Source organism: Mesorhizobium sp. CA10 (assembly GCF_020165285.1).
Classification (GTDB): Bacteria; Pseudomonadota; Alphaproteobacteria; order Rhizobiales; family Rhizobiaceae; genus Mesorhizobium.
Genome location: NZ_JAIUHV010000006.1, coordinates 167,704 through 283,046, shown reverse-complemented (window position 1 = coordinate 283,046; position 115,343 = coordinate 167,704). Strand labels below are relative to the sequence as shown.

The 115,343-nt window shown below is 64.3% G+C and carries 101 protein-coding genes and 1 pseudogene (2 of these 102 only partly in view); 52 read left to right on the top strand and 50 right to left on the bottom strand.

The window, feature by feature from the left end; genetic code table 11:
* Positions 1-1,832 carry the 5' portion of a sensor histidine kinase gene (locus LB535_RS15715; RefSeq protein WP_224632854.1) on the bottom strand. 34 nt of this gene lie to the left of the window's left edge, so only the first 1,832 of its 1,866 coding nucleotides appear in the window; the start codon lies at positions 1,830-1,832; the stop codon falls past the left edge of the window.
* Positions 1,833-2,069: 237 nt separating this feature from the next.
* Here LB535_RS15715 and LB535_RS15710 point away from each other — a divergent pair, with 237 nt between their 5' ends.
* Both LB535_RS15710 and LB535_RS15705 read left to right on the top strand, forming a co-directional pair.
* Positions 2,070-3,404, top strand: a complete 1,335-nt coding sequence (locus LB535_RS15710) for a dicarboxylate/amino acid:cation symporter (protein ID WP_224632853.1) — start codon at positions 2,070-2,072, stop codon at positions 3,402-3,404.
* Positions 3,405-3,534: 130 nt separating this feature from the next.
* Positions 3,535-4,116, top strand: coding sequence for a histidine phosphatase family protein (locus LB535_RS15705; RefSeq protein ID WP_224632852.1), 582 nt, complete (start codon positions 3,535-3,537; stop codon positions 4,114-4,116).
* 261 nt (positions 4,117-4,377) lie between these two features.
* On the opposite strand, the gene LB535_RS15700 is transcribed toward LB535_RS15705, so the two are convergent.
* From LB535_RS15700 to LB535_RS15690, 3 genes are all read right to left on the bottom strand, one after another.
* Positions 4,378-5,124, bottom strand: coding sequence for a pseudouridine synthase (locus LB535_RS15700; protein ID WP_411969575.1), 747 nt, complete (start codon positions 5,122-5,124; stop codon positions 4,378-4,380).
* Positions 5,125-5,219: 95 nt separating this feature from the next.
* A complete protein-coding gene (locus LB535_RS15695) occupies positions 5,220-5,789 on the bottom strand; it encodes a hypothetical protein (protein ID WP_224632850.1) in 570 nt (189 codons plus the stop codon).
* A gap of 43 nt (positions 5,790-5,832) precedes the next feature.
* Positions 5,833-6,273: a hypothetical protein gene (locus tag LB535_RS15690; protein ID WP_140844035.1), complete on the bottom strand. Its 441-nt coding sequence runs from the start codon at positions 6,271-6,273 to the stop codon at positions 5,833-5,835.
* 351 nt (positions 6,274-6,624) lie between these two features.
* On the opposite strand from LB535_RS15690, the gene LB535_RS15685 reads away from it, so the two are divergent.
* A complete protein-coding gene (locus LB535_RS15685; protein ID WP_224632849.1) occupies positions 6,625-7,644 on the top strand; it encodes an NAD-dependent epimerase in 1,020 nt (339 codons plus the stop codon).
* A 126-nt stretch (positions 7,645-7,770) separates the two neighbouring features.
* Here LB535_RS15685 and LB535_RS15680 read toward each other — a convergent pair whose 3' ends face one another.
* Positions 7,771-9,081 (bottom strand): MFS transporter, encoded by a 1,311-nt coding sequence (locus LB535_RS15680; RefSeq protein ID WP_224545000.1) that lies wholly within the window; start codon positions 9,079-9,081, stop codon positions 7,771-7,773.
* A 223-nt stretch (positions 9,082-9,304) separates the two neighbouring features.
* On the opposite strand from LB535_RS15680, the gene cyoA reads away from it, so the two are divergent.
* Genes cyoA through LB535_RS15645 form a run of 7 tightly spaced genes read left to right on the top strand, consistent with a single transcriptional unit; the run spans position 9,305 to position 16,173 of the window.
* Entirely contained in the window at positions 9,305-10,486 is a 1,182-nt protein-coding gene (cyoA, locus tag LB535_RS15675) for a ubiquinol oxidase subunit II (protein WP_224632848.1), read from the top strand.
* Positions 10,487-10,496: 10 nt separating this feature from the next.
* Complete coding sequence (gene cyoB / locus LB535_RS15670) at positions 10,497-12,494, top strand: cytochrome o ubiquinol oxidase subunit I (protein ID WP_224632847.1); 1,998 nt, start codon at positions 10,497-10,499, stop codon at positions 12,492-12,494.
* A 9-nt stretch (positions 12,495-12,503) separates the two neighbouring features.
* Entirely contained in the window at positions 12,504-13,130 is a 627-nt protein-coding gene (gene cyoC, locus LB535_RS15665) for a cytochrome o ubiquinol oxidase subunit III (RefSeq protein WP_224523506.1), read from the top strand.
* Complete coding sequence (gene cyoD, locus LB535_RS15660) at positions 13,127-13,501, top strand: cytochrome o ubiquinol oxidase subunit IV (protein WP_224632846.1); 375 nt, start codon at positions 13,127-13,129, stop codon at positions 13,499-13,501. Before cyoC ends, cyoD begins: the two co-directional genes overlap by 4 nt.
* Entirely contained in the window at positions 13,498-14,304 is an 807-nt protein-coding gene (locus tag LB535_RS15655; protein ID WP_411969572.1) for an SURF1 family protein, read from the top strand. Before cyoD ends, LB535_RS15655 begins: the two co-directional genes overlap by 4 nt.
* Positions 14,304-15,650, top strand: coding sequence for an ATP-binding protein (locus LB535_RS15650; RefSeq protein WP_224632845.1), 1,347 nt, complete (start codon positions 14,304-14,306; stop codon positions 15,648-15,650). The genes LB535_RS15655 and LB535_RS15650 overlap by 1 nt, the downstream gene beginning before the upstream one ends.
* Positions 15,640-16,173 carry a response regulator transcription factor gene (locus tag LB535_RS15645; RefSeq protein WP_210239569.1) on the top strand — a complete coding sequence of 178 codons (534 nt, stop codon included), beginning with the start codon at positions 15,640-15,642 and terminating at the stop codon, positions 16,171-16,173. The genes LB535_RS15650 and LB535_RS15645 overlap by 11 nt, the downstream gene beginning before the upstream one ends.
* Before the next feature lie 15 nt (positions 16,174-16,188).
* On the opposite strand, the gene doeB is transcribed toward LB535_RS15645, so the two are convergent.
* The 10 genes from doeB to LB535_RS15595 form a co-directional block, all read right to left on the bottom strand.
* Positions 16,189-17,193 carry a N(2)-acetyl-L-2,4-diaminobutanoate deacetylase DoeB gene (gene doeB, locus LB535_RS15640; protein ID WP_224632844.1) on the bottom strand — a complete coding sequence of 335 codons (1,005 nt, stop codon included), beginning with the start codon at positions 17,191-17,193 and terminating at the stop codon, positions 16,189-16,191.
* A gap of 4 nt (positions 17,194-17,197) precedes the next feature.
* Positions 17,198-18,376, bottom strand: a complete 1,179-nt coding sequence (doeA, locus tag LB535_RS15635; protein ID WP_224523512.1) for an ectoine hydrolase DoeA — start codon at positions 18,374-18,376, stop codon at positions 17,198-17,200.
* 36 nt (positions 18,377-18,412) lie between these two features.
* A complete protein-coding gene (locus LB535_RS15630) occupies positions 18,413-19,405 on the bottom strand; it encodes a cyclodeaminase (protein WP_224632843.1) in 993 nt (330 codons plus the stop codon).
* Entirely contained in the window at positions 19,402-20,400 is a 999-nt protein-coding gene (gene eutB, locus LB535_RS15625; RefSeq protein WP_224632842.1) for a hydroxyectoine utilization dehydratase EutB, read from the bottom strand. Before eutB ends, LB535_RS15630 begins: the two co-directional genes overlap by 4 nt.
* 5 nt (positions 20,401-20,405) lie before the next feature.
* Positions 20,406-21,182 carry an ectoine utilization protein EutA gene (gene eutA, locus LB535_RS15620; RefSeq protein WP_224632894.1) on the bottom strand — a complete coding sequence of 259 codons (777 nt, stop codon included), beginning with the start codon at positions 21,180-21,182 and terminating at the stop codon, positions 20,406-20,408.
* Between the two features lie 5 nt (positions 21,183-21,187).
* The gene (gene ehuD / locus LB535_RS15615; protein WP_095765847.1) at positions 21,188-21,847 is read right to left on the bottom strand and encodes an ectoine/hydroxyectoine ABC transporter permease subunit EhuD; all 660 of its coding nucleotides are present in this window, start codon (positions 21,845-21,847) and stop codon (positions 21,188-21,190) included.
* Positions 21,847-22,506 carry an ectoine/hydroxyectoine ABC transporter permease subunit EhuC gene (gene ehuC, locus LB535_RS15610; RefSeq protein WP_095765846.1) on the bottom strand — a complete coding sequence of 220 codons (660 nt, stop codon included), beginning with the start codon at positions 22,504-22,506 and terminating at the stop codon, positions 21,847-21,849. The genes ehuD and ehuC overlap by 1 nt, the downstream gene beginning before the upstream one ends.
* 207 nt (positions 22,507-22,713) lie before the next feature.
* Positions 22,714-23,514 carry an ectoine/hydroxyectoine ABC transporter substrate-binding protein EhuB gene (ehuB, locus tag LB535_RS15605; RefSeq protein ID WP_245340420.1) on the bottom strand — a complete coding sequence of 267 codons (801 nt, stop codon included), beginning with the start codon at positions 23,512-23,514 and terminating at the stop codon, positions 22,714-22,716.
* Between the two features lie 144 nt (positions 23,515-23,658).
* Positions 23,659-24,444, bottom strand: coding sequence for an ectoine/hydroxyectoine ABC transporter ATP-binding protein EhuA (ehuA, locus tag LB535_RS15600; RefSeq protein ID WP_095765843.1), 786 nt, complete (start codon positions 24,442-24,444; stop codon positions 23,659-23,661).
* Between the two features lie 131 nt (positions 24,445-24,575).
* Entirely contained in the window at positions 24,576-25,961 is a 1,386-nt protein-coding gene (locus tag LB535_RS15595; RefSeq protein ID WP_140782133.1) for a PLP-dependent aminotransferase family protein, read from the bottom strand.
* Between the two features lie 82 nt (positions 25,962-26,043).
* Here LB535_RS15595 and LB535_RS15590 point away from each other — a divergent pair, with 82 nt between their 5' ends.
* From LB535_RS15590 to LB535_RS15555, 8 genes are all read left to right on the top strand, one after another.
* A complete protein-coding gene (locus LB535_RS15590) occupies positions 26,044-26,529 on the top strand; it encodes an Lrp/AsnC family transcriptional regulator (protein WP_140844068.1) in 486 nt (161 codons plus the stop codon).
* Positions 26,530-26,945: 416 nt separating this feature from the next.
* Complete coding sequence (locus tag LB535_RS15585; RefSeq protein WP_224632841.1) at positions 26,946-28,439, top strand: NAD-dependent succinate-semialdehyde dehydrogenase; 1,494 nt, start codon at positions 26,946-26,948, stop codon at positions 28,437-28,439.
* A 34-nt stretch (positions 28,440-28,473) separates the two neighbouring features.
* Positions 28,474-29,853, top strand: coding sequence for an aspartate aminotransferase family protein (locus LB535_RS15580; protein ID WP_224632840.1), 1,380 nt, complete (start codon positions 28,474-28,476; stop codon positions 29,851-29,853).
* A gap of 22 nt (positions 29,854-29,875) precedes the next feature.
* Positions 29,876-30,976 carry an alcohol dehydrogenase family protein gene (locus LB535_RS15575; RefSeq protein ID WP_224632839.1) on the top strand — a complete coding sequence of 367 codons (1,101 nt, stop codon included), beginning with the start codon at positions 29,876-29,878 and terminating at the stop codon, positions 30,974-30,976.
* A gap of 366 nt (positions 30,977-31,342) precedes the next feature.
* The gene (locus LB535_RS15570) at positions 31,343-33,892 is read left to right on the top strand and encodes a caspase family protein (RefSeq protein ID WP_224632838.1); all 2,550 of its coding nucleotides are present in this window, start codon (positions 31,343-31,345) and stop codon (positions 33,890-33,892) included.
* A complete protein-coding gene (locus tag LB535_RS15565) occupies positions 33,889-34,176 on the top strand; it encodes a hypothetical protein (protein ID WP_224632837.1) in 288 nt (95 codons plus the stop codon). The genes LB535_RS15570 and LB535_RS15565 overlap by 4 nt, the downstream gene beginning before the upstream one ends.
* Before the next feature lie 150 nt (positions 34,177-34,326).
* Positions 34,327-35,418, top strand: coding sequence for an OmpA family protein (locus LB535_RS15560; RefSeq protein WP_224632836.1), 1,092 nt, complete (start codon positions 34,327-34,329; stop codon positions 35,416-35,418).
* Between the two features lie 85 nt (positions 35,419-35,503).
* Complete coding sequence (locus LB535_RS15555) at positions 35,504-36,664, top strand: caspase domain-containing protein (RefSeq protein ID WP_224632835.1); 1,161 nt, start codon at positions 35,504-35,506, stop codon at positions 36,662-36,664.
* A gap of 16 nt (positions 36,665-36,680) precedes the next feature.
* On the opposite strand, the gene LB535_RS15550 is transcribed toward LB535_RS15555, so the two are convergent.
* The gene (locus LB535_RS15550) at positions 36,681-37,172 is read right to left on the bottom strand and encodes a DUF6931 family protein (RefSeq protein ID WP_224632834.1); all 492 of its coding nucleotides are present in this window, start codon (positions 37,170-37,172) and stop codon (positions 36,681-36,683) included.
* Positions 37,173-37,513: 341 nt separating this feature from the next.
* Here LB535_RS15550 and LB535_RS15545 point away from each other — a divergent pair, with 341 nt between their 5' ends.
* A complete protein-coding gene (locus tag LB535_RS15545) occupies positions 37,514-38,047 on the top strand; it encodes an OmpA family protein (protein ID WP_224523530.1) in 534 nt (177 codons plus the stop codon).
* A gap of 228 nt (positions 38,048-38,275) precedes the next feature.
* Here the strand turns inward: LB535_RS15545 and LB535_RS15540 are convergent, their stop codons facing one another.
* The 8 genes from LB535_RS15540 to tagH (LB535_RS15505) all read right to left on the bottom strand — a co-directional run bounded on the left by LB535_RS15540 (position 38,276) and on the right by tagH (LB535_RS15505) (position 51,369).
* Positions 38,276-38,491 carry a hypothetical protein gene (locus tag LB535_RS15540; protein ID WP_140844086.1) on the bottom strand — a complete coding sequence of 72 codons (216 nt, stop codon included), beginning with the start codon at positions 38,489-38,491 and terminating at the stop codon, positions 38,276-38,278.
* 67 nt (positions 38,492-38,558) lie between these two features.
* Complete coding sequence (locus tag LB535_RS15535; RefSeq protein ID WP_224632833.1) at positions 38,559-40,997, bottom strand: M23 family metallopeptidase; 2,439 nt, start codon at positions 40,995-40,997, stop codon at positions 38,559-38,561.
* Complete coding sequence (locus tag LB535_RS15530; protein WP_224632832.1) at positions 40,994-41,482, bottom strand: DUF1036 domain-containing protein; 489 nt, start codon at positions 41,480-41,482, stop codon at positions 40,994-40,996. Before LB535_RS15530 ends, LB535_RS15535 begins: the two co-directional genes overlap by 4 nt.
* Positions 41,483-41,493: 11 nt before the next feature.
* Positions 41,494-44,037 carry a serine/threonine-protein kinase gene (locus tag LB535_RS15525; RefSeq protein ID WP_224632831.1) on the bottom strand — a complete coding sequence of 848 codons (2,544 nt, stop codon included), beginning with the start codon at positions 44,035-44,037 and terminating at the stop codon, positions 41,494-41,496.
* Positions 44,034-44,813: a PP2C family protein-serine/threonine phosphatase gene (locus LB535_RS15520; RefSeq protein WP_224632830.1), complete on the bottom strand. Its 780-nt coding sequence runs from the start codon at positions 44,811-44,813 to the stop codon at positions 44,034-44,036. Before LB535_RS15520 ends, LB535_RS15525 begins: the two co-directional genes overlap by 4 nt.
* Before the next feature lie 117 nt (positions 44,814-44,930).
* Positions 44,931-48,458, bottom strand: a complete 3,528-nt coding sequence (gene tssM, locus LB535_RS15515; protein WP_224632829.1) for a type VI secretion system membrane subunit TssM — start codon at positions 48,456-48,458, stop codon at positions 44,931-44,933.
* Positions 48,458-49,993 (bottom strand): type VI secretion system protein TssL, long form, encoded by a 1,536-nt coding sequence (gene tssL, locus LB535_RS15510; RefSeq protein WP_224632828.1) that lies wholly within the window; start codon positions 49,991-49,993, stop codon positions 48,458-48,460. Before tssL ends, tssM (LB535_RS15515) begins: the two co-directional genes overlap by 1 nt.
* Before the next feature lie 296 nt (positions 49,994-50,289).
* Entirely contained in the window at positions 50,290-51,369 is a 1,080-nt protein-coding gene (gene tagH / locus LB535_RS15505) for a type VI secretion system-associated FHA domain protein TagH (RefSeq protein WP_224632827.1), read from the bottom strand.
* 307 nt (positions 51,370-51,676) lie between these two features.
* Here tagH (LB535_RS15505) and tssI point away from each other — a divergent pair, with 307 nt between their 5' ends.
* The 3 genes from tssI to LB535_RS15490 are packed head-to-tail and all read left to right on the top strand — an operon-like array spanning position 51,677 to position 55,517.
* Positions 51,677-54,001, top strand: coding sequence for a type VI secretion system tip protein TssI/VgrG (gene tssI, locus LB535_RS15500; protein WP_224632826.1), 2,325 nt, complete (start codon positions 51,677-51,679; stop codon positions 53,999-54,001).
* Positions 54,002-54,009: 8 nt separating this feature from the next.
* On the top strand, positions 54,010-54,435 hold the full coding sequence (locus LB535_RS15495) for a DUF6484 domain-containing protein (protein WP_224632825.1): 426 nt from the start codon (positions 54,010-54,012) through the stop codon (positions 54,433-54,435).
* Between the two features lie 11 nt (positions 54,436-54,446).
* Entirely contained in the window at positions 54,447-55,517 is a 1,071-nt protein-coding gene (locus LB535_RS15490) for a HEAT repeat domain-containing protein (protein WP_224632824.1), read from the top strand.
* A gap of 99 nt (positions 55,518-55,616) precedes the next feature.
* Here LB535_RS15490 and LB535_RS15485 read toward each other — a convergent pair whose 3' ends face one another.
* Genes LB535_RS15485 through tssA form a run of 17 tightly spaced genes read right to left on the bottom strand, consistent with a single transcriptional unit; the run spans position 55,617 to position 75,662 of the window.
* Positions 55,617-56,447: a hypothetical protein gene (locus LB535_RS15485; RefSeq protein ID WP_224632823.1), complete on the bottom strand. Its 831-nt coding sequence runs from the start codon at positions 56,445-56,447 to the stop codon at positions 55,617-55,619.
* 29 nt (positions 56,448-56,476) lie between these two features.
* A complete protein-coding gene (locus LB535_RS15480; protein WP_224632822.1) occupies positions 56,477-57,505 on the bottom strand; it encodes a PAAR-like domain-containing protein in 1,029 nt (342 codons plus the stop codon).
* A gap of 11 nt (positions 57,506-57,516) precedes the next feature.
* Positions 57,517-58,527, bottom strand: coding sequence for a hypothetical protein (locus LB535_RS15475; RefSeq protein WP_224632821.1), 1,011 nt, complete (start codon positions 58,525-58,527; stop codon positions 57,517-57,519).
* Positions 58,524-59,609: a DUF2169 domain-containing protein gene (locus tag LB535_RS15470; protein WP_224632820.1), complete on the bottom strand. Its 1,086-nt coding sequence runs from the start codon at positions 59,607-59,609 to the stop codon at positions 58,524-58,526. Before LB535_RS15470 ends, LB535_RS15475 begins: the two co-directional genes overlap by 4 nt.
* Positions 59,609-60,151 carry a type VI secretion system-associated protein TagF gene (tagF, locus tag LB535_RS15465; protein ID WP_224632819.1) on the bottom strand — a complete coding sequence of 181 codons (543 nt, stop codon included), beginning with the start codon at positions 60,149-60,151 and terminating at the stop codon, positions 59,609-59,611. Before tagF ends, LB535_RS15470 begins: the two co-directional genes overlap by 1 nt.
* Positions 60,133-63,672, bottom strand: coding sequence for a type VI secretion system membrane subunit TssM (gene tssM / locus LB535_RS15460; RefSeq protein WP_224632818.1), 3,540 nt, complete (start codon positions 63,670-63,672; stop codon positions 60,133-60,135). Before tssM (LB535_RS15460) ends, tagF begins: the two co-directional genes overlap by 19 nt.
* A 1-nt stretch (position 63,673) precedes the next feature.
* Entirely contained in the window at positions 63,674-64,999 is a 1,326-nt protein-coding gene (gene icmH, locus LB535_RS15455) for a type IVB secretion system protein IcmH/DotU (protein ID WP_224632817.1), read from the bottom strand.
* A 4-nt stretch (positions 65,000-65,003) separates the two neighbouring features.
* Positions 65,004-66,338, bottom strand: a complete 1,335-nt coding sequence (gene tssK, locus LB535_RS15450) for a type VI secretion system baseplate subunit TssK (protein WP_224512796.1) — start codon at positions 66,336-66,338, stop codon at positions 65,004-65,006.
* A gap of 35 nt (positions 66,339-66,373) precedes the next feature.
* Positions 66,374-66,826, bottom strand: coding sequence for a type VI secretion system lipoprotein TssJ (gene tssJ, locus LB535_RS15445; protein ID WP_224632816.1), 453 nt, complete (start codon positions 66,824-66,826; stop codon positions 66,374-66,376).
* Positions 66,827-66,830: 4 nt separating this feature from the next.
* Entirely contained in the window at positions 66,831-68,273 is a 1,443-nt protein-coding gene (gene tagH, locus LB535_RS15440; protein WP_224632815.1) for a type VI secretion system-associated FHA domain protein TagH, read from the bottom strand.
* A complete protein-coding gene (tssG, locus tag LB535_RS15435; RefSeq protein WP_224632814.1) occupies positions 68,273-69,337 on the bottom strand; it encodes a type VI secretion system baseplate subunit TssG in 1,065 nt (354 codons plus the stop codon). The genes tagH (LB535_RS15440) and tssG overlap by 1 nt, the downstream gene beginning before the upstream one ends.
* On the bottom strand, positions 69,301-71,175 hold the full coding sequence (gene tssF / locus LB535_RS15430; RefSeq protein WP_224632813.1) for a type VI secretion system baseplate subunit TssF: 1,875 nt from the start codon (positions 71,173-71,175) through the stop codon (positions 69,301-69,303). The genes tssG and tssF overlap by 37 nt, the downstream gene beginning before the upstream one ends.
* Position 71,176: 1 nt before the next feature.
* The gene (tssE, locus tag LB535_RS15425) at positions 71,177-71,929 is read right to left on the bottom strand and encodes a type VI secretion system baseplate subunit TssE (RefSeq protein WP_095765811.1); all 753 of its coding nucleotides are present in this window, start codon (positions 71,927-71,929) and stop codon (positions 71,177-71,179) included.
* Positions 71,916-72,392, bottom strand: coding sequence for an Hcp family type VI secretion system effector (locus LB535_RS15420; RefSeq protein WP_095765810.1), 477 nt, complete (start codon positions 72,390-72,392; stop codon positions 71,916-71,918). The genes tssE and LB535_RS15420 overlap by 14 nt, the downstream gene beginning before the upstream one ends.
* 45 nt (positions 72,393-72,437) lie before the next feature.
* The gene (gene tssC / locus LB535_RS15415) at positions 72,438-73,943 is read right to left on the bottom strand and encodes a type VI secretion system contractile sheath large subunit (RefSeq protein ID WP_224632812.1); all 1,506 of its coding nucleotides are present in this window, start codon (positions 73,941-73,943) and stop codon (positions 72,438-72,440) included.
* 3 nt (positions 73,944-73,946) lie between these two features.
* Complete coding sequence (tssB, locus tag LB535_RS15410) at positions 73,947-74,483, bottom strand: type VI secretion system contractile sheath small subunit (protein ID WP_224632811.1); 537 nt, start codon at positions 74,481-74,483, stop codon at positions 73,947-73,949.
* Positions 74,484-74,489: 6 nt separating this feature from the next.
* A complete protein-coding gene (gene tssA, locus LB535_RS15405) occupies positions 74,490-75,662 on the bottom strand; it encodes a type VI secretion system protein TssA (RefSeq protein ID WP_224603289.1) in 1,173 nt (390 codons plus the stop codon).
* Between the two features lie 333 nt (positions 75,663-75,995).
* Between tssA and tssH the strand changes: the two genes are divergently transcribed.
* Positions 75,996-78,833 carry a type VI secretion system ATPase TssH gene (gene tssH / locus LB535_RS15400; protein ID WP_224632810.1) on the top strand — a complete coding sequence of 946 codons (2,838 nt, stop codon included), beginning with the start codon at positions 75,996-75,998 and terminating at the stop codon, positions 78,831-78,833.
* Positions 78,834-78,916: 83 nt separating this feature from the next.
* Here tssH and LB535_RS15395 read toward each other — a convergent pair whose 3' ends face one another.
* The 6 genes from LB535_RS15395 to LB535_RS15370 all read right to left on the bottom strand — a co-directional run bounded on the left by LB535_RS15395 (position 78,917) and on the right by LB535_RS15370 (position 85,387).
* On the bottom strand, positions 78,917-79,654 hold the full coding sequence (locus LB535_RS15395; protein ID WP_224523595.1) for a ribonuclease activity regulator RraA: 738 nt from the start codon (positions 79,652-79,654) through the stop codon (positions 78,917-78,919).
* A 24-nt stretch (positions 79,655-79,678) separates the two neighbouring features.
* Positions 79,679-80,842, bottom strand: coding sequence for a mandelate racemase/muconate lactonizing enzyme family protein (locus tag LB535_RS15390; RefSeq protein ID WP_224545036.1), 1,164 nt, complete (start codon positions 80,840-80,842; stop codon positions 79,679-79,681).
* A gap of 29 nt (positions 80,843-80,871) precedes the next feature.
* A complete protein-coding gene (locus LB535_RS15385; protein WP_224632809.1) occupies positions 80,872-81,969 on the bottom strand; it encodes an ABC transporter ATP-binding protein in 1,098 nt (365 codons plus the stop codon).
* 12 nt (positions 81,970-81,981) lie between these two features.
* Positions 81,982-82,872 carry a carbohydrate ABC transporter permease gene (locus LB535_RS15380; protein WP_224545038.1) on the bottom strand — a complete coding sequence of 297 codons (891 nt, stop codon included), beginning with the start codon at positions 82,870-82,872 and terminating at the stop codon, positions 81,982-81,984.
* Entirely contained in the window at positions 82,869-83,828 is a 960-nt protein-coding gene (locus tag LB535_RS15375) for a carbohydrate ABC transporter permease (RefSeq protein ID WP_224545039.1), read from the bottom strand. The genes LB535_RS15380 and LB535_RS15375 overlap by 4 nt, the downstream gene beginning before the upstream one ends.
* Before the next feature lie 77 nt (positions 83,829-83,905).
* On the bottom strand, positions 83,906-85,387 hold the full coding sequence (locus tag LB535_RS15370; protein ID WP_140844144.1) for an ABC transporter substrate-binding protein: 1,482 nt from the start codon (positions 85,385-85,387) through the stop codon (positions 83,906-83,908).
* 219 nt (positions 85,388-85,606) lie between these two features.
* Between LB535_RS15370 and LB535_RS15365 the strand changes: the two genes are divergently transcribed.
* From LB535_RS15365 to LB535_RS15305, 14 genes and pseudogenes are all read left to right on the top strand, one after another.
* On the top strand, positions 85,607-86,317 hold the full coding sequence (locus LB535_RS15365) for a GntR family transcriptional regulator (RefSeq protein ID WP_140844146.1): 711 nt from the start codon (positions 85,607-85,609) through the stop codon (positions 86,315-86,317).
* A gap of 49 nt (positions 86,318-86,366) precedes the next feature.
* Complete coding sequence (locus LB535_RS15360; RefSeq protein WP_224632808.1) at positions 86,367-87,533, top strand: mandelate racemase/muconate lactonizing enzyme family protein; 1,167 nt, start codon at positions 86,367-86,369, stop codon at positions 87,531-87,533.
* Positions 87,534-87,591: 58 nt separating this feature from the next.
* A complete protein-coding gene (locus tag LB535_RS15355) occupies positions 87,592-88,950 on the top strand; it encodes a mandelate racemase/muconate lactonizing enzyme family protein (protein ID WP_224632807.1) in 1,359 nt (452 codons plus the stop codon).
* Between the two features lie 102 nt (positions 88,951-89,052).
* Positions 89,053-89,379, top strand: a complete 327-nt coding sequence (locus LB535_RS15350; protein WP_224632806.1) for an NIPSNAP family protein — start codon at positions 89,053-89,055, stop codon at positions 89,377-89,379.
* A 9-nt stretch (positions 89,380-89,388) separates the two neighbouring features.
* The gene (locus LB535_RS15345) at positions 89,389-90,588 is read left to right on the top strand and encodes a mandelate racemase/muconate lactonizing enzyme family protein (protein WP_224632805.1); all 1,200 of its coding nucleotides are present in this window, start codon (positions 89,389-89,391) and stop codon (positions 90,586-90,588) included.
* A 42-nt stretch (positions 90,589-90,630) separates the two neighbouring features.
* Complete coding sequence (locus tag LB535_RS28845) at positions 90,631-90,765, top strand: hypothetical protein (protein WP_263490723.1); 135 nt, start codon at positions 90,631-90,633, stop codon at positions 90,763-90,765.
* Between the two features lie 2 nt (positions 90,766-90,767).
* A complete protein-coding gene (locus tag LB535_RS15340) occupies positions 90,768-91,130 on the top strand; it encodes a hypothetical protein (protein ID WP_224632804.1) in 363 nt (120 codons plus the stop codon).
* 191 nt (positions 91,131-91,321) lie between these two features.
* Positions 91,322-91,567 carry a hypothetical protein gene (locus LB535_RS15335; protein WP_095768612.1) on the top strand — a complete coding sequence of 82 codons (246 nt, stop codon included), beginning with the start codon at positions 91,322-91,324 and terminating at the stop codon, positions 91,565-91,567.
* Between the two features lie 259 nt (positions 91,568-91,826).
* Entirely contained in the window at positions 91,827-92,279 is a 453-nt protein-coding gene (locus tag LB535_RS15330) for a c-type cytochrome (RefSeq protein WP_224632803.1), read from the top strand.
* Positions 92,280-92,362: 83 nt separating this feature from the next.
* On the top strand, positions 92,363-93,448 hold the full coding sequence (locus LB535_RS15325; protein ID WP_224632802.1) for a c-type cytochrome: 1,086 nt from the start codon (positions 92,363-92,365) through the stop codon (positions 93,446-93,448).
* A 503-nt stretch (positions 93,449-93,951) separates the two neighbouring features.
* Positions 93,952-94,686, top strand: coding sequence for a cytochrome c oxidase subunit II (gene coxB / locus LB535_RS15320; protein ID WP_224632801.1), 735 nt, complete (start codon positions 93,952-93,954; stop codon positions 94,684-94,686).
* Positions 94,683-96,596: a cytochrome c oxidase subunit I gene (gene ctaD / locus LB535_RS15315; protein ID WP_224632800.1), complete on the top strand. Its 1,914-nt coding sequence runs from the start codon at positions 94,683-94,685 to the stop codon at positions 96,594-96,596. The genes coxB and ctaD overlap by 4 nt, the downstream gene beginning before the upstream one ends.
* Entirely contained in the window at positions 96,597-97,193 is a 597-nt protein-coding gene (locus tag LB535_RS15310; RefSeq protein ID WP_095768617.1) for a heme-copper oxidase subunit III, read from the top strand.
* A gap of 17 nt (positions 97,194-97,210) precedes the next feature.
* Positions 97,211-97,305: pseudogene (locus LB535_RS15305) on the top strand (cysteine hydrolase); the annotation flags it as partial.
* Between the two features lie 13 nt (positions 97,306-97,318).
* On the opposite strand, the gene LB535_RS15300 reads toward LB535_RS15305, so the two are convergent.
* The 3 genes from LB535_RS15300 to LB535_RS15290 form a co-directional block, all read right to left on the bottom strand.
* Positions 97,319-99,619 carry an FdhF/YdeP family oxidoreductase gene (locus LB535_RS15300; RefSeq protein WP_224632799.1) on the bottom strand — a complete coding sequence of 767 codons (2,301 nt, stop codon included), beginning with the start codon at positions 99,617-99,619 and terminating at the stop codon, positions 97,319-97,321.
* Between the two features lie 205 nt (positions 99,620-99,824).
* On the bottom strand, positions 99,825-100,112 hold the full coding sequence (locus LB535_RS15295; RefSeq protein ID WP_224632798.1) for a hypothetical protein: 288 nt from the start codon (positions 100,110-100,112) through the stop codon (positions 99,825-99,827).
* Between the two features lie 174 nt (positions 100,113-100,286).
* Positions 100,287-101,462 (bottom strand): acetyl-CoA C-acetyltransferase, encoded by a 1,176-nt coding sequence (locus LB535_RS15290; protein WP_224632797.1) that lies wholly within the window; start codon positions 101,460-101,462, stop codon positions 100,287-100,289.
* 134 nt (positions 101,463-101,596) lie between these two features.
* Here LB535_RS15290 and LB535_RS28990 point away from each other — a divergent pair, with 134 nt between their 5' ends.
* The 15 genes from LB535_RS28990 to LB535_RS15220 all read left to right on the top strand — a co-directional run.
* Positions 101,597-102,451, top strand: a complete 855-nt coding sequence (locus LB535_RS28990; RefSeq protein WP_318012303.1) for an AMP-binding protein — start codon at positions 101,597-101,599, stop codon at positions 102,449-102,451.
* Positions 102,373-103,542 (top strand): AMP-binding protein, encoded by a 1,170-nt coding sequence (locus tag LB535_RS15285; protein ID WP_318012302.1) that lies wholly within the window; start codon positions 102,373-102,375, stop codon positions 103,540-103,542. The genes LB535_RS28990 and LB535_RS15285 overlap by 79 nt, the downstream gene beginning before the upstream one ends.
* Positions 103,539-104,690: a thiolase family protein gene (locus tag LB535_RS15280; RefSeq protein ID WP_224632796.1), complete on the top strand. Its 1,152-nt coding sequence runs from the start codon at positions 103,539-103,541 to the stop codon at positions 104,688-104,690. The genes LB535_RS15285 and LB535_RS15280 overlap by 4 nt, the downstream gene beginning before the upstream one ends.
* Positions 104,690-105,130 carry a Zn-ribbon domain-containing OB-fold protein gene (locus tag LB535_RS15275; RefSeq protein WP_224632795.1) on the top strand — a complete coding sequence of 147 codons (441 nt, stop codon included), beginning with the start codon at positions 104,690-104,692 and terminating at the stop codon, positions 105,128-105,130. Before LB535_RS15280 ends, LB535_RS15275 begins: the two co-directional genes overlap by 1 nt.
* Positions 105,127-105,579, top strand: a complete 453-nt coding sequence (locus tag LB535_RS15270; RefSeq protein WP_224632794.1) for a MaoC family dehydratase — start codon at positions 105,127-105,129, stop codon at positions 105,577-105,579. Before LB535_RS15275 ends, LB535_RS15270 begins: the two co-directional genes overlap by 4 nt.
* Positions 105,576-106,814: an MFS transporter gene (locus LB535_RS15265; RefSeq protein ID WP_224632793.1), complete on the top strand. Its 1,239-nt coding sequence runs from the start codon at positions 105,576-105,578 to the stop codon at positions 106,812-106,814. Before LB535_RS15270 ends, LB535_RS15265 begins: the two co-directional genes overlap by 4 nt.
* A gap of 52 nt (positions 106,815-106,866) precedes the next feature.
* Positions 106,867-107,721 (top strand): GntR family transcriptional regulator, encoded by an 855-nt coding sequence (locus LB535_RS15260; RefSeq protein WP_095765791.1) that lies wholly within the window; start codon positions 106,867-106,869, stop codon positions 107,719-107,721.
* 201 nt (positions 107,722-107,922) lie between these two features.
* Positions 107,923-108,699: an SDR family NAD(P)-dependent oxidoreductase gene (locus tag LB535_RS15255; protein WP_224632792.1), complete on the top strand. Its 777-nt coding sequence runs from the start codon at positions 107,923-107,925 to the stop codon at positions 108,697-108,699.
* A gap of 27 nt (positions 108,700-108,726) precedes the next feature.
* Positions 108,727-109,386 carry an L-fuculose-phosphate aldolase gene (locus LB535_RS15250; protein WP_095765789.1) on the top strand — a complete coding sequence of 220 codons (660 nt, stop codon included), beginning with the start codon at positions 108,727-108,729 and terminating at the stop codon, positions 109,384-109,386.
* 70 nt (positions 109,387-109,456) lie between these two features.
* Positions 109,457-110,458, top strand: a complete 1,002-nt coding sequence (locus LB535_RS15245) for a sugar ABC transporter substrate-binding protein (protein ID WP_224607049.1) — start codon at positions 109,457-109,459, stop codon at positions 110,456-110,458.
* 101 nt (positions 110,459-110,559) lie between these two features.
* Positions 110,560-112,053, top strand: coding sequence for a sugar ABC transporter ATP-binding protein (locus LB535_RS15240; protein ID WP_224632791.1), 1,494 nt, complete (start codon positions 110,560-110,562; stop codon positions 112,051-112,053).
* Complete coding sequence (locus tag LB535_RS15235) at positions 112,050-113,081, top strand: ABC transporter permease (RefSeq protein WP_095765786.1); 1,032 nt, start codon at positions 112,050-112,052, stop codon at positions 113,079-113,081. Before LB535_RS15240 ends, LB535_RS15235 begins: the two co-directional genes overlap by 4 nt.
* Positions 113,078-114,064: an ABC transporter permease gene (locus LB535_RS15230; RefSeq protein WP_224523636.1), complete on the top strand. Its 987-nt coding sequence runs from the start codon at positions 113,078-113,080 to the stop codon at positions 114,062-114,064. The genes LB535_RS15235 and LB535_RS15230 overlap by 4 nt, the downstream gene beginning before the upstream one ends.
* Positions 114,065-114,085: 21 nt before the next feature.
* A complete protein-coding gene (locus LB535_RS15225; protein WP_224523639.1) occupies positions 114,086-115,051 on the top strand; it encodes a carbohydrate kinase family protein in 966 nt (321 codons plus the stop codon).
* On the top strand, positions 115,048-115,343 hold the 5' end (the start) of the coding sequence (locus tag LB535_RS15220) for an SDR family NAD(P)-dependent oxidoreductase (RefSeq protein ID WP_140844173.1). It continues 472 nt past the right edge of the window; 296 of the gene's 768 nt are visible here — the first part of the coding sequence; its start codon is at positions 115,048-115,050; its stop codon lies beyond the right edge, outside the window. The genes LB535_RS15225 and LB535_RS15220 overlap by 4 nt, the downstream gene beginning before the upstream one ends.

Genomic DNA, 115,343 nt, shown 5'->3' with positions numbered 1-115,343 from the left:
AAGCGTGTGCCTTGGCCGCTGCTCGAAACCTCGATGCGTCCGCCATAGTCGGCGACGATGTCCTTGGAGATGACGAGGCCGAGCCCGAGGCCTTTTTCCTTGGAGGTGTTGAAGGGCGTGAACAGCGATTTCAGGATCGCGGGCGGGATGCCCGGCCCGTTGTCCGAGACCATGAGCGTGACGTCATCGCCGGTCTCGCTCGCCGAAACCTCGATCTTCGCATCATCGCGGCCATCGAGCGCCTCAAGCGCGTTCTGGAAAAGGTTGATCAGCACCTGCTCCAGCCGCAGCCGGTTGCCCATCACCTTGAGCGCCGGCGGCGGCAGCGTGATCTCCAGCGCGTCCAGCCGGCCGGCGAAGCGGCTCCTGAGCAACACCACGGCGCCTTCGATCACGCTGCGCAGCTCGACCGGCTCGGCGGCGGTGCGGCCCTTGCGGGCAAAGGCTTTCAGCTCTTCGGTGATGGCCCCGATGCGCTCGGTCAGCGCCGCGATGGCGCCGAGATTTTCCTCCGCCGGCGCGCTCTGCTTGCGCTCCAGGAAGACGCGCGCATTGTCGGCATAGGCGCGGATCGTCGCCACCGGCTGGTTGATCTCATGCGCGACGCCGGCCGCGACCTGGCCAAGCGTGGCAAGCCGGTTGGCCTGGACCAGCTCCTGCTGCATCACCTGCAGCTTCGCCTCCGTGCTGCGATGGTCGGCGATCTCGGCCTGCAGCCGGTCGCGCGCCAGGCTGAGGTCCTGCGTGCGCTCGACGACGCGGCGCTCGAGCTCGGTCCGCGCGGCCTGCTCGGCGGCGATCCGCATCTGCGCGGACTGCCTGCGCCACAACAGATAGGCGGCTAATGCAAGGAGCGGGACAAGGACGCCCAGTGTCAGCAGCCGCATCTCGCGCTGCGCCGCCGCGATCGGCGCTTCGGCCGGAACGAGATAGTCGAGCCGCCACGACGTCGACGGCACCGCGGTCGACAGCCGCAGATACTCGGCGTCGCTGCCCCCGGGCGTGATGGCATGGACCAGGGCGATGTCGGAGCTGAGCGGTTGTGGCTTCGTGACCGGCAACGGCACCAGCGGCGCATCGCCGAATTGCTGGCTGGCGCGGATACCGGCGAGCATCGGCCGGCTGAGCGGCTCTGTCGTCAGGAAGCGCCAGGAGGGCACACTGGTGATCAGCACCACACCATGCTCGTCGCTGACATAGGCCGGGCGGTTGGCCTCGTGCCAGTCGGCCTCGAGTTGGTCGAACTCCATCTTGACCACGACGACGCCGAGCGGCCCCGAAGCGCCGTCGACACGGCGCGAGATGTAGAGACCCGGACGCTTGCTGACATTGCCGAGCGCGAAATATTCGGCCGTGCCGGTTTCCATTGCGCCCGAGAAATAGGCGCGAAAACCGTAGTCGTTGCCGACGAAGCTCACCGGCTCGCGCCAATTGCTGGAAGCGATCGCCAAGCCGTCCGTGCCGGTGACATAGAGCACCGAGGCCTTGGTGCCGGACACCAGCCCTTCGAGCTTGCGGTTGAGCATATCGATCGCGGCAGGGCTGCGTTGCGCCAGCGCGTCATGCACCTGCTGGTCCTCCGACAGAAGCAGCGGCAGCGCGCGCGGATTTTCCAATACAGCGCGCAACAGCGCGACCTTGAGGTTGGCGTCGGTGCGCCCTTGCGTGGCTAAAGCCCCGATCTCGGTCGAACGGCCGTAGAGGCCGGCGCCATAAAGCGCCGCGAGCACGATCAGCAGCGCCACCGCCGCGAACAGCAGCCAGGCGCGACGCGCCCGCCCGGCAAGCAGTTCGGGCGTGGCAGCAAGAACAGCGGCAGGGCGTTGCAGCATGCCGCATCTGTGCATGATTTCGCACAAAGCGCAAATCGATCTATGCGGATAACCGCACTAGCCTTCTCCAAAGGCGCTGTCACAGAATCGAAAAATCAAACAAAATCAACAAAGAGAGACACCCGGCACCATCTGGCACGCGCGTTGCACATGCTTCCGCAGCAGTCGCGAGGCTGTGGAGGTCAACAGCCCCCTGGGAGGTCGAACGTTTCGATCGGGGGCCGAACGGAGGATATCATGCAGACAGCAATCGCTGCCGCCCAACCGCGCGGCAAGGTTCCCTTTTATCGGCATCTCTATGTCCAGGTCCTGGTGGCGATCGCCGCCGGCATCCTGCTTGGCCATTTCTATCCCGACCTGGGCGCTTCGCTGAAGCCGCTCGGCGACGCCTTCATCAAGCTGGTCAAGATGGTCATTGCGCCGGTGATCTTCCTCACCGTGGCGACCGGCATCGCCGGCGTTTCTGACCTGCACAAGGTCGGCCGCGTCGCCGGCAAGGCGATGATCTATTTCCTCGTCTTCTCGACGCTGGCGCTCATCGTCGGCCTCGTCGTGTCGAACGTCATCCAGCCCGGCGCCGGCATGCACATCAACCCCGCGACCCTCGACCCATCGAAGGTGGCGACCTTCACCGAGAAGGCGCATGACACGACCATTGTCGGCTTCCTGATGAACATCATCCCCGACACCATCACCGGCGCCTTTGCGCAGGGCGACATCCTGCAGGTGCTGTTCTTCTCGGTGCTGTTCGGCATCGCCCTGGCGCTGGTCGGCGAACGCGGCCGCCCGGTCGTCGATTTCCTCCAGGCGTTGACCGCGCCGGTCTTCCGCCTCGTCGCCATCTTGATGAAGGCCGCCCCCATCGGCGCCTTCGGCGCCATGGCCTTCACCGTGGGCAAATACGGCATAGGCGCGATCGCCAACCTCGCCTTCCTGATCGGCACCTTCTATCTGACGTCGCTGCTCTTCGTGCTCGTAGTGCTGGGTGCCGTCGCATGGTACAACGGCTTTTCCATCCTGGCGCTGATCCGCTACATCAAGGAAGAGCTGCTCCTGGTGCTCGGCACCTCGTCGTCGGAAGCGGCACTTCCCGGCCTGATGGCCAAGATGGAGCGCGCCGGCTGCAACCGCTCGGTGGTCGGTCTTGTCATCCCGACAGGCTATTCCTTCAACCTTGACGGCACCAATATCTATATGACGCTTGCCGCGCTGTTCATCGCCCAGGCGACCGACACGCCACTCACCTTCGGCGACCAGATCCTGCTTTTGCTCGTCGCGATGCTGAGCTCGAAGGGCGCGGCCGGCATCACCGGCGCCGGCTTCATCACGCTGGCCGCCACGCTCTCGGTCGTGCCCTCGGTGCCGGTCGCCGGCATGGCGTTGATCCTCGGCGTCGACCGCTTCATGTCGGAATGCCGCGCGCTCACCAACTTCGTCGGCAACGCGGTCGCGACCATCGTTGTGGCCCGCTGGGAAGGCGAGCTCGACCAGAAGCAATTCGCCGCCGCCATGGCCGGTCAGTTGCCGGAAGAGGCTGACCTTGCGCTGTCGGGCGGCCTGCAACCCGCCTAGCCAACCAGCATCCTCCCGATGCCGAACAGGCCGCGGCAAGCGCTGCGGCCTGTTCTTTTTTCGGCTGCCGCATAGGGTGGCGCGGCGCGGCACTCCTGCCGATGCATTCCCGTTGCATTCAGGGCGGTCGATGAGCAGTGCGTTTCCCGAGATCTATGTCGTTCGCCATGGCGAGACGGAGTGGAGCGCCTCGGGCAGGCACACCGGGCGCACCGATATCCCGCTGACGGCGAAAGGCGAGGAGGCCGCGCGCGGCGTCGCCTATCGGCTCAAGGGGCTGACGTTCCAGGCGGTCTGGTCGAGCCCCTCGCAGCGCGCTTTCGACACCTGCCGGCTCGCCGGCTTTGGCGAGCGCGCGGTCAAGAAATCCGACCTTCAGGAATGGGACTACGGCGCTTATGAAGGCGTGACGACCAAGGAGATCCTGTCCAAGCGACCCGGCTGGCAATTGTTTCGCGACGGCTGTCCGGGCGGCGAGACGGCGGCCGATGTCGGTGCCCGCGCGGACGCCATCATCGCCGGGCTGCGCGCGGTTGCCGGCAATGTGCTCATCTTCTCCAGCTCGCATTTCCTGCGTGTGCTCGCGGCGCGCTGGGTCGGCCTGCCGCCGGAAGGCGGCGAGCATTTTGTCCTCGACACCGCCAGCCTAAGCGTTCTCGGCTACGAGCACGACCTGACGGAGCCGGTCATCCGGAGGTGGAACCAGAAGTAGCCGCAGCTCGATAGCAGCTCAGGAGTCTCTGGAGATTAGGCGAAACCCTTCAGCCTCGTCATTCTAGGGCGGAGCAAGGAGCGAAGCGACGCGGCGCAGACCCTAGAATCATTCCGTTACCAATGAGCGTTGCCGCGGTGCAGAGCGACCCCTGTCTTGCGCCGCCTTTACCCTTTGCGCCAGGTCACGGAATGGATCCTCGGGTCTGCGCGTCCGCTTCGCTCCCGCTCCGCCCGTGGATGACGAAGCTGAGGCGTTTCGCTAGACTCTGACCATCGCCAGCTCCTCGGCCGTCAAATGCCGAGCCTTGCCCTTGGCCAGTTCGCCAAGCTGCAGCCGCCCGATCGCCACCCTGACCAGCCTCAGCACCTCAATGTCGAAAGCGGCGAGTAGCCTGCGGATGTGCCGGTTGCGTCCCTCGTCAAGCACGATCTCCAGCCAGGCTGTCCGCCCGCCGCTGCGCAACAGCGCGATCGAGCTTGCGGCGAGCAACTCGCCGTCGACGACGGCGCCCTGACGAAAACGCTCCAGCATTTCTTTGTCGGGCGCGGCCGCGATCTGCACGTGATAGGTCTTGGCGACATGCGAGGCGGGGTCGAGCAGGCCGTTCGCCCAGCGCGTGTCGTTGCTCAGCAAAAGCAGCCCTTCGCTCGCCTTGTCGAGGCGGCCCACGGGCGACACGAACGGCAGGTCGAGCCCTTCCAGGCAGTCATAGACGGTGCCGCGGCCTTCGGGATCATCGCGGGTGGTGACCAGCCCGCGCGGCTTGTTGAGCATCAGATAGACCTTGCGCTCGGCGACGACGCGCGCGCCGTCGACCCTGATGCTGTCGCGGTCGGGATCGATGCGCAGCAAGGCATCGCGCACCGTCTTGCCGTTGACTTGCACCCGCCCCTCGACGACCAGATTCTCGGCCTGCGTGCGCGAGCAGAAGCCAAGCTTGGAGAGCGCTCGGGCGAGGCTGACTTTTGCGGTTGCGGATCGTCTGTCGGGTTGGCGTGCCACTATCTTTGTCTTCGATCGCCTCAAAACGCCGCAACCGATGCCACGCTTGGCGAGATGGGCGCAAGCGGCTCCATCACCTGGCTTCGGGTCGTCCAATTTCACTCCTGCGGCGCGCTCAGCCGCCGGTAGGTGACTCCGTCGAATGTTGCCGTCACGAAGCTGTTGACCGACATCTTGCGTTTGCGCCCGTCGCTGCAGGCATAGAGCGGCCAGCCGGCCTCGCTGCATTCGATGGCCATGCAGATGCGGGCCACGCAGTTGCCTGTGGTCAGCCGGAAACCGCCCTTGCCGGCAAAGCCCTGCAGCAGGCTGCCATCCGAGGAACGCCATGTCCGCTGCTGGAATTCGGGCCGCAGCAGCCGAGGCTCGAGCGGCGCGGCTAAACCGGTTTGGGTCGCGGGGCCCGAATATTGAAGCCGGTAACGCGCCATACCGGTCGTGTATGCGGTGATAAGATCGGATTGGCCCGAATAGGCCGCTGCGAGGCCGGGTCGGTCGAAAAGATGGGACGCGCGCGGCTCCGCCCCTGACGGTCTCGTCAGGGCAGCGATGGCGACAAAGGCCAGGCAGACGCGCAACATCCCGATTTCCAGCAGCCATACCCCATCCGGCGTGCCGGGTTGCCCGGTGCCTGAGCGTACAATCTTTCCAATCGGATTTTCGCGCAAGCGCCCGTTTTCGGGGCGCCGTAACGGATCGCCCTCGCTTCCGTCAGCTATTGGCGGCCGACGGCAGCTCGAACAAGGTGGCGCCGTTCTCGCGCCCTCGGTCGACATAGCCGATCACGCGGAACCATTTCGCGACGTCGGGCCTGTGCAGCCAGCTGCGCGAGTGGACGGGAAGGTTGCCGGCCAGCGCCTGGACATGGCGGATGTGGCGCTTGCAGAAGCGGACCGTCGTGGCGTTGAAGAAATCCTCCCGCGCGGCAAAGAGCGTGTCGGCGGCGTCCGCATGCTCATGCCAAGCGATGATCGCCACCGTCCTGTCGTCCTGCACGAGCGCATGGGCCCGGCCTTCCTTCAGGTTCATCATCAAATTGTCATAGGCGCTTTTGCTGTCCTTGCCGGCCGCCACATATTCGTCCGACATTCGCTTGGACAGACCGCGGAAAACATCTTCCAGGTCTCCGACCGTCGCCGCGCGTGCTCTCATTTCTCCTCCTGACAGCCCGCCAGCAGTTTGCCCCAAGCAACAGGGATCACCAAGAAAACCAAATTCCCGATCCGCGGTGTGCGCGCAATCTTTTTCCGCACGGAAGGGCCCGACCGCTGATCACGCTCGCATATCAGCGTTGGCTTGAGATCGCTTTTCCGCTGTCGGATCTCGGCGGCGGCTGCGTGCGCTCTGGCACGCGGACATCCGGCTGGCGGCCGATCTTGCCGCTGGCCTCACGCTGGCGACGACGGCAAGAGAAAGCGTATGTTGAATTCATTGCAGCCCTGCCATAAAAGGCGCAAGTTCTCGATGGCCTGCAAGGTCTGGCTGCAGCGTTAGGGGTATGCATTGACGTCAAGCAGGCCGATCCTGATCACCGGCGCGGCCGGCTTCATAGGTTTTCACCTATGCCAGAGGCTGCTTGCCGAAGGCCGGCAGGTTGTCGGCCTCGATTCCATGAATGAGTATTACGACGTCACCTTGAAGCAGGCGCGGCTCGAGCGGCTGAAGGCTTTCCCAAACTTTCATTTCGAGCATGTCGATCTCGCCGACCGCGATGGCATCTCGGGGGTCTTTGCGTCGGTCGCGCCGCAGATCGTCGTCAACCTCGCCGCGCAGGCGGGCGTCCGCTATTCGCTGGTCAATCCGCATGTCTATGCGCAAAGCAATCTAAACGGCTTCCTCAACATCCTGGAAGGGTGCCGGCAGGCCTCGGTCGGCCATCTCGTCTATGCATCGTCAAGCTCGATCTATGGCGGCAGCACGAGCATGCCGTTCTCGGTGCATGATTCCGCCGACCATCCCCTCAGCCTCTATGCCGCCAGCAAGAAGGCAAACGAGCTGATGGCCCACACCTACAGCCATCTGTTCGGGCTGCCGACGACGGGCCTGCGCTTCTTCACCGTCTACGGTCCGTGGGGTCGGCCCGACATGGCCTTGTTCATCTTCACCAAGGCCATCCTCGCCGGTCAGCCGATCGATGTCTTCAACCATGGCAACATGCAGCGGGATTTCACTTATATCGACGATATCGTCGAGGGAGTGGCCCGCGTCATGCAGCATCCAGCGACGCCCAATCCCGATTGGACAAGCGCTGCACCGGACCCCGCGACGAGCACCGCGCCGTTCAGGATCCATAACATCGGCGACAGCTCGCCTGTCGAGCTCAGCCGGCTGATCGACGTTCTGGAAGACGCTCTCGGGCGCAAGGCAATCCGCAACCTGATGCCGCTGCAGCCGGGCGATGTGCCTGCGACTTATGCCGACGTCGCCTCACTCGAGGCGGTGATCGGTTTCAAGCCCAGGATCCCGATCGAGATCGGCGTCCCGCGCTTCGTGCAATGGTATCGGGATTTCTACCAGGTCTGATTGCAGGTCAGAGCAATTCCAGGAAAAGTGTGAGCGGTTGAGTTCGGCGCCTTCGCCGTAACCTTCCGTCTGGAACTGCGTCAAAAACAAAGGGATAGAGCGGCGACTATCCGAGCTCGCGCTCGTTCAGTCGGCCCGGCGTGCCTGCCTGTCGATCCAAAGCGCGATCAGCGTGCAGGCGGCGCCCGAAAGCAGGTAGGCGCCGGCGGCGATGAGGCCGAAATTGCCGGCCAGGAGCAGCGCCGCGAGCGGCGCGAAGCCGGCGCCGAACATCCAGGCCAGGTCCGATGTGACCGCCGAGCCGGTATAGCGGTGCTGGCGCGAGAAGCTCGATGCGACGACGCCTGAGGATTGCCCGAAGCTCAAGCCCAGCAGGATGAAGCCAAGCACCATGAACACCGTCTCGCCGACGGTGCCGCCGTTGAGAAGTTGTGGGGCAAAGCCGCTGAAGGCTGCGATGGCGACGGCGCCGCCGCCGAGCAGGGCGCGGCGTCCGACACGGTCGGCCAGCGGACCCGATGCAACGATCGCCGCGATGCCGAACAACGCGCTCACCGCTTCGATGACCAGAAAACGTTCCGGACCCTCATTGGTGAACAGGAACACCCAGGACAGCGGGAACACCGTCACCATATGGAACAGGGCGAAGCTCGCCAGCGGCGCGAAGGCGCCGACGATGACGTTGCGCCCTTCAGTCCGAACCATCTCCCTGATGCGCGTCGGTTGCAGGTCGCCGCTCTCGTAGAGTTTCGAGAATTCGGGCGTGACCACGATGCGCAGCCTGGCAAACAGCGCCACGACGTTGATGGCGAAGGCGACGAAGAAGGGATAGCGCCAGCCCCAGGCGAAGAAGTCGTCGGCCGAGAGGTTGGCGACGAAGAAGGCAAATAGCGAGCTTGCCACGATGAGCCCGATCGGCGCGCCGAGCTGCGGGATCATCGCATAGATGCCGCGCCGGTTCTGCGGCGCATTCAGCGCCAGGAGGGAGGGCAATCCGTCCCATGTCCCGCCGAGCGCCAGGCCCTGCAGAAAGCGGGTGAGCGCCAGCAGCCAGGCGGCGACCGCGCCGACGTCCTCATAGGAGGGCAGGAACGCCATGGCGACCGTCGAGGTGCCGAGCAGGAACAGCGCGATCGTCAGCTTGGCGCCGCGGCCATAGGCGCGGTCGATCGCCATGAACAGCACGGTGCCGAACGGGCGCGCGATGAAGGCCAGCGCGAAGATGGCGAAGGAGTAGAGCGTTCCGACCAGCGGGTCGTGGGTTGGGAACACAAGCTTGGGGAACACGATCACGGAAGCGATCGCATAGACGAAGAAATCGAAGAATTCCGACGTCCTGCCGATGATCACGCCGACCGCGATATCGCCAGCGCTGACTTGGCCGTGATGCGAGCCGATCAGCCTGCTGTCCGTTTCGGAAGTCGAAGTTTCAGCCATCGTTTCCGTTGTCACCAAACTCAACTTCGGAACGCGATTGTCGTCGTCCCGACGCTATGTTGTCGTCATCCAATTATGCGTGCACACTTTCGCGAAAGCCATACCGGCTGGGCATTGGACAAATTGTCCAATGTCGTCGCTGTGCCCGCGGCAGTAGCCGTTGGTCCATATCGCATCGCAACCTGCAGAGATCCTGCTGCAGGGCCATCGAGGGCAGCGTTTGATGAGACGATCCGGAGCCTTGCTTCTTTTTCCGCTCGCCGTGCTGCTGAGCGGCTGCGACCTGGTCGTGCTGGCGCCCGCGGGCGACGTGGCAGTGCAGCAGCGCGACCTGCTCGTCGTCTCGACCCTGCTGATGCTGCTCATCATCCTGCCGGTCATGGCGCTGACCGTGCTGTTCGCCTGGCGCTACCGGCAATCCAGCACCACGGCGATCTACACGCCGGACTGGGACCATTCGACCAAGCTGGAGCTGGTGATCTGGGCTGCACCCCTGCTCGTCATCATCTGCCTCGGCGCGCTCACCTGGCTCGGCTCCCATCTGCTCGATCCCTACCGGCGCATCGACCGGATCGAACCAGGACAGCCGGTCACCCAGAACCACAAGCCGCTCAGGGTCGACGTCGTCGCGCTGGATTGGAAATGGCTCTTCATCTATCCGGATTACGGCATTGCCTCCGTCAACGAGCTGGCGGCGCCGGTCAACCAGCCGATCGATTTCCGCATCACCTCCTCGACGGTGATGAACTCCTTCTACATTCCGGCCCTTGCCGGACAGATCTACGCCATGCCCGCCATGGAGACGAAGCTGCACGCGGTCATCAACCGTCCGGGCACCTATTCCGGCTTCTCGGCCAACTACAGCGGCGCCGGCTTCTCCGGCATGCGCTTTGCGTTCCACGGCCTCTCTGACAAGGCGTTCGGTGAGTGGGTGACGCAGACCAAAGGTGCGCAGGCTACGCTCAGCCGCGAGACCTATCTCGAGCTCGAGCGTCCGAGCGAGAACGAGCCGGTCCGCCACTATGCCTCCGTCGATCCCGACCTCTATGGCGCGATCCTCAATCTGTGCGTCGAGCGCGGCAAGATGTGCATGAACGAGATGATGTCGATCGACGCCAAGGGCGGCCTTGGGCTGGCCGGCGTGCGCAACACCTTGCCGCTGCAATATGACAAGCTTGCCCGGCGCGGCGCGGTGTTCGGCAACGATCCGTCCTATGTCGCCAGCATCTGCACGGCGGAGGAAGCAGCCGCCGCCTTGCGCGCGGCCGGCGATGCCGGCGCGAAATACTGGCCAATGCGCGATCTTTCCCCGCTGCGCGGGGCAGGGCTGCTCAGCCCAGGGGCCGGCAGCCGCCGCGCCGATGCCGGGACCCCGTCGCTCGGCCTGCTGCGCTTCGAATTGTGAGGGATGGCGGATGCCTGAGTCGCTGACCAAATTCATCTTCGGCCGCCTCACTCTGGAGTCGCTGCCGCTGCACGAGCCGATCGTCGTCGTCACCTTCATCGTCGTGGCGTTGGGCGGCCTCGCGGTGCTCGGCGCGGTCACCTATTCCAAGCTTTGGGGTTATCTGTGGCGCGAGTGGTTCACCAGCGTCGACCACAAGAAGATCGGCATCATGTACATGGCGCTCGGCCTCGTCATGCTGCTGCGCGGCTTCTCCGACGCCATCATGATGCGCCTGCAGCAGGCCATCGCCTTCAACGGTTCCGAGGGTTACCTCAACGCTCATCACTACGACCAGATCTTCACCGCCCATGGCGTGATCATGATCTTCTTCGTGGCGATGCCTTTCGTCACCGGGCTGATGAACTTCGTCGTGCCGCTGCAGATCGGCGCGCGCGACGTCTCGTTCCCCTTCCTCAACAATTTCAGCTTCTGGATGACGGTCGGCGGCGCGATCCTGGTCATGGCCTCGCTGTTCGTCGGCGAGTTCGCCCGCACCGGCTGGCTGGCCTATCCGCCGCTCTCCGGCATCAATTACAGTCCCGACGTCGGCGTCGATTACTACATCTGGGCGCTGCAGGTCGCCGGCGTCGGCACGACATTGTCCGGCATCAACCTGATCTGCACCATCATCAAGATGCGCGCCCCAGGCATGACCATGATGCGCATGCCCGTCTTCACCTGGACCTCGCTCTGCACCAACGTGCTGATCGTCGCGTCCTTCCCGGTGCTGACGGCGGTGCTGACGCTGCTTGCGCTCGACCGCTATGTCGGCACCAACTTCTTCACCAACGATTTCGGCGGCAATCCGATGATGTATGTGAACCTCATCTGGATATGGGGCCACCCGGAGGTCTACATCCTTATCCTGCCGCTGTTCGGCGTCTTCTCCGAGGTCACCTCGACCTTCTCAGGCAAGCGCCTGTTCGGCTACACCTCGATGGTCTACGCCACGATAGTCATCACCATCCTGTCCTATCTCGTCTGGCTGCACCACTTCTTCACCATGGGCTCCGGCGCCAGTGTCAATTCCTTCTTCGGCATCACCACGATGATCATCTCGATCCCGACCGGCGCGAAGATATTCAACTGGCTGTTCACTATGTATCGCGGCCGCATCCGTTTCGAATTGCCGATGATGTGGACGGTGGCCTTCATGCTCACCTTCGTCGTTGGCGGCATGACCGGCGTGCTGCTTGCCGTGCCGCCCGCCGACTTCGTGCTGCACAACAGCCTGTTCCTGATCGCGCATTTCCATAACGTCATCATCGGCGGCGTGCTCTTCGGCCTGTTCGCCGGCATCGCCTATTGGTGGCCCAAGGCCTTCGGCTTCAGGCTCGATCCGTTCTGGGGCAAGGTTTCGTTCTGGTGCTGGGTGCTCGGCTTCTGGCTCGCCTTCATGCCGCTCTATATCCTCGGCCTGATGGGCGTGACCCGCCGCATGCGCGTCTTCGACGATCCCTCGCTGCAGATATGGTTCGTGATAGCCGCTTTCGGCGCGGTGCTGATCGCCTGCGGCATCGCCGCCTTCCTGGTCCAGATCTTCGTCTCCATCCGCAAGCGCGAAGCGCTGGCCGATCACACCGGCGATCCCTGGGACGGCCGCACCCTCGAATGGTCGACCTCCTCGCCGCCGCCGGCCTACAACTTCGCCTTCACGCCGGTCATTCGCGACAACGACGCCTGGTTCGACATGAAGAAGGCCGGCTACCGGCGCCCGCTGTCCGGATTCAAACCGATCCACATGCCGAGCAACACCGGCACCGGCGTCGTCCTGGCGGTGTTCAGCGTCGCGCTCGGCTTCGGCCTGATCTGGTACATCTGGTGGCTGGCGGCGCTGAGCTTCGTCTGCCTCATCGCAACCGCGATCGGCCACACCTTCAACTACCACCGCGACTTCGACATCCCGGCTGCCGAGGTCACGCAAACCGAAGAGGCGAGGACGACGCTCCTCGCCGCCCAGGGCTAGGAATTGAGCATGGCATCGAGCGCGATCACGGCCGTCGCGGAACCGGTCTTCCACCTGGAAGAAGAGCACGCGCACGCCGAAGGCGGCAGCACCATGCTCGGCTTCTGGCTCTACCTGATGAGCGACTGCCTGATCTTCGCCATGCTGTTCGCGGCCTATGGCGTGCTCGGCGGCAATTACGCGGCGGGTCCGGCGCCGAAGGATCTGTTCGATCTCGGTCTGGTGGCGGTCAACACCACCATGCTGCTCTTGTCCTCGATCACCTACGGCTTTGCCATGCTGACCATGGACAAGGGCCGCGTCGGCGCGACGCAGGCCTGGCTCGTGGTGACCATGCTGTTCGGCCTGGCGTTCCTCTCCATCGAGCTATCCGAATTCGCGCACATGATCCATGAAGGCGCGACCCCGCAGCGCAGCGCCTTCCTGTCGTCCTTCTTCACCCTGGTCGGCACGCACGGCCTGCACGTGACCTTCGGCATCGTCTGGATGGTGACGCTGATGGTGCAGGTGGCGCGACACGGCCTCATCGAGGCCAACCGCCGCCGGCTGATGTGCCTCTCGATGTTCTGGCACTTCCTCGACGTCGTCTGGATCGGCGTCTTTACCTTTGTCTATCTGATGGGGATGCTCAGATGAGCGCTCATGATCATGCCGATCGCGACCATACCCATGGCGGCGCCGCGCACGGCTCGCTGAGGGGCTACCTGATCGGCTTCGTCCTGTCAGTGATCCTCACCGCCATCCCGTTCTGGATGGTCATGACCGGCGCCATGGACAACAAACAGGCCGCGGCCATCATCATCATGGCCTTCGCGGTGGTGCAGATCGTGGTGCACATGGTCTTCTTCCTGCATATGAACCCCGCCTCGGAAGGCGGATGGTCGATGCTGGCGCTCATCTTCACGGTGGTTCTCGTCGTCATCGTGCTGAGCGGCTCGCTGTGGGTGATGTACCACCTCAACGCCAACATGATGCCCGGGCTCCACGAGATGCGGGAGATGCCATGAGCCCCATTTCGGGCGTGGGCGTGTGGCGCGCGGGGAGGGCCAAAGCCGAGGCAAAGGACATGACCGGCTCTCATGCGGCCTCGAAGGGTTCCACGTCGCGATTCCTGGCTGTAGTGCTTGGGATTCTCGGCGTCCTGGTGTTTCTCGGACTCGGCGTCTGGCAGCTGGAAAGACGGGTCTGGAAGCTCGACCTGATCGCCCGCGTCGACCAACGCATCCATGCTCCCGTCGTCGATGCGCCCGGCCCGCAGGACTGGAGCGGGTTGAGCGCGCCGGACTACGAATATCGCCATGTGCGCCTTGCCGGGCATTTCCTCGGCAGCGCCAACACGCTGGTGCAGGCGGTGACCGAGCTCGGCGGCGGCTATTGGGTGCTGACGCCGATGCGCGACGACCGCGGGTTCACGGTCCTCGTCAATCGCGGCTTCATCCCGCAAGAGCGCAAGGTGGAGTTCGAGCGGGAGAATGCCGCGCTCGCCTCGCCGGCGACGGTTGAGGGGCTGCTGCGCATCAGCGAGCCCGGCGGCGGTTTCCTGCGCAGCAACGATCCGGCTGCCGATCGCTGGTATTCGCGCGACGTGGCGGCAATCGCCAAGGCGCGCGGCCTGGCGGATGTCGCGCCTTATTTCATCGATGCCGAGGCATCCGGCGCTGCTGGCTGGCCGCGCGGCGGGCTCACCGTCGTCACCTTCCGCAACAGCCATCTCATCTATGCTTTGACCTGGTTTGCCCTTGCAGGGATGCTGGCGATGGCGCTTGCCAGACAGGTCTTCTCCGGCCGCCGGAACTGGGATGCAGCGTGATGAATATCGCGTGGCCCCATCGCGACAAGCCGTTCCTGACGCTTCCTCCAACGCGGCAGGGAGGCGCCGCGTCGGACGCCGACGTCACGAACAGGAAGAACCTGCTCCTGCTCATCCAGCTGCGCTGGCTGGCGGTGGCGGGGCAGGTGCTGACCATCCTGGTCACGCAATACTGGTTCGCCATCCCGCTGCCGCTCGCCGAGATGGCGGGCGTGGTGCTTTTCCTGGTCGGCCTAAACATCTTCAGCCTGCTCGCCCTGCGCGGCAACCGCCGGATCTCCAACGCGCAGCTCTTCGTCGCGCTGATTTTCGACATGGCGGCGCTGACGACGCAGCTCTACCTGAGCGGCGGCGCCTCGAATCCATTCGTGTCGCTTTACCTGCTGCAGATCACGCTCGGCGCTGCGCTGCTGGCGCCATGGTCGACCTGGCTCCTGGTGGTGGCGGCCTCGGCCTGCTTCGTCTTCCTCATCTTCGTCTTCCAGCCGATCGCACTTCCGCATCACGGCGGCAGCGACCTCCTGGCGCTGCATCTGCGAGGCATGTTCATCTGCTTCGTGCTCGCGGCCGGCCTGATCGTGATCTTCATGACGCGCATCAACCGCAACCTGCGCGAACGCGATGCCTATCTCGCCGACCTGCGCCAGCGTTCGGCCGAGGAAGATCACATCGTGCGCATGGGCCTGCTGGCCTCGGGTGCCGCGCATGAACTGGGCACACCGCTGTCGACAATATCGGTTATCCTGTCCGACTGGCGCCAGATGCGCGGCGTCAAGCGCAACCGCGAGCTTTCCGAGGACGTGGCCGAGATGCAGGCGCAGATCGAGCGCTGCAAAGGCATCGTCACGGGCATTCTCATGTCCTCCGGCCAGGCGCGGGGCGAGGGCACCATCCGCACTACGATCCGCCGGTTCCTCGACGATCTCGTCGAGGAATGGCGCGTCAGCCGCCAGCCCATCAAGCTGGACTACGGCAATGGTTTCGAGCCGGACGAGCCGATCGTGTCCGACACGGCGCTGAAACAAGTGATCTTCAATGTGCTCGACAATGCGCAGGAAGCATCGCACGATTGGGTCGGCATCGCTGCCGAGCGGCAGGATGAGAAGCTGGTGCTCTCCGTCGAGGATCGCGGCCCGGGTTTCGACAAGGATATTCTGGCAACGCTCGGCCAGCCCTATATGTCGAGCAAGGGGCGTCCGGGCGGCGGCCTAGGCCTCTTCCTGGTGTTCAACGTGGTGCGCAAGCTTGGAGGCGACGTTTCGGCGCGCAACATGGCCGAGGGCGCCCGTGTTACCCTTTCGCTGCCGCTGGCGGCGCTGACCTATGGAGACGATCGTGAAATCTGATCGATCCTTGTTCGTCATCGAGGACGACGCGACCTTTGCGCGCACGCTCAAACGCTCGTTTGAAAAGCGCGACTACGACGTCGTGGTCTGCCACGACCGCGAGGCGCTGCTGGTCGCGCTGGAAACGGCCGTTCCGGCCTACGCCGTCGTCGATCTCAAGCTCGGATCGGGATCGGGTCTCGAATGCGTCAAGCTTCTCAGCGCCCGCAATCCGTCGATGCGCATCGTCGTGCTGACGGGATTTGCCAGCATCGCCACGGCCGTCGAGGCGATCAAGCTCGGCGCGGGCCACTATCTGGCCAAGCCCGCCAACACCGATGACATCGAAGCCGCCTTCGGCCGCGCCGAGGGTGACGTTTCGGTGCCGCTCACCAGCCGCCCCACCTCGATCAAGAACCTCGAATGGGAGCGCATCCACGAAACGCTGGTCGAAACCGGCTTCAACATCTCCGAAACCGCGCGCCGGCTCGGCCTGCACCGGCGCACGCTTGCTCGCAAGCTCGAGAAGCGCGTGGTGCAGTAGGGCGCCGTACCAAGATTATTCGCGAACGGCCACGGCCAGCACCGAGACGCAGTCGCCCGCCTTGACCAGGCCCGGGAAATGACGCGCGGCGAGCAGTCCCGACATCCTGGCCCTGATCTCCTGCGGCGCTTGCCCGGTGCGCCCGACCGGATGGATGCGCGCGACCACCTGGCCGTCCTTCACAGGCTCGCCGAGGTCGACCACCGTCTCGATCATGCCGTCATCCTCGGCGAAGGCGAAGCAATCGCCCGACGGCATGTCCAGCCACTGAGTTCTGCCCTTCTCGACCGCACCATCGACGATCCCGGCGTGGCGGAGCACGTTGAGGATGCCGCGCCGGGCGATCCGCACCGTCTCGGCGCGCGAGGTTCCGCCGCCGCCGAGCTCGGTAGTGACAAAGACCTTGCCCATCTCCTCTGCCGCCGTGTCATACATGCCGACCGCGTCGATCTCGGTCATGCGCATCGAGAACGGCGCCGAGAAAGCCTCGACCGCGGCGAAGGCCTTTTTCTCCTGCGCCTTGTCCGGCAGCGTATGCGCCGCGCAGAACGGCACGAAGTCCAGCGTCTTGCCGCCGGAATGGAAGTCGAAGACGATGTCCGCGCGCGGCAGCAGCTCGCGCTGGAAATAGTCGGCGATCTTCTCCGTCACCGTGCCGTCCGGGCGTCCGGGGAAGGAACGGTTCATGTTGCCCTTGTCGATCGGCGAGGTGCGCGTGCCGGCCCGGAAGGCCGGATAGTTCATCGCCGGCACGATGATGACCGTGCCGGAGACGTTTCTCGGATCTAGCGTGCGGGCGAGTTCGTAGAGCGCCAGCGGCCCCTCATATTCGTCGCCGTGATTGCCGCCGGTGAGCAGCGCCGTCGGGCCCTTGCCGTTGCGCACGACGCAGACCGGGATCATCACCGAGCCCCAGGCGGAATCATCGCGGCTGTAGGGCAGGCGCAGGAAGCCGTGCTGGACGCCGTCGCGCTCGAAGTCGACGGTCGGCGTGATCGGCGAGGGACGCAAAGCGGACATCGGCTCAGTCCTTCACGAACAGCTTGCGCGGCACGTTGGCCAGGCACTCGACGCCGGTGTCGGTGATCAGGATCGACTCGGTGATCTCCAGCCCCATCGTCTCCAGCCACAGTCCGGTCATGAAATGGAAGGTCATGCCGGGCTTGAGCTCGGTGCGGTCGCCGGGGCGCAGGCTCATGGTGCGCTCACCCCAGTCCGGCGGATAGGAGATGCCGATCGGGTAGCCGGTGCGGTTGTCCTTGACGATGCCGTATTTCTTCAAAACGGCGAAGAAGGCGTTGGCGATATCCTCGCAGGTGTTGCCGGGCTTGGCGGCGGCCAAGCCTGCTTCCATGCCCTCAAGTGTGGCCTTCTCTGCGTCTAGGAAGGCCTGGGTCGGCTTGCCGAGGAACACGGTGCGCGACAGCGGACAATGGTAGCGATTGTAGCAGCCGGCGATCTCGAAGAACGTGCCTTCGTTCACCTTCATCGGCTTGTCGTCCCAGGTGAGATGCGGCGCCGAGGCGTCCGCTCCCGACGGCAAGAGCGGCACGATCGCCGGATAGTCGCCGCCGATGCCGGCGACGCCGCGCGTGCCGGCATCGTAGATCTCGGCGACCAGATCGCATTTGCGCATGCCGACCTCTATTTTGTCGACGATCCGCTGGTGCATCGCCTCGACGATACGGGCGGCGTTGCGCATATACTCGATCTCGGTCGGGCTTTTCACGGCGCGCTGCCAGTTCACCAGCGCTGTGGCATCGGCGAAGCGGGCGTTGGGCAGGTGCTTCTGCAGCGCCGCGAAGGCGGCGGCCGAAAACCAGTAATTGTCCATCTCGACGCCGATGCTGAGCTTGTCCCAGCCGCGCTCGGCCAGCACGCTGGCGAGGTAATCCATCGGATGCCGCTCGGTCGACTGCACATAATGGTCGGCGTAGCCGATGATGTTGTCATGCGCGAGATACGCGGTGCGCTTGGCGCCGTTGGCGTCTTGGCCGCGGCCGTACCAGACCGGCTCGCCGGAAGGCGGCACGATGACGGCCTGATGCACATAGAACGACCAGCCGTCATAGCCCGTCAGCCAGGCCATGTTGGAGGGATCGCTGACGATCAGCAGATCGACGCCTTTAGCCTCCATGGCCTTTCGTGTCTTGGCGAGGCGCTCTGCATATTCGCCGCGCGAGAATTTCAAATTTGGCTGCATTTTGTTGTCCTCGTTTGTTGGGCCTGGCGGCCAGCATCAACTTTCGAAATCGAGCCCGGCATTGGCGGCGCGCGCACGGTCGCGAGCAAAAGTGGCGATTGCGGTGTCCTGCACGCCGGTGCCGGTGAGGTCGGCGATGGTGATGTCGCTGGCCGAGCGCCGTCCGGGCTTGCTGCCGGCGATGATCTGGCCAAGTTCGGTGACCTCGGCGTCGGCGGCGAAGACCGCCGCCTCGATGGCGTGGTGGAGCTCGCCGAGGCGCCGTGTCTGCTTGGCGCTGTCGGCGACATAGAGATCGGCCATGCGCAGGATCGCCGGCGCGATCTCGTTCTTGTGCTCGGCGTCTGAGCCCATGGCGGTGATGTGCTGGCCGGCGGTGACGAAGCCGGCCTTGATCAGGGGTTCGGTAGAAGGCGTGGTGGTGACGATGATGTCGGCGCCCGCTGCCGCGTTCGCCGCATCCGGCTCGGCGCGCACGAGGATACCGAGCTTCACGCGCAAGCGCGCGGCGGTGGCTTCAGCCCTGGCGGCGTCGCGCGCCCAGATGCGCGCTTCCTCGATCGGTCTGACGAGACGCAGCGCTTCCAACTGCAGGCCGGCCTGCAGGCCGGCGCCGAAGATCGCGGCCACGCTGGAGTCTTGGCGCGACAAATGCTTTGCCGCAACCGCGCCGGCCGCAGCGGTTCGGATGTCGGTGAGATAGCCATTGTCGAGCAGCAGCGCCTCGACCACACCGGTCTTGGCCGAAAGCAGCACCATCATGCCGCCGCCGCTCGGCAGGCCGAGCGTCGGGTTGTCGAAGAAACCGGAGCTTATCTTGACGGCGAAGCCGTCTATGCCGGGCACATAGGCGGACTTCACGTCGACCTCGCCGCGATGCTCGGGAATGTCGAGCCGCAGGATCGGTGGCATCGCCACCGGCAGCGTGGCCAAGGCGCGAAAAGCGTCCTCGACGCAGGCAACGGCGTCCAGATCGAGCGTCACGATCTTGCGCAGATCACTTTCGGTGAGGATGGTTATGCGGCTCATGCTGCGCGCTCCGCGATTGTCTCGCCGCAGACGATGCGGCGGTGCAGGTCCATGTCGATGTTCTTGCCGGAGAGGATGAGAACAGTGGGGCCGCTGACTTTGGCCTTGCCGGCAAGCAGCGCGCCTATGCCGACGGCCCCGGCGCCTTCGACAATCTCGCGCTCCTCTTCATACGCATGGCGGATGCCGGCCGCGATCTCCTCCTCCGAAAGCAGGACCACGTCGTCCAGCAGGTCGCGGCACATGGCGAAGGTCACCCGGTTGTCGAGCCCGATGCCGCCGCCGAGCGAGTCCGCCAATGTCGGCAGTTCCTCGACCTGTACCGGCCGGCCGGCGTCGAGGCTGGCCTTCATAGCCGCGCCCCGCGCCATCGAGATGCCGATGACCTTAGTGCCCGGGCTCATGCCTTTGACGGCCGCCGCCACGCCAGCCGCCAGCCCGCCGCCCGAGAGCGGCACCAGCACGCTTGCCGCATCCGGAACCTGCTCCATGATTTCCAGGCCGACCGTGCCCTGCCCGGCGATGATATCGGGATGGTCGAAGGGCGGCAGCATGACCAGTCCTTCTGCCGCGACCAGCCTGTCGACTTCCTGCTGCGCGTCGTCCTGGCTGTTGCCGACGATGCGGATATCCGCGCCGAGACGACGGATGGCGTCGAGCTTGTTTTCCGGCACCAGCCTCGACATGCAGATCACCGCGCGGATGCCTTCGAGCTTTGCCGCATGCGCCAGCGCGCGGCCGTGATTGCCGGTCGAGGCGGCGACGACGCCGCGCGATTTTTCTTCCGCGCTCAATGCTGCGATCGCATTGGAAGCACCGCGCAGCTTGAACGCGCCGGTGGTCTGGTGATGCTCCAGCTTGAGATGAACGGGACGGCCCGTGCGGTTCGAGAGGCTTTGCGACAGCACGATGGGTGTCCGCTCGACCTTGCCTGCAATGCGCTCGCGCGCCGCGCGAATATGCTGAAGCTCAACAATCATTTCGATCACGGGCATTTCGTTCACTGGGCCAGCGGCTTCGTCCACAGTCGGCCGAATTCGGGCCGGGGCGTCTCGTCGCCGCAGAGCCGCAGGCAGTTCCAGGCGCTGGCCTGGTTGCTGGTGACGACCGGACGTCCGATCGCCTCTTCCATGCCGGGAACCGCGAGCGCGGCACGCAGCGCGGTGCATGAGACGAACAGCGCATCGGCCTGCGGATGGGTGACGTTGCGCGCCAGCTCGACCAGGGACGCCGGCGTAATGCGCGCCATCTCGCGGTCGTCCTCGAAACCGAGGCAGGTGAAGCTTTCGATATGGAAACCGTGCGCGGCGAAATAGGTGGCCATCGGCCGGCTGGTCTCGACGGTGTAAGGAGTCAGGATGCTGATGCGCTTCACCCCGAAAGCGTTCAGGCCGCGCACGCCGGCCATCGGTGGGGTGACGACGGGCACGCCGGGCTTGGCTGCATGGATCGCCTGCTCGATCTCGGCATCGCCGATCACCACCGACGCAGAGGTGCACGAGTAGCATATCGCATCGAGCGGTTCGTCCGGCAGGATCAGCGCCGCGCCCGCCGAAAGCGACGGCTGCATCTTGCGCAGGTTTTCCGGCGTCGTCGGATTGGCGTAGGGGATGCGCACGACATAGACGCCGATCCGCTCGCTCGCCACCATGCGGCGGAAGTCCACCTCGCTGGTGTGGTCGGTCGCAAGCGCAATCAGGCCGACGCGCTTTTCCAGCGGACGCGAGTCCAGAGTGGGACGCGCTGTTTCGAGGCGGATGTCGGGCAATGCGTTCATGACTTTCATCTTTCGATCCTGCCGTAGCGATGCTCCAGCCAGCGCAACAGCACGACGGAGCAGAGGCTGATGACGAGAAAGAAGGCGCCGACCAGCGTCATCGGCTCGATGTAGCGGTAATAGGTGTTGGCGACGCTCTTGGCCTGGTTCATCAGTTCCAGCACGGTGATCGCCGACAGCAGCGGCGTCTCCTTGAACATGGCGATGAAATAGTTAGCCAACGCCGGGATCATCGGCGGGATCGCCTGCGGCAGGATGATATGGGTCCAGGTGTGGCGGCCGCCCAGATTGCAGGCCTTGGCAGCTTCCCACTGGCCGCGCGGCACATTGTCGATGCCGGCGCGGTAAACCTCGGCCGTGTAGGTGCCGTAGTGCAGGCCGAGCCCGATGACGCCCGCCACCAGCGGCGGCAGCAGGATGCCGATGTCGGGCAGCACGTAGAAGATGAAATAGAGCTGCACCAGGAGCGGCGTGCCGCGGATGAACTCGGCGAACCAGCCGACGCTGCGCGCGACGATGCGGTTCTCCGAGCGCCGCGCCAGCGCGATCCCAAGCCCCACGATCGCCGCCAGGACCGAGCCGAGCACCGTCGCCAAGATGGTGATCTTCACCCCCTGGATAAGGGTCGGCATGATCTCCCAGACGAAGTTCCAATCCCATTCCATCAGACGCGCACTCCGTCGAGGCCGCGCGCCATGCGGCGCTCCAGCGTGCGAATGCCCCAGGAGATGATCAGCGCCAGCGCGAAATAGATGACGAGAACGGAGAGGAAGGGCATCAGCGTGCTGCCGGTTTGCGAGCGCACTACCTGCGCCTGGAAGGTCAGGTCGGCGAGCGAGATAAGCGACACAACCGAGGTCGCCTTGAGCAGCTCGATCGCGTTGTTGCCGAAGGTCGGCAGCATGACCAGCAGCGCCTGCGGCAGGATCACATGGCGCATGCCTTGCCAGCGGCCGAGATTGAGCGCCGTGCAGGCCTCGTATTGCTCGCGGCCGACCGACAGGATGGCGCCGCGCACGACTTCCGCGGCATAGGCGCCGACATTCAAGCCCAGCGCCAGCACGCCGGCCTGCAGCGGCGTCAGCGACAGGCCGGCGAAAGGCAGCACGAAATAGGCCCAGAACAACTGCACGAAGATCGAGGTGCCGCGGAAGAATTCGATGTAGGTCGTCGCCAGCGCGCGGATGATGAAGAAGCGCGACACGCGCCCCATGCCGGCAAGGAAGGCCATGATCAGCGCAAGCACCGACCCCATCAGCGTCAGCTCGATGGTGACAAGCGCTCCCTGCAATATCAGGCCGAGATAGCCGGACCACTGGGTCATGAAACTAGAAGTTTCCCAACATTGATGTGCTTGGCTCCTCCCATCGACAGGGAGATGCCAGGTTACCCTCCATAGCTGCAGCGCAGCTGCTGCGTAGGATGGGCAGGCAGATGAGGGGCGGAACCAACCCTACAGAACTTGGCGCCGCCCCTCATCCGGCTCTTCGAGGCACCTTCTCCCCGCAAGCGGGGAGAAGGCAAAGGAGCACTACTTCGCCGCGCAGAGCTTCTCGCGCGTCGTCGACATCGCCGCCTTGGCGGAGAAGCCGTAGGGCTCGATGATCTTGGCGAACTCGCCGGACTTCTTCATTTTGGCGAGCTCGACGTCATAGGCGTCGCGCAGTGCCTCGTCGCCTTTCTTGAAGGCCGCGCCATCGCAATAGACCGGCGCGCCCTGCACCGGCGCGATCACTTCGAGGTTCGGGTCGTTGGCCTTCTTCATCAGGTCGTTGATCGAGAGCACGGGCAGCGAATAGGCGTCGATACGGCCGTCCTGCACCATCTTCAGGCCGCTCTGGCCGTCCGGCACGACGATGACGCGATCGCGCGGCACGCCGGCAGTGAGCGCCAGCTTCTCCTCGGTGCCGCCGCCCGGCGCGCCGACCGTGGCGGAGCTGTCCTTGGCGATGTCCTCATAGCTCTTGAAGCCCTTCGGATTGCCCTTTTTCACCAGCATCGCTTCGGCATCGCAAAGCACCGGCTCGGAATAGGCGACCGCCGCGCAGCGCTCCGGCTTCATGAACAGGCCGGCGGTGACGACGTCGAAGCGGCCGGCCTGCAGGCCGGGGATCATCGCGCCATATTCTGAAATGGAAGCGACGATGTCGTTGACGCCGAGACGCTTGAAGATCTCGCGCGCCACGTCGGGAGCCGCGCCCGACACCTTGCCGTCGGCCGCGACCGCCGTATAGGGCGGCTCGTTGGCGATGGCGACGCGGGCGAAGCCCTGCTGCTTGAGCTGCTCCAGCTTGGCGTCATCCGCCGACCGCGCGCCGGGGGCGAGCAACATCGCGGTGATCGCGAGGCCGGCGACGCCAGCCAGAATGCCAAGTTTCTTCATTGTTCCCAACTCCTTGTTTGTCTTCTTGGTTTGCCTGGTTCGGGCGGCCTTTGACCGCCCGTGGACGGCTTGCGCCGCCCGCTCGCATTGCGGTCAGACGCGATGTCCGGCCGCGATGATCTTCTTCAGGAAGCTCTGCGTTCTTTCCTGTTTGGGATGGCGGAAAATCTCGTCGGGCTTGCCTTCCTCGACGATCCTGCCGCGGTCGAAGAACAGCACGCGGTCGGCGAAGTCGTGGGCGAAGCCCATCTCATGGGTGACCAGAAGCATCGTCATGTCGGTCTCGGCGGCGAGCTTGCGCATGACGTTGAGCACTTCCTCGACGAGCTCGGGGTCGAGCGCCGAGGTGACCTCATCGAACAGCATGATCTTGGGCGACAGCGCCAGCGCCCTTGCGATCGCAACGCGCTGCTTCTGGCCGCCGGAGAGCTGCGCCGGCATCGCCTTCGCCTTGTCCGCTAGTCCGACCATGTCGAGCAGTTCCATCGCCCGCTTCTCGGCGGCGGCGCGCGCGACGCCCTTGGTCAGCATCGGCGCCAGGGTCACATTGTCCATGACGCATTTGTGCGGGAAGAGATTGAACAGCTGGAAGACCATTCCGATCTTCTGGCGCATCCTGGCCAGATGCCGCTCGTCGGCCGGCAGCAGCTGGCCGTTGCGCTCCATGTGGTAGAGCTGCTCGCCGTCGATCTGGATATGGCCGCCGTCGATCTTCTCCAGCGTCATCAGGATGCGCAGGATCGTCGTCTTGCCTGAGCCGGACGGGCCGATCAGCGCCAGCTTCTCGCCAGGCATGACCTGCATCGACAGGCCGTCCAGCACCTTGAAGGCGCCGAAGCTCTTCGAAATCGCATCGACCTTGATGATGGGCGCGGGCAATCCATGTCCCCGTTCTGGAGAAGCCTATGCCCTTAACGATGCGAAACGTGCCAAATCATGTCAATTGGAAAAATAATATCATGACAATATTTCCGGCGCGGCACAATTTCAGGGCAATCTTCCTTTGTGCATCAGATGGCGAGCAGGAGATGCTCCGGATCGCCGAGCAGCAGTTTGGCGACAACGCTCAGGCCCGCCCGCAGTTCCCCCTCGGTGGTCGATCCGAGCGAGATGCGCACGGCCGGATGCCAGGGCGTGTCGGCGATGCGGAACGAGGTGCCCGGCGCGATCGCCACCCCGCGCAGGCGCGCCTGCGCGACAAAGCTCTCCTCGGCCCGATCGCCCGGCAGCTCGAGCCACAGATGCAGCCCGTCGCGATGACAGCGATAGTCGACACCCGTGAGCACTTCCGCGGCGATCTCCTGGCGGCGCCTCAGCGCGCCACGCTGCCAGTTGACCAGTTCCATCGCGGTGCCGTCGGTCACCCAGCGCGTAGCGATCTCTGCAACCATCGGCGTCGCCATCCAGTTCGAGACGAGGTGGCGGTTGGCGACGGCCGCGACATAGCGGTCCGGTACCGCGAGATAGCCGATGCGCAGGCCTGGCACGACGATTTTGGTGAAGGAGGTGACGTAGAGCGTCCGTTCCGGCGCGAAGGCGGCAACCGCCGGCGGCCTGCCTTCAACCAGCGGCCCGAGCACGTCGTTCTCGATGATGGCAATGTCGTGCTTGCGGGCGACCGCCGCGATCTGCTCGCGCCTTGTGGCGTCCATCAGCGTCGCCGTCGGGTTGATCACCGACGGCTGCACGAACACAGCGCGAATGTCCGAGAGGCGGCAGGCCTCGTCGAGCGCTTCGGGGATCAGCCCGTTGCCGTCGATCGGCAGGCCTTCGAGATTGAAGCCGAGATAGCGAGCAAGCGGGATCAGCGTGTGGTGGCCGATCGCCTCGGTAGCGACCGTCGAGCCGGGCGGCGCAACGCTCATCAGCGCCACCGTCATGCCGGCAGTGGCGCCGTTGGTCAGGCTGATGTTCTGCGGCGAGGCTTCAAGGCCGCAAAGTTTCAGCCATTCGACCGCGACCGCGCGGTGGCGCGGGAAAACCATGTTCGGCCGGAACGATAGCGCCGAGCTCGACGGCAGGTTCTCGGCCAGCCAGCCCAGCGCCTGCTTTAGTTTCTCCAAATGCATCGGCTCGCAGACCGGCTTCAGGATCGAGAGGTCGATGACCTCGCCCAGCCGTTCCGGGATGTAGGGCGGCTCGGGCTCGCGGCGCTGCGTCTGCACGAAACTGCCGCGGCCGACCTCGCCGGAAATCAGTCCCCGGCGGATCAACTCCTCATAGGCGCGGCTGACGGTCTGCACCGAAAGCTTCAGATCGTCTGCCAGCCGGCGGTGCGTCGGCAGCCGCGTGCCGTTGGCCAGACGCCCGTCATGGATGGCGCGCGCGAACTGGTCGGCCAGCGAGAGATAGGCCGGCCGGCGGATGAGAGCAGGATCTGGCTGCCAAAATGTCATGACTTATTAGAGATCGAAATCAGTGCAATTGACAATCGAAATAATGCATCGTCATGGTGTCCGCAACGAAAGGCGGACCCGCATGGCGGCAGCGAAACTCGACCCGATCGACCTCAGGATTCTCGATGCCATCCAGCGCGACGGGCGCATCACCAAGCTCGCGCTGGCCGAGAAGGTCGGCCTGTCGCCAACGCCGTGCTGGATGCGGCTGCGCAAGCTGGAGAAGGCCGGCATCGTCTCCGGCTATCACGCCGCGATCGCCATGCGTGTCATCGCTCCGGTGGCGACGGTGCTGATGGAAGTGACCCTGGCCAATCATCGCCAGGCTGACTTCGACCGCTTCGAGCGGGTGGTGCGCGATATCCCGGAGATCGTCGCCTGCTGGTCGGTGGGCGGCGGCGTCGACTACGTGCTGAAAGTGATGGCGCGCGACATCGACGCCTATCAGCGGCTGGTCGACGGCCTGCTTGAGCGCGAGATCGGCATCGACCGCTACTTCACCTACATCGTCACCAAGACGGTCAAGGACGAGACCGTGCTGCCGGTGGCCGATCTGCTGCCGGAATAAGGGTGAGTCGGTCTCACGATCAGCGTGGAGATTAGCCGAAACGTCCGTCACTTCGTCATCCACGGGCGGAGCAAGGAGCGAAGCGACGCGGCGCAGACCCGAGGATCCATTCCGTAACGCCAAGGCGTTGCAACGGTGCAGAATTCTGCTCCGCTGCGCCCTTCGATCAAGGTCACGGAATGGATCCTCGGGTCTACGCGTCCGCTTCGCTTCCGCTCCGCCCGTGGATGACGAAGTTGTGGAGGCGGCCAATTTCACCGGTTGCTGGCATCCGGCGGCTGGTAGGCTAGAGAGATTGACCTGCTCTCCCGGACAAATAGAGACAATCTCTCTCTGTCAGCCTGTCGAAACAGCCTCTTTGTCCCGATTGCACGACTAGTCTCTCCATATCGCCTCGGCACCGGGAGACCCGACTGATGTCCGCGCATTTTGCCCGTACCAACCACCATGACGCGCTCGACCGCCTCGCCGATCGCCGGCTGCTGCGCGCGCTCGCCTATGTCGATGGCCATTGGACGGCGAGCGAAGCGGCGGCAAGCTTTGAGGTTACCGATCCGGCCACCGGCGCTACCGTCGCCTTCGTAGCCGCGCTCGATGCCGCCCAGACGACAAAGGCGATCAATGCGGCGTCGCGCGCGTTTTCCGCCTGGCGCTCGGCGCTGCCGCAGGAGCGCTCGAAAATCCTGCGAAAATGGTTCGATCTGATCATCGCCGCCAAGGACGATCTGGCGCTGCTGATGACGCTCGAGCAGGGCAAGCCGCTGAAGGAATCGCTTGGCGAGATCGACTACGCCGCGTCCTTTATCGAGTGGTATGCCGAGGAAGCGAAACGCCTCAACGCCGAAAGCGTCACCAGCCATCTGCCGAATGCCGAGATGTCGGTGCGCCGCGAGCCGCTCGGCGTGATCGGTGTCGTCACGCCCTGGAATTTTCCGTCGGCCATGCTCACCCGCAAGGCGGCGGCAGCTTTGGCTGCGGGCTGCACGGTGGTGGCGCATCCGTCCTCGGAGACGCCGCTGTCGGCCCTGGCTCTGGCCGAGCTCGGCGAGCGTGCCGGGCTGCCGGCAGGCGTCTTCAACGTCGTCACCGGCGATGCGCGCACGATTGTCGGCGCGATGTGCGCCGATGCGCGGGTCCGCGCGATGAGCTTCACCGGCTCGACCGAGGTCGGCCGGCTGATCGCCGCGCAGAGTGCTGCGACGATGAAACGGCTGGTGATGGAACTCGGCGGCCACGCGCCGCTGATCGTCTTCGATGACGCCGACATCGACAAGGCGGTGACGATCGCGCTCGATGCCAAATTCGCCACCTCCGGCCAGGATTGCCTCGCCGCCAACCGCATCTATGTGCAGCGGCCGATCTATGATCGCTTCTGCGCCGCTTTCGCCCGCCGCATCGAGCAGCTCCGCACCGGCAATGGCCTATCCGCAGACACCGATATCGGGCCGCTGATGCATGAGCGCGCGGTCAAGAAGGTCGAGGAGCAAGTGGCCGACGCGCTCACCCACGGCGCGCGCTGCCTGGCCGGCGGTAAGCGTCACGCGGCCGGGCCGCTGTTCTACCAGCCGACGCTGCTCGCCGATGTGCCGGACGAAGCGCTGATCATGCGCGAAGAAACCTTCGGCCCTGTCGCGGCTGTGACGCCATTCGACGACGAGGCGGAAGTCGTCACCCGCGCCAACGCCACGGAATATGGCCTAGTCGCCTATGTCGTCACCGAAAACGGCGCGCGCCAGGCGCGCATGGGCCGCGCCTTGGAGTACGGCATGGTCGCCATAAACCGCGTCAAGATCACCGGCGCGCCGATCCCTTTCGGCGGCGTCAAGCAATCAGGCATCGGCCGCGAAGGCTCCCGCCACGGCCTCGAAGCTTTTACAGACCTCAAATACCTTTGCCTCGACGTAGCCTAAGCTACGCAGGCCTCATTCTCGTCAGGAGTCAAAAATGCTCGAACAGTCCAACGAACTCTCCGCTTGGGATCGCGACCACTTCTTCCATCCCTCGACGCATATGGGCACGCACGCGCGCGGTGAATCGCCGGCCCGCATCATGGCCGGCGGCGAAGGCGTTACCGTCTGGGACAACACCGGCAAGAAGAGCATCGATGCCTTCGCCGGCCTCTATTGCGTCAATGTCGGTTACGGCCGCCAGAAGATCGCCGACGCCATCGCCGAGCAGGCGAAGAACCTCGCCTACTACCACGCCTATGTCGGGCATGGCACCGAGGCCTCGATCCGGCTCTCCAAGATGATCATCGACCGCGCGCCGAAGGGCATGAGCCGAGTCTATTTCGGTCTCTCCGGCTCGGATGCCAACGAGACCAACATCAAGCTGATCTGGTATTACAACAACGTTCTCGGCCGGCCGGAGAAGAAGAAGATCATCTCGCGCTGGCGCGGCTATCACGGCTCGGGTGTCATGACCGGCTCGCTGACCGGGCTCGAGCTGTTCCACAATGCCTTCGACTTGCCGCGGGCGCCGATTCTGCACACAGAAGCGCCGTATTATTTCCGCCGCGCCGACCGCTCGATGAGCGAGGAGCAGTTCTCGCAATATTGCGCCGACAAGCTGGAAGAGATGATCCTGGCCGAGGGCCCTGACACGGTCGCGGCCTTCATCGGCGAGCCGATCCTCGGCACCGGCGGGATCGTTCCGCCGCCGGCCGGATATTGGGCAAAGATCCAAGCCGTGCTCAACAAATACGACGTGCTGCTCGTCGCCGACGAGGTGGTGACCGGCTTTGGTCGTCTCGGCACCATGTTCGGTTCCGACCATTACGGCATCAAGCCCGACCTGATCACCATCGCCAAGGGCCTGACCTCGGCCTATGCGCCGCTTTCCGGCGTCATCGTCGCCGACAAGGTCTGGCAGGTGCTGGTCAATGGCTCGGACAAGCTCGGCTCGCTCGGCCATGGCTGGACCTATTCGGCGCACCCGATCTGCGTTGCCGCCGGTGTCGCCAATCTCGAGCTGATCGACGAGACGGACCTTGTGCGGAACGCCGGCGAGACCGGCGCTTACTTCCGCGCCGAGTTGGCCAAAGCCGTCGGCGGCCACCGGAATGTCGGCGAGGTGCGTGGCGATGGCATGCTGGCCGCAATCGAGTTCGTCAAGGACCGCGACGACCGCGTCTTCTTCGATCCGGCGCTGAAGGTCGGGCCGCAGATCGCCACCGCGCTCGCCGCCAGCGGCGTCATTGGCCGCGCCATGCCGCAGGGCGATATCCTCGGTTTCGCGCCGCCGCTCTGCCTGACGCGCGAGGAAGCCGACATCGTCGTCGCAAAGACCGCCGACGCGGTGAACAGCGTATTGGCCAGCATCTGAGAAGTGACATCCGAGAAGCGACATGAATGCCATGACAAGAACTCTTCCCGCCACCATGGCCGCCGTGCAGCTTACGGGCCATGGCGGCCTTGAGAAGCTCGTCTACCGCACGGATGTGAAGGTGCCGGCACCTGCCGCCGGCGAGGTGCTCGTCAAGGTCAGCGCTTGCGGCATGAACAACACCGATGTCTGGGTGCGCCAGGGCGCCTATGGCACGGAGGAAGATGCCGGGGCGGTGTCGACGTGGCGCCGGCAAGGCAACACTCTGACCTTCCCGCGCATCCAGGGCACCGACACTGTTGGCACGATCGTCGCCGTCGGCGACGGCGTGTCCGCGGAGCGCATCGGCGAGCGCGTCATGGTCGACTTCTCGATCTATAATCGCGACGACGATTCGCTGGCCGACATCGACTATATGGGCCACGGCCGTGACGGCGGTTATGCCGAATACCAGGCGCTGCCGGTCGAGAACGCGCATGTCGTCGACACCGATCTGAGCGACGTCGAGCTAGCCACCTTCTGCTGCGCCTATCTCACCGGCGAGCAGATGCTGGAGCGGGCGGCGCTAAAAGCTGGCGAGCGTGTGTTGGTCACCGGCGCCTCCGGCGGTGTCGGCTCCGGCATCGTGCAACTGGCGAGGGCGCGGGGCGCCATCCCCTATGCCGTCGTCGGCAAGGGCAAGGAACAGGCCGTGCTCGACATCGGCGCCGAGAAGGTGATCACGCGCGGCGTGGCCGACCTGCTCACCGCCGTCAACGAAGCGACGAATGGCCAGCCCATCGATGTGGTGGCCGACCTCGTCGGCGGCGCCATCTTCAACGACCTCTTACGCATCCTGCGGCCCGAAGGCCGCTACACCACGGCCGGCGCCATTGCCGGGCCGGTCGTGCAGCTGGACCTCCGCACCATGTATCTCAAGCAGCTCCAACTCCACGGCTCGAGCCAAGGCACCCGCGCGGACTTCCGCCGCATCGTGCGCTACATCGAGGAAAAGAAGATCAAGCCGCTGGTCGGCGGCGTCTACAAACTGTCGGATTTCCACCGCGCCCAGACCGACTTCATGGGCAAGGACTTTGTCGGCAAGCTGGTGGTGGTGCCGGACGCGATGTGGAGCGGCGCCTGACCCAGGAAAGAGGCCGGCTTGGGCTCGGCGGGTCGCCGTAGCCTTCCGTCCGGAATTGCGTAAAGCAAAGAGATAGGACGTTTTCGCCGTTTCCATGAAACGCTGTGGCGTCGCAGACACGCAGCGCTGCGCGGAGGCGTGGCTCGCCGATGGTGACACTGCATCGACAGACGGCGACGCGCTTACCCAGGTCATTGCGGCGCCGAGGTCTCTGGGTTATTTTAGCAGCTGGTTGAATGCGCGATCTGCCTTGCCATCGCAGGCGCGTTCCTTGCCGTCTTGGCAGATTGTGAAGTCTTTAACAGACCGCGATGCCGCAAGCTGCGTTCTTGTGGCCGACACGTGATAGCAGTTAGGGATTTTACCATGCTGCGATGCTGCGCGCTGATAGCAGCCTTGATCCTCGTGGGCCTCGCGACGGTGCAGGCGCACGCCGATCGAAGGGTTGCGCTTGTCATCGGCAATTCCGAATATCGCGAAATCCCTGCGCTGAAAAATCCGGACAAGGATGCCGACGACGTGTCGAGCACGTTCCGGCTGGCCGGCTTCGATGTGTTCGTCGCCAAGGATCTCACCAAGCTCCAGTTCGAGAAGGAATTTCGCAATTATCTCGCGGCGGCGGACGGCGCCGATTTAGCGGTCGTCTACTATTCGGGTCACGGCTTTCAGATCGGCGGCGAGAATTTCCTGATCCCGGTCGATGCGTCGCTCAAGGATGCGGCCGACGTCGAGGTCCAGGCGGTCAAGCTCGACGACGTCCTGCAACAGTTGCGCGCCAAATCGAAGATCCAGGTGATCATCCTCGATGCCTGCCGCAACAACCCGTTCCCGCGCAAGGATTACTGGCTGCGCGACCAGTTGATCGCGGCCGGCGGCACCGGCCTCGCGCAGGTGAAAAGCTCGCTGAACACGCTGATCGCCTTCGCCACGGAACCCGGCGCCGTCGCCTATGACGGGTCCGGCGATCTCAGCCCGTTTTCATCCGCCTTCTCGCGCCGCGCGCTGGCGCCGAACCAGGAGATACGCTCGGTCATGGCGGCCGTCCGCCGCGATGTGGTCGAGGCCACCAAGGGCGCGCAGGTTCCCTGGGAAAATTCCTCGCTGATCGACGAGGTGGTGCTGATGCGCCGCGCCAGCCGGCCGGCTCTGCCGCCAGTGCTGGAAAAGACCGTACCGTCGGGCGTCGGTCCGGTCGCGCTCGACCTGCCGGTGCCGGTCGATGTCGATGGCGGCTCGGTCACCATCAGCATCGAAAGGCCGCCGGCGCTGGGGCGTCTGATCCTGGACGGCAAGCCGGTCGCGACGGGCGAGCCGATAGAGGGCAAGGATCTGCCGCGGCTCGCGATGGATGTGCCGAAGGGCGCCGACGCCGAGGACCAGGTCGATATGCTGGCCTATGCCGCGCATGACGAATGGGGCGGCGGATCGCAGGGCATACTGGTGTTCCGGGTCAAGAATGGCGAGGGTGCCGCGGGCAAGCAGCTTGTCGCCTCGCTCGAGTCGAAACAGAAGCAGCAGGTGGTGGAGCGCGGCATCCACATCGCCGGCGCCGCCGAGGCGATCGAGAACCGCGACGTCAAGATTCCGGTCGGTGTCGGCCCGGTGCCGCTGAAGCTGAATTTCCCGACCAACGATCCGGCCGTAAGCGTGAAGCTTGCGAGCTATCCGGCAACCGGGACGCTGTCCCTGCCGGATCGGACCCTATCGCCGCAATCGAGCCTGATGGCCGACGAGGTCGATAAACTGCGCTACGAACCGCAGATAGGCGCGGTCAAGCCATTGATAGTCGGCGTCGAAATTAGCGCCGACAACACATCGTCGAAGCCGGCGACGATGAAGCTGTCGCCAAGCGTCGATCCCTGCGACACGCAGGCAGGCGAACCCTTGGACCTGCAGGGCGTCGTTCCCGGCCTGTTGCCGAACGAGATCGGCGCCGGGGCGGTGGAGGCCTGCCGGGCGGCGGTGAAGGCGTATCCCGATGTCGCGCGGTTCCACTACGAACTCGGGCGCGCGCTGCTCGCCGCCGGTAAAGTTGACGAGGCGAAGAAGGCGATTGAGGAAGCCGCCGACAAGGGACATGTCCGCGCCGTGTTCGAGCTCGGTTATATCGCCTCGTCCGGCATCGGAACGGTCGTCGATCCCAAGAAGGCAAATGGTTTCTATGCGAAGGCCTCCGACAAAGGGGACCCTTATGGAATGACCGCCTGGGGACGTGCTCTGTTCAATGGTCTCGGCGTCGAGCGCGATACCGGCAAGGGCCTGGACCTGCTGCTCAAGGCGGCAGCCATGGGACACACCTACGCCATGAACGATCTCGCCGCGATCTTCACCGAAGGGCGCAATGGTGTGCCTGCCGACCCTGCTCGCGCTGTCGCTTTTCTCAAGGCCGGCGTAGAGCGCCAGGACATGTATTCGATGAACATTCTCGGACGCAATTATCTCAGCGGACGCGGCGTCGAGAAGGACACCAAGCAGGCGCAGGCGCTGTTCCAGAAGGCGATGGAACTCGGCCAGCCTTATGCGCCCGGCAGCTTGGCGCGCATGTACAGGGACGGTGAGGGCGTGGACCGGAACCTTGCTGAGGCGCAGAGGCTGTTCGAACTGGCGACGGACCGCGGCGACTACTCGGCGGCATACGACCGCGCGGCCATCGAAATGCAGAAAGGCGGCAAATCCGATCAGGCCATAGCCGTCCGCTATTTGGCGTTCGCCGCAGGACTTGACCTCCGCAATGAGTTGCCGGCCGCGCGCGCGACATTGGCGCAGTTCGGCGCCAGGCCGAAGTCGGCTGCGCTCAAGCAACTGCGGTCCGAACTCAAATCGAAAATCCCGGCGGGCGGCTCGGTCGAAGACCAACTGATCAAGACGGCCAGAGCTGTCTGGGAGCAAGCCAATCCGCGTCGGGACTTGTTTTGATCAACAAGGAGGCAATGGTGGGCAGGGCATTGAAGCAGGCGGTCATCGCAACATTCCTATCCTTCGCGGTTGCGGGGTGCACGACCGTGGCGCCTACGGTAGAGCCGGCGCCGACGGCGAAATATCGTACGAAGGTCGTTCGCACGACGACCGAGCCCAAAGTTAAGGTGGTCCAGCAGAAGAAGGTCACCGCCAAGAAACTGATCAAACCGGTCAAGAACGAAACTGCGCCTGTCATTGCGCCCCTGGGCGGCAGCGGCGGCGGTGGCGGCGGAGGATGGTGATAACGTCTCGGACACTCGTGCTTTCTCGACGCGTGGGATTGTAGTCGCTTTTCTGCAGCCCGCTGGAACCGCTCGCCAAGCCGGGGCAAGTGCTCTATGCTCCGGTCACATGCCGGTATCGAGATCGGGTTGTCCTGGCGGGGGCGTTCCATGTTCGAAGTCGTCGCATTCTGGCGAAAAATGCGAGCCAAGGCCGCGGCTTTTGGCTTGGCCGTAGCCGCGCTGCTGGTCTTCGGATCGCAGGCTGCGAGCGCCGCGCCGAACTGGACGCTCGATCCGTCCGCTTCGGTGCTCACCTACCAGTCGGTCAAGAAGAACACGATCGTCGAGACCAACAAGATCAGGAACATCACCGGCACGCTGAGTTCCGCCGGCGACGCCAGGATCAGCTTCGACCTCAATTCCGTCGATACGGGCGTCGACCTGCGCAACGTTCGCATGCGTTTCCTGTTTTTCGAGACATTCACCTATCCGACGGCCGAAGTGACGGCGAAGGTGGACCCAGCGGCGTTCGCCGATTTGCCTACCAAGCGCCGGGTGAAGACGACACTGCCGTTCCGCCTCAGCCTGCATGGCGTCGACAAGGATCTCGAGGCAAGCGTCGTCGTCACCATGATCAGCGATGCCCAGGTTTCCGTCGCTTCGGAAGCGCCCGTCGCGGTCCATGTCGAGGATTTCGGGCTCTTGCCCAATATCGACAAATTGCAGCAGGCGGCCAACGTGACCAACATCGTGCCCACGGCGTCGGTATCCTTCGATTTCGTCTTCACCGCCGACGGCGCCAAGCCGGCCGCCGTGCAGACCGTTGCGGCCTCGACCGCCGAGGTCGGCCCTGTCGCCACCGATGCCGCGAAAGCCAATTTCAGCGACGAGGAGTGCCTCAACCGCTTTGCCGTGCTCTCGCGCACCGGCGCCATCTATTTCCGCCAGGCGAGCGCGAGGCTCGACGCCAAGAGCCGCCCGCTGCTGGCGGAGGTCGAGGGCGTCGTCGGCAAATGCCCGGCCCTCAAGGTCGAAGTGTCCGGCCACACCGATTCCGACGGATCGGCCGAGGCGAACAAGGCGCTCTCCGAGCGGCGCGCACAGGCCGTCGCCGATGCGCTTATCGCCGACGGCGTGCCGCGCAACCAGATAAGCTCGGCCGGCTATGGCGAGGACAAGCCGGTCGCCGCCAACGACACGCCCAAGAACAAGGCGCTCAACCGGCGGATCGAATTCTCCGCCAGCAAGCTCGCCAACTGAGGTGGCGGTGGGTCCTGGTCCGATCGCCTTTTGCGGTGGCCTGCTTCGCGCTCTGGGAGTTGTGGCGCTTGCCCTGATTCTGACGATGGCCGCCGCCAATGCCGAGCGGCGCGTCGCGCTGGTGCTCGGCAACTCGCAATATCAGCACGCGGCGCCGCTCGCCAATCCGGCGCGGGATGCGCAGGCCATGGCCGATCGGCTCAAGGACCTCGACTTCGAGGTGGTCTCCGGCTTCGACCTCACCAAGCAGCAGACACAGACTACGGTCGCGCAGTTTGCCAAGCAGGTGCGGGGCGCCGACATCGCGCTTTTCTTTTATGCCGGCCATGGCCTGCAGGTCTCCGGCAAGAATTATCTGCTTCCGGTCGACGCCGCGCTCGAGGACGAGACCTCGCTCGATTTCGAGGCCGTCTCGGTCGATTTCGTCCTGCGCCAGATGTCGCGCGAGACCAGCATAAGACTGGTTTTCCTGGACGCTTGCCGCGACAATCCGCTTGCCGACGTGCTGGCGAAGACCGCCGGCATCAAGGGCGCAAGCAGCGGCCTCGCTGAAATCCCGATCGAGAATGGCGGCGCCGGCACGCTGGTCGCCTTCGCCGCAAGTCCGAACCAGCTCGCCTATGACGGTTCGGGCGGCCACTCGCCGTTCACCACGGCGTTGCTCCAGCATATCGGTGAAGCGAACGTCTCCATCACCGAAGCGATGAACAGGGTGACCAGCGATGTCTTCAAGGCCACTGCCGGCAAGCAGCGCCCCTGGATCAACGTCTCGCTGACCACCGAGGTCGTCCTGCACAGGATCGATCTCAATGCGCCGCTGATCGTCGGCGAGGCGGGCCCGCCTCAGGCCGAAGCGGGCTCCGGGACGCGCAACACCGGCGCGGCGTCCGGCCAGAGCGACGACCAGCTTGCGCTCAATGCGCTGCGTGAAAGAATCCCGAAGCTGGCGACGGACGGGCCGATCTTTTTCGAGCGCCCGGTCAAGTTCGGCGACCCGGCAATCGACGGCAAGAGCATAGCCCAACTGATCAAGGGACAACCGCTTTTCAGTCCGGTCGAAGGCCTCGACAAGTCGGTCTGGCAAGGCAAGCACTGCGACGGCTGCCACGAGTGGAACGAGACCCGCCTCTGCGAGCAGGCGAAGAATTTCGCCGCCAACGACGTCTCCGTGCTGCGCCTGCAGCATCCGCTCGGCACGCGCTTCAAGGTCGCTTTGGCCAGATGGGCGCAAGGCGGCTGCAAATGACTGCGTGCGGTAGGCCCTAATAGGCGTCGACCGATTGCCGCTGCGCCTCCATCTCCACCATCTGGATGCCCATATCGACGAAGGCCGAAAGCACGCCAAAGCGGTCCGCGGTCGAGACGCGCGCCAGCCCCGCCAGGATCCCGGCGTTGACGGCGTGGGCGGCGGGAAATCCAGTCGACAGCATATCGAAGGCCGGGTCGCGCCACGCCGCGGACAGAGCGATCCAAGCAGCCGGCGTCGTCGGCGACGGATCGACGGCGTCGCCCAGCGCCATTCGATGACGGGGATTGCCAGGCTCGCCGACCCAGTCATTGACGAGCGCCAGCAATTCGAGGTCCCTATCGGCAAGGAGTTCTGAGAGATGGCTCAGGCATTCATGCCCCCACCAGACCGCGGCGCGTTCCGGCAGGAGATAGGCACAGAACGTGACAGCCTCCTCCGGCACGCGCCCGGCGAGCAGGGCGCGGCAGAACTCGAGTGGGGATTGATTGGCGGGCGGCGATTTCATGTCCCGGGCGATCGCGGGACAGGCAAGAAAGAGATCCCTTGCGGTTCTGTATCCGAGTTCGTTGGCCATGGCTGCCAAACCCCGAGAGCCAGCTGATAACCACTCAAGCCTTTAGCCGAGAGCCGGTCAAGCCTTAGAGCCGGATGAACCCGTCTCTAAATCAAAGAACTAGAGCATGATGCCGCCCGAAACCGCTTCATATTTTTCGGCATCATGCTCTAGCTTTTAGCAGGTGGCGGCCACCGGCAACGTGCGCTTGTTCACAGACAATCGCTTCGAGATTTGATATGGTGCGCGCCAGCGAAACCCGCTCAAACAGGGCTCAAACAGGAGTGACGGTCATGCGGTGGGGCAGCTCAGCCTTGGCATTGGCGACCGTGCTTTTTTCAACGCACGTTTATGCCGATCCGCTACAGAAATCGGAAGACATCGTGAAGTTCTTCGCCGGCCAGGGTAATCTTGGCGCGTCGCGCGGTATCTGCGTCGGCACCGAGGAAGAGTGCAAGAGCAAAGCCGACAAGAACGAGGCGCCCCAAAAGGGCAGCCTCGACATGATGATCAATTTCGCCCTGGATTCGGCCCAGCTCGACCAGACCGCCCGCACGGAGCTGGACGAGTTCGCCAAGGCGCTGAAGGACAATAGGCTGAGCACGTTCAGCTTCGTCGTCGAAGGCCACACCGACGCGACCGGTACGGATCGCTACAACCAGGACCTGTCGCAGCGAAGGGCGCAATCGGTGGCGGCCTTCCTGACAGCGAACGGCGTTCAATCTACCCGCCTCGAGCCGATAGGCCTGGGCAAGTCGCATCCGCGCGTCGCCAATCCCTACGATCCGGTCAACCGCCGGGTGGAAATGCGGATCAGGACGCAATAGGGCGGTCGGCGCCGTTCAGCTCTTAGCGAACTGCCGATGGGCGACTGCCGACAGGCAGGGCTCGCATTCTCGATCAGTTCTAAAGCATGACCCGAAAAGTGGGAGCCGGTTTTCGGGACCATGGTTTAGAGGAAGCAATTTACCACTCGTTTACGATATTAGCGCAGCCTGATATTCGGCCATGCCGGTACAGCGTACATGCCCAAAGAGCCCCAGCGCCGATCCCCCTCAGCGCTGGGGTTTTTTACGCATGATCCATTCGACCACGTTGGGATCGACGTAATCGTCCCCGGTCATGATACGAACCAGCTTCGTCGCGCGCGGTCGCCATTGATCTTCAGGAATCTCATCCTCATCGACCCAGCGCCTGAACGCTTCGCGCATGACGTCGAATTCGAAGCACGAACCGTTTTCGTTGGATTGCTTTTTGACCATGGCCGGCAACGTCGAATCCTCTCAAATGTTCCAGCTCACCGCGCGTCGAAATCGTGCCTTAGCCAAAAGACCACGGTCAGCCGGGTCCCGGCGTATTCTGGATCGAACCTATCAGCGCGGCGATCGCCTGCTTGTATTTTTCGAATTCGGGAGACGTCTGCCGGATTTCGGTCGTGGTCGTCGCCGGCTGGCCCTGATCGGTCACCGCGCGCGGCGCTTTCTGCCCCATTTTCCGCTCGGCCCAGTCCACGACATAACTGGCGGTCTTGCCGGTAAGGAACGGGTTGGCCTGGATGACGGCTGATCCCAGAACCGCGGTCAATTGCGACGAGCCCGGCGCCGCCAGCACCTGATGCGCCCCTTCCATGCCGAGGAAATGGCAAAGATAGAGGCGACCGGCGGTGATCTGGTGGCCGCGGGCGCGCAGATAGGCTTCGCCTTCGCGCGCCAGGTTGCGCACCATCTCGCGCGACAGCGTCGCGTCGTAGCGGAGCGCCAAAAGGTCGGCGGTCGAAAGCGAGCGGGCGAGATCGGGACGATAGGTGTTCATCATGCGGATCCAGGTCTTGGAGATGAACTGGCCGGCGCCGGTCGCCGACGAAAGCGGGTTCTTGGCACGGGCGCTGCCGCCGCTTTCGACGTGCACGATCCGGTCGGTCAGCGTCTCGACGGCGGAATCGCCTGAGCCGCCGGAGCTGACGGAAACGGCGGCGGCGACCGAAGTGACCGTGCCCAGCGGATCGATGGCCTCGCCATTCTGATAGAGTTCGAAATGCAGATGCGGGCCGGTCGAAAGCCCTGTTGTGCCGATATAGCCGATGACGTCGCCGGCCTTCACCTTGGTGCCGACCCCGCTGGCGATGGCGAATTTCTGCATATGCGCATAACGCGTCTCGCGACCGTTGGCATGCGTGATCTTCACCAGATTGCCGTAGCCGCCGCCATCGCCCTGAAAGGAGATCGCGCCGTCGAAGGCGGCCATGATCGGCGTGCCGACCGGAGCCGCCCAGTCGACGCCCTTGTGGATTCGAACCGTGCCGAGGATCGGATGCTTGCGCGGGCCGAAGGTCGAGGTCATCACTCCGGCGACCGGTGTGACCATGCCGTTGGTGACGGTCAGCGATCGCACCTGATCGTCGCCCGTCACGCAGGCATACTGGCCGTCGCTCTGCTGGAAGACGAAACAGTCGAGGCTCTTTTGCGCGCCCTGGACGCCGACATAGAGCACCCGGCCGGAGATCTCGCCCTGGCCGCGCGGCGTCTGCGAGTAGATCAGCACCAGGCGCTGGTCCTCGCTGGCAAAGGCGTCGAGGTCCTGCCCCCGCGACAGATACATGATCGCCTCGCCGATGACGCTGGTCGGCACCTTGTTGCGCGCTGCCGTCGAATAGATCGCGTCGAGCAGGCGGTACTGCCGCTTGGGCCCGCCCTGGTCGGAGGCGCCGGAATAGTTGAACAGATCCTCGCGGACCCAGGGGTCGACGCCCGACACGAAGGCGCCGGCCGCATTGCGCGTCAGCGTGCCGACATAGACATTCTTGGCGTAGATCGAGACCTGCATCAGCGACATCATCGTCGTCTCGCGGTTCGGACGGAATCCGCGCATGGCCACCACAAAGCCGGACTCCAGCCCGTCGCGGTTGAACAGCGTCTTCAGCGCCTCGCCGGCAAGCTTCGCGTCGTCGGCGGAGAAATGCGCATCGAGCGCCACGCTGTCCAGGCTGCGGTCGTTGAGGATCTTCACGAACGTGTCCTCGGTCGCCTCGAAGCGCTGGTATTCGCTGGCGACGGTCGCCACGGTCGTGTTGTTCTCGACCGCGGTCTTCTTGAAAGCCGGGAGCGCGGCTTCGCCCTGGTCGATGGTCTCGCCCCAGCCGGCCTCGGGATCGTCGGCGTCGGCCTTGGGCGCCGGGCCGGCGTCGCTCTCGTCCGGCGCCGCCTGGAGGTCGTTCTCGAGGTCGCCTTGCGGATCGCCCTGTTGATCGTCTGGCGCTGCGGCCGGAGCGGGCGGTGCCGGTTGCTGGTCCTCGGGGATTCCCGAAGGCTTTGGAGCCGCCTGCCGCTGCGCCTGGAAGAAGGCGAAATCCTCCTGCGTTGACGGGATCGTCGTCATGAACTTCTCGCTGGCGCTCAGCATCACGTCGGACAGCATCTCGATTTGCGGCGAAGCCCCGGAACTGTCGAGCTCGGCCGGACGCGCGACGGTCTTGCCCTTAGTCGCGGTGTCGGCATCGGGCGCCAGCGTGATCCACATCGGATCGCCGGCGAGATCGATGATCGCCGGCACATAGACCAAGGCATCGGGCGGCACGTCTTCCATGCCCTCGACGGGATGCAGCTCCTCGTCCTCGTCGCCGAACGACCAATAGTCCTTGGTCAGGTAGAAGCCGGTGGCCAAAGCGACGACGGCGAGCGTTGCGGCCCCTGCAAGGATTCCGCGCCGGAGCTTGCGCCGGCGCTCGGCCAAGCGCGCCAGCTTCTTCTGTTTGAAGCTCGTGTCGATCGCGTGCGTCACGGGCTGCTTCCGGTCAGGAAGTAGGTCCAGCGCACCTGCTCCTGCGTATCGACCTCGACGAAGCGCGCCGCGATATGGCCGCGCTGCCAGCACTCTTCGATGCCACGGATCGAAAAGCGCCGCCGGTCGATGCACATCTCGGTCGATCCGTTGAGGATCGCGTGGCCGAAGACGTCCGTCGCGTAGAGATAAATATAGCGGTTGGTGAGCTCCTCGCGGATGACGTTGACGCACTGGTTGGCGCCGATGGTCCACCAGCCGTCAGTCTGGTCGGCATTGTCGACTTTCTGTCCGACCGCGAGATTGACGACGTCGAGCGTCTGGTTGCAGACGGTGAATTCGGCGTGCGCCTTGCCGGGCGAAAGGATCGAGAACAGCACCGCGCCGAGCAGCGCCGCAAGCGTCATGCGGCCCGGCAATCGGAGCCGGTTACGCTGCTTGCGTGGCGAGGGCTGGTGCAAATAACGCAGGCGGCGAAGGTCCATCGGCGTTCATGCTATCCGCCAAGCCGGAAATAGGTGGCCGTGGCGGAGAACTGCGATCCATCGGCCTCGATCTCCTCGAGGATCCTCGGCAAAAGCTCCGAGGCCGGCGTCGGTCTGGAGAACATGGCGGCCTGGATGTCCTTGGGGCCGGTGATCACCAGCATGATCTGCGGCACCGCCTTGCCGGCTGCTTTGTCCGCGGCAGCGAGACCGATAGGGATGTTGAAGGTCACCTTGTCGGTCTGCGGCACCATGCGGTCGTCGAGATTGAAGGCGATGCCCTTGTGGTCGATCAGCATGATGTTCGAGACAAGCCCGCCGCCCGTATACAGCGCGCCGCTGACCGGCGATCCGTCGGGGACCGATGTCCGGTCGAGGACAAGCTGTGGCTTTGCAGCCGAGCTTCGGTCGAGGAAGCGAAGGAAGGTGGGTACGCCGCACTGCGGCGGGGTGATCAGGCGCACGCTGATGTCCGGCTCGACATGGAACCTCGTCTGGAAATCGTTGAGCAATTGTTCGAAGGGCTGCACCGCCGTTGCGTATCCCTCGATCGTCGGGGTGGCGCCAGGTCCGGAAGTGACGTTCGCGTAAAAACAGCTGCCGCCGCTGAAATCACGCACCCAGGAGCGCTGGTCGTTCCACTTGATCATGTCGTCTTCCGCTGAAGGAAGCGCCGGCTTCGGCACATTGATGGCAACGTCGGTGTTGTCGGGCTGCTTGGCCGCCGGTGTCTGCGCTTGCTGCGCTGGTTGTGCCGGCGCGATCGGCGTTTCCGGCTGACTAGGTGTTGGGGTCTGCGCCTTCGGCTCGGCCGGCGGAGGCGTCGGCTGCGTCGATGCCTGGCTTTGCGAAGCTGGAGGTGGGGAAGCCGCCGGCTTGGGCAACTTGGAAAGCATCTCCACGAGCTCTTTTACGCTCGGCTTGGCCGCCGGCGGACTTGCCTCCTGCGCCGGCTTGTTCTCAGCCGCCTGGCTCGGTTCCGGCGTCTTGGCTGCCGGCTTGCCTGCAGGCTGCGCCGGCTTGTGGCTTTCGGCGGCCGCTGGCGCGGGAGCTGGCGCAGGCTTCGGCGATTGCGCCGCCGGCGGTTGCGCCGGTTTGGTCTCGACCTGTGGGAGATGCGGTTGGCTGTTGGCCTCGCTCTCCGGCTGAGTGGCAGGCCGGGCCGGCCTCTCGACGGGCGTCTTGGCCTCCGCATCGGGTTGGACAGGCGGCTTCGCCGTCTCGATGGTGGCGGCGCCGTCAGGCTTCGGCGCCTGCGGCTGAGCCGCGGCCGGTGCCTGCGCCTGAGATTTCGGCGCCTCCGGTGGCTGCGCCTCGGCCACCGGCTTGGCGGCTTCGGCGACCGGCTTCGGCGTCAGTGGCTTGGGTGTTACCGTTGCCGGCGGGGGCGCCAGGACACCGCTGAAATAAACGCCGCCCCCAACCAGCACAGCGAGAGCCGCGACCCCTCCGGCGATGGCGGGCATGCGCGAAGTCTTTTTGGGTGCGGCCGGTGCGGGCGCACTGGCCGGGGCGGCTGCCGGCGCGGGCCGTGGCTCCGACAGATGTGCGGGACGCACATGCTCAACGAAGCGGGGCTCGCCGGGAGACGCCGGCGGCTGCGGTTTGGAATCCGGCAGCGCCGTCCAACCGGCGCGCGGCAGGCCGGAGCGTTCGCGTGCCCCAAACGACACCGGCGGCGGCAATGTCGCCTCGAGATCCTCGCCGCGCGAGGCCCTGGCAATCTCGGCCATGCTGGCCGGCCGGTCGCGCGGATCCGGCTGCAGCATGGCTTCGATCAGCTCGCGGAAATCGGGATCGATATCCGACAGGTCCGGCACCGCCCGGCGCTTTTCGATGACCTCATATTGCGACCCGCTCATGTCGAGCGGCTTTCCGCGCAGCGCTGCCGCCAGCACCAGGCCGAGGCTGTAGATGTCGGATTGCTCGCTCACCTCGCCGCCATAGAGGCCGAGCTGTTCGGGCGAGACGTAATTGTATTTGCCGGCGAACTTTCCGCCGATCAGCGTTTCGCCGCCGACGGTGGCCGAACGGGCGATGCCGAAATCGATGATCTTGGCGCGCTCCACCCGACCGCCGGGCAGGATGATGTTGTCCGGCGAGAGGTCGCGGTGCACCGCGCCTGCCTGGTGCACCGCGGCGAGCCCCGAGGCGAGGCGATGGCAAAGCCGGCGCACATCATCCCCCGGCATCGGCCCGCGGCGCATGACGTCGAACAGCGACTGGCCGTCCACGAACTCCATCGCAAGATAGGGACGGCCGATCCCCGGATCGATGGTGAAGACGTGGTAGCGCACCACCGCGTCATGCGACAGATGGTTGAGGATCGATGCTTCCTTGCGGAACAGCGACAGGATCGTCTGGTCGCGGGCGAATTCGGGCAGCACGATCTTGATCGCCACATGGTCGCCGGTCTGGATGTTGTGGCCGCGATAGACTTCGCCCATGCCGCCGGAGGCGATCCTCTCGTCGAGCTCGTAGATGCCGCTGAGCTGCGTACCGACACCCGTATAGGTGACGTTCGTCGACAGCCGTGTCTTGTCGTCGTCGCTCATCCGGCCAGGCCCTCTGCCGCGGACCGATCCGAATGGAGCGCGCCGCTCTGCCCGTCGCCGATCTTCACGAGCACGATAGTCACATTGTCGGTTCCGCCGCGCGCCAGCACGGTTTTCAAGAGGTTCTCGCATGCCGTCCGCGGCGTGGCGGATCTGACCGCGGCCTCGATCTCGGCGTCGCTGACATGCGCGGTCAATCCGTCGGTGCCCAGAACGAAGACATCGCCCGCCATCAGCTCGCCCTGCTGGAAATCGATCTCGAGCTCGTCGCTGACGCCGATCGCATGCGTGATCACGTTGCGGCGCGGCCAGACGCGCGCTTCCTCGGCGCTGATCATGCCGCGGTCGAGCAATTCCTGCACCTCGGTGTGATCCTTGGAAACCTGGAAGATCGAGCCGTTGCGGACGAGATAGATGCGGCTGTCGCCGGCCCACAGGCAGGCGAAGCGTCCATCCATGGCAAGCAGGGCCGCGAAAGTGGAGCCGATGGTGATGCCGCGCGAGCGCGATATGTTGCGGATCTCGGCATTGGCGCGGCTGAGCCTGTCCTCGAAGCGGGCACGAAGATCCGGCGCCGAGCTGGCAATTCCGATCGTCGCCAGATGGTCGACGATGCTGGCCGAGGCGACTTCGCCGGCCTCATGCCCGCCCATGCCGTCGGCCACCACCCACAGCCCTGTCTGCGGCTCGATGAGGTAATTGTCTTCGTTGTGGTCGCGCACGCAGCCCTTGTGGCTCACGCCGAAGCTGTCGATGGGGAGGGCGACAGTACTCAATTTGCCACCAAGCGCCCAGCAGGCGTCCTCTGTGACCAGCCATGGGCCGCGTGCCCAGGCCACTCTGCCACAAGCGTATGTATTAGAGTACCGAAATGAAGGCTGGGACCGACCATCTCAGAACGCCTTCGGACAGCTGAAGCCGGACAAGGCCGGCAGCAGCAACGGATTGGCGCCCGAGCCGGCCTGGATGGTGTAGGCGACATCGCGTCCGCCGATCACGAAGCGCGCTTCGGTGTTGGCGCCGTCGCCGGTGATGGTTGCTTTGTCGAAAAGCCGCTTCAATGCCCATGGTCCTTCAAATTTGAGCGCGGACTCCCGGCCGGGCATTTCCGGCACGAGGCTGAGGCTCGCCGATCCGGAAGCGGCGCCGCTCGGCCATGTCACGATGCTCGGCGCGTTGCCGGCCTGGGCGCTCTGGACCGTCTGCCCGTCGACGTCGAGCAAAGCGCTGTCGACTTCGCTGTTCAATGAGGTGGGCGTTATGGTGATCGACACCGAGGGCACCGAGCCACCGGAAGGGAAAAAGGCGCTGCGGATTTCCGCCGCCGACTGGAACGCCTTCAAGGTCGACTTGGCCAGGTCGCGGCTGGAACGGGCGTCCTGCTTCCAGGTCCACTCCTGGCCGGTCATGTCGATCAGCGGCGCGAGGTTCTGCGCGAAGAACCGGTCCATCAGGCCGCCAGGCGCGAACAGCTTGGTGAAATCCGCCATCGAGATATCGTCGGTGCCGTCGCGTGTGAAGGGATAGCGGCCGTTGACTGCCTCCTCGCAGACGCGCGTCACCGTCTGGTCGAGGCTCTGGTTGAGGTTGGCGACGGAGGCCTCGGCGACATTGCCTTCGAGTTCGTCCGCCGCCGCGTTGACCATGCGTGCCAGCGGCTTGGGTAGGCGCGAGACATTGGCCCTTAGCGTCGAGATATGCAGCTGCAAATTGGCGTTGACGCGCTCGGTCTGCGTGGGGACATCGGCCGCGAGCTTCAGGCTCTGGAAGATGTCGTGGAAGTTCTGCGTCAGCGCGTCGAGCGGCCGGCGCCCGGCGGCCCCGCCGACGAGCGCCTGGAACGAGCGGAACTGCGCCTCGACGCTCGCGCCGGCATTCTGCACGACGGCCGAGCTAGCGCCGGCGCGGCTCTGCGACTTGCCGCCGGCGATCTGCAGGCCGATGCGGGCCAGCCCCTTGGCCATGCTGGCGGGGTCCGGCTGCGCCGTGCCGATATCGCCGTCGGCGCCGCTATCCTTCGTCAATGTGGTTTCATCGGCGATCGCGGTGAAGAGCTGGTCGAGCGGCGAGTCCGGCGCGGCGAGGGCGGAGAGCGCCAGATATTGCGGCTTGTCCTTCAGCATCGCCTTGAGCTTCAGCTGGTCGAGCACGCCGTTCCAGGCGGCGGCGAATTCCTTGCCGTAGCGTTCGATAAGCTCGGGGCCGAGCCTGGGCAGGTCCTGGTCGATGCCGCCCTGTTCGCCGCCGCCGCCGAGCACCCATTGGTCGTCGACGAGCATCTGTGCGATGCGCGAGAGCTGCGGCAGGAAGAAGCGATTGAACCCGGCGCGCGTGTAAAGACCGGGGACCTGAAGATCGGCGAGCTCACTGCCATCCGTGCGCTCGAACACCAGCTGCGCTTCCGGACCGGCTTTCGCGGCGATGGAGAAATCCCGCAGCTTTGCCGCGTAGACCGCTGACTTGATCTGCGCCGAGGCGCGGTCGGCGAGGCTCATGCGTCCGAGCGAGCGCTGCGCGGCCTCGATCAGCGGCTGGTTGAGCGCAAAGGTTGGATCGTAGGCGTCGTCAAGCGCAAGCATGGCGCGCAGATGCTTTTCGAGCTGCGCGCGGCCTTCGCGGTTATTCTCGCCGGGGTAGCGGTTCTCTTCCCAGTCCTGCCTCATCCAGGAGACAATCAGCTCGTCGTCGACCTTCGGCGCCTTGCCACCCAGCATCAGGTAGATCTTGAGCGGCTCGTAAAGCGCGATCGGATCGGCCATCCTGGCCTGGATCGTCCGCTCGGCCTGCACCAGCAGCCGCGAGCGGAAGGTCCGCTCCAGCGCCTGCCGGTAAGCCGTCTTAGAGGCCGACAGCAGCCGCTCGCGCTGGCTGAGCCCGAACGTCTCCTCGATCGGCTTTCCCTGGTCGCTATTTTCGAACCCGGCCGGCAGGTTGCGCAGCTGATCGAGCGGACCGATGACGTTTTCGAGGTCGACATCCGTCACCGTGGTGCTCTTGAGCAGGCTATCGGCGCTGTCGCGATAATGCGCCATGGCTTGGCGTGTGGAAGCGATCAGCGCCTTGTTGGCGAAGAAGCTGAGGTCAAGCATGCCGAGCGCCGCGAACGCCGCCAGCGCGATTGCGGCCAGGCCGCCGAACCTGGCGAGCTTCGCGCGCCGCTCGGCCGCCCGGTCGAAGGACACCCAGCCCGATTCCGGGAAGATCACATTGGCCAGCAGGTCGTGCAGGAAGAAGCTCTTGCCGGCGCCGGAAAGATGCGCCTGCGAGGCACTGCCGAAACTGCGGCCGATCGCGCCCAACACCTGGTCGAAGGGCGTTCCTTCCTGCGTGCCGGACGAGAAATAGAGCCCGCGCAGGCTGACATTGACCTGCGACCTCGATGTGTCGAACAGGCTGCCGACAAACTGCGTTATCCGGTTCTTCAGCGCCCCGAACTGGGCCGGGAAGCCGAACAGCGCGATCCGCGCCACCGGGTCGGGCTCTTCTTGCAAGCGATCGGCGACTTCTTCGGCGAGCCGCTTCGCCAGCTCGTCGAAGGCTGCGGGCGCCTCGCCGGCCATGTTTTTGGTGCGGTCGGCGGTCTGGAACGTCGCGCCCCATACCTTGCGCCTGCGCGCCTCATCGAAATCGCCGAAATAATCCATGAAGCCGCAGATGAGATCGGCCTTGGTGAAGAGCAGATAGACCGGGAACTGGACCTTCAGCGTCTCGTGCAGCTCGCGCAGGCGGCTCCTGATCTCGGTGACATGCGCGTCGAGTTGCCGGTCTTCGAAGCCGATCAGGTCGGCAAGGCTGATGGCGAGGATCACGCCGTTGATCGGTTGCGCGGTGCGGTGCTTCTTGAGCAGTCCCAGGAAGGCGAGCCAGCTTGCCTTGTCGTGCTCACGGTCCGATTCCTGCGTCGTATAGCGGCCGGCCGTGTCGATCAGCACCGCCTCGTCGGTGAACCACCAGTCGCAGGATCGCGTGCCGCCGATGCCAGCCAGCGGCTGCGCGCTGCCGGAGCCGGCAAGCGGGAACTTCAGCCCGGAATTGACCAGCGCCGTCGTCTTGCCGGCGCCTGGCGGGCCGATGATGATGTACCAGGGAATATCATAGAGGAAATTGCGCTTGCCGCTCGTCCGCTTCAGCGTCGCGATGGCTTCGCTCATGCGCGCTTCAAGCACCTGCGAATCGTCGTTGCGCTCGTCGCTGCGCACGATGGCGGTTTCGAGCGCCTTTTGCGCCTTGCGCCGCTGCCAGAAGCGGACCCCGTAGAACAGTGCGAGTGCCACGATGGTGACGCCGATGATGGTGGCCCTGAGCCACACAGGTCCAAGCGGGCGCGTATCGGCGAAGCGGATCAGCGGCCCGGCATACCAGACCGCCGCCGAGAAACCGGCAAGCGCGGCCAGGCTGAAGATACGCAGCATCCAGCGCATCAGTTGCCGTTCTCCGCCGCCGCGCTCGCCTGCAGGGTCTCCTGTTTCGGGATCATCACGTCGACGCGGCGGTTCCTGGCGCGGCCTTCCGCAGTGCCATTGTCGGCGATCGGTTCATCCTCGCCCTTGCCGTCGGCGCTCAGCCGCGACGGGTCCTTCAATTGCTTGGCCATCATTGCCTGGACAGCCTTCGCCCGGGCGACGGAAAGATCGAAGTTCGATTTGAACGTGCTCGATTTCTTCGGCTTCACATTGTCGGTGTGGCCGATGATATTGATGGGCCCCGGTTCAGCATCGAGCGCCGTGGCGATGTCGGCGGCGACAGGCTGGAACTGCGGCTTCACCTCCGCCTGGCCGGACGCAAACAAAAGCTGGTTATTGACCTCGACGACGATGAACTCGCCCTTCTCGCCGACGCCCAGTCCGCCGCCGGCGATCTCCTTGGCAAGTGCGGCGCGGATGCGGTCGATCTGGGTGGTGTCCGGAACCGCGGGCGGCGGCGGGCTGGCTTGCGCGGGCTCAGTGGGCGCCGCCACGCTGGCGCGCTCGATGGTGACGGGCGTCGACGGGTTGAGCGCCAGCAATTCGCCGGCGGTCGCGTCGCCTTCGTCGGTGATCAGCACCCGCAGCCCGAAGAAGGCCGCTGTCACCAGCGTCGCGGCGGCGGCCGCTGCCGCCCAGAGCGGCAGCCGCGCCCTTGGCTTTGGCAACGCCGCCGCCATGCCTTGCCAGCGTGGCGAGACGTCGTCGTTGGCGCGCGGCTTGAGGTAGCGCAGCGTGTCGTAGACGTCGCGCCGGACGCGTTCGAGCATGTTTCGTTCGCCTGTCAGCCCCCGATACTGGCCTTCGAAGCCGAGCGACAGGCAGGCATGCATCAGTTCGAGCAGGTCGTAATGCGCTTCCGGCTGGGCGAGAATCTTGTTCAACGCTCCATAGAAGCCCGTGCCCGTCGGTTGGGTGTGGAAGAACCGCGCCGCCAGGCTGTGCTGAAGCCAGCTGTCTTTGTCCGGCCAAGGTAGATTGCCGACGAGGTCGTCGGCGGTTTCGCAAAGGGCGAACTTGGCGATGCGTGCGTCTTCCTCGGCTACGCCGGCTTTGGCGATCGCGCGGTCGAAAGTCTCGATCGCGTCGGCGATACGCTCCGCCAAGGGTGCGGCTTGCCGTTCGACCGGTATCAGCCGCAATTGGCCGAAGAGCATCAGCAGCGGCGCCGCCGCGGCAAGGATCGGATTTGTCGCGGCATATCGCACGCCCTCGGCGGCGGCGAGCACGGCGTCCTGCGGCAGCCCCGGCGTCGCATTGTCCATCGCTCCCGGGGCAGGCCCCTGAAACAGCACCGTTCCGGACGACCAGCCGGTTGGCATCTGTCGGCCGCCGCCGGGGTCGAACACTGTCGCCTCGCGGGCGGGCGATGGAGCAGGACGTGCGCCTTCCGGACCGGATCTCTCGGGAGCCGCAAGCGGCTTCTGCTTCGGCCGCGGCGCGCGGATGACGGTTCTATCCGCCGGCCTGGAAGGATCCTCCTTTGAGCTCATCGGCGACGACCCGCCGTCGAATTGCAATGACCAGGTTTTTGCCCGGGGAAACGCGTTCCAGCCTGAGCCTCGGCGGCGGGCCGCATGGAAAGGCTCATCTCGCCGAAACATGACATTGCTGCACACGCCCCAAGCCACGCCGCTTTGCCCGCCGGGCAAGCGTCCCTAGGCATTCTAGTCGCCCGGATACCCAATTGAAACGGCCCGTCGATTGAAATCGGAGAGCAAGATGCTCGAAGAGGCGGCTTCTTCTATGAGACCCGTCACATACGGTTGGCGAGGTGTGTGCCGTGCGGCTATTTCTGCTTGTCGGCCTTGGCGTAGGCTTCGGCGAAATAGGCGAGGAAGACATCCAGCATGCCGTTCTCGTGCTTGTCTTCCATCGTCCGCCAGGTCGCGACAAGCGCATCCCAGGCCTGACTCTTCCTGGATGAGAAGGAAGCCGGCGGGATCTTTTTGGCGATCGCCTCCGGCGATAGGTCGTCAAGCAGCCGCGACAGCGCGGCCTGCATGGCGGCATAGGTCGCGATCTCATGGGTCTTCAGATCGCGGAACGCATCCTCGACGCAGCGCCTGGCATCGAGATAGCCGGCCCTGCGCCTGGCGAACATGATCTCCAATATGTCGTCGGTGCCCGGCACGAATTTCAGCGGGTTGTTGTCCTCGGCGCCGATCATCGTGCGGTGCGCGCTCTTGGCGAGCACCTTTGCCGCCGCGCGCGCCTTGAGCAGCAGGGATAGCTGCTCGACCGTGGTCCTCAGCACGGAGCCGATCTCGGCCGCGACATCGTGCGGGTCGCGCGACTGCAGCAATTCAGGCGCGATGCCCGCCGCCCTGGCGATCTCCCGCAGCATCGCGTCCGCTTCAGCCGGCCGATTGGCCGGGGCCGCCGGACCGAGCTGCAGGGCCGAGGATGTCGAGACGGGCGCCGTCCCGGTCGGTCGCTGTTCCGCCGGAGTGAAGAACGGCTCATGACCGGGATCCGGCGTACGGCCGGTCGAGGGCGGCAGCTCGCGCTGCGTCGATCCCGTCCTGGTCTGCGGATGTCCGGTCGCGGCCCGTTCGTCTTCGATCGAAACGCCGACGACGTAGCGGCCGATCAGCAGCCGGTCGCCCTGGGCCAGCCGATGCGGTCCGCTCATGCGCTGGCTGGACCCGTTGACGAAAGTGCCGTTGCGCGAGACATCGTAGAGCCAGAATGAACCCGCCTGGTAGCGGACCTCACAGTGCCGGCCCGAAATGAACTTGTGCGGGTCCGACAGTGTCCAGTCGCAATTCTCGCGGCCGATCTCGAAGCTGCGGTCGCGGGCGGCATAGCTGGCGGCGGTGCCGGCCGGCAGCCTGTCGACATTGCTGATCTGGAGCGAGATGAACATCCGGAAGCGTCGCCCAACTTGGTCAACAAATGCTTATTTTCCGCGCAATTCCAGGCGGGAACGCCAACGCACCTTTCCTGGAATTGCCTTGGCATTCTAGCAGCTTGCGAGCGCGGCGGGAGAGCTGCGTTTCACACCGGCGCACGGGGCGGTTTAACCACAGCTGTTATTTGGCCGCCGCCAAACATGTGCTAGGCTGAAAGCGGTCCGGTACGGTGGGCGTGAAAAGTTCCCGAACGTGATGCGGTTAACATAGCGGGGGCTTCAATCCATCATACTGGCGGCCGCGTCCAGGAGGGGCACGACCATGCCGAACGAACGCGCCACGGTTGTGCAGACGCCGGCTGGCGCCGACCTGACCTTCACCCATCTCATCGGCCGCGATGAGATCAGCCGCTGTTTTGCCTATACGGTCGGCTTCGTCTCGAAGAACCGCGACATCGACCCGTTGAAGATGCTGGGCGGCGTCGTTTCGGTCGAGGGCGAATCCGATCCGAAGCGCTGGTTCAGCGGCCTCGTGTCGGATTTCAAGCTGACCCGCATCGAGGACCGGCTGGCCTTCTACGAGGCGACCGTCAGGCCATGGCCCTGGTTTCTCGGCAACACCACCGACTGCCGTATTTTCCAGAACATGACGGCGGTGGAGATCGTCGAGAAGATATTCTCGAAATACGGCATCGCCAAATTCGAGAAGCGGCTGCAGGGGTCCTATCCCCAGCGCGAATATTGCGTTCAGTACGACGAGAGCGATCTCGATTTCGTGCAGCGGCTGCTCGAGCACGAAGGCATCTTCTATTTCTTCGAGCATGACGAGGGCAAGCACACGCTCATCCTCTGCGATGCGATGAGCAAGCTGAAGCCGGCGTCCGGTTACGAGAAGGTGCTTTACAACTTCGAGGGCCAGGCCTCACGGCGCGATGTCGAATACATCACCGAGTGGATTCCGGGCAGCGCGGTGCGGCCGGGCGCCTATGCCCACACCGACTATGATTTCGAGAAGCCCGGCGCCGATCTGATGGCGAAGTCCGCCCAGCCCTTCGCCCACAAGGAAGCCTCGGGCGAGAACTACCGCCAGCCGGGCGCCCATCTCGATGTCGGGCGCGGCGACAAGATCGCCGGAATCCGTCGCGAGGAGCTTCAGGCCCTGCACCAGCACAGCACGGCGGTGGGTACCGTGCGCGGCCTTTTTTCCGGCTGCAAGTTCACGCTCGAAAGCTTTCCGCGCGACGACCAGAACCAAGACTATCTGGTGGTCAGCGCCGAATATCGCCTGTTCGACCCGGGCTACCGGACGCAGAACGAGGCCCACAGCGAGAATTTCAAGGTCGTGCTCGGCGTTGCGCCCACCAAACTGCCCTACCGGCCGGCGCGCATCACGCCGCGGCCGATCATGCGCGGCCCGCAGACGGCGACCGTTGTCGGGCCTTCGGGCGAGGAGATCTTCACCGACAAATATGCGCGGGTGAAAGTGCAGTTCCACTGGGACCGGCTCGGCAAGAAGGACCAGAACTCTTCCTGTTTCGTGCGCGTCTCGCAGACCTGGGCGGGCAGCAACTGGGGCTTCATCCAGATCCCGCGCATCGGCCAGGAGGTCATCGTCGATTTCATCGAAGGCGATCCGGACCTGCCGATCATCACCGGCCGCGTCTACAACGCGTCGCAGATGCCGCCCTACGGGCTGCCGGGCAACGCCACGCAGTCCGGCTGGAAGTCGAATTCCTCGAAAGGCGGAGGCGGCTACAACGAGCTGATGTTCGAGGACAAGGCCGGCTCCGAGCTGGTCAATTTCCAGGCCCAGAAGGACCATCACCTGCTGATCAAGCACGACCGCAACAAGACGGTCCAGCACGACCAGTCCGACCGCATCGACCACGACGCCAAGCACTCCGTCGGCCACAACCTCGACGAGGACGTCGGCAACAACAAGACCGTCAAGATCGGCGTCGACCAGACGACCAACATTGGCAGCAACGACACCGAGACGGTGGGCAAGAACAGGTGGCTGACGGTGGGCGCCAATGAGACGATCAGCATCGGCGCCAATTCGACGGAGAACATCGACGCCAATCATTCGCAGACGGTGGGGCTCAATCAGACAGTCACGGTGGGCATCGCGCGCGTCGATACTGTGGGGGCAGCAGAAGCGCGGACGGTTGGCGCTTCGCAGACGAACACGATTGGTGCGACACGGTCGGTGAGCGTAGGGATCAACCAAAGCCACAGCATTGGCGCCGGCGACTCGTGGACCATCGGTGCGGGGCAAGACATCAGCATCGGCGCCGGGCAGACTGTTACCATCGCATCGTCACAAGCTACCGACATAGGCGCCTCCCGAGCCACCAACATCGCATCCAACGACGCCACCGATATCGGCGGCGGTCACATGCTCAAGATTGCCAAAGGCAGCAAGATCGATGTCGGTGAGAGCGGCGTTATCGAGGTCGGCAAGAATTTCACGCTCGACGCCAAGGAGAGCATCACCCTGAAGACGGGCAGCGCGCAGATCGTGATGAAGAAGGACGGGACGATCATCATCGAGGGCAAAGATATTACCGTCAAGGGCTCGGGCAAGATCAACATCAAGGCCTCCAGCGACGTGATCATCAAAGGCTCGACGATCAATGAGAATTGAGGGTGGCGATGAGCAAGGTCAGGGCTAAGATAGACGGCGTCGTAATCGGTGCCTTCCTGGGTTTCGGTGAGGAGGCGCCGCTCGTCGTTTTCGCCGGCAATCCGGAAAAAACAGCGTTGCCCGCGCACAGCCTGTGCGAGTTGTCTTCCAATATGATTGGCTGTGAGGTGGCCTTGCTGTTCCAGGAAGGCAACCCTCGCAGGCCTTTGATCGTCGGTCGGATCGTCGATCCCAACCGCGCGAAGACGGCTCCGCAAGTCATCCGTGACGGGCAGCGTGTGCAGATCATCGCTGAGGAACGCCTCGAGCTCAGATGTGGCAAGGCGATCATCCTGATGGAGGCGGACGGCCGCATCACAATTCGCGGCGCTCATATCACTAGCCACGCCAGTGGCGCTCAGCGCATTCGCGGCGGCTCGATCAACCTGAATTGATGCAGACTCCGTTGAAGGCACAGGGTCCACGGCCGGCCCGCATTGCGGCGGAAGTCATACGCCAGCACGCGGAGCTTGTCGCCTTCCTGTGGGCGCAGCGTGACAGTTGGTCAGCTGAGGATCCGCCCGACGCCAGGGTCATCGCCGGGATCGACCAGCGACTCGAGATAAACCTGGACGCCCTGCGCATCGCCGCCGCCTCCGCCTGGCCGTTTCTGATCGCGCAGCACGAGGACTTCCCGGACAAGGGCGAACTGTTCGCTTTCGCGTGGATGGCTCTGGAACTGGCCGACGGCGAGAAAGTGGCCCAGGCAGCAGAATTCGGGCGTCTGACAAGTGACGACGCTAAGGGCCTGGTTGGCGCGCTGGCATGGCATAAGCCAGCGGTCATCGGGCCCATTGTTCGCAAGTGGATAGGCGAGCCGGATGCCTTCCTGCGCTTTCTAGCCGTTTCGGCATGCGCGGAGCACACCGTTGACCCAGGCGCGACTTTGGCCAGGCTGGTTAAGGATCATGATCCCAGGGTGCGCACTGCGGCCTTGCGCCTTGCCGGTCAACTGCGGCGCTTCGATCTGGTACGCGACGTCCATGACGCGTTCGATCACGAGGATGAGCGCGTCCGGCTTTGGGCCGGCTGGGCGCTCGTCGAATTGGGGTCGGGAGACCTCACGCGGCAGGAACTCAGGAAGATCGCGGCGGCCGCCGGCCCGGATGCCATGATCGCGCTGCGCGCACTGGCAAAGGCGGGACCTGACAAGGACGTTCGCGCCTGGATGGGAGGGCTGATGAAGACCCAGCAGACAGCGCCGCTTGCCGTCCGCGGCATCGGCATGCTGGGCGACAGGTCCGTTCTGGCCTGGCTCATCGAGCGTATGCGCGAGCCTTATGTGGCCGTCGCGGCCTGCGCGGCATTTCTCGAGCTTTTTCCCGAAGCCAGGTTGGAGACGAAGCTGTTCACGGTCGGCCCGGAGGAATTGGGCCCGGCCTTCGCCCAACACTTCGAGAACGACGTGGTAAAGCTTGCGTTGCCCGATCGGGTGCAAGCGTGGTGGTCGGAGAAGGGCACCGTGCCGCAGCGGTAAATCCGCAGGAGCAATTCCAGCAAAAGTGCCCCGTTAAAATCAAAGAGATAGGGGGTCCGTCCTTTCCGTGAAACGGTGAACCACCCCAGGTGCTGTTCTTCAGTCTGGTATGGGGTGTCCGAAGAAATAGCGTTGGCCGGGAACGAACCGGTTCAACTGATCGCTCTCCAGGAATTCCTCCAGAACGGCCACCGCATCGAGCCGGCGGTCACGACCCTTCTCGTCGAAAAGCCCCGTGCAATTGACGCCAGTTGCAGCTTCAAAAATGAGCAAACCGCGGTGGAATCGTTCGCTCTGTGCGTCTTCAGCCTCCAATTTGGCTAGCATGCCTTTTGCCAGTTGCACCACGTCCAATGTCCGCGCCTCAAAAACCTTCATACCGACGAGACCGTCGGCGACTGACGATCGAATGGAGTCCACCCGCTCCGCCAGGGTCTCCGGAGTCGGCTGATCGTCACGCGAATAAAAGATTGGCCCGTCGTCGGACTCCAGCAGGTAAGAGAGTTCGCGAAGTGTCTGATCGCGGTCCTCATCGGGGTTCGTCCCAATGGAATAGAGTTTTACCAGCAAGGGAACCGCGCGGATGTCGCATGACAGGCCGATTAGTGCCGATAAATGAAAGCGAACCCACTCTTCGTTTTGCAATTTTTGAAGATGGCTCAGCGCGGCTGTCATCTCGGTCCACCCACCAGCGCAACCAAGAATATTGACACCAGCGTACCAGATTAGGCTGTCTTGGCTGCGCAGGAGAATCTCTCTTACATGGGTCAGCTTCGAAAAATCTCCCTCCCGACAGTGCAGATTTATCGTGTACAGATCCTCCCAAGCCGTGTTTGCCTTGAGGCTCAGGGAGTATTTTGAACTGACAAGATCTTCCTGAGGCAGAAAGAACCCCAGCGCGAGTGCGTCAAAGTCTCTTCCGAGAGGCATATTCGATTCCAATCTCGATCACGAGGCGGCTAGATTAAACTTCTGGTTCCCTGTTCGAGTGTCGTTTGGAGGTCTTCAATGTCGTCGCACTCGGGGCCGCCCATTTTGTTGTCTGGCACCACATTGTCTGGATCGTTGCATCCGCCTGCTTGTTTCGGTGTCATGTGATTTCGCTTTGTCATGGTCGGACGCGTTGTCGGGGTGGAACCCCACTGCCTGTCGACTTTGGCTTTCGCTCGCCTGCCGAAAGCGTCGTCGCACACCTGCGCCACGGTTCTGGGCCCCGAGGCACCCCGAGGTGGATATCGCACCCCCGATGGAATTTCGAAATGTATGGCACAGCCGGAAGTATTCGACGGATGAACGTTGTTGCATCCGGCCCCGCCAGCATCGCGCGCCGCCCGCGCTTGCTGTTTTGCAAGCGTGAAATCTCTTAGCGTGTTGTACAGCGCCGTCTGGTCGGGACCTGGCGGGAGACGGTCGATTCGCGACTGCCAGAATTGAGTAGACGTCACGGCCCTGAATGGCCTTCCAGTTGCGGGGTCCTTCTGCCATTCGTGCAACGCGTCGCCGCAACAGGGACAAATTCCGGCGTCGATAACATCCTGGGCATCCGCAAGATTCTGAAATTCGATCGGCGGTAGCGGCGCTGTGGTGGTCCCGCTCGATGCATGATTGCTGGTGGTGATGTCGAAGTGCCGGCAGACGTTCTTGCCCTCGAACTTCACGTCCATGCACCAGGCCTGAAAATAGGTCTTGCCGGTGATTTGATGGGTGACGACATTCGCCCCGAAGGTGCGCGTCGCCGCCTCGTCGCCAAGGACCGGTTCCTGGTAGTAGGATTGCTGCGCCAGCGCGGCGCCTTTGCCGCCGATCAGCACCGTGCTGGAACCGGACTTCAGGTTGTTGGAGAACGAGGTGTCGGGGTACGGGATAGGGATCGGGCCGGCTGGCGGCGAAGGCGGCGACATGCAGACGTCCGGAAACCGTGCGATGGACTTGTTCATGCCGTTTTCGGCGGCGATTTCCCACATTCCTGCAAAGACTTTCTTCGTCATGCGGAAACCTCCTACGCAGAAACGACGGCGGCCGCGCGGCCGCCAAACGCCATCGAACTGCCGTGCAGCGCCGCGAGTTCGCCGGGCGCATAGCCGCGCTTGAAAGCCTGTTCCGCCCAGGCGAACTGGATCAGGCCGGCCGCCGACCCGCAGTCACCCATGCAGTCGGCCGCGTGCCAAACGGGCTGCTCCGGCCGCGTTTTGCGCGTGTTGCGCATCTGCGCCAGCACGAGTTCCTCGAATGAATATGATTCGCCCCCGACATCGCTGAGCCGGAACGCAACCTCGTGCAACTGGACGCCGGCCTCGCCGAGCGCGGCTTTCAGTGCCGCGCTGAGGCCGTCGGCCCGGAAAGGGTCCTCGTTGCTGGCTGTTGCGGTCTCAACGGCGAGGCCTAGGCCCCGCAGCCGCAGGGACCCCTCGACGATCGGACGTTTGCTTACCACCAGAATGCAGGCCGCTTCGCCGGGGATGAGGCCATCGGTGACCTTGCTGGTCTTCAGCCGCATCCGATTGTCGAGCCAACTCAGCGCGCGCGCGTCGATCAGGCTGTCGATCGCCATGACGAGGCATGCCTCCACGTCGCGCTCGCCAAGCAGCTTGCGTGCCTGTTCAATGGCGACGAATGCCGAAATCTGGCCATGAGCAACTTGGAACGTTCGTGGTCCAGCCAATGGCTTGCCGCCGGCAACCGTAAGCCCGGACAGAATTCCATTGATGCGCGCGCCTGGCATGCCGGCGTCACGACCGCACAGCAGGAAAGGCATCTCGCCCCAGGGCAGCATGGCAGCAAACCTGGCATCGATTTGCTCGACGGCAAGCCGGGCCAGCGTAGCAAGGCGCGTTCGGCCATGCGCCTCCGGCGGGACGCCGTCGACCCTGGCTCCGCGAATCGATTGGCCGCCGCGGTCGCGGTAAGGCAATTCCTCGAAGACCGAGATGCCCGCCCGCATCGCGGCAGCGGCGCTTGCCGGCGTGTAGCCGACTGGGCACACGATGCTGGCGCAGGCAACGGCCGTCATCTCTTCTTGCGCCTCCCGGCCAATGCTGCGACCGCCTCCTTCAAGCCGGCGTAATGTGGCTTGGGATCGGCGGGTTTCGGCTCCCTGCCTACTTGCACCTGCTGCAGCTTCACAAACTTCCTGGGCAGCTTCGTGCTTACCCGCCCCACCAGGACAATCCTGCCTTCATGCGGCACAATGGTCAGAGTGTCCGGTGTCGCCATCTTGTGCTCTGTCCTGTCGTCGTACATGAAGCGCACCGGCACCGACAGCGCAGGCAGCCTCACCTTGAAGATACCGCCTTTGGTCATGCCGGCGCAGCCGAACATCATGCCTTCGGAAAGCTTGTCGAGCCATTGGTCCTCGGGCGCGGCCTGGAAATAGCGGTCGTCGAAATCCTGCGGCAGGAAGGGCAGGACGTTTTCCATCCAGTGCTTGTCATAGGTGCCGGCATAGCGCGCACGCTCCTTGGCAAAGCGTGGTACCGGGCCGAAGCCGATCGGGCGCGGCCGGTCGTTCCAGATGCGCATCCGCGACTGGGGGTGCTCGACGCACGGCAACGGCGTGCCGTCGATGTTGCCTTGGCCGGCAAGGTAGCCGCTGCCGATCGGGTTGACCGCGTCGCTGCGATGCGTTGCCGGGTCTGGGTCCGTTCGATCGGTGCCGCCGAAGGTGAGGTGCCATGCCAGGGGCATCGAAACAAAGGGTGTCGGCCGGGAAGCCTGGATGCCAAGCCCGCCTCTGAACCAGCGCCTTTGGCCGGTGACCACCGCGCGCTTGTCCAACCCCGGGCCGACCAGGCGCACTTCGACCGATTCGGCCTGTTGTCCAGGCGGCGCCATCGCCACCGCATCGAGCAGGACCTCGCATTTGGGCTTGACGGGAGCGAAGTCAGTCTCGACGCGGATGGAGGTGGATTCCGGATCGCCGTAATGCGTATCGGCGTACACGAAAGGCGACTGCGCTTTGCTGGGCGTGCAGTTGCCTTGCTCATCGACATCGTATGTCGCGCGCACGACCGCGACGCAGAACTTCACGCAATGCTTATCCTGATAGGGAAAAGTCTCGGCGAGAAACGGCGTGGTGTTCTGGCTGACGAACATCAGCTGGTCTCCCAACTCGCGGCGAAGATCTGCTCGAGCGTCGGCTGCGGCGCTTGCGGATCGACATCGAAAATGTCCGTATGCGCCGTCCACATCACGAGGTCGACGATGATATCTCCATCCCTGTCAACAGATGGCGCAGGCAGGACTGTCAGGGCGGCTTCCAGCTCATCGGGCACCAACTCCCCCCGTTGCGCCGCGAAGGCTGCGCCCTCGATGCCGCCGAACCAGCCATCAGAATAGGCCAGCTTCAACGGCGCCTCCTGCAGCCTTGCGAGGACGCTCAATGGAAATTGCCGGCCCACCCGGTCGGCGCTTTGCAGCACGATACCCGCCGCGGCGCCGAAGGAACCGGGGCCGCTAAGGAACCGCAGCGCCGTGTTCTGCGGCCAGGCTTCGAGCCCGAACAGCGGCACGATGTGCTGTGCCAGCCAGCGGTCCCACACGCGCACGAAATCGCCCGGCAGCCGGCGCGTCACGAAATCGCCGGCGGCGGGCATCTTGCCGTAGAAGCCGGGCAGGATCAGATCTGCGGCGGACATGTGAATTTCTTGAACATTTCGAGCGTGTATGGGTTCTCGACGCTGGCCGCCTTGAGCTCGAAATCGGCCCACATCCCCTTGGTGCCGAGCCGCAGGCTGTAGACGTCGGTGAGCTTGGTCGCGTTGAAGCGGCCGCCCCGCAGCATCCTCAGCCATGCCCAGCTGCCGGTTTCGTTGAGCATCACCTCGGGCGAGCCGTCGACCGGCTGGAAGGCGAGCGAGATCACGCCGGTGCCGTCCTTGCCCGGCCATGTCATCGGCTGCGGCCTGGTTGCGTTGTTGTAGTAGACGAGGTTCTGGCCATCGAGGTTGAGCGTCACCCGCGCCACGTTGGGCGACAGATCCTTGGGTTCCAGCGTGAAATTCATCACGGGACCGGTGCCGCCGGGGAACAGGTCGTCGCGGATGTGGCGCGCCTGCTCGAAGGCCGCCAGCGCCGCCGGGTCGAGGCCGAAATCGGCGCGCCATTTCCACGGCTCGCTGGCGGTGTCGACATAGTTGATCAGATGGTCGTTGGTGAAGGCATCGATCAGCCCGGTCGGCCCGAACAGGCGCTGGAAGTCGCGCACATTGACGTCGACCGCGCTGTCGGGGCTGAACGGATAGCGGTTGTTGAGCGCCGCCTGACAGAAGGGCAGGATGTCGGCGCGCCAGATGGCGTTGAGCTCGTTGGTGACGGCCTTCTGCGACAGGCCGCTTGTGTCGCCGGCAATTCCGCCCAGCCAGTCGTTGATCGGCGAGGGCAGGATCTGCGCCTGCCTTGCGACTGCGCCTGTCAGTTCGGCAAGCCCACCCTGTTTCTTGATGGCGTCCTGCGGATCGGGGTTGGCGGTCACCGTCTGCAACACATTGGACAGGGCCGTCAGCGCCACGACGGCGGCGTCGAGCGCCGGCGGCTGGCCGTCGATCTGGGCGATCGTGCCCTTGAGCGGCTTGAAATGCTCGGCCACCAGGCTGCCGGTCATGTCGACCTGATCGGCCGAGCCCGCGCGGGGCAGCAATTTCGCTCCCGTCTTCACCACCTTGCCCAATTTGCCGAGCTTGCTCAAAAGCTTCGAGCCGGTCTTGGCAGCGCCGCTCTTGTCGTCGGCCGACGCCTCGTCGGAACGGGTCAGGTCGGTCTCCTGCACCACCGCGGTGAGCAGGCGCTTCAGCGCGGAGTCGGCGCTGGAAAGATCCTTGAGGTTCTCGCTGGCGACGTTGAGGTCGGTCAGCGGCGCCAGCTGCATGTCACGAAGGAAACTGTCCCACTGCGCGATATAGTCGTCGTAATAGAGCTTCAATATGTCTTCCGACAGCGCCGAGACCGACGTCTCCGAATTCTCCGAACAGCCGCCGGCAAACACCGCGCGGTCGAGCGCCGCCTGTCCGGCGACATCCTCGACCCGGTCGAGGATCGCGTCGTGGAAGCCGGCATAGGTATAGGGGCCCGGAACGCCGACGCGCAGCGTCTTGTCGGAGCGGCGCGCGAACACCTTGGCGCCGTTCGGTCCGGCGAAATTGGCCGGCACCCATTCCTTGACCGCCGCCACTTCCGGGTCGGCAAGCAACTGCTTGTAGGCGCGCTCCGGCAGCGAGATCGTGCACACCGTCTTCAGCGCCTCGGCGACCAGCTCCTTGTCCGGCGCGATGTAGCTGTCGTCGACGGCCATGCGGCGGATCGCGGCAAGCTGGTGCTGTTCGGCGTCCGCGGTCGGGAAGGGCGCGGCCGGCGCGAATTGCGGCAGGTTGTTCACCCACCAGTTCTGCACGAAATCGGTGTCCATCTGCGACAGGCCGGTCATCATCCGGTAGGTCTTCAGCGCGCCGAGCATGAAGTCCGGATCGCGGATCTGCCGCCACATCGTCGCCTCAAGCAGCGCCACCATGTGCGGCTCGAGCACATTGCGCAGAGCGTGGTCGTAAGTGTCGGTCTGCGCGCGCATGAGCTCGGCCGAGGCGGTCGGGCCGAGCAGATTGTGGACGGCATCCGGCGGCGCGGTCCGGGCCGTGGCCACCGCGTCCATCGCCGCCAGCGCGCCGTCCATGGTCGGCTGCTCGACCGCGGCCGGCATCGCGGCGACGTCGGTCAGCGGCTGCTGCAGCGCCTCGAATTGGCCGGCCTGTTCGGCGATCGCATTGCGGTTGTCGAGATAGGACCAGGTGAACAGTCCGCCGGCGAGCAGGGCGGCGAGCGCACAGGCGGCGGCGGCTCCGCGCCAGATCCAGGCGCGGCGGCGCTGCGCCAACGGATCGAATGTGCCGAGGCCGGCTTCCTTGAAGATCACTTCGGTGAGCAGATTCCTGAGGAAGAAGCTGCGCTTCTCGACGCGCGCCGCCGGCATGGCGCGACGCGGCGGCAGCCCGAACGATGACGACAGCGCCGCCGTCAGCCGGTCAATCGGCGCGCCTTCCTGCGTCGCCGAGGTCAGATAGAGGCCGCGCAGCCAGGCGGCCTCCTCATAGCGGCTCTCGCCGAACATCGCCTCGACCAGCACCTGGATCGGCTCGGACAGGCTGGCAAGCTGCGCGGGGAAGCGGAAGATCTCGGCGCGCTGGCCGAGCTTGTCCTCGTCCTCCAGCCGCGGCACCAGCCGGCGTTCCAGCTCGGCGGCAAGCCTGGCGAGTTCCGTCTGGATCGTGCCGGCACTGACACGAGCGTCGAGCGGGAAAGTGGTTCCCCACACCTGCTCGCGCGCCGTGGTCGACAAGCCGCCGAAGAACGCTTCGAACCCTTTGATCAGATCGGCCTTGGTCAGCATCAGATAGACGGGAAGGCGGATCTCCAGCCGGTCGTTAAGGTCCGCCAGCCGGCGGCGGATCTTTCTGCCATGCGCCTTGATCGCGTCGTCGCCCTCCGACAGCGTGTCGATCGACAGCGCGACGATCACCCCGTTGAGCGCGCGCCGGCCTCGGTGCTTCTTTAGAAGGTCGAGGAAGCCCAGCCACTCCGCCGCGTCGACATCCGGCTGGCTTTCCTGCTGGACGTAGCGGCCGGCGGTGTCGATCAGCACCGCGTTCTCGGAGAAGAACCAGTCGCAATTGCGCGTGCCGCCGACGCCCTGCAGGTCGTCCGTGAGGTCGATCGGAAAATTGAGGCCCGACTGGCGCAGTGCCGTGGTCTTGCCGGTGGCCGGCGGACCGACGATCACATACCAGGGCATCTCGCGCAGGAATTTTCTGCCGCCGAGCTTGCGGCGCTTCAGCTCCGCCATCACCTCGCCGAACTTGGCGCCGACGGCGGCCACGCTTTCCTCGCCGGGCGTCAGCTGCTTTTCGGCGACCGGCGCCGCGATCTCGGCGACGAACATGCGGTTGGCGCGGATCGCGCGGCGTTGCGCGACGATCAGCCAGATCAGCCACAGGATGATCAGCCCGGCGATGATGGCGATGCGCACATTGTCGGATTCGAACGGCGCATAAGGGCCGACCTGCACGATCGGGCCGAACACCCAGATCAGCAGCGAAAGCAGCGCGATGCCGATCAGCGTCCAGAGAAAACGCGAGGTGATGACGGCCCAGAGGAAGCGCAGGATGAACATCTCAGAGCCTCTTCTCGACCAGAACCTCGACGCGCCGGTTGAGCGCGCGGCCCTCGCGCGTCGAGTTGTCGGCCACCGGATCGGTTTCGGCGCGGCCCTCGGAAGAAATACTCTCCGGCGGCACGCCGGCTTGCACCAGAAGCTTGGCTATGGTTTCGGCGCGCGCTTCCGACAGACGCTGGTTGCTGGCCAGCGGGTTGGACTTTTGCAGGCGCACATTGTCGGTATGGCCGACGACGGTGATTTTTCCGATCAGCTCCTTATTGTCCAGGATCACCTTGGCGATCGCTGCGATCAGCGGTTCGTAGCCTTCCGTCAGCGTCGGTCGGGAAGACTGGAACAGCTCGGGATTTGAGGACTGGATGATCAGCTTCGCCAGCGAGACGCTCTCGGTGCCGCTCAGCGCCCCCTTGAGGTTGTCCGGCGCTTCGCCCTTGAATTCCGGCAGCAGCGCGAAATCGACCGGTTGCGGCTCGGGCGCGGGTGCATCCTGCTTGGGCGCGGCGCGGGTGACGTCGCCGCGCGATGCCGGCGGCAAGGTGCGCACCAGCGCGGAGAGCTCGACCGCCTGGCTGCTCAGGCCCATCGACAGGCCGATATAGGCGGCTGCGGCAACGACGATCGCCGCCAGCGCCATCACCCAGATCGGCACGATGAAGCGCTGCGGCTCGTCGGAGGCGATTACGCCCTTCCAGTTCGGCGACAGCGGTGCGTCCTCGGCGTCCGCGTTGCGCAGGAAGCGTGCGGCGGCCACGCGCACGGCGTTGAGCGAACGGTCGCCGGCGCGGCCGGGCACGCGGTATTTGCCGCGGAAGCCGAGCGCCAGGCAATAATATTGCAGCTCCAGCATTTCGCGGTCGCGGTTGGGATGCCGCTCCAGCTCGTCGAGGCGGGTGAAGAACTGGGTGCCGGCGTCGACATCGCCGCGCAGCATGACGACCAGCGGCTGGCGCGGCCAGGCGCTGGCGCCGCCCCACGGCGTGTTGAGCGCGAGATCGTCGAGCAGCGCCGCCACCGCCCATGCGGCCTGGTCGGCGCGCTCCAGCGATGAGCCCGCTGCCACCGCCGCGTCTCGGGCCCGCACCAGCTCGTCGAGCAGGCGCGTGCGCATGACTTCCGGGTTCTCCGGCGCCAGCGCGCTTTCGAGCTCCGGCGCGAATTCGAGCAGCGGCGCGAAGATATTGATCAGCGTGTTGGGATGGGCACGCGCCCGTTTGACCGGCGCGCCGGGCGCCAGCGGCGCCATCGGTCGGGGCGCCGCACCGGTCAGGCGGATGCGGGTCCGCTCGCGATCCTCCGACAGTCCGAAAGGATCATCCCGGCTCATGGCCTCACCTGTTCACCGAATAGCAGTCGACCTGCGGCTCGCTCGGCAGTACACCGGAAACGCCGATGACGAAGCCGGGCGCGTCGAGCAGCGAAGCCCAATGCTCGCTCTTCTGGTCGAGCTCCAGGCACAGCCGGTCGCCGTCATACGGGATCTCGCGCGGCTGCGAATGCAGCGGTTTCAGCGGAATGCCCGGCAGGCGCGACTTCCACAATCCTTCGAACTGGTCGGCGGAGCCGACCGTCGCCTGGTTGACGAAGATCTTGCGCAGCGCGTCTTCCGAAAGCTCGGAGCCGACGCGGATGACGATGCGGCTGGCGACCAGCAGTTTCGGGTTGTCGATGCGCACCTTCCACACATTGGTCGCGTGCCGCATGACCGGCAGCGCGCGCGACTTCGGCTCGATGTAGCGCAGGCTGAGGATGAGCGAACGCAAGGCGTCGGCCAGCGCCATATAGGCGGGACCCGGCGCCATATGGTCGTAGGCCGGCAGCTCTCCGAGCCGCCGCGAGCTCGAGCCGTAGGTGGCCATCTCGCCGGCGAGGCCGGCAAGCTCGAGATAGAGCTCGGCCGGATGGAAGACATCCTGCGCCAGCATATGCGCAAGGCGCGGCCGCGCGGCATTGGCGAGGTGCAGCATCAAAAGGTCCTCGACGCTGCGGCCGGCCCCGCCCATCACCATCTTGCCATGCGCCTCGGCGATCTGGTCGAGGCCGGTGACGACCTCCTGCAGCAATTGCCGATACCAGTGGACGGCGCCGGTGATCAGCGTCGGCGGCAGGAAGGCCTGGTCGAGCGAGACGCCGCCATCGGCGCGCACGCCTTTGATGTCGGCGACCGGCAGCGCCGTGTAGCCGCCGACCGATTTGCCGGGCGCCAGCAGCACCGCTTGCGGCCGCGCGATCTCGATCTCCTCCGGATCGGCACCGCCCTGCACGGCATCGCGCACCGCAACGATCTTGCCGTGGTAGCGCGCGCCCGTCGATGCGGCATGCGCCGGATCGAAGCCGACGCCGCCGGGCGGCTCCAGCGGCAACGCCACCAGCACCGGCCCGGCGCCGGTGTCGGCCGTGACCGGCAGCGGCTTCGGCGCGTCCATCAGTTCCGGGATGGAGAAGGGCGTGCCGTCCGGGAAGATGCCTCGGGCGGACACGATCGACACCTGGCCGGCGTCGAGCAGCGACTGGTCGAGCGTCAGCTGCTGGAAGCCGAACGTATGGAGCTGGCCGGCCTGCAAGGCGCCGCGCACCATTCCCTCGAAGAACCGGTCCTGCTGCTGGAAGTGCTGGGTCCTCAAGAAGAGTCCCTCGGACCACAGCACCCTGTTTGCGTCGCTCATGCCACTGCTCTCTGCACTGCCTCGTCGTCAGTCTGCTAGGCGGAAATGCCGCCCTTGCCGAGGCTGACGTTGATGGTGAATTTCGACCCCGGCGATACCGACTTGGTCGTGCGCCAGTTGCGTCCGCCTGGCTCGCGGATCAGCGCGACGAAGCCGAGCGCCGTCGCGTTCGGTTCGACCGTGATGGTCTTGGCCGCCGTCTTGCCCGGAGCGACCGAGATCGCGTCCGATCCGATGAGGTCGGCGCCCAGCGCCGAGCCGGCATCGCCCTGCAGCGCGAAATAATCGGCCGAGTTGAACTTGCCTGTGCTGGCAAGCCGCATCACCAGCACGGTCACCGGCCTGTCGCCGCCGCCCGGTCCCGGATTCATGCCGGCGCCACCGGTCACGTTGACCGTGATAACCGATGGTTTCGGCGGGCCGCTCTGGCAAGCCGCAAGCAGCCCCGTTGCGCCGATGGCAACGATGAATTCCCGTCTGTCGATCATGTCCCTACTCCTCTTCGTATGCGTCCCTGAAATCTGCGCCGATCTCGCCCAGGAAGCTCGATTCCGCGCTCTGGGCGATGTCGCGATGGCGTTTCTGGTAAAGCTCCCACAGCTTGGCATTGCGCCCGCCGGCAAGCAGATTGCCGATCGCCGAATTGGACTTGAGCTCTTCCTCGATCGCGGCCGGATCGAAGCGGTCGATCATGCGCCGAAGCGCCGCCTGCACGCCGCGCCAGGCGCGCACGTGATGCTGCGCGAGGTCCTTCACCGCGTCGCCGATCGCCGCCTCGCCGGAGAGAAAGCCGGGACTGCGTTCCGCGATGATGGTGACGATGACATCCTCGACCGTCGGCAGGAACTTGAGCGGGTTGACCTCGGAGGCGCCGACCATGGTCTGGGCGACGCGCGCGCTTCCCTTCTCCTCGGCGCGCTTGCGCAGGAGCTGCATCAGGCCGTCGAGCATCAGCCGGTATTCGCGCCCGAATTTCTCCATTTCGGCGACCGGGTCGCGTCCGGGGAAATCGGCCTCCTCGACGCCCATGCCGCGCAGGAACGCGGCGCGCAGCGCCATGTCGCTGGGCGCCGGTGACATCGGGCGTGACGGTTTAGGAACACGGCGCGGCGGCGGCGCTGACGCTTCGGCCTGCACCGGCATCTCCCGCGGACGGGCGGCCTTCGCCTTCTCTGCGGCCCTTTCGACGCGATCGGCTGGATCGGCACTGTTGCCGGAATCGCGCGCCGCGGCCGGCCCGAAGCTGAAATCGTCGAAGCCGGCCGGTTTCGGCGCGGGCTCGGGCATATCGTTGCGCGAAGGCATATCACCGAAGCCGAACGGGTCCGACCGGCTGACGGCGGGCTCGCCGTTCGAGGCCGGCGTCGCCACTGGATCAAGGCTGAACGGATCGTCGAAGGCGGGCGAGCTGCGCTGGTTCGAGGCGCGATCGTAGGCCCCGGGCACAGGCTGCTCGAACGGATCGGGTAGCCCGGCCGGGCGCGGCCGCTGCGGCTCTTCCTCGACCTTGGCCGAGAAGAAGTCGTCGCCGCCGATGCTGGCTGGCGTCCGCGATTGTGACGACCACGCCGGCGCGGCATTGGCGATCGGCGCCTGACCGAACGACGTGTGGCCGGCCCCGGGCTGCACCTCGACATGGAGCACATAGTCGCCCATGCGCAGCCGCATGCCGCTTTGCAGGCGCGTCGACCTGCCGGTGCCGAGCGGGTTGTCGGAATCGTCGATGAACAGTCCGCTGCTCGACGTGTCGGTGACGTAATAGCCGTCGCGGCCGCCGCTGATCTTGCAGTGCGCGCGTGAGACGAACATGTCCGGATCGTCGATCTGCCAGCCGGCATCGGCGCTGCGGCCGATCACCAGCTCGCCTTCGTCCAGCCGGGCCTGTCTGACCACCTGAGAGCGCGGGCCTTGTTCCAGCGTCAGCAGCAGGCTCATCAGGCTGCCTCCGCCATGTCCGGTCGCCAGCCGACGATGGTGCGCAGCCTGAGATCGTCGGCGTCGCCCTTTTCGGCAGGGCGCGAAAGCCAGGAGGTACGGCCGAGCTGGATGGTTCCCATCTTCGGCGCGGGTACCGCCTCGCGCGCGAGCACGACCCTGAGATCGACGTCCAGCGCCTCGCCGATCATGTCGCGCACTGCCTTCTTGAACAGGGCAAGGCGCCGTTCTCCAGGCAGGAACGATTTGAAGTCGTCGAGGCTCAGCGGGCCGACGCGCAATTCGATCCGGCTCTGCCGGCTGAAGACGCGCGGGCCGATCGTTGCCCCGCCGCCGAGCGCCGCATAGGCCTTGCCGACGCGGCTCTGCAGCGCCGTGGGAATGGTGATCCAGGCGGCGACGAATTCCTTGATTTCAACCGGCACCTTGAAGGCCGTGGCGAGAAAAAGCGTCAGCCGCTCCGCGCCGTCGACCTGGTTGGCCAGCGATCCGGCCTGGCGCAGCCGCACCGCATCGAGTTCGGAATCCTGCGTGCCGGGAAGGCCGATGCCAGCCATGGCCTCCAGCATGGCGCGCACGCGCCCGCCGACCGAACGTTCGACCTGCACCGCCGGATGCGCATCGGCCCATGCGCGGTAGTAGAGCGCGATCATGCGATGCTGCAGGATGTTGACGAAGTCGACGAAGGTCGTGTCGCTGGTCTGCTCGGCGTCGGCGCCGCTGAACCAGCGCTGCGACAGCCGGTCGAGCACCCAGCGCGTCAGATGCAGCGGCATCGGCCCTTCCGGCCCGAGCAGGCCGAGATTGGCGATCGTCACCCGCGCCGGAGCGTTGTCCCTGGCATCCTGGAATTTGATCACGTCCCTGGCCGAGAAGCTCAAGCGCACATGCTGCCCGAGCCTTGCCGGCTCGCGGTCGGCGGTTCCGGAATGACCGAACAGTCCGCGCCGCTGCTCCAGGCGGCGCAGCAGCTCGAAGAAGTCGAAGCTCTCCGACAGCGCCTCGGCCTCGGCTGGGGCGGGCTGCGCTAGATCAGGTAGCGATTGCCGGGCGTCATCGGCCATGGCACATCCTCCTGCTTCTGCAGCAGCCGCGTACGCGTCCGCACGAAACCGTTTATCCCGGCATGGCGGGCGAACAGCCGCGCCAGCAGGGCCGAAAGCAGCAGCGTGCTCTGGCCCGCCAGAACCGACTGATCGACATGCAGGGTCACCTCGGTGCCGCGTCCGAAACACATCGGCCCGTCGATCTTGAGCCGCTCGATCACCGGCCGCGAATCGATCCGGGTGATCGAATGCACGTTGCGGGCAAGGCTAGGATCGCCGCGATCGGCATAGAGGTCGAGCAAGGCGTGCAGCGGATCGACGCCGCGGCCTTCCTTGGCGAGGCTCAGGAAATTGAGCGAGAGCTGCGCCACCAGCCGCCAGGCGAGATTGTCGGCGCGGGATTCGCCTTCGGCGCCGGCCGGCAGCGCCGCCGGGATCGCCGGCTGCGGCGGTCGCAGCGCGCCGAGCAGGCGTACCGCTTCCACCGGGTCGGCGGTCTCCAGCGTCAGCGACGGCGTATCGTCCAGGATCGGCAGGTCGCGGTTGGTGCAGAGCGCCATCACGTCGAGCCGCTTGAGCGGCCGGTTCGGCTGGCTGCCGGCCGGACGCGAGACTGCGATAAAGACATCGTCGCCAGTGTAGGAGGTGCGGGTCAGGCCCTCGCGCCGTTCATCCTCCGTGGCCCGCCGCGGGCGCCGCTCGGCCGAATAGACCCAGCCGCTGCCGCGGTTCTGCCCCAGGCTGAACAGTTCGGGGATGGTCGCCTCGCTGCCTTCGGCATCGGCGTCTTCCACCCGAGTGACCCGGAAGATCTCGAAATCGCGCGCCCGGGTGCGGTCGGCGTGCAGCACCTGGCGCGTCCGGCGCGGATCGATCTCGATGACGTTGCACTCGCGTTCGAACAGATTGATGATCGGCGTCGCGAACAGCTCGAAATCGGCCGCTGTCACATCGGCGAGCTCCGGCACGGGACGCCGGAACAGGAGGACGATCTCCATTCCCTCATCGCATTTGCGCACCACCGGCTGCAGGCCGGCGACGCGCACATAGTGGAAGCGTTCGGGGATCATGAAATATTCGCGCAGCAGCCGGTATCCCTCGAAGGTCGGCCGCGTGCGCGGCATCAGCGCTTCATCGTCGTGGATCCCGACCATTTCTGGCTCGGGCAGCGCGGTGAGCGGATTGGTCTTGCCTTCCGCCCGCCCGCCGACGGCCGAACAGGCGCCGAAGATCGCGTCGAATATGAGCGGCGCCTTGGCGCGTCCGGCGAAATAGAGATCGAGGCGGTCGAGCGACAATTCGCTGAGCTTGCCCTTTCCGGTCCGGGTAAGCGCGATGCGGAATGCCGCTTCGCCGCGCACGCCGCCGACCGGCGCGATGCCGGCGGCGGCGAGTGCGCTGCGGTCCTGGAAATAGCTGACCGAATTGATCGCGATCGGCCACAGCGTCACCTCTTGCGCGGTGGTGAAGGTTGAGCGCGTCGAGAGCCCAGGATGAAGGCCGGAAACCAGCCGCGTGCCGCGCGCCACGGCATGGCCGGCGATCATCGATTGCACCTGCTGTCCAGGTTTCAGCACGGCCATCGCCGTCGCCGGCGCCGGCGTCACAAGGTCGGGATAGAGCACGTCGAGCACGGCGCGCGAGAAGCGCGAGCGCTCGGCGTCGACCTTCAGCCGCGTGCGCGCGGCAAGAAAGGCCACGCCGTCGAGCAGCCGTTCGACATAGGGATCGGGGCAGGGGACGGTATCGAGGGAAAGGTTGCGGGCCACCGCCGGATGCATGTCGGCGAATTCCGCGGCCAGCGCGCGGATATGGGTCAGTTCCTCTTCGTAATACTCCACGAAGACCCGATCCATCTCAGGTCTCCCGGAATTCGGTTCGCGCAAGGCCGTTGTCGAGATTGATCGTGGTGCGCAGCCGCATGCGTTCCGGCGTCGGCGTCATGATCAGCACGGCGTCGATCTCGATCTTGAGACCGACGGTCTTGTCGCCAAGCGTGACGTTGACGGTCGTGGCGCTTTCCTTGAGGCGCGGCTCAAAAGTGGCGAGCACCGCACGGATTTCGCGCGCTAAAGTATCGCGGTCGAAATCCCGCGACGAACGGCCCGAAAAGGACGGCACGCCGTAATTGACGACGCTGCGCCGCACCTCCGGAAAATCGGCAAGCGGCGGCAATTCGTCCAAGGGCTGTTCATGCTCGGCGTCGGAAAGCATCGGGACGGACTCGAAACGCTCTGTGTTGAACAGGGCCTCGATATCGCGCCGGACCGCTTCCCTGAGCACGCGCGCCGACACCACCACGCCGCGGCTTTCGATCTCGGTGCGGTGCTCGGTCTGGAAGACCAGCCTGTGCAGTCGCCGTTTCTGCTCGGGCGTCAATTCCGCATCGGCATCGATGACGCGGGCGCTGCCGGCAAGAAGGGCCTCGACGCGCTCGGCGCCGAGTTCTTCATCCAGCAGGCGGCGCAGCCCATCGATCTCCGACGTCAGCCCGGGCAAATCGTTGACAAGGCGGTCCCAGAGGGAGGGCTGGACCGCCTCGCGCTTTGCCCGAGAGCTGCCGGCGAGCTGCGCCTTCGCGGCCGGCCGCTTGGCCTCACTTGCCGACATAGACGTCCATTTCGATCTCGTCGTCCTTGTCGTAGACGAACTTGATTTTCTTGTAGGCGAAGCTGACCTCTTCCTCGATCAGGTCTGGTTCGTCGTGCGCCTGCCGCATGTCGTATTCCATGATCGAGGCGTCGGTGAGCGTCACCACCAGATAGTCGCTGGTCTCGCCGTCGATGGTGCGGCGTGCCGAGAACACCACCTCGTCGAGCGCCTTGTTCTCGAACAGTGCCTTCTTCAGATAGGGCGACGACTTGTCGTAGTGCTTGATGAATTTGATCATACCCATCGACACGCGGCCGCGCCGCGAGAGCGAATTCGGGTCGTAGGGCGCGATCATCTTATAGTCGACGCCATGGATCTCGATTTCGTCTTCATGGCCGTCGCGCTTGCTCGGGCCTTTGATGTCCGGGACTTTCAGGAAGCCGTCGATCTTCGTCGAAGGCGCATCGGTTCTCTCTGGCATTGTCTTTCTCCACCGCTACAAACAAGATGACTTTGCTTAACGATTTCAGCCCTTCACCGACGGCAGTTCCGATACCAGCCGGAGCGAGGCGTTGATGCCTTCCAGCTGGTAGTGCGGACGCAGATAGAAACGGGCATTGTAGTAACCGGGCCGGCCCTCGACGCTGTCGACCTGGACCTCGGCCGCGGCGAGCGGGCGCTTGGCGCGCGCCTTGTCATCGGCAAAGGCTGGATTGGCCAGCACATACCGGTTGATCCATTCGGTCAACCAGGTCTCCATGTCGGTGCGTTCCTTGAACGAGCCGATCTTGTCGCGCGCGATCGCCTTCAGGTAGTGCGCGAAGCGCGAGACCGGGAAGAGGTAGGGCAGGTTGGCGCTCAGCCGTTCGTTCGCCTGAGCGTCGGGATCGACCAGACGTCCGGCGCGCGTCTCGTCGTCCTGCAGCGAATGCGCGCCGATGAAGGCCGCCAGGTCGGTATTCTTGCGGTGCAGGATCGGCATCAGGCCGAGTTTCGCCAGTTCCGCCTCGCGCCGGTCGTCGATGGCCACCTCGGTCGGGCATTTCATCGCGATCGAGCCGTCGTCGGTCGGGAAGGCGTGCACCGGCAGGTTCAGCACCGTGCCGCCGTTTTCGACGCCGCGGATCTGCGTGCCCCAGCCATAGAGCTTGTGGCTGCGGTTGATATTGACTCCCATCGGGAAGGCGGCGTTCATCCAGACATATTTGTTATGGTCGCCGCCCACTTCCTCCTCGAAGGTGAAGCCCTTCACCGGAACGGTTTCCGAGCCGTAGGGCAAGCGCGCCAGCACGCGCGGCATGGTGAGCCCGATATAGCGGGCGTCCTCGCTTTCGCGCAGCGACTGCCACGAGGCATAGGCCGGGTTGTTCACGATCATCTGCAGGTCCTGCGGGTTCGGCAGTTCCTGCCAGCTGTCCATGCGGAACAGCCGCGGCGAGGCGGCCGCGATGAACGGCGTGTGCGCCGAGGCGCAGACGCCGGAAATGTTGCGCAGCAGGCCGACGTCGCGCGGATGGTTGGAGAACTCGTAGGCGCCGATGATGCAGCCGATCGGCTCGCCGCCCAGCATCGAATATTCGTCCGTGTAGACCTTCTTGAAGATCGGGCTCTGGTCCCACATCTGGCCTTCATAATCCTCGAGCGTGTCGGCCAGCTGCTCCTTGGAGATGTTCATCACCCGAATCTTCAGCTTGGTATCCGTCTCGGTGTTGTTGATCAGGTACCAGAGGCCGCGCCACGTGCCTTCCATTTCGCGCACTTCCGGCGCATGCAGGATCTCGTTGACCTGCGTCGTCAGCATCTTGTCGATGCCGGCGATCAGCGACTTGATCGACTTGATCGCATTGGAAGAGATGGTTGTGGTCTCGGAGCGCGACTGTGCGGCCAAAGCCAGGTTGCGCACCAGTTGCTGCAGCTTCTCGCTGTCGTCCTTCTTGACCTTGAAATCCTTTTCAAGGAGTCCGCTGAATTCGCCGAGATCGATGGCTTCCGCCTCGGCGGTGGCGGCTGCGGTCTTCTGCTGTTCGGCCATGACTTACTCCTCGCCCTTGCCGTCATCCACCGCCTGGCTGGCGATCTTGCTCAGCAGCGGCTCGTTGTTCAAAAGCTGCGCGATGCGTTTTTCGGCGTCGACGCGGCCGTCCATGAAGCCCAGCAGCTCCTCGAGCTGACGGCGCATCTTCAGGATTTCGGCCAGTTGCGGGACCTGCTCGGCGATCTTGTCGGGCGCGAAGTCGCCCATCTTGGAGAAGGTGAGATCGACCATGAGCTCTTCCTCACGCTCCTGGCCCTCGGCCTGCGGCAGCGTGTTCTTCACCCGCGCCTTCACGCGCGGCCCCATCGCTTCCATGAACTTGGGGAAGCGGTTGGCGTCGGTTTCGACGAAGTTGCGGTCAAGCACCGACTTCGACGCTTCCTTGGTCTGCGACGCGCCGGCAAGATCGGCCATCACGGCCATGACGAACGGCAGTTCGATCGTCGTAGGGCTGCCGTAGGTTTCGACGTCGTAGGCGATCTGCACGCGCGGCGCGCGGTTTCTTTCGATGACCTTCGCTTTGCTCTCTGCTGGCATGCTTTTCTACCTTTCATCCTTCTGGGCCGGCTTCTTGGGATCGGGAACGCCGGCAAGCAGCCGGAACTCCTTCAGCCCCGACGGGGCGAGATCTTCCATCAGTTCCACGAAATCCATGTGCACCATCCGGCGCACGCGCCGGGCGAGATGCGGGATGGGGCTGGACGGCTCGGTGCGGTCGTAGAAGGCGACCACGAGGTCGAGGCATTTGACGACCTCGTCGCGCGAGTTGATGCGGTCCGGCAGACCGGTGCTCGCTTCCACGGCGCTTGTCACACTTGCCATCGTCTCGGCTCCATGACCGTTGCGGGCGGGCATTGCTGGTTCCGCCGCCGCCTGCGGAGCGGCCTTCGCGGCACCATTCGCCGTGGCGCCGGCACCGGAATTCCGCTCCAGCGTCGTCAGCAAACGCTGCAGGAACTTCTTCAATTCCGGGATAGTGGCGCCATGGCCGTCGATGCGGGCGTTGAGCGCGGCGTCCACCGCGTCGAGGGCAGCGATCGCGGCCCGCGCGTCGGCGAGCAGCGAGGTCATCACATCCGCTGCTTGATCGATTTGCGCCGCGCATCCGGTGCGAACGCGGTTCAACAGCTGATTGTGGGCGCTTGTCAGCGCCGCCTTTTCGGCGGCCCCAAGGCCAGAGGCCGCTTCCTGGAGCATGACGCGTTCGTCGAGCGCAGCCTGTTCGAGGTCCCGGCCGCTGATCGGTCCGATCGCGCGCGGGGAGAAGAAGGCCATCTGCCTGAGGTTCGCCAGCAAGCCTTCCTGGCCGTTCTGCAGATCGAGCAGCGCGTTGATGCGCCGCAAGGCAGCATCGCGCGGCGCGCCTGTCCGCAGCGACGGGTGCATGGTGTCCCAATACTGCTCAAAGGTTCGCGCGATCAGAGTCAGGCCCTGGGCGAGGCCGGCCAGCCCTTCCTCGTTGGCCAAGGCCCGCGCGACGATGACCAGCAGGCGCAGGTCCCGGCCGCGGGCGCGCAACTCTTCGGCCTTTTCGAGCACCGCCGCCCAGTCGACAGGACTGGGTTGCGAGGTGGGCTTGCTGTTACCGTCATGGACAACTTTGAGCTGAGGCTCGGCCAGGCGCTCCAGCTCATGAAAGGCCGGGTCGTTGCGCAAGTCCTCTCCCGACGGATTCTCACCGTTCAGAGGATTCAGCCAGAGTGCGAGATCAATCACACCAACCCCCAGCCAGCGGCCCTGAGACCCCTATGTAACGTAACGTTATCACCGGCTTCGCGCGACGACAATTGAGCACCTGCGCAAAAACTAACGGAAGCTAAACGCGACCGTTCTCTTCGGCGAAACCCATTGCGCGATTGCCGGACCCGGTATGTGAAATGGCTCGCATAGCCCGGGCAGCAATCGTGTTTGTTGGCCACGAGTTTGCAAGGCTTGTGTAACCGGGCGGTGCCGCCCGGATAGATTCAAAAAACCTTATCCGCCATGCGGCTTTGTCAAGCAGCCGCTTATATGGCAGGGTACGGTCGGCAGGTTGCGGGAGCAGGTTCGATGGAACAGCGCCGGTCATCGCAGAGCTTCAAGCGTAAGGAACTGGTCGCCAAGCTGAACGCCACCGGGGTGCGCGCCTTCAAGGCCGCGGCCGACACGGCCAAGCTGCGCGGCAATCCTTATGTCGAGCTTGTCCATTTCATCCAGCAGTTGGTGCTGTCAGAGCGCTCGGATGTGCAGATGATCATCGCCGACGCCGGGCTGGATGCCAGCCGGCTGACGGCCGACATGACCCGAGCCATCGACAAGCTGCCCTACGGCGCCACCTCGGTGGAGGAATTCTCCGACCACATCTTCCACGCCATCCAGGAAGGATGGAACCTTGCGACGCTGGAGTTCGGCGTCGAGGAGGTGCGCAGCGCCCATATCCTGCTTGCCTGCCTGAAGACGCCGGTGCTGGAAGGCCTGGTCTCCAAGATCAGCGCCGAATTCGACAAGATCGACGCCGATGGGGTTATCTCCCGCTTCGCCGACGTCACCGAAGGCTCGCTCGAGGCCGGCTCACCGCCCGCCGAGCACGCTGCCGAAACGCCGATGAAGCGCGGTCCGGGCGGGGATTCGGCGCTGGCGAAATACGCCACCGACCTCACCCAGCGCGCCCGCGACGGCAAGATCGACCCTGTCGTCGGCCGCGACCCGGAAATAAGGCAGATCGTCGATATCCTCATGCGCCGTCGGCAAAACAACCCGATCCTGACTGGCGAGGCCGGCGTCGGCAAAACCGCGGTCGTCGAGGGTTTTGCGCTCCGCATCGCCCAGGGCGACGTGCCGCCGACGCTGCAGAATGTCAGCGTGCGCATGCTCGATGTCGGGCTGATGCAGGCCGGCGCCAGCGTCAAGGGCGAGTTCGAGAAGCGGCTGAAGGCGGTCATCGACGAGGTCCAAGCCTCAGAGGTGCCGATCATCCTGTTCATCGACGAGGCGCATACGCTGATCGGCGCCGGCGGCGCGGCCGGGACCGGCGATGCCGCCAATCTCCTGAAACCGGCATTGGCGCGCGGGGAGCTTCGCACCATCGCGGCCACGACCTGGGCCGAGTACAAGCAGCACATCGAGAAGGATCCGGCGCTCACCCGCCGTTTCCAGGTGGTCAAGATCGATGAGCCCTCGGAAGCGGTGGCCGTGCTGATGTTGCGCGGCGTTGCCGGCGTGCTGGAGCAGCACCACAAGGTGCAGGTCCTGGACGAGGCGATCGAGGCCGCCGTCTCGCTCTCGCACCGCTATATCCCGGCCAGGCAATTGCCGGACAAGGCGGTCAGCCTGCTCGACACCGCCTGCGCGCGCGTCGCGGTCTCGCAGCATGCGACGCCAGCCGAGGTCGAGGACATCCTGCGCCGCCGCCAGGCACTCGAGGTCGAGAGCGGCATCATTGGCCGCGAAGCCGCGATCGGCATCGACGTCGCCGACCGGCAGGCCCGTGTCGACGCCGGGCTGGCGGAAACCGAGACCGCTTTGGCCGCCGCCCGGACGCGCTGGGACCGGGAAAAGGCCTTGGTGGCCGAGATTCTCGACCTGCGCGCAAAATTGCGCGGCGAGGGCGTGCCGCTCGATGCGGCGCCGGACGAAGGGGCCGCTGCGGAGGCAGAGAGCGCGGAAGGCGCGGCGAAGGCGCCAGAGCAAAGGGCTCCCGAGAGCAAGATCGGCGAGAGCAAGATTGGCGACGGCAAGGCTGCCGAGACCAAGAAGGCCGAGGCCACGAACGCCAAGGCTGCGAGGGCCGAAGCGGTGTCCGCCGAGCCGGCAGACGAAGCCGCTGCCAATCTCGCGCGATTGCGCGAGCTGATGGCCGATCTTGCCGCGGCGCAAGGCGAGACGCCGCTCATCCTGCCCTCGGTCGACCGCAATGCGGTCGCCGCCGTGGTGCAGGACTGGACCGGCATCCCGACCGGACGCATGCTCTCCAGCCAGACCGAAAAGGCGCTCAAGCTCGCCGCGACCCTGTCCGAGCGCGTCGTCGGCCAGGATCACGCGATGGAGATGATCGCCCGGCGCGTGCAGACCAGCCGCGCCGGCCTCGGCGCGCCGGAAAAACCGGTCGGCGTCTTCCTGCTTTGCGGCCCCTCCGGCGTCGGCAAGACCGAGACCGCGCTGGCGCTTGCCGAAACGCTTTACGGCGGCGAGCAGAACCTGATCTCGATCAACATGTCGGAGTTCCAGGAAGCGCATACTGTCTCTACGCTCAAGGGCGCGCCGCCCGGCTATGTCGGCTACGGCAAGGGCGGCATCCTGACTGAGGCGGTGCGCAGAAAACCCTATTCGGTGATCCTGCTCGACGAGGTCGAGAAGGCGCATCCCGACGTGCACGAGATCTTCTTCCAGGTCTTCGACAAGGGCATGATGGACGACAGCGAAGGTCGCCGCATCGACTTCAAGAACACGCTGATCCTGCTCACCTCGAATGTCGGATCCGACGTCATCATGGATCGCACGAAGAACGGCACGGTGCGGACCGGCATCGACGATCTCGATACCGCGCTGCGCGCCCCGCTGCTGAAGGTCTTCCCGGCCGCCTTCCTAGGCCGCGTCGTCACGATACCCTATTACCCGTTGTCGGATTCCATGATCGAGGCGATCGCCCGTCACCAGTTCGGCAAGATCGCCAAGCGCCTCAAGGATACCAACGATGCCGAGCTGGTGATCGGCGACGGCGTCATGGACCTGGTCAAGGCGCGCTGCACGGAGATCGAATCCGGCGGCCGCATGATCGACGCCATCCTCACCAACACGCTGCTGCCGGAACTCAGCCGCGGCGTCCTCAACCGCTCGCTCGAGGGCAAGAAGATGGCGAAAGTCATCGTCGGCGCGTCGCCGGAAGGATTTACCTATTCGTTCGAATAGGCCTTCATAGCGAGGGAAGCCGCCTTTGCGCGACCGGATGGTCGATGCCTTGCGCCGCCGGGCCGGGAGGCCCGCTTGCCAACTTAAAGGCGTCTTGACCTGCGCCATTCCTCATACTCTGCGCGGGCATCGTCGTGCAGCGGATAGTAGCGTTGCAACGGAGCGCCCTGCATCAGCTTCTCGCGTGAAAACTCTTCCCAATCGTGGTGTTTCTGAGCCTCCTCGATGACCTTGGCGGCCATTGCGACGGGAACCACCACCGCGCCGTCATCGTCGGCGACGATGATGTCGCCGGGGATCACCGTCACGCCGCCGCAAGCAATCGGGACGTTGACCGCATTGGGATAGATGCTGGTCTGCACATGATAGTTTGGCGTCCAGCCGCGCAGCCATAGCGGCAGATCGAGCTTTTCGACATTGGGCCGGTCGCGCATGCATCCATCGATGACGATGCCGGCGCCACCTCTGCCCTTGAAATAGGTCGACATCATATCGCCGAAGACGCCCGAGCTCATGTCGCCGCGGGCGTCGACCACGACCACGTCGCCCTCCTGCGCATGATAGAGCACATGCCGGTGCAGTTGCGTTTCCGGATCGGTATATTCTCCCTCGTCGAACAGGTCCGGCCGTTGCGGCAGGAATTGCAGCGTCAGCGCCGGCCCGACGATCGACTTCCCATGGTTCTGGGCCACCGGGCCGACCATATGCGGACTGCGGAAGCCCATGTGACCGAGCGTGCCGGCAACCGTCGCGGCGCCGATCTCTTTCAGCGCGTCGATCAGGTCCTTGGGCGGACGCGTGATGTCGGAAATATGCGTCATTGTCGAACTCCGGATGAGTTGGAACTACCAGTTGGTGACAGAACCGTCGCGGCGTTTGAGATGCGGCGCTTCCCAGAAGCGGAAACTCTGCGCCTTGATCGCCTTCTCATTGACCTCGACGCCGAGCCCCGGCAGATCGCCGACCGGATAATCGGTCCCGTCGAGCCGCGGCTGCACGGGGAAGAAGTCGGAACTGTCGAAGCCCAGCTTCCTTTCGGGCGCCCTGGTTTCGAGCCAGGCGAAGTTGGGCACGGCGGCGGCCAGATGCACGGTCGCGGCGGTGCACACCGGACCGAGCGGATTGTGCGGCATCAGGTCCACATAATGCGCCTCGCTCCAGCCGGCGACCTTCATCGCCTCGGTGAGCCCGCCGACATTGCAGACATCGAGCCGGTTGAACTGATGAATGCCGCGCTCGATGTAGGGCAGGAACTGCCACTTGCTGGCAAATTCCTCGCCGATGGCAAAGGGGATGTCGGTCATCCTGCGCAGGGACTCGTAGGCCTCTGGCGTCTCGTCGCGTATCGGCTCCTCGAGGAAATCGAGCACGCCGCGGCCGAGCTTGTTGCAGAAGCTCGCCGCCTCCGCCACCGACAGCCGATGATGGTAGTCGATGCCGAGCACCACATCCTCGCCCAGCGCCTCACGCGCCTTGTTCAGCATGCTCGCCGTAGCGCCGATTGACTCGCGCGGCTCGAAGATGTCCTTGCTGTTCTGGCCGGAGGGAAAGAAGCGGATTGCCTGCCATCCCTGCGCGCACAATTCATGGGCGCGTTCGATGGCAGCATCGCCCTCGGCCTCGTCTCCGGTCGAGGCGAAGGTGGGGATGCGGTCGCGCTGCTTGCCGCCGAGCAGTTCGTAGACTGGCACTCCCAGCGCCTTGCCCTTGATGTCGTGAAGGGCGATGTCGATGGCGGAAATCGCCGCCTGCAGAACCCGCCCGCCCTCGAAATACTGGCTGCGATAAAGCTCCTGCCAGATCCGGCCGATCTGCATGGCGTCGCGGCCGACGAGGAACTCGCGATAATGCTCGACGGCGCCGGCCACGGCCTTCTCGCGGCCGCTCAAGCCGCTCTCGCCCCAGCCGAAGATGTCCTGATCGGTCTCGACCTTGACAAGCATCTGGTTGCGCGTTCCCACCCACACTGGGTAGGGCTTGATCGCGGTGATCTTAAGTTTCGTCGTCATTCGCGCCACGTCCACACGCGTTCGCCGCGTCAATCGGCCCTGAGGGCCATTTCGGTTTCACTGTCGAACAGATGCATCCGCTCCTGGTCGAACTCGAGCCAGATCCGCTCGTCGGGCGCGACGGCAATGCTCGGCGGCACGCTGACATTGACGATGGCGCCGGACAGGAAGGCCTGAACGAATGTCACGTCTCCGGTCGGTTCCACCGTATAGGCCTTGGCCGGAATGGTGCCGGGGACAGAACTCTTGTGCAACTTGATCGTCGAATGTCGCGCGCCGAGCACGACTTTCCGGCTTGTTGCTGTCGCGACCTTCCGCGCATTGGGCGGCGACAGCTCAAGGCTCCAGCCCTCCGCGCTGGTCAACACCGTGCCGCCGTTCGCCGTCGATGCCTCGAGCGGAATAAGGCTCATCGCCGGGCTGCCCACGAAGCTCGCGACGAACATGTTCACGGGATGGGCGAAAACCTGCGCCGGCGAATCATATTGCTGCAGATAGCCGCCGTTCATCACCGCCATCCTGTCCGCCATGGTCACGGCCTCGAGCTGGTCGTGCGTCACGTAGATGATCGTCGCCTTCAGGTCCTGGTGGAACCGCTTTATCTCGGACCGCATCTGCACGCGCAGCTTCGCATCGAGATTGGAGAGCGGCTCGTCCATCAGGAACACCGCCGGATCTCGAACGAGGGCGCGGCCCAGGGCCACGCGCTGCTGCTGACCACCCGAAAGCTCGCGCGGCCTGCGCTCGAGCAACTGCGTCATATCGAGCACGCGCGCCGCTTCCCTGACCTTCCTGTCGATCTCGTCCTTGGGCAGCCTGCGCATCTGCAGCGGGAAGGCCAGGTTCTTGTAGACCGATTTCTGCGGGTAGAGAGCATAGTTCTGGAACACCATCGCGATGTCCCGGTCCTTGGGGTCTAGGCCGTTGACCACGCGGTCGCCGATGACGATGTCGCCCGATGTTGCCGAGGTCAGACCCGCCACGAGATTGAGCGTGGTTGTCTTGCCGCAGCCTGAAGGGCCGACGAGAGCGACGAACTCGCCGTCATTGACCGTCAGCGAGACGTCGTTGACAGCTTTGAAGCCGCCATAGGTCTTGACGAGATCTTTGAGGACCACGTGGGCCATCGGCAGCGACTCCTAGTGCTTGACCGCGCCTTCCGTCAGGGCGCGTACGAAGTATCGTTGCAGGACAAGAAACAGCACGACGACGGGCACGCTCATCATGAAGCTCGCCGCCATCAGGCCCGGAAAGTCCGTCGTATTTTCCGAGAAGAAGCGCTGGATGCCGACCGGCAGGGTCAACTGTTCGTTCTTCGAGAGGAAGGTGTAGGCGTAGATGTACTCGTTCCAGGCGCCGATGAAGGAATAGATCGCGGTGGCGATGATCCCTGGCGTCGAGAGCGGCATCACGATCAGGATGAAGGCTTGGAACCGTGTGGCGCCGTCGATGCGTGCCGCCTGCTCGAGCTGCACCGGGATATTGTCGTAAAAGCCCTTGAGCAGCCAGATCGCCAGCGGCAAGCCGAAGGTCAGATAGGTGAGGATGAGCGAACCATGCGTGTTCACCAGCCCGAGCGCACGCATCAGGATGAACAGCGGCACGAGAAAGATCACCGCCGGGAACATGTTTCGGAGCAGCACTGCGAAGAACAGGAAGTTTCGGCCCGGGAAGGTAAAGCGCGAAAACGCGTAAGCCGCGGGAACCGCCACGATCACCGAAAGGATGGTCGTGGCAGTGGAAACGTAAAGGCTGTTCCAGAAGAAGCGCAGGAAATCCTGGCCGACGCTGTTCTGCGGATCGAGCAGCTTCTGGTAGCTGGCAAGGGTAGGCTGATCCGGCCACCATTGCGGCGGAAATTGCATCGCCGCGAAGCCGGACTTGATCGAGGTCAGCAGCATCCAGATCATCGGCAAGGCGGTGTAAAGCAGCATGAACACCAGGAATATGCGGCCGCCCCACCGCCATCCGTCGATTCGCATGCGGCGACGGGCCTGGTCTCGAGGGGCTGTCTCGGCAATCGTGCTCATGCGCTCCCATCCTTCCGCTCGTTGCCGCTCAGCGCACGGACATAGAAATAGCCGAGTGTCATCAGGATGAAGAACAGCAGCACCGAATAGGCCGACGCCACGCCCCAGCGCTGCCGGCCGAAGGCAAGTTCATAAATGTGGGTGATCCAGATATGCGACGCGTTGGACGGCCCGCCGCCGGTCATGATCCATGGGATGATGAAGGAGTTGAAGTTGGCTACGGCGAGCAGCAGGATCGTCACCGTCGAGACGTTTCTCAAATGCGGGAAGGTGACGTGCCAGAAGCGCTGCCATGCGTTGGCCCCGTCGACTGTCGCCGCGCGCAGCAACTGGTCGGGAACCGTCTGCAGGCCGGCCATCATCATGATCATGGCAAACGGAAACTCGCGCCAGATATTGACGACGATCAGGGAAGGCAGCACCGTGCTGACATTGTCGATGAAATTCGGCGGCCCTCCGGCCAATCCGAGGCCAACCAGAACCGCGCCGATGACCCCGAAATCCGAATGGTAGATCCACTTCCAGATATAGGAAGCGGCGACCGCGCTGATGACCCAGGGAATGATCAGGATGGCGCGCAGGATACCGCGGCCGACAAAGTCGCGGTGGAGCGCCAGCGCGGCGCAAAAGCCAAGGACGAAGGAAATGAAAGTGGAGGCCGCTGTCCAGATAAGCGTGTTCCAGGTGACCTTCCAGAACACCTCGCTTGTGAGGATGGCCGTGTAGTTGTTGATGCCGACGAAGATCTTGTCGCGGAGCTGCAGGCCGGGCGGGGTGTTGAAGAAGGACAGCTCGATTGTGTAGTAGATCGGATAGGCGATGACGATGAGCATTACGGCGATCGCGGGAAGCACATACGCGTAGTCGGCGCGATGCTCCCAGATACTGCGGAGCACGCCGGACCCGGCGGGTTGCAATCTGCGGCGAGCCTCGGCCTTGCCGGTCGCGATCGTCACTGTAGCGCGCCCTTGTTCATGGGGAAGTATCGGCTGCGCTCGCGGCGCAGCCGATCGGATCGTCGGTCAGGCCCGGATTAGAGCCCGCCTCCCATCAGGTCTTTTACCTTCTTGGCCGCGTCCTCCGCCGCCTGATCGACGGTCATCGCTCCGGTCAGGGCATTCTGCAGCATGTCCGGGATGATGATGTTCATGATTTCGGGCGACTGCGGCAGCGCCGGGAACGGGATGCCGTATGGCAGCATCGAGGTCGTGACGTCGAGGAACTTGATGTTGTCCAGACGTTCCTTCATCCATTTGGTCTTGAAGCCGTTGAGGTTGCCTGGGTTCGAGCCGGCATAGGCCATCTTCAGCGACCATTCCGGGCTCGTCCACATGCAGATGATGGCCTTTGCGGCCGGCTCGTCCACCTTGCCCCCCTCGACATATTCGGGCTTCAGGATGTGGATGTTCGAGCCGCCGAACACGACGGCGCGCTTGCCGTCGGGGCCGGTCGGAATGAGGCCATAGCGCATGTTGTCGATGACGGTCTGTGCCTTGTCTTTGTCGGTGCCCGTCGCCTTCTTCTGCAGGTCGAGCATGACGTTGTAGTCGGACGGATGCGAGATCATCATGCCGAGCTGGCCGGCGAGAAACAGGGGCTGGTTGTCGGCTTGCTGGTTGGTGAGCGCCGAGACCGGAACCGATTTGTCGCGAACATACATGTCGTAGGAGGCTTGCAGCGCCGCCTTGCTCTGCGGGCTGTCGAGCTCGATCTGCTTGTAAGTGGGGTTGGGGGTAGCCTCGTCGAAGACGCCGCCGCCATAGGCCCACAGCTGCGGCATGAAGCGGTAAGGCGTATTGCCGGCATTCTTGCGCGCCACCAGGCCGTAGCCCGCAATGCCGAGCTTGTCGTGGATTTGCTTGGAATATTTGACGACGTCGTCCCAGGTGGCCGGGGGCTTGTTCGGATCGAGGCCCGCGCGCTTGAAAATGTCGGCGTTCCAGATGAACGCCATCGTCTCGTTGTTGGTCGGAATTCCGTAGGTCACGCCGTCCCAGGTGACGGCCTTCATGGCGCCGGGCCAGAAGTCCTCGGTCGAATACCCCACATCCTCTGGCTTGAGCGGCTGCAGATAGCCCTTCGAGGCGAACTCGGTGCCGCCCAGGATTTGCAGGCGGACCGCCATTGGCGCTGCGTTGCCGAGCAGCGCCGTGCGGAACTTGTCGAGAAGGTCGTTGTAGGTGAGGGCTTGTTCCTCGAGCTGGATGTTCGGATAGGTCTTGCGGAAGGTCGCGAAGAAATCCTTGTAGTACTGGCGCAAAAGGTCCGGGTCGCCCTCGAACACGCCCTGGTACCAGAACGTCAGTCGCCCCTTGTAGTCGAGCGGGGTGACTTTGGCGCAATCGCCCGCAGTGTCAAAATCCTGCGTGCCCGCAATGGAGCGCACATATTCCGGCGACCACTTGCTCAGGTCGACCGGCGGCGCGCCCAGCGCCGGCGCGGCCATCAACGATGCCATTAACGCAGTGGAGACAGTGCCGCGCAGGACGGCACCGCCGAGCGTAATCCTCGTCATAGGTATCCTCCAGGTTTCTCTCCCGTGCCGCTCTGCGTCGAGGCAAGCGGTCGTTGCTCGTTCGATCGCGGGATATTTGCCAGTTCTAATGTATCCCTTCGACGACTTTGTACGTTTTCAGATCACAGATTATCTGTCAACGCGAAGAATCGTACATTGTTTTATCGAAACCGAGCGTGATATAGGGCGGAGGGTGTATTCACTTGGGGGAGATAGGCCTTGGCCGAGACAAGCGATTTCAAAGCGGAGCCACCTGCGGGAATTGACCCCATCGGGGCTTCCAGCGAGGGCGCCTCGCTTTATGAGCTGATCAGGGATGACATCATCGAAGGACGGCTGGCCGCCAACGAACGGCTTGTGGTCGCCGATCTCGCCCGGCGTCACGGCACCTCGACCAACCCGGTGCGCGAGGCCCTGCAATTGTTGCGCGGAGAGGGCTTTGTCATCTTCAGTCCCAATCGCGGGGCACGCGTGCGACCCATAGATCAGGACTTTGTCCGGGATATCTACGAGATCGGCGTCCTGATCGAACCCGCCCTGACGCGATGGTTCGTGAACATGGCCACCGACGAGGACATCGCCGAGCTCGAACGTCTCCAGAACCTGATCGAGGAGAACAATTTTGCCGACACGTTCAGGCACAGCGAGCTCGATACCGCCTTCCACACCGTGATGTACCAGCGGCATTATAACCGCCATGCGGCCGAGCTCTGGTGGAAGCATCGCGAGGTGCTGAGGGCGGTCAGCCGGCGGTTCAATTTCACGCTTGCCAGACGCGCCGCGATCATCCGCGAGCACCGCGAGCTCATCGCGCTGGTTAAATCGGGAGAGGCCGAGAAGGCGGCCGAACTCATTGCCCGCCATGTCGAGGGCTCCGGCCGGCATGTCCTCGAACACATGCGCGCGCGTAGCGCCGCCCGGGCAGGGTAGCCGATCCGCAATCACCGTCAGCCTGGTCGTTTCAGAGAGGATAGTCCAGATGAAAATCACGAGCATTCGGCCATGGCTGATCAAGTCCGATGCGTCTTACTGGGGCGAGTATCTGTTCGTCGAAGTGACGACCGACGAGGGGGTGAGCGGCTGGGGAGAGATCACCACCACGACAAAGCTCGCCAACCGCGCGCTCTGCACGATCCTGCGCCAGATCGGCGCCGCCGTAACAGGCGAGGATCCGGCGCGTATCGAGTATCTCTGGCACAAGATTTTCCGCAGCTTCACCTATATGGGCAGCCGCGGCGCCGCCGTCGAATGCGTCAGCGCCATCGACATCGCCCTCTGGGATATCCGTGGCAAAGTCCTCGGCAAGCCGATCTACGAACTGCTGGGCGGACCGGTGCGCGACGAAATCGCGCTTTATACCCATCCCAACCAGGCCAAATTCACCAGCAAGGAAGCCGTGATCCGCGAAATTCGCGACATCGTCGAGTCCGGTCACACCGGCCTCAAATTCGATCCTTTTCCCCATCAGGGCCCCAGCGTCGATGGCGTAGCCCGCGAAAGGCGGGACGGTTATCTCGACGGCAGCATGACCCGCAAGGACGAGCGCGAGGCCGCCGAACTGACGGCCCTGATCCGCGAAACGGCAGGCCCCGATGTGGACATCCTCATCGATGCGCATGGCCGCTTCGATGTTCCGACCGCTATTCGCCTCTGCCGCAGCCTCGAAGAGGCGGGCCAGATCGACTGGTTCGAGGAGCCCTGTCCGCCCGAGAGCCTCAATGCCCTCAAACAGGTGCGCGACAAGGTCAGCGCCGCCATCTCGTGGGGCGAGCGCGGCCACACGAAATGGGATTTCGTGCCGGTGCTCGAGAACAAGCTCGCCGACTACATCATGCCCGACGTCACCTGGACCGGCGGCATCACCGAGCTCAAAAAGATCTCCGCCCTTTGCGAAGCCTATTATGTCCCGGTCTCGCCGCATGACGCCGCCGGTCCGATCAACGTGGTCGCAGGAGCGCAGGTGATGATGACCGTTCCCAACTTCTATAAGCTCGAAACCTCGGAGTGGGACCTCTCCAAATACGACCACCTCATCGACAAGCCGCTCGATGTTTCGAACGGCAGCCTCAAGCTGACGTCGAAGCCCGGTCTCGGTGTTGAGATGAATCGCGACTACCTGCAGGCCCACGAGATCGAGTTGGGCTAGCAACGACCTGTGCGGGCCAGGCGAGGGGCATAACCATCGACGAGAACGAGGATAAGTCATGCCGAAGACGGATGCAGCCGACGAGGCTCTCAATCGGGTCAACACCAATTCCAGGCCGTCCGAGCTTCGCATCACCGACATGCGGGTGGCCGAGATCGTCGGCGCGCCGTTCACCTCGGCGCTGCTCAAGATCTATACCAACCAGGGCATCGTCGGGCTTGGCGAGGTGCGCGACGGCGCCAGCGCCACTTATGCGCTGATGTTGAAGAGCCGGCTGCTCGGCGAGAATCCCTGCGATGTCGACCGGCTATTCCGACGCGTCAAGCAGTTCGGCGGCCACGGGCGGCAGGGAGGCGGCGTATCGGCGGTCGAGATCGCGCTGTGGGATCTCGCCGGCAAGGCCTATGGCGTCCCGATCTACCAGATGCTGGGCGGCAAGTTCCGCGATCACGTGCGCGTCTATTGCGACACCGACGCGGAGAAGCCGAGCGGCACCGAGACCGGCAAACGCCTCAAGGCACGCATGGAGCGCGGCTTCACTTTCCTCAAGATGGATCTGGGCCTGATGCAGATCGCGCACATCCCGGGCGCCGTCACGGCGCCCGCCGGCGCGCTCGAAGGGTTTCACGCCAATCCGCGCGGCCGTGGCGGCACGCTCGAGGAGCGCAAGGCCCGCAATCTCGCCTATGATGCGCAGAATGTGCAGCACCCGTTCACGGGCCTGCATTTCACCGAAAAGGGCATCGACCTGCTCGAGCAATATATCCACGAGGTCCGCGAGGTCATCGGCTACGAAGTTCCTTTGGCCATCGACCATGTCGGCCACATCTCGCTGCAGGACGGCATTCGCCTGTCGCGCCGCATCGAGAAATACGTGCCCGCCTGGCTCGAGGATGTGATTCCCTGGCAATACACCGAGCAATACCGGCAGCTGCAGCAAGCGACCTCGGTGCCGATCTGCACCGGCGAGGACATCTACCTCAAGGAGGCCTTCGACCCTCTGCTGAGAAGCGGCGGCCTTTCCGTCGTCCATCCGGACCTCCTCACCAGCGGCGGTATCCTCGAGACCAAGAAGATCGGCGACATGGCGCAGGACCACGGCGTTGCCATGGCGATCCACATGGCCGAAAGCCCGATCGCCGCGATGGCCGCGGCGCATGTCGCGACTGCGACCGAAAACTTCATGGCGCTCGAATATCATTCCGCCGATGTCGACTGGTGGGACGATATCGTCACCGGCCTGCCCAAACCGCTGGTGAAGGACGGCTTCATCACCGTTCCGGACAGACCGGGCCTGGGGATCGACGACGTCGTCGACGAGGTGCTCGCGCAGCATCTGCAGCCCGGTGTCACGGGGATATGGCAATCCACCGAGCATTGGGACAATGAATATAGCTGGGACCGGACCTGGAGTTAGCCGGATCGCCCGCCCTCATTCCCCCAGATTCACAGGACCAACGACCGACCATTCGTGTCGACCGCTCCTAAGCCGGAGATGAAGAAGGAAACGGACGAAACCATGATCTACGAACTGCGTATCTATGACTGCCTGCCGGGCAGGCTGCCGGCTTTGCTCAAGCGCTTTTCCGACCAAACGCTTGCCATCTGGGAGAGGCATGGCATCCGCCAGGCCGGGTTTTTCACCACGGCGATCGGCGAAAACAGCAATCGTCTCACCTATTTCCTAGCATGGGAATCGCTGGCCGAGCGTGAGGCGAAATGGGCGGCTTTCGTCACCGATCCGGCATGGCACAGGGCCCGGGACGAGTCTGAGCGCGACGGGCAGATCATTGCCAATATCAGCAGCCAACTGCTCACGCCGACAACTTTCTCGTCTGTGAACTAGGACTGCGCCATGAGGATCACCGACCTGCGTTGCGCCGTCATCGGCCAGCACCCTATCGTGCGCATCGTGACCGACGAAGGCCTCTACGGCCTTGGCGAAGTCGAGTTCACCAAGACCTACCTCAAACCCTTTGTGCTGCATTTCCGCGAAGCGCTGATGGGCGAGGACCCGACCGACGTCGAGCGGGTGATGCTGAAGATCCGTCAGCGCGGCTCCTTCAAACCCTATGGCGCGGCGGTGAGCGCCATTGAGCATGCGTTGTGGGACATTGCCGGCAAGGCCGCCGGCGTTCCGGTCTATAAGCTGCTTGGCGGCAAGGTGCGCGACAAGGTGCGCGTCTACAACGGCTCGATCCGCCGCAAGCGCACCGGCGACCGGCCGGAGGACTACGCCGCCGACGTCAAATGGATGATGGAGCAGCCGCAGAACTTCTTCATGATCAAGCAGGGAATCTCGTTCCACTCCAATATGAAGGACACCATCGAGGGCTTCCATTACGGCGTGACGCAGAAAAAGGCCGGCTATCACGGCGCCATGGATCAGGGCGTGATCAGCGAGCGCGGCTTCAACCATATGCTCGACTGCGTGATCGCGATGAAGGAAGTGCTGGGCGACAAGGTGAGCCTGGCGCTCGACTGCGGCCCGGGCTGGATGTTGCCCGATGCGATCAAATTCGCCCGCGCGGTCGAGAAGTACAATTTGATGTGGCTGGAGGACATGCTGACCGGCGACTATGTGCCGTGGGTCAATCCGCAGGCCTACCGCGAGCTGACCGCCTCCACCTCGACGCCGATCCATACCGGCGAGCAGATCTACCTGCGGCACAATTTCAAGGAACTGATCGAGACGCAAGCGGTGCGCGTCATCGGCCCCGACCCGGCCGATATAGGCGGCATCGCCGAGCTCAAATGGGTGGCCGAGCACGCCTATATGCATTCCATCCTGATGGCGCCGCACGGCACCGCCAACGGCCTGCTCGGTCTTGGCGCGCTGATCAATGTCTGCGCCACCTTGCCCGCCAACTACATCGCCTTCGAATATCCGAGCGCCTCCGATCCCTGGTGGGAAGACATCGTCATCGGCCTGCCGTCGCAGATCGTGAAGGACAGCATGGTGGACCTGCTGGAAGCGCCGGGACTGGGGCTCGATATCGACGCCGAGGCAGCCCGGAAGTATCTCATGGAAGAGGATGCGGGCTTCTTCGACTGAGCCTAGAAGCTTCGGCGCAGGGGAATGTCGGGAGAAGAGGGGATGGTGCCAGCGGGACCATACGGGCGCGACATCGGCGTCGACATCGAATTCGATATCGACGTTCGCAGGACGAAGATCTTCGCCTGGCAGCACTGGTTGCGCGATCACGTCGTCGGCCGGATCCCGGGAGCCTGACGATGACGAATGTGAACCTCGAGCATCTGGCCGGTCGGCGCGTGTGCTCAGAAAGCGGCAAGAGCATCGGCTACATCGAGGAGATCATCGCCGAGCAGGATGGTGACGATCTCGTCGTCACCGAATTCCATATCGGCATCTTCGCGGCGTTCGAACGTCTGGCCGCGTCGACCGTCGGCACCGCATTGCTCGATTTGTTCAGGCTGCGTCGCAGGTCGGGCCTCTATCGCATACCTTGGGACAAGCTCGACATTACCGATCCGGCGCACCCGCGGCTGCTCTGCTCGGATGACGAGCTTTCGGGATTCGAAGATATTGGCAATTCTCGGACAAGTCCCGCTCCCCTCCATCAGCGCGACAGTTGAGGCGGCGGTCTTGCGATGTCGTCCGAGACGCTTTGCACCGACCGCGGGCGCGCCGTCTGTCCAGATGAGCCCGGACTCGCCGACGGCAAGGCCGCTACTCTTGCCATATTGCATTTTTGCCCAAGGAAACTCCTCCTATGCGGAACGATCGAGTCCAACTGCCGTTACCGTCAAAAAGGCAGGAGCGAGCAATGACTGGACGCACCACCCACGATCAGCAGATACGTGTCATCGAGAAGCGTGAGAATACGAAGAACGCGCCCAAGGAATTCGAGGCCAAAGCGGAGCTGAAGCGGTCGGCGGCGGAGCGCGAGGCACGGCGGAAGGGGTCGAGCCTCAGGGGCGATACGCCCGACCTGGTCGATCCAGACGATCGCAATATCCTTCGCGGCAAAAATCAAGAAAGTGCCCATAACAAGAATCGAGGTTCCAAGTAGGACCGCCTTCCGCGGCAACCCCAGGGCCTCCCGGCAGCAATCGGTGCCTTCTCGATAATCTATGGCAGCAGTCTTTTGCGCAACTTGCCCGGATTCTCGACGAATAACGGTGATCGGCTTCGACGTGTTCGACTGGAAAAGGTCTCCAGACTGAATCACCGCCTTCGCTAGCGGTTGGCTACCAAAAGACCGCAGCCCCGGCGCCTGCGGGAATGGAACCTCGCCCATCCTGCAAAGTTAAAGCGCGGGAGCGATTGTCATGTCAGCAAACGCCGGCCGTCTGGTAGGCTGCGCATTTTGGTTTCTTGCCTATGCCAGCAGCTGGGTCGCAGCCGAGGAACCCGGGCATCGGCAAGCGAAGGTCGTCGAACCTCCGATCGAGCCTGTGACTTCGGCTGCGCCGCAATCCTCGAACCCAACCGCATCCCAAGACCCGCCGGGCAGCGGGCTGTCGCTGTTCCTGAGCAACGGTTGCGGTGCATGCCACACCATAAGAGGCACCGAGGCCCGCGGGACGATTGGCCCGGACCTTTCCCATGTGGGATCGCGATCAGCGATCGGCGCCGGGGTCCTGCCGAACACCGAGGAAGCCATTGCACGGTTCGTCGCTCGCCCTGATCTGTTGAAGCCAGGCGTGAAAATGCCGGCGTTCGACATGCTGCCGCAAACCGAAATCCAGACGATCGCGCGATATTTGAAAGCCTTGCAATGACGCCTGGTTCTCGTAGCGAATTCGGGACAGCGTCGTCCAATGCTACTGCCGAAGAAGACGCCGTTCGCGTGGCGAACCAGCCGATGATGATCCGCGTGAAGCATGTCATATTCGGCGCCATCGGTTTGCCTGTCGTCCTGTTGCTTGGGGCATGGATCGGCTTTTTCAACGTCGGCGCCAGCAGCGGCCATTGGAAGGTGACGGCCTGGTTCCTTCAACTCGCCATGCGCTCGGCCGTACGCACCTATGCATTGGCCGTGGACGCGCCGAAAACGCTCGACCGGCGGGGGCTCCCGGCGGCAGCCGGACATTTCGCGCGAGGCTGCGCGACCTGCCACGGCGCACCCGGCGAGCTCCGCTCGCCGGCGGTGCTGCGGATGCTTCCGCAACCGCCGGATCTTGCGCTCACGGTCGGAGATTGGACCGACGCCCAGCTTTTTCGGATCGTCAAGCATGGAATACGGTTCACCGGCATGCCCGCCTGGCCGGCCCGCGACCGCGATGACGAGGTCTGGGCAATGGTTGCTTTCCTGCGGGAACTCCCAAAACTCGATCCCAACGAATATCGGGCGCTTGCCTTCAATGGCAGCGATGCAACTGGCAGCGACCGGCAACCCGCTACCCCGGATATTCTCTCCGACTGCACGCGCTGCCACGGAGGCGACGGCGAGGGCAGGAGTGACGCCGTGCCCGCACTGGCCGGGCAGAAGGAAGCTTACCTGCTCGCCAGCCTCCAGGCTTATGCCAAAGGAGACCGCACGAGCGGCTTCATGGCTCTGCCGGTGACTGGCGTCGACCCCGCCGATCTGGCTGCGCTTGCCCGGTATTTCGCGGCGCAGCCACCGGTATCAGCGGACCGCGATCAAGTTTCGGCGGAGGTGATCAACAAGGGACAGCAAATCGCTGAGGCCGGAATTCAGGAGCGGAACGTGCCTGCCTGTTCCGGCTGCCATCTCGGCTCCGACAAAAATCCGGTTTATCCACGCCTTAACGGTCAGCATGCCGCTTACCTGGAGCGGCAGCTGAAGCTGTTCCGGTCCGAGGGCCGAGGCGGCACGCCGTTCTGGCATATCATGGCTACCGCAGCCCAACGCCTCACGGACGACGATATACGGGCGGTATCGGCCTATTTTTCCAGACGTGCTGAAGATGCTCAGCAACCACCATAGTACGTCGCCGGAAGCGTTGCAGGGCCGAGAGCGCCTGCCAAGCAAGGCGCCTCGAAATCGGTTCAAGGAACTTTATCCCATCCTGCCAGTTCCAACAGCGCACAGACGGCCTGAGCAGACAGCCGGCTGAAGCATCCTTTGCGGGTGAACCAGGCTGAATGCACTTCCGGCGGCCTCACGAGACATGCAATTTCGGGACTGCAGTCTGTCCCGGCCCCCTGTCGCAGCTATGGCGCGTAGATGCCGCAGAACAGAAGAACGCCGCCGATCAGGCAGAAGGCGAGGAGTGTCGCAACGTAGAACCCGTGTTCGCGGAAAATCCTGATATCGCGTTTCAGACTCACGGCTCAGCCTCTCCGACACCCTACGAAGCCCACAACACGGAACGGGACCGGCGAGTTCCGGATCTTGTGTTTCGTCTGTTTCGGAGAGCTCGCAATTGGCGGGCGTTGGCCAGCCTCACGGCTCCCGTTGGATCCGCTCTCGCCTCTGGCTGCACCGGTGTGCAGTCGGCCCTCGATCCGCACGGCGAGCGGGCCGACGCTCTGGCTGTTCTGTTCTGGATATTCACGGCCGTGCTCGGACTTGTCTGGCTGGTCACCATGGCCGGGTTGTTCTTCGCGCTGACACGCCGGCGAGACAGTCGCGGCGAACCGGCGCAAGCGCATCCGGCCGTCAAACGGCCGATGCGTATCGCCTTTGCTGCGATGCTGACATCGACCGTCATCATTCTCTCGGGCCTGGCCGTGCTCAGCTTCGACGGACAAAGGGCGGTTTACGGCGGCGGGGCCGGGGCGGCCGTAATAATATCCGTCATAGGGCACCAATGGTGGTGGCAGGTCCGCTACGAAGGAAAGAATGGTTTCGAGACGGCAAACGAGATTCGCATTCCGGTAGGCAGCGCGGTCGATATCAAGCTCACCACGGGTGACGTGATCCACTCGTTCTGGATACCGAGCCTTGCCGGCAAGCTCGATCTCATTCCAGGCAAAAGCAATGAACTCCGTATCCAAGCGGATAAGCCCGGCGTGTACCGCGGCCAATGTGCCGAATTCTGCGGCCAGCAGCACGCGCATATGGCGATCTTCGTGGTGGCGCTGGAGCCGAGCGAATTCGAACGCTGGCGCGCAAAACAGGCCGCGCCGGCAAGGCCGATGGCTCATCTTACGAAGCAACAAAATGTCTTTGCTTCCGCGGCATCGTCTCCGTCCGCCGCCCTTTCCGGGAGTTCGCGATGAGCCAGGCGGTCGAAGAACGTCACGAGACCCGTGACACCGATCTGGATGACGAGGAACTGCGCGCGAGGCTGAGCAAGACCTGGGGCACGGCGCGTGGTCTGATAGGTATTCTCTCGACAGTCGATCACAAGATCATCGGCATCCGCTATATCGTCACCGCCTTCGTCTTCCTGTTGGCCGGCGGCATCATGGCGATCATCATGCGGCTGCAGCTCGCGCGGCCGGACAGCCACGTCGTCGACGCCGAGCTCTACAACCAGCTTTTCACCATGCATGGCACAACGATGATGTTCCTGTTCGGGGTGCCGGTCGGTGAGGCGTTCGCCGTCTATCTGGTGCCGCTCATGGTCGGCACCCGCAACATCGCCTTTCCGCGCCTCAATGCCTTCTCCTACTACGTCTATCTGTTCGGCGGCCTGATGTTGTGGGGCGCTTTCGCGTTGAGCATCCGCCCTGATGTCGGCTGGTTCTCCTATGTGCCCCTCGCAAATCTGAATTTCACCCCAGGCAAGGGGCCGGACTACTGGGCGCAGATGATCACCTTTACCGAAGTTGCGGCGCTCGCCGTCTCGGTCGAGATCGTCGTCACAGTCCTGAAGCAACGCGCGCCGGGCATGACGCTTGACCGCATTCCACTGTTCGTGTGGACGATGCTTGTCCATTCCTTCATCATCATCTTCGCCATGCCGGCGGTCATGCTCGCCTCGTCTATGCTGATCATGGAGCGGCTGGTCGGCACGCAGTTTTTCAATCCGGACGCGGGCGGCGATCCGCTGCTTTGGCAGCACCTTTTCTGGTTCTTTGGTCACCCCGAAGTCTACATCATCTTCCTGCCTGGAACCGCTTTCGTGTCGGCGATCGTGGCGACATTCTCCCGGCGGCCGGTCTTCGGCTATTTGCCGATGGTGCTGTCGCTGATCGCGATCGGTTTTTTGTCCTTTGGCTTGTGGGTTCACCACATGTTCGTGACGGGCCTGCCTGAAGTTGGCGCCGCATTTTTCACCGCCTCCAGTATGGCAATCGCCATTCCGAACGGGATCCAGATATTCTGCTGGATCGCGACGCTATGGGACGGCAAGCCGGTGCTCAAGACGCCGTTGATTTTCGTGCTCGGTTTCTTCTTCATCTTTGTCGCCGGCGGGCTCTCGGGTGTGATGCTGGCGTCGGTGCCGATCGATACGCAGGTGCACGACACCTATTTCGTCGTCGCTCATTTCCATTACGTGCTTATAGGCGGCACCGTCTTTCCGCTTGTCGCGGCCGTCTACTACTGGTTCCCGAAAGTGACGGGCCGGCTCATGGATGAGCGGCTCGGCAAATGGCAGTTCGTCCTCGCTTTCTGCGGTTTCAATGTCACGTTTTTTCCGATGCACCTGCTCGGCCTGCACGGCATGCCGCGCAGGGTCTACACCTATCCCGCGGAGATGGGTTGGGGCGCACTCAACCTGCTCGCCAGCGCCGGCGCGCTGCTGTTCTTCGCAAGCTTTCTGCTCATGCTCTACAACATGATTGCCAGCGCCCGCTCGGGCGTCCTTGCCGGCGACAATCCCTGGGGCGCCGACACGTTGGAGTGGGCGACCAGCTCGCCGCCCCAGCCGCAGAACTTCGATCGCATTCCGTGCGTCACAAGCGGCTCGCCGCTATGGGATCAGGGCGATGACAAGGCGGTGGTCGGCGGCCTCAAGGTTGATGAGCGCGAACTGCTTGTGACGAGCGTCACGGAGGCCCGGCCTGACATTCGCGAGGAATCGCCGGCGCCCTCGATCTGGCCCTTTCTGGCGGCGTTTGCCACAGCCGTCGCGTTCATCGGCTCGATCTACACGCCTTGGGCGGTTACTTGGGGTTCGCCCGTCGTCGCCATCGTGCTGGTCGCCTGGTTCTGGCCGAAAACCATCGAGGAGAATGTCTAGATGGCCCGCAGCGTCATCGATGTCTCGGGTTTGCCGACCTATGCCTTCGGTTCGCGTGTCACCCCCTGGTGGGGGACCTTCTCGTTCTGCCTGCTGGAGGGAACTGGCTTCGCCCTCGGCATCGGAGGCTATCTCTACCTGGCCGTTACCAACAAGGACTGGGCGAAGGACGCGGTGCCTTTGAGCCTGCTCTGGTCGGCGCTCTTCACGCTCGTCCTTGTCGTCAGCGCACTGCCGAATTTCCTGATCAAGCGAGCAGCGATGCGGGAGAGCTTGCGCTCGGTCCGTCTGCTGCTGCTGATCATGAGCGCGATTGGGCTGGTGCTTATCGGGCTGCGCATCATGGAATTCTCGGCCTTGCCGGTACGCTGGAGCGACAATGCGTATGGCTCCTTTGTCTGGCTCCTTCTCGGCCTGCATGGCGTGCACGTCCTCACTGACGTCGCCGACACGTTGGTCCTGGCCGTGCTGATGTTTACGCGGCACGGAACGGGCAAACGCTTCAGCGATGCCGAAGACAATGCTTTCTACTGGTATTTCGTCGTGCTCTCATGGCTGCCCCTCTATGCCGTGCTCTATTGGCTGCCGAGATTGTGATGCGGCCGGGATCGCGCAGTTCCTCCGACGCTACGCACGACGCCTGATGACCGTCTACCACCAGCGCTTCGCGCAACAAGTCGAGACCGTCGACATGGAGACGGTTCTCTCGCCTGGACCTGACGCTATGCGACGATCCTCACCGGCACCGACTTCGCCGCCGGGACGTGCGCTTTATGAGCCCTGTGCCACAGCGGAATCAAAGGATTGAGTTCGGGATAATAGCCGGCGCAGTTGCCGCTTGGTATGGAGTAAGGCGTGACCCGCAGACCTCCCACCCGCCGCTCGACGCCATCATCGGCATGCGCCTCGAGAGCGACTTCCTGCCCGGCGCTGAGCCCCATCCGTCGGATGTCTTCCTCGTTCATCAGCAGGACCATTCGCGTTCCGATGATGCCGCGCAACCGATCGCGATAACCATACACGGTCGTGTTGAACTGGTCGTTCGACCGTACTGTGATCAGCGTCAGTACGTCCTCGCCCGACACATCGATGTCGGGGTCGGTTTCCAGCGTGGTGGGCAGCTTGAAATTCGCCTTTTTGTTCGGCGTCTGCCAGACGCGCTTCGACGCCTTGATGTCGCGATGGAATCCACCTGGCGTGAGGAAGCGTTTGTTGAAATCCTTGAAATGTGCCGGGAAGCAGCGCTCGATCTCGTCGCGGATGCGGGAATAGTCAGCGACCCAGTCGTCCCAGGGAATCGAACTCATGCCGGCGACGGTCGCTTTGGCGAGTTCCGCCACAATGCTCGGCTCGGACATGAGATGCTCGCTCGGTTTTGGCCGCGACCCGAAGGAACCGTGAATGCAGGCGGTCGAATCCTCCATCGAGACCCATTGCGGCCCGCTGGCCTGAATGTCCTTCTCCAGCCGAGACAGGCATGGCAGCAGATACGTGACTTTCCCGGCGATCAAATGGCTGCGGTTGAGCTTGGTCGCGATCTCGACGTGCAGGTCGAGGTTCCGCCAGGCCTTCTCGACCAGTCCGGTTTCCGGAACCGCCCGCACGAAATTACCGCCGAGTCCGACGAAACCGCGAACCCGCCCGTCGATCACGCCCTCGCACGTCTCGACGGTATCGAGCCCCTTATCCCGCGGCGGCTCGAAGCCGTAGAAGTCGCGAAATTTGTCGAGCGGAACAAGCTCCGGCTTTTCGGAAATGCCGACCGTTCGCTGTCCCTGCACGTTGGAATGTCCGCGCAACGGCGATATGCCGGCTCCGGGCTTGCCGATATTGCCGCGCATGAGCAGCAGGTTGCACAGCATCTGCACATTCTCGGTGCCGTGGCGATGCTGAGTGAGCCCCATGCCGTAATTGCCGATGACCGCATTGGCCGAACTGTATATTTCAGCGACATGTTCGAGATCAGCCCGCGAGATGCCGGAACGTCGAACGATGTCTTCCCAATCGGTCGCGCGCAGATAGGCTTCGAAGTCGGCAAAGCCGTATGTATGCTCCTCGATGAAAGCGGTATCGAGGACGCGTTTTCCGCCTCGCTCTCGGACTGCGTCATCGAGCGCCAGCACAGCCTTGGCGATACCAGTCATGGCCGCAATATCCCCGCCCGCCCGGATCTGGAAGAAATCGCTCGACATTTTCGTCCCTGGGCCTGGCGACAGCATCTCGACCGGGTTCTGCGGGTTCTTGAATCTCACCAAGCCCCGCTCCCGCAGAGGGTTGAAGGTGATCACCGGGACACCGCGCTGGCGAGCGTCCTCGATGGGGTGTAACAGGCGCGGCGCGGTGACGCCGGTATTGTGGCCGAAGAAGAACATCATGTCGGATTTGGCGAAGTCCTCCAATTGCACCGTGCCGACAGGAGAGCCGATCGATTCCGGTAGGCCGACCGACGTCGACTCGTGACACATGTTCGAGGAATCGGGCAGGTTCGAAGAGCCGTAGATGCGAGCGAAGAGCTGATACATGAACGAGGCCTCGAGCGAGGCGCGTCCGGACGTGTAGAAGACCACGGACTTCGGGTCGAGGCGCCTGAGTTGAGCGCCCATATCGCCGAACGCGTCCGGCCACGCCACAGGCTCGTATTTGTCGGTGGCGCGGTTGTAGCGCATCGGCTCCGTCAGGCGTCCCTGTTTCTCAAGATCGTGATCCGGCCAATCCAGGAGTTCGGTCACTCTATGGGTGGCAAAGAAGGACGGCTCGCAGCGCCTGCTGGTCTGCTCCCACATCGTTGCCTTGGCGCCGTTCTCGCAGAACTCGAAAGGCCGCGGCTCGGCCGGCTTCGCCCATGAGCAGGAGACGCACATGTAGCCGTCCGCCTTGTTCTGCTTCAGCAACGTGCTCCATATGTCGGACAGCAGCAGCCCCTGGTCCCGCGCGTTGCGGATCAAAGACTTGAGCGAGCCCCATCCGCCGGTCGGATGATTGTATTTCTTGATCTCGACGCGATCGGTGACAGCAGGTTCCATGTGAGTCGTCCAAAAAAGAGGAAAGCAAAGGGAAAACCGAAGTGGGCCTCAGTTGTTCCAGCTTGCCTCGCCAGTGACTCATCGTCGGCCGCCAGTGCTCAGGCTCGCTAACGGTAACGCACGGTCGTGTCGGATGGCTCAATTGTGTCCAAAGAGGCGCTGCCGGTCTCCACCGAGAATGCCGAAGGGCGATGCCGGACAGCCTTCAACCTAGCGGACGGTAGAGGTGGTGCCCGTCTATCATCGGCTTCACGCTGCCCAGGGCACCGGTGCTGGTGAGGGTGGTCAGCGTCTGGTCGAAGCCGTTGAGGTCCAGCGTGCCGGCATTGACCTGGAAGGCCTTCGAGCCGACGACGGTCGTGGCCGATTCCGCGCGCAAGGTTCCTCTGTCGACGATTGTCTGGTCGGTATAGGTATTCGCGCCCGAAACGACCAGGTTCCGGCTCCGGCACTGCGCAGCTTGCCGGCACCCGAGATCACGCCCGAAACCCAAATTGTGGCAAGCGCTGCGGCGGCGTTCGGGTTGATGATGAGCGCCGCGGCATTGGCGATGCGAAAGACTCTATGAGCCGGCGCCACGATGAGCTGGATGACTGCAGGCGCATGCGATGGGACGATGCTTGTCCGAAATCGGTCCCTCAGGCAATTACTGCTAAGAGTGTCAGGCTCACCGCTCGAGGCAGATTGCCACTCCTTGTCCGCCGCCGATGCAGAGCGAGGCGAGGCCCTTCCGCGCGTCGCGGCGGATCATTTCGTGGAGCAGCGTCACGACGATGCGGCAGCCGGAGCCGGCCAGCGGATGGCCAAGCGCGATGGCGCCGCCGCTCATATTGATGATGTCCTCGTTCCAGCCCATCTCGCGGTTGACCGCGATGGCTTGCGCGGCGAACGCTTCGTTGACCTCCATCACGTCGAGATCGGACGCGTGCCATCCGGCCTTGTCGAGCGCGCGGCGCGAGGCCGCCACCGGTCCGAGGCCCATGTCCATAGGCTCGACCCCGGCTGAAGCGTAGGAGGCGATGCGGGCTAGGGGCGTCAGGCCGAGTTTCTTCATCCGCGCCTCCGACATCACCAGCACCGCCGCCGCCCCGTCGTTGAGGCCTGACGAGTTGCCGGCCGTGATCGTGCCAGCCGCATCGAAGACCGGCCTCAGCCGGCCGAGGACTTCCATGGTGGTGGAGGGATTGGGATGTTCGTCACGGTCGATGACGAGATCGCCCTGCCTTGTCCTTATCGAGATCGGGACGATCTCTTCGTCGAACCGGCCAGTCTGGATGGCGGCGTCCGCCTTCTCCTGTGAGCGCAGCGCGAACCTGTCCTGTTCCTCGCGGGTGATCTGGTAACGCTGCGCCAGCGCCTCGGCCGTTACGCCCATATGCACCTGATGGAAGGCATCCCACAGCCCGTCGGTAATCATCGAATCCTTGAGGGTACGGTCGCCCATGCGGATGCCGCCACGGACGCCGGAGATGAAATGCGGCGCCGAGGTCATCGAGTCCTGTCCGCCGGCGATCACGCAGTCGGCGTCGCCGCAGCGAATGGCCTGGGCGGCGAGATGGATCGACTTCTGGCCGGCGCCGCACACTTTGTTGACGGTCATGGCGGGCACGCTAACCGGCAGCCCGGCCTTGAGCGCGGCCTGCCGCGCCGGGTTTTGCCCGGCGCCGCCGGTCAGCACCTGGCCCATGATCACCTCGCTGACGGCATCGGGCGCAAGTCGCGTTTCCGCCAGCATTGTCTCGATAAGCTGCCCGCCTAGCTCTGCCGCGGACAAGCCGGCGAACGCGCCGTTCAGCTTGCCGATGGGCGTCCGCTTCGCGGCAACAATATAGACCGCATCCATTTCTGATCCTCCGCCCCGGGCGATCCATAGAGGCGGATCGCAGCTTGACATTCTGGTTATAACCAATAATCATGAAATGTATCGGCAGGCAAGGTCGCGGCATCGAGCCCGGCCTGCGTTGCGGGAGGAAATCCATGTCATCCGTGCTTTGGACGCCGGCGCCGGCCGCGTTCCAATCATCCAACCTTGCGCGCTTTTCGACCGCCAACGGCTTCGATCCGCGCGACTACGAGACGCTGCATCGCTGGTCGATCGGCGAGCCCGGCGCGTTCTGGCGGGCGGTGTGGGATTACGCCGAGGTCGTCGGTGATCCGGGTGCGATCTCCTTCCTGCGCGACGACAATGCGCCAATGACCGGGAGCCGCTTCCTGCCGGAAGCAACGCTCAATCTCGCGGAAAACCTGTTGCGTGGCGACGAGGAGAGGCTTGCTCTCATCGAGGCCGACGAGAGCGGTCACTTCCGCACCGTCACGCTCGGCGAATTGCGCCGGCTCGTCGCTAGAACGGCCGACGGCCTGCGCGCGGCCGGTATCGGCAAGGGCGATTGCGTCGGTGGCATCCTGCCCAATCGCGTCGTGGGCCTCGTAGCGCTTCTGGCGACGCTCTCCATCGGCGCCATCTGGTCGTCCTGCTCGCCGGATTTCGGCGCCGCCGCGATCGTCGACCGCCTCGGCCAGATCGGCGTCAAGGTGCTGTTCGCCGCGCCGCGCTACCGCTATGCGGGCAAGGAGCACGACATTTCCGGCAGGCTGGCCGAGATCGTTGCCGCGATGCCGACGGTGACGACTCTGGTGCTGACCGGCGAGCCGGGCTTCGGCCAAACTGCGCGGCGGATTGCATTTCGTTCGACGATTTCGGCGGCGACGCTCCGCTCAGCTTCGAGCGCGCACCCTTCGACCATCCGGCCTATGTGCTCTACACCTCCGGCACGACAGGCGCGCCGAAGGCGATCGTCCATCGCGCCGGCGGCGTGCTGCTCCAGCATCTGAAGGAGCACCTGCTGCACGGCGATGTTCGCCCCGGCGACGTCATGAGCTGGTACACGAACACCGCCTGGATGATGTATCACTGGCTGATCTCCGGCCTCGCCTGCGGTGCGACAGTGGTTCTCTATGACGGCGCGCCGATCCTGAAATCGGCCGATGGCCTCGACCCCAGTCCGCTATGGACGATGGCCGAGCGTGCCCGCGTCACGCATTTCGGCACCAGCCCGAAATATCTGGCGACGCTTGCCGCCGAAAATTACGCGCCGGGGCGCCTGCACGACCTTTCGCCGCTGCGCTCGCTGCTGTCGGCCGGCGCGCCGGTTTCTCCAGCGCAGTTCGACTGGGTCTACGAGCATGTGAAGCGCGACATGATCTTCGCCTCCATTTCCGGCGGCACCGAGATCGTCGGCTGCTTCCTGCTGGGATCGCCGATCCATCCTGTGCGGCGCGGCGAGCTGACCGTGAAGGGGCTTGGTCTGGCGGTCGCGGTGATGGACGAGCGCAATGCGCCGGTGGTCGGCCGCCAGGGCGATCTCGTCTGCACCGAGCCGTTCCCGTCCATGCCGCTGACCTTCTGGGGCAAGGACGGCGATGCGCGCTATCGCGCCACCTATTTCGCCGCGCGCCACGAGATCTGGACGCATGGCGATGTCGCCGAGATGACGGCTTACGGCTCAGCCGTCATCCATGGCCGCTCCGACACGACGCTGAAGCCCGGCGGCGTGCGTATCGGCACGGCGGAGATCTACGCGGCCTGCGAGAATTTCGCCGAGATCGACGATTGCCTGGTCTTTGGGGCGCCCGTCGAGGGCGACGAGGAAATCGTGCTCTGCGTCAAGCTCAACGATGGCTATACGCTGACCTCCGAGCTTGCCGCGCAAATCCGCGGCGCGATTCGCGAAGGGGCCTCGCCGCGCCATGTGCCGCATCGCATCCATGCCGTGCAGGCCGTGCCCTATACGCTGAACGGAAAACGCGTCGAGGGCGCCGCCCGCACTACGCTCGAGGGCAAGCCGGTCAAGAACATGGCTTCGCTCGCCAATCCGGCATGCCTAGAGGAATACCGCACGCTCGACCGGAGCAAGGCGGCATGAGCCGGCCGAAGGGAGCGATCGTCGGCATCGGCGAGTTGAAGCCGCAGCGCCTGACCGGCGGCGTGAGGACGCTGGAGATGATCGCCGAGGTCTCGCGCCTGGCGGTGCTCGACGCCGGGCTCGATCCGGCGGCAATTGACGGGCTGCTGGTCGGTCCCCAGGTCGGCGAGACGCCGCAGCATGTGCCGGCGACGATTGCCGAATATCTGGGTCTCGCGCCGACCATGGCCAATGTCGTGGACCTCGGCGGCGCATCCGGCGCCGGCATGGTCTGGCGCGCGGCCGCCGCGATCGAGGCAGGCATGTGCGAGACGGTGCTGTGCGTGCTCGCCAACAACCGCGAGGAGACGCCGCCTCGTTCTCCCAACCGCAATCCGATCCGCGAGTTCGACGTGCCTTTCGGCGCCTCGGGCGCCAACATCTCCTATGCGCTGCTGATGCAGGCGCATATGGCCGCATACGGCTCGACCGCGCGGGACTTCGCCCTGATCGCCGCGGCCGCGCGCGCCAATGCGCAGCTCAATCCCGACGCCATCTTCTTCGGCAAGCCGGCCGATGTGGAGGCGGTGCTGGCCTCGCCGATAATCGCTTCGCCGCTGCACCTCCTCGAAATCGTCATGCCGGTCGCCGGCGGCGAAGGGGTCGTCGTCACCTCGGTCGAACGCGCGCGGTCGTTGCGAAAGCCGCCCGTGCATCTGCTCGGCGCCGGCGAGAAAGTCACGCACCGCGCGGTCAGCCAGGCGCCGAGTCTTACCTCCGGTCCGTTGAAGAGCGCCATGGCGCGGGCCTTCCAACAGTCCGGCACGCGGGCCGATGAGATGGACCTTCTGTCGCTCTATGATTGCTATACGATCATGGTCGCCACCACGATCGAGGATGCCGGCCTCTGCGCGCCGGGCCAGTTCGGCGCGTGGCTCAACGACCACGACCTTTCCCACAAGGGCGACAAGCCGCTCAACACGCATGGCGGCCAGCTCGGCTTCGGCCAGCTGGACCTTGCCGGCGGTATGACTCATGTCGTCGAGGCGGTACGCCAGCTGCGCGGCGAGGCGGGCGAACGCCAGATCGGCAAGGCCGGGCTCGCGCTGGTCACCGGCAATGGCGCGACGATGAGCGAAGCGACAGCGCTCGTGCTGGGAGCCGCCTGATGTCCGTCGATCTCAATACGCTGAAAACCCCTGGCCCGACGATCACCGCGCTGACCAAGCCGTTCTGGGATGCCGCCGCCGAAGGCCGGCTGACCATCCAGCACTGCGAGGACTGCGGCAAGGCTATCTTCTATCCGCGCCCGATCTGCCCGCATTGCTGGAGCAAGCGCCTGGTCGGGAAAGACGCATCGGGCAGAGGGCGGCTCAAGTCTTTTTCGGAGGTGCACAAGCCCGGCCATGCCGGCTGGCTGCCTGTGGCACCTTATGTGGTCGGCCTTATCGAATTGGTCGAAGGCCCGACGATGCTGAGTTTCATCCTGGCCGGCACACGGCCGCTACAGATCGGGGACATGCTTCGGCTTGCGCCGACAGCCATCGGCGGTCGCGTCCTGCCGGCCTTCAAACCAGTCGAACCCGGAGCAGAGGAGAAGCCGCAATGAGCACCGAGACGAAAGACGGTTGGGTGGATGTCGTGAAGGGTCGCCCGCAGGTCGGGGCCTTCGCCGAGCGCACGCGCCGCACAAGGATGAGCGACATCGAGGCCTTCACCGACATCACCGGCGATCGTAACCCGCTGCATTACGACCGAACGCTGGCCGAGAAGTCGGTGTTCGGCAAGCTGATTGTCCAGGGCGGCGTCACCTCCGGCATCCTAAACGCGCTGGTCGCGGAGGATCTGCCTGGCCCCGGAACCGTGTTCCTCGAAGTGGCCTGGAAGTTCGTCAAGGCGGTCGGCGTTGACGAGGAGATCACCGGACGCGTGGAGGTCAAGGAAGTGCGGTCCGATAAGCCTATCTGCAAGATCGAGACCAGCGTGCGCAACGGCCAGGGCGAGCTTTGCCTCACCGGCACAGCCACGGTCTTCACCGTACCGCTGCAAGGCGCATGAGCACGGCCGGCGGGCTTGGCACGGCGGCCGACAGCGAGCGCTGGCGCGTGCTGTCGCTGCTTTGCCTCGCAGTCGTCCTATCGCTGACCACCTGGTTCTCGGCGACCGCGATCCTTCCTGAACTGAGGCAGGAGCTGGCGTTGGGCGCGGGCGCCGAGGCCTGGCTGACCAATGGCGTCCAGGTTGGCTTCGTTCTAGGCGCGCTGGCGGCGAGTCTGGTCAATCTTCCCGACCTCGTACGGCTGAGTCACCTGATGGCGGCGGCGGCGCTCGTCGCCGCTTTGGCCAACGCGACGCTGCTCTTCCATCCCGGGCCTGGCGGCATGATCGCCGCGCGCGTCGCCACCGGTGTTGCGCTCGCAGGCGTCTATCCGCCGGCGCTGAAGCTGGTCGCCACCTGGTTCGCGCGCGACAGGGGACTGGCGCTCGGCGCCGTCATCGGCGCGCTGACTGTCGGCTCGGCGCTGCCGCATCTTTTCCGCGCTGTCTCGACCGCGCTCGACTGGCGTCCGGTGGTTGCCGGGGCAAGCTTGGCCACTGCGGCGGGCGCGCTGCTCTTCCTGCTGTTCGCGAAGGAAGGACCCCATCCCTTCGGCAAGGCTATCTTTGAGCCCTCGCGCATCGGCCAGGTCTTTCGCGAAAAGCCGCTGCTGTTAGTCAATCTCGGCTATCTCGGCCATATGTGGGAGCTGTACGCCATGTGGGCGTGGCTGCTCGCCTACACGCGCGCCGCCTTCGAAGCACAGGCGATCGGAACGGCGGCCGCTGCCTCGCTCTCGACCTTCCTCGTCGTCGCCTCCGGCATTCTGGGGTGTTTGCTCGGAGGCTATCTGTCGGACCGCGTCGGCCGCACCGCCACCACCGCCGGCATGATGATCGTCTCGGGAAGCTGCGCGCTGCTGATGGGTTTTCTGTTCACCGGCCCGCTCTGGCTGTTCATGCTGGTGGCCCTCGTCTGGGGCGTCTCGGTCATCGGCGATTCGGCGCAGTTCTCCACCGCCGTCACCGAGCTCGCCGACCGCCGCTTCGTCGGAACCGCTCTGTCGGTGCAAATGGGCGCGGGCTTCGCGCTGACGGTGCTCGCCATCTGGCTGACGCCGCGCTTCGCCGAATTCATCGGGGGTTGGCGCTGGGCCTTCCTGCTCCTGGTTCCCGCACCGCTTCTGGGGGCGGCCGCCATGCTATGGTTGCGAAACTTGCCGGAGAGCGTGAAAATGGCCGGCGGCCTCCGCTAGCGAGGCGCTGCCGCTTATCTGAGTCGCGGCAAATGAATTGCGGCAGGATCGGATGGAACAAGCTACCAGAACGCGCGGGCGTCCTCGTTACGATCAGGAAGACGCCGAGGCGGCCGAGGCCTTCCGCTCGATCGGCTCGAAAGTGCAGCTCAACCGCGACGAGGCCGCACCGCTCTGGGTGCAGTTGCGCAACCAGGTCGAGGAAGCGATCAACACCGGCCTGCTTGCCGCCAATTCACGCATTCCCTCGGAACAGGCGCTTTGCGATTTCTTCGGCGTCTCGCGCCCTGTGGTGCGCGCCGCGATTGGCTCGCTGTCCAACGAAGGCCGCATCATCAAGATGCCGCGCAAGGGCATGTTCGTCGCGGCACCCCGCGAGCATGTCGACTTCATGACCGCCAATCTCGGTGTCTTCGACGATTTGACCGCCAAGGGCCACAAGGTCTCGACCCGCACGCTGGAGATCTACCGCTGCCCGCCGAGCGACAAGGAGTCGAAGGTCTTCGGCATTCCCGCCAATGGCAGCGTGGTCCGCATCAGCCGCGTCTATATGACCGACGGCACGCCGATCACCATGACGCGCATCAGCCTGCCGGGGCACCGGGTGCCGGGTCTGGAGAACATCCTGTCGGAAAACCAGTCCATCTTCGGCACTATCCGCGCCGTGTTCGGCCTGACGGTGAAGCGCGCCGACCGCTGGCTGCGCGCCGCGCTCCCCACCAAGGAAGAGGCCGACGAAATGGGCGTCGCCGCCAACACGCCGCTGATCGAGATCGAGTCAATCGCCTATGACGCGGACGGTGCCGCGCTCGAATATTACGAGGCCTTTTATAATTCCTCCGTCGCCCGCATCCATATGGCGGTCGAGCAGCCGTCAGCGACGGTGAACGGCGTCGATCGCACCTGACTTGCCAGTTACCAAAAAAGAATCTGTTTTCTGGTTATAACCAGATTGACGGGTGGAAAAAGCTTCTGTAACGTCCCTGTCATGGGGTCGGGAGGAGCCTGACCCCGGAGGCATTATCAGGATCGGCTGGCTTGCGGCGCTGCTTCGGCGGCGAGGGCAGTGTTTTGCCCGCGCTCAAGTTCGTCCTGATGGAGGACGTGCATGGATTACCGGTCGCAATTCGACCTAACGAGCGAGGTCGCCGTCGTCACCGGCGGCGCCAGCGGGATCGGTCTCGAGGCCGCCAGGGCGCTGGGGACTTGCGGCGCGCGTATCGTGCTTCTCGACATGAATGCGGACGGGCTGAAAGCTGCTGTCGAGGCGCTCAAGGCGGCTGGCGTCGCGAGCGTCGATGGCCGCGTGCTCGACGTCACGGATCCGCAAGCCGTGGAGGCGATGGCCGCTCAGATCGTCGCGGACTTCGGCAAGGTCGATGTCCTGGTCAACAGCGCCGGCATCGCGCGCCTCAACACCGCGCTCGACACGCCGGACGAGGAATGGCGCCTGGTGATGGATGTCAACATCAACGGCGTCTACTGGGCCTCGCGCGCCTTCGGCCGCTCGATGGTCGCCCGCAAGAAGGGCTCGATCGTCAATCTGGGCTCGATGTCGGGCCTGATCATCAACCGTCCGCAGACGGCGCCGTCCTACATGGGGAGCAAGGGCGCCGTGCATATGATGACCAAGGCGCTCGCGGTCGAATGGGCAAAGTCAGGCGTGCGCGTCAACGCGCTGGCGCCGGGCTATGTCGGCACCGAGATGACGCTGAAGATGCGCGAGCGTCCCGAACTCTTCAACACCTGGATCGACATGACGCCGATGGGCCGGCTGGGCACGCCGCAGGAGATCGCCTCGGCGATCTTGTTCCTGGCGTCGCCGGCGTCGAGCTACGTCACGGGCGCGATCCTGTCGATCGATGGCGGCTACACGGCCTGGTAATTGGCCTCGCAAGGATTGGAATACCGTATGACCCTTTCGGACCTCGAGGCGCGCCGGGCCATCATCGATGCCTGCATCGAGATGAACGCGCTGGGCATCAACCAGGGCACGTCAGGCAACATCAGCCGGCGCCATGGCGAGGGCATGCTGATCTCGCCGACCAGCACGCCCTATGACACGCTGCAGCCGGAAGACATCGTCTTCATGGGCTGGGACGGCGAGGTCGACGGACGCCTGCCGCCGTCCAGCGAATGGCGCTTCCATCTCGACATCATGAAGGCCAGGCCCGAGGTCAACGCCGTCGTTCACGCGCATCCGACCTACTGCACGACCATCGCCATCATGGGCCGGAAGATACCGGCGATCCATTACATGGTCGCGGTTGCCGGCGGCAGCGACATACGCTGCGCGCCCTACGCCACCTTCGGCACGGCGGAGCTTTCAGCGCATGCGGTGGAGGCGCTGCGCGACCGCAAGGCCTGCCTGCTTGCCCAGCACGGCATGATCGCCGTCGGATCGAGCCTCGCCCAGGCGATGTGGCTGGCGGTCGAGGTCGAGACGCTGGCGCGCCAGTATCACGGCGCCCTGCAGATCGGCGAGCCGCCGATCCTGTCCGACGAGGAGATCGAAAACGTCATCAAGCGCATGGCGAGCTACGGCCTGCGCGACAATGACGCCGCTGCTTGAGGGGCAGCAATTTCACAGTTTCGCATATCCTCCGGGAAGGCCCGGAGCGATCAACAAGGGAGGAATGAAAATGACCAGATCCATGAAAGGCCTCGTCAAGGCGCTCGCTTTTGGGTTAGCGGCGGCTTGCAGCGTTGCCGCCGTCTCCAGCGCGAGTGCCGAGGAGCTGTCGCTCAAGGGCAAGCGCATCGGTGTCTCCGCCATCGGCACGGACCACTATTGGGACCTGATGGCGTTCCGCGGCATCCAGGACCGCGTCAAGGAACTCGGCGGTGAAGTCATCGCGCTCGATGCCGGCCGCAAGGACCAGCAGCAGATCGCGCAGCTGCAGACGCTGATCGCCCAGAAGCCCGACGCCATCATCGAGCAGCTCGGCAACCTCGAAGTGCTGAACCCCTGGCTGCAGAAGATCCGCGACGCCGGCATTCCGCTGTTCACGGTCGACACCGCGACGCCGCACGCCATCAACAACACCACGTCGAACAACTACAATATCGGCGCCGAGATCGCGCTGCAGATGGTCGCCGACATGGGCGGCAAGGGCAATGTGCTGGTCTTCAACGGCTTCTACAGCGTGCCAGTCTGCAAGATCCGCTACGACCAGCTGAAATACGTGCTGACCTCGTTCCCGGATGTGAAGATCATCGAGCCGGAACTGCGCGACGTCATCCCGAACACGGTGCAGAGCGCCTATTCCAATGTCACCGACATGCTGACCAAGTCGCCCGAGAAGGGGTCGATCGGCGCGGTTTGGGCGTGCTGGGACGTGCCGCAGATCGGCGCCACGCAGGCGGTCGAAGCCGCCGGCCGCAACGAGGTCAAGACCTACGGAATCGACGGCAGCCCGGAAGTCATCAAGATGGTGATGGACCCGAAGTCGTCGGCCGGCGCGGTCGCGGCTCAGCAGCCCTATGAGATCGGCAAGACCTCGGTCGACAACGCCGCCAAATATCTGGCCGGCCAAAAGGTGCCGCCGTTCACTTTCGTGCCTTCGGTGCTGATCAACAAGGAAAACGCCGCCGAAAAAGGAAAGCCGTTCCTCGACGCCGCCGAGAAGGCTGGCGTTCAATAGGACGGAACGGAACGACGGGCAGCCGCGCCTATGCGGCCGCCCGTCACAGCCAACCAGGATTGACGGCCATGCAGACAGCAACAAGAGAAATTGCTGTATCGATGACGGGCATATCGAAACGGTTCGGTCCGGTGCGCGCGCTGGAAAACGCGAACCTCGAGATCGCGCGCGGCTCGATCCTCGGCCTTGTCGGCCAGAACGGCGCCGGCAAGTCGACCATTATCAAGGTGCTGGCCGGCATCATCAAGCCGGACAGCGGCACGATCGTCATCAATGGCGAGGTCATTACCTCGCTGACACCAGCGTCGGTCGAAAAGCTCGGCGTGCACTTCATCCACCAGGACAGGCTTCTGGTGCCGACCGCGACCGTCGGCGAAGCCGTCTTCCTCGGCCACGAAATCGGCCTCGGTCCATTCGTCAGCCGCCGTGCCATGGAGCGCCGCGCCGCTGATCTGTTGAAGCGCTTCTTCGGCATGGAACTGCCGGCCGGAACCCTCGTCAAGGACCTCACCACGGCGCAGCAGAAGGTGGTGCAGATCACCCGGGCGCTGGCGCAGAAGGCGTCGGTGCTGGTGCTGGACGAGCCGACGGCGGCGCTCGTAAAGCGCGAGGTCGACACCCTGTTCGACGTGCTGCGCCGGCTGCGCGACGACGGCATCGCCGTGGTCTTCATTTCCCACTACATGCAGGAGATCGAAAAACTCTGCGACCGCGTCACCGTGATGCGCAACGGCACCGATGTCGGCACAGTCGATCCGCGCCAGACGCCGATCGACGAGATCATCGCGATGATGATTGCCCGTGATGTCGGCGAGATGTTCCCGAAGCGCTCGGTCACTTTAGGCGCGCCGGTGCTGGACGTTTCCAACCTCCGCCTAGGCGGCAGTTTCGAGAACATCGGCTTCAATGTGCGCGCCGGCGAGATCGTCGGCCTCACCGGGCTGCTCGGCTCCGGCGCCAAGGAGATCGTCCAGTGCCTGTTCGGCCTCAAGACTGCCGATGGCGGCCAAGTCAAGATCGAGGGCAGGGAGCTGTCGCTGTCCACGCCGGTCAAGGCCGTGCGCGATGGCATCGCCATGCTGCCGGAAGATCGCCGTGCGCATGGCGTGGCGCTTGGTCTGTCCGTGCGCGAGAACATCTCCTTGGCCAGCCTGCGCCGCTATTCGCGCAGCGGCATGGTCAGCCGTGGCGCTGAGAACCAGGCGGTGGACGGCCTGATCAAGGAACTGTCGATCAAGACACCGCATCGCGACGCGCTGGTGCGCGAGCTCTCCGGCGGCAACCAGCAGAAGGTGGCGATCGCCAAATGGCTGAGCTGCCAGTCGCGCGTCTATGTGCTGGATGAGCCGACGGTCGCCGTCGATGTCGGCGCCAAAGTCGAGATCTACAACCTGCTGAACCGGCTGGCGGGCGAGGGCGCGGCGATCCTGCTTTTGTCCTCCGACCTGCTCGAGCTGGTCGGCGTCTGCGACCGTGTCCTGGTCGTCTATCGCGGCCGGCTTGCCAGCAGCTTCTCCGGTCCCGCGATGAACAGCGACGCGCTGCTGGCGGCTTCGTCCGGCGCGCGCTCGAACACCGATGGGGTGGCCGCATGAGCGCGACTGTTCTCCACACCGAAGTCGGCGTTTCCGACGAGAAGCAGACCGCCGCAAAGAGCGCCGGCCGGCGCTTTGGCGCGCTCGTCGTGCGGCTCGGCGCGATCGCCGCCTTCGCCGCGATCATGGCCTATTTCGTCATCTTCGCGCCGGGCTTCACCTCGACCTTCAACCTGATCAACGTCGTCGAGCAGTCGGCGATTCTGGGTGTGCTCGCCTATGGCATGACGGCCGTCATCATCGGCGGCGGTTCCGATGTCACTGAAGGCGGCATAGATCTGTCGATCGCCGCCAATATGGGGCTCTGCGCCGCCGTCTACGCGACGCTCTTGTCGATGGGCTATGGCGATTTCCTTTCCGTGCTCGCGGCCATCGCCGTCGGCATGGCGGTCGGCGCGTTGAACGCCCTTGCCGTGGTCGGCCTCGGCATCCTGCCGTTGCTCGCAACGCTTGCCGTGCTCAACGTCGCAGCCGGCATGGAACTCACGCTCACCCAGAACACGGTGGTCGGCGCATCCTCCCCGCTGCTCGGTGTGCTGGTTTCGGGCAGCTTCCTCGGCGTCTCCGCGCTTGCCTGGGCGCTGATCGTCTTCTCCGCGATCATGATCGTGCTCGTTCACGGTACTTCTTTCGGTCTCAGGCTCTACGCTGTCGGCGGCCATCCCGAGGCGGCGCGCGCGGCCGGCATCAGCGTGCCCTTCTATGTCTCCTTCACCTATGTTCTAAGCGGCCTCTGCGCGGCGGTGGCGGCGATCCTCACCGTCTCGCGCCTGTCGGCCAGCACGCCCGGTTCCGGTGAGCTGCTTCTGTCGGTGCTGGCGGCGGCCTTGCTTGGCACCGTCTTTTCGCGCCGCTTCGTGCCGACCATGGGCGGCACGCTGCTCAGTGTGCTGTTCATCGGCCTGCTCGCGAACGGTTTCCAGCTGCTCAACGTCTCCAGCTACTGGGTCAACGGCGTGCAGGGCGCGCTGATCCTGCTGGTGGTGGCCATCACATCCTTTGCCCGCGGTTCGGAGGGTTCGCGATGAGCGTCTCAGCCAACGACAATTCAGCCAAGGTGAGTGTGCGCGGCTTCCTCGCCAAATACAGCGTGCTCATCGCCTTCGCGGTTATCGTCATATTATTCGCCGTGGCGAGCCCGACCTTCCTGACGCCGGCCAACCTCTTCAACGTGCTGGTCAACAACGTCGTCATGCTGGCGATCGTCGCGCTGGGTCTCACCATCGTCATCTCGTCGGGTGGGATCGATCTGTCGGTCGGCGTCTCGGTCGACATGGCAAGCATGATCTTCGTCATGCTTCTGGCCGCCGGTTACAGCGGCGTGGTCGGCGTAGCAGGCGGGCTCGGCGCCGCGCTGATCGTCGGCGTGCTGAATGCGATCCTCATCACCAGGCTCAACATCAGCCCGTTCCTGGCGACGCTCGGCGTGCTCTTCATCGGCCAGAGCACGCAGCAGCTCGCCACCAGCGGCGGCCAGCCGATCTATCTCACAAGTGGTTATGCAGCAGACCAGTTCAACGCCATCGCCCGCACCGCTTTGTTCGGGATACCGACCCCGGTCCTCGTTCTGATCGTCCTCGTCATCGCGGTCCATGTCCTGCTGCATCGCTCAGTCTTCGGCCGTTACGTGCAGGCGATGGGCGCGCAGCCGGGCGTGGCCTGGTATTCCGGCATCCGCGTGCCGCGCGAATTGTCGATGGTGCATGTGCTGTGCGCGCTGCTCGCCGGTGTCACCGGCATCCTTCTGTCGTCGACGGTGAAGTCGTACGTGCCGCTCTCCGGCAACGCGTTCCTGCTCGATGCGATCGGCGCCACCTTCATCGGTACGACGCTGAGCCGCGAGCGCAAGCCCTCGGTCATCGGCACGCTGCTCGGCGTGCTGCTGCTCGCCATCGTCAAGAACGGGCTGCTGCTCGTCGGCTGGAATTTCTACTGGCAGCAGGTCGGCATCGGCGTGCTCGTCTTCCTGGTGCTGGCCGCGAGCTTCGGCCTGCGCCGCGCCGCCCATTGAATTCGAAAGGTTAGGTCAGCCATGCCGCAATTCGACGTCAGCTCGATCGGCTTCTACGTCCTCGACATCCTCGGACGGCCGGTCTCGCATATCCCCGAAGGGGGCCGCGCCGACTATATCGAGGAGATCCGTATGACGGTCGCCGGCACGGCGGGCGCGACGGGCATGGACTGCGCCATTCTCGGCCTGAAGACGCGCGCCGTCACCACGCTCGGCACCGACGATATGGGCGACTGGTTCCTCGCCAAGCTCAAGAAATACGGTCTAGAGACGAGCCTTGTCCGCCGCGACGGCAGCGTCCAGACGTCTTCCACCATCCTGCCCGTGCGGCCGAACGGCGAGCGGCCGGCTCTGCATGTGCCCGGCACCGCGACCCTGTTCGAGGTCGCCGATGCCGATCTCGACGCGGCGCTCGACGCGAGCGTCGTCCATGTCGGCGGCACCGGCCTCCTGAAGCGCTTCGACGGCGAGCCGACCGTCAAGCTTTTGAAGCGCGCCAAGAAGCTTGGCCGCGTCACTACCTTCGATCTGATCCAAGCGACGCCGGAGACCTGGAAGCTGGTCGAGCCGTGCCTTCCTTACATCGACTATTTCGTGCCCAGCATCGACGAAGCCGGCGAGATGGCGCATGACCGCGATCCGGCCCGCGTCGCCGCCTTCTTCAAGGCGAGGGGCGTCAAGAACTGCATCCTCACGCTCGGCGCCCACGGTGTGCATGTCTCGCCCGAGCATGGCGAGGATTTCCATCTGCCCGCCTTCGAGGTCGACGTGTTCGACACCACGGGCTGCGGCGATTCCTTCACCGCCGGCATCATCGTCGGCATCGTCAAGGGCTGGGACCTGAGGCAGTCCGCACGCTTTGCCAGCGCCGTCGCCGCCAAGGTGGCGATGGGGCTCGGCTCCGACGGCAAACTCGTTTCGTTCGACGACACGATCGCGGCGATGAACTCGCTCCCGGTCAAGACATCAAAGGTGGAAGCAGCATGACCATTCTCCCCGAAGCCAAGGGCAAGACGGCTCTCGTCACCGGCGCCAGCCGCGGCATCGGCAGGGCGCTCGCCAAGGGGCTCGCCGAAGCGGGCTTCGATGTCGCCATCACCGATCTGCCGTCGCAGGCGGCGGAGCTCGACCTGACCAAGGGCGAGATCGAGGCGGCCGGCCGCAAAGCGTATGTCTACACGATGGACGTCAGCAAGAAGAAGGACATCGAGGCGGCCGCGCAGGCCCTGCTCAAGGCTGCGGGCAGCATCGACGTTCTGGTCAACAATGCCGGTATCCT

Bases quoted from the DNA above. Each gene is read 5' to 3' on its own strand.
- ehuC (WP_095765846.1), bottom strand. From the start codon at position 22,506: ATGACCCAGTGGTCCGGCTATCTCGGCCTGATATTGCAGGGAGCGCTT.
- LB535_RS15230 (WP_224523636.1), top strand. From the start codon at position 113,078: ATGAGCGTCTCAGCCAACGACAATTCAGCCAAGGTGAGTGTGCGCGGC.
- doeA (WP_224523512.1), bottom strand. From the start codon at position 18,376: ATGCAGCCAAATTTGAAATTCTCGCGCGGCGAATATGCAGAGCGCCTC.
- LB535_RS15555 (WP_224632835.1), top strand. From the start codon at position 35,504: ATGGCCGCCGCCAATGCCGAGCGGCGCGTCGCGCTGGTGCTCGGCAAC.
- tssK (WP_224512796.1), bottom strand. From the start codon at position 66,338: ATGAGCGACGCAAACAGGGTGCTGTGGTCCGAGGGACTCTTCTTGAGG.
- LB535_RS15710 (WP_224632853.1), top strand. From the start codon at position 2,070: ATGCAGACAGCAATCGCTGCCGCCCAACCGCGCGGCAAGGTTCCCTTT.
- tagH (WP_224632815.1), bottom strand. From the start codon at position 68,273: ATGAGCCTGCTGCTGACGCTGGAACAAGGCCCGCGCTCTCAGGTGGTC.
- LB535_RS15395 (WP_224523595.1), bottom strand. From the start codon at position 79,654: ATGACGCATATTTCCGACATCACGCGTCCGCCCAAGGACCTGATCGAC.
- LB535_RS15325 (WP_224632802.1), top strand. From the start codon at position 92,363: ATGATGATCCGCGTGAAGCATGTCATATTCGGCGCCATCGGTTTGCCT.
- eutA (WP_224632894.1), bottom strand. From the start codon at position 21,182: ATGAACGCATTGCCCGACATCCGCCTCGAAACAGCGCGTCCCACTCTG.
- LB535_RS15235 (WP_095765786.1), top strand. From the start codon at position 112,050: ATGAGCGCGACTGTTCTCCACACCGAAGTCGGCGTTTCCGACGAGAAG.
- tssM (WP_224632829.1), bottom strand. From the start codon at position 48,458: ATGCGCTGGATGCTGCGTATCTTCAGCCTGGCCGCGCTTGCCGGTTTC.
- LB535_RS15585 (WP_224632841.1), top strand. From the start codon at position 26,946: ATGTCCGCGCATTTTGCCCGTACCAACCACCATGACGCGCTCGACCGC.
- LB535_RS15355 (WP_224632807.1), top strand. From the start codon at position 87,592: ATGCCGAAGACGGATGCAGCCGACGAGGCTCTCAATCGGGTCAACACC.
- LB535_RS15370 (WP_140844144.1), bottom strand. From the start codon at position 85,387: ATGACGAGGATTACGCTCGGCGGTGCCGTCCTGCGCGGCACTGTCTCC.
- LB535_RS28990 (WP_318012303.1), top strand. From the start codon at position 101,597: ATGTCATCCGTGCTTTGGACGCCGGCGCCGGCCGCGTTCCAATCATCC.
- tssF (WP_224632813.1), bottom strand. From the start codon at position 71,175: ATGGATCGGGTCTTCGTGGAGTATTACGAAGAGGAACTGACCCATATC.
- LB535_RS15630 (WP_224632843.1), bottom strand. From the start codon at position 19,405: ATGAGCCGCATAACCATCCTCACCGAAAGTGATCTGCGCAAGATCGTG.
- LB535_RS15480 (WP_224632822.1), bottom strand. From the start codon at position 57,505: ATGACGAAGAAAGTCTTTGCAGGAATGTGGGAAATCGCCGCCGAAAAC.
- LB535_RS15280 (WP_224632796.1), top strand. From the start codon at position 103,539: ATGAGCCGGCCGAAGGGAGCGATCGTCGGCATCGGCGAGTTGAAGCCG.
- LB535_RS15390 (WP_224545036.1), bottom strand. From the start codon at position 80,842: ATGACGACGAAACTTAAGATCACCGCGATCAAGCCCTACCCAGTGTGG.
- cyoC (WP_224523506.1), top strand. From the start codon at position 12,504: ATGGCATCGAGCGCGATCACGGCCGTCGCGGAACCGGTCTTCCACCTG.
- ehuD (WP_095765847.1), bottom strand. From the start codon at position 21,847: ATGGAATGGGATTGGAACTTCGTCTGGGAGATCATGCCGACCCTTATC.
- LB535_RS15345 (WP_224632805.1), top strand. From the start codon at position 89,389: ATGAGGATCACCGACCTGCGTTGCGCCGTCATCGGCCAGCACCCTATC.
- LB535_RS15590 (WP_140844068.1), top strand. From the start codon at position 26,044: ATGGCGGCAGCGAAACTCGACCCGATCGACCTCAGGATTCTCGATGCC.
- tssB (WP_224632811.1), bottom strand. From the start codon at position 74,483: ATGCCAGCAGAGAGCAAAGCGAAGGTCATCGAAAGAAACCGCGCGCCG.
- LB535_RS15420 (WP_095765810.1), bottom strand. From the start codon at position 72,392: ATGCCAGAGAGAACCGATGCGCCTTCGACGAAGATCGACGGCTTCCTG.
- LB535_RS15265 (WP_224632793.1), top strand. From the start codon at position 105,576: ATGAGCACGGCCGGCGGGCTTGGCACGGCGGCCGACAGCGAGCGCTGG.
- cyoB (WP_224632847.1), top strand. From the start codon at position 10,497: ATGCCTGAGTCGCTGACCAAATTCATCTTCGGCCGCCTCACTCTGGAG.
- LB535_RS15705 (WP_224632852.1), top strand. From the start codon at position 3,535: ATGAGCAGTGCGTTTCCCGAGATCTATGTCGTTCGCCATGGCGAGACG.
- LB535_RS15580 (WP_224632840.1), top strand. From the start codon at position 28,474: ATGCTCGAACAGTCCAACGAACTCTCCGCTTGGGATCGCGACCACTTC.
- tssI (WP_224632826.1), top strand. From the start codon at position 51,677: ATGCCGAACGAACGCGCCACGGTTGTGCAGACGCCGGCTGGCGCCGAC.
- tssE (WP_095765811.1), bottom strand. From the start codon at position 71,929: ATGTCGGCAAGTGAGGCCAAGCGGCCGGCCGCGAAGGCGCAGCTCGCC.
- LB535_RS15530 (WP_224632832.1), bottom strand. From the start codon at position 41,482: ATGGACCTTCGCCGCCTGCGTTATTTGCACCAGCCCTCGCCACGCAAG.
- LB535_RS15300 (WP_224632799.1), bottom strand. From the start codon at position 99,619: ATGGAACCTGCTGTCACCGATCGCGTCGAGATCAAGAAATACAATCAT.
- LB535_RS15495 (WP_224632825.1), top strand. From the start codon at position 54,010: ATGAGCAAGGTCAGGGCTAAGATAGACGGCGTCGTAATCGGTGCCTTC.
- LB535_RS15250 (WP_095765789.1), top strand. From the start codon at position 108,727: ATGACCCTTTCGGACCTCGAGGCGCGCCGGGCCATCATCGATGCCTGC.
- doeB (WP_224632844.1), bottom strand. From the start codon at position 17,193: ATGTCCGCTTTGCGTCCCTCGCCGATCACGCCGACCGTCGACTTCGAG.
- LB535_RS28845 (WP_263490723.1), top strand. From the start codon at position 90,631: ATGGTGCCAGCGGGACCATACGGGCGCGACATCGGCGTCGACATCGAA.
- LB535_RS15255 (WP_224632792.1), top strand. From the start codon at position 107,923: ATGGATTACCGGTCGCAATTCGACCTAACGAGCGAGGTCGCCGTCGTC.
- LB535_RS15275 (WP_224632795.1), top strand. From the start codon at position 104,690: ATGTCCGTCGATCTCAATACGCTGAAAACCCCTGGCCCGACGATCACC.
- LB535_RS15680 (WP_224545000.1), bottom strand. From the start codon at position 9,081: ATGGCTGAAACTTCGACTTCCGAAACGGACAGCAGGCTGATCGGCTCG.
- LB535_RS15310 (WP_095768617.1), top strand. From the start codon at position 96,597: ATGGCCCGCAGCGTCATCGATGTCTCGGGTTTGCCGACCTATGCCTTC.
- LB535_RS15240 (WP_224632791.1), top strand. From the start codon at position 110,560: ATGACGGGCATATCGAAACGGTTCGGTCCGGTGCGCGCGCTGGAAAAC.
- LB535_RS15575 (WP_224632839.1), top strand. From the start codon at position 29,876: ATGAATGCCATGACAAGAACTCTTCCCGCCACCATGGCCGCCGTGCAG.
- icmH (WP_224632817.1), bottom strand. From the start codon at position 64,999: ATGAGCCGGGATGATCCTTTCGGACTGTCGGAGGATCGCGAGCGGACC.
- LB535_RS15475 (WP_224632821.1), bottom strand. From the start codon at position 58,527: ATGACGGCCGTTGCCTGCGCCAGCATCGTGTGCCCAGTCGGCTACACG.
- tssH (WP_224632810.1), top strand. From the start codon at position 75,996: ATGGAACAGCGCCGGTCATCGCAGAGCTTCAAGCGTAAGGAACTGGTC.
- LB535_RS15570 (WP_224632838.1), top strand. From the start codon at position 31,343: ATGCTGCGATGCTGCGCGCTGATAGCAGCCTTGATCCTCGTGGGCCTC.
- LB535_RS15380 (WP_224545038.1), bottom strand. From the start codon at position 82,872: ATGAGCACGATTGCCGAGACAGCCCCTCGAGACCAGGCCCGTCGCCGC.
- LB535_RS15525 (WP_224632831.1), bottom strand. From the start codon at position 44,037: ATGAGCGACGACGACAAGACACGGCTGTCGACGAACGTCACCTATACG.
- LB535_RS15245 (WP_224607049.1), top strand. From the start codon at position 109,457: ATGACCAGATCCATGAAAGGCCTCGTCAAGGCGCTCGCTTTTGGGTTA.
- LB535_RS15260 (WP_095765791.1), top strand. From the start codon at position 106,867: ATGGAACAAGCTACCAGAACGCGCGGGCGTCCTCGTTACGATCAGGAA.
- LB535_RS15340 (WP_224632804.1), top strand. From the start codon at position 90,768: ATGACGAATGTGAACCTCGAGCATCTGGCCGGTCGGCGCGTGTGCTCA.
- cyoD (WP_224632846.1), top strand. From the start codon at position 13,127: ATGAGCGCTCATGATCATGCCGATCGCGACCATACCCATGGCGGCGCC.
- tagH (WP_224632827.1), bottom strand. From the start codon at position 51,369: ATGTTCATCTCGCTCCAGATCAGCAATGTCGACAGGCTGCCGGCCGGC.
- tssG (WP_224632814.1), bottom strand. From the start codon at position 69,337: ATGGCCGATGACGCCCGGCAATCGCTACCTGATCTAGCGCAGCCCGCC.
- LB535_RS15550 (WP_224632834.1), bottom strand. From the start codon at position 37,172: ATGAAATCGCCGCCCGCCAATCAATCCCCACTCGAGTTCTGCCGCGCC.
- tssJ (WP_224632816.1), bottom strand. From the start codon at position 66,826: ATGATCGACAGACGGGAATTCATCGTTGCCATCGGCGCAACGGGGCTG.
- ehuB (WP_245340420.1), bottom strand. From the start codon at position 23,514: ATGTTGCTCGCCCCCGGCGCGCGGTCGGCGGATGACGCCAAGCTGGAG.
- LB535_RS15360 (WP_224632808.1), top strand. From the start codon at position 86,367: ATGAAAATCACGAGCATTCGGCCATGGCTGATCAAGTCCGATGCGTCT.
- tagF (WP_224632819.1), bottom strand. From the start codon at position 60,151: ATGTCCGCCGCAGATCTGATCCTGCCCGGCTTCTACGGCAAGATGCCC.
- LB535_RS15690 (WP_140844035.1), bottom strand. From the start codon at position 6,273: ATGAGAGCACGCGCGGCGACGGTCGGAGACCTGGAAGATGTTTTCCGC.
- LB535_RS15290 (WP_224632797.1), bottom strand. From the start codon at position 101,462: ATGGATGCGGTCTATATTGTTGCCGCGAAGCGGACGCCCATCGGCAAG.
- LB535_RS15650 (WP_224632845.1), top strand. From the start codon at position 14,304: ATGAATATCGCGTGGCCCCATCGCGACAAGCCGTTCCTGACGCTTCCT.
- cyoA (WP_224632848.1), top strand. From the start codon at position 9,305: ATGAGACGATCCGGAGCCTTGCTTCTTTTTCCGCTCGCCGTGCTGCTG.
- LB535_RS15385 (WP_224632809.1), bottom strand. From the start codon at position 81,969: ATGGCCCACGTGGTCCTCAAAGATCTCGTCAAGACCTATGGCGGCTTC.
- LB535_RS15335 (WP_095768612.1), top strand. From the start codon at position 91,322: ATGACTGGACGCACCACCCACGATCAGCAGATACGTGTCATCGAGAAG.
- eutB (WP_224632842.1), bottom strand. From the start codon at position 20,400: ATGCCCGTGATCGAAATGATTGTTGAGCTTCAGCATATTCGCGCGGCG.
- LB535_RS15595 (WP_140782133.1), bottom strand. From the start codon at position 25,961: ATGACATTTTGGCAGCCAGATCCTGCTCTCATCCGCCGGCCGGCCTAT.
- LB535_RS15545 (WP_224523530.1), top strand. From the start codon at position 37,514: ATGCGGTGGGGCAGCTCAGCCTTGGCATTGGCGACCGTGCTTTTTTCA.
- LB535_RS15330 (WP_224632803.1), top strand. From the start codon at position 91,827: ATGTCAGCAAACGCCGGCCGTCTGGTAGGCTGCGCATTTTGGTTTCTT.
- LB535_RS15270 (WP_224632794.1), top strand. From the start codon at position 105,127: ATGAGCACCGAGACGAAAGACGGTTGGGTGGATGTCGTGAAGGGTCGC.
- tssM (WP_224632818.1), bottom strand. From the start codon at position 63,672: ATGTTCATCCTGCGCTTCCTCTGGGCCGTCATCACCTCGCGTTTTCTC.
- LB535_RS15225 (WP_224523639.1), top strand. From the start codon at position 114,086: ATGCCGCAATTCGACGTCAGCTCGATCGGCTTCTACGTCCTCGACATC.
- LB535_RS15350 (WP_224632806.1), top strand. From the start codon at position 89,053: ATGATCTACGAACTGCGTATCTATGACTGCCTGCCGGGCAGGCTGCCG.
- ctaD (WP_224632800.1), top strand. From the start codon at position 94,683: ATGAGCCAGGCGGTCGAAGAACGTCACGAGACCCGTGACACCGATCTG.
- tssL (WP_224632828.1), bottom strand. From the start codon at position 49,993: ATGAGCTCAAAGGAGGATCCTTCCAGGCCGGCGGATAGAACCGTCATC.
- tssC (WP_224632812.1), bottom strand. From the start codon at position 73,943: ATGGCCGAACAGCAGAAGACCGCAGCCGCCACCGCCGAGGCGGAAGCC.
- LB535_RS15470 (WP_224632820.1), bottom strand. From the start codon at position 59,609: ATGTTCGTCAGCCAGAACACCACGCCGTTTCTCGCCGAGACTTTTCCC.
- LB535_RS15560 (WP_224632836.1), top strand. From the start codon at position 34,327: ATGTTCGAAGTCGTCGCATTCTGGCGAAAAATGCGAGCCAAGGCCGCG.
- LB535_RS15655 (WP_411969572.1), top strand. From the start codon at position 13,498: ATGAGCCCCATTTCGGGCGTGGGCGTGTGGCGCGCGGGGAGGGCCAAA.
- LB535_RS15485 (WP_224632823.1), bottom strand. From the start codon at position 56,447: ATGCCTCTCGGAAGAGACTTTGACGCACTCGCGCTGGGGTTCTTTCTG.